The sequence below is a fragment of the Streptomyces sp. NBC_00466 genome (assembly GCF_041433995.1).
GTDB lineage: Bacteria > Actinomycetota > Actinomycetes > Streptomycetales > Streptomycetaceae > Streptomyces.
The window spans coordinates 1,897,231-2,012,573 of the sequence record NZ_CP107896.1; the positions used below are offsets into that span (position 1 = coordinate 1,897,231).

Consider the following 115,343-nt stretch of genomic DNA (forward strand, 5'->3'; position numbering starts at 1 on the left):
GCGGCGAGCCGGGTGCGCAGCGCGAGCACCTGCTCGGCTTCGAGCAGGCCCGGGAGGGTGGCGAGCTGGCCGCGGACCCGCCGGACGAGTGCCGCGTCGGGCCACTGGGGCTGCTGCCTCGCCGGACCCAGCTCCAGGTCGCGTGCGGCGGCGGCCGGTGCGTCCTTGGGTGATGAACGAGTGAGCACGGTGATCTCCCGGACTTGCTCGACGGATGTCCGGCTGCGCGCGGGCAGCTGACATGTGGCCCGCGCACGGCCACCCGGCGGCGGGAGGTGCACACGGTCTGATGGGGACGGGGGGCATGGGGCCCCGGCGAAATCCACCCTCGTCCGCGGAGCCGCCCGGTCGAGCTCTGTCGATCGAGTGGCCGGCTGACTGCGCCTCAGTCTTATGGCCCGTACGCGGCGGGGCCAATGGCGCTCGGGGAACTGTGTCAGGTGAGGTGCTTCCACATCAGGTCGGCCGCGGGCTACGGCCGCGGGGTGACCCGGCAGGGAATCCGGGGAGGGTGCCGGGCAGCCTCTATCGCCGTTCCGGGAATTCTGTCAAGGTGCCCGGGCCGCCGTAAGACCTGGTTGCGGGCTGGGCCCGGCCGACGTAGCGTCCGGAACGGCGACCGACCGACGCCACACATTCCGTGATTTCAGCATCTCCCGTCCGACTGGGTATTCCGGTACCCCGTCCAACTGGGGAGAAGAAATCCATCAGCGCGCTTGACGCGGTGATCAACTCACACACTTGTTGTCCATCGAAGGCTTGTATAGCCTGACGACAAGATCAGCCTATTCAGCATGAGCCGGGGATCCGCCGGGGGAATCTCTCGAAATCCGTTACTGCGTGCCGGAGTTCCCTCGCGCGCCGGGTGTGCGGCGCACCGGCCGGCCACCCCACCATTACGTTTTCTCCAGGTACACCGAAATGGATTTACTGGATGAGGGGACACCGATGCGCTGGGAACAAGCTGCGGTCACTCAAGTCGACAGCACGGGTGAGGCCCTTTCACCACCCGAGCAGCCAACGACCCTGCAGACCTGCACGATTCCCATTCGTATTCTGCGGCACGGGGAAAACCTCAGAGCGCGCGGAGAGAACAAGGAATACGTCACCACGCTCGCTCTTTCACCGGTCAAACTCCCGCCCATCTTCGTACACCGCAAGACCATGCGGATCCTGGACGGAATGCACCGGCTGAAAGCCGCGGAACTGCGCGGTGACCAGTCGATCGAGGTGGTCTTCTTCGACGGGGACGAGGAGGACGCGTTCGTCGCCGCGGTGTCGTCCAACGCCCGGCACGGTATGCCCCTCTCCTTCGACGACCGCACCGCCGCGGCCACCCGGATCCTCAACTCGCGCCCGCACTGGCCGGATCCCACGATCGCCTCGGTGACCGGACTCGACCCGAGGACGGTACGGGCGCTCCGCGGCCTCCTGGACGTCCCCGACCCGCAGCCGACCAATCTGGTCCCGCTGCAACGCCCCCGCCCGGCGGCGCCGCCGCGGTACACCGAACTCCCCGGGAAGGCACCGGTCTCGCGGCTCTCCACGCCGGTCCACCAGGTGGCGCAGGAATTCGAACTGGAGCCGTGCACCGTCGTCGACGTACTGAACCGGCTGCGCCGGGGCCTGCGGGAGGTACCCGAAGTCCCCTACGGCACCGGACCGGAGAGCCCGGCCGCTGCGCTGCCCGCCCCGTCGGTACCGGCACCGCGAGCCCTGGGCGACCCGACACCCCTGCTGGGGCACAGCGGCCCGTCCGACGCGACGGAGATCCTCCTCGACCGGGTCTGTGACGAGTTGTTCGCCACGCTCACCCGGCGCGACCAGCGGCTGAGGGCCCGTCAGTACCTGCGGGGGCTGCTGGGCACGCCCGGCCGGAAGAGCATCCGGAACATCGCGGCCTCCGTCGACGGCCCGGGGATCGACCAGCGGCTGCACCACTTCATCAGCGACTCCACCTGGAACTGGGAACCCGTCCGCACCGCACTCACCCGGTACGTGGCGCGGACCATGGAGCCGGAGGCCTGGGTGATCCGCCCGGTGCTCATCCCCAAGGCGGGCCAGCAGGCGGTGGCGGTGAGCCGGCGGTTCTGCCCGACCCGGGGAAAGGCCGTCAACGGCCAGCAGGCGGTGGGCGTCCTCGCGGTGTCCGAGACGGCCAGCACCCCGGTGAGCTGGCGCCTGCAAGTGCCCAAGGACTGGGTCGAGGACGCGCACCGGCGCGCGCGGGCGGGGATGCCCGACGACATCAGCGCCGAGTCGCTCGGCGAGTGCACGGCCCGCGCCCTGCTGCACGTCCTGGCCCGCACCGGGGGCCCCGACCGGCCGGTGGTGCTCGACGGGCGCGACATGGAACACGTACAGATCCTCCAGCCGCTGCACGTCGCGGAAGTGCCCCTGCTCGTACGGATCCCGGCGGCCATGCCGTTGCAGATCAACGACCCGGCGCTGGCCGGGCACCGCACGCACGGGCCGCTCACCGCGCGCCGGATCGTGGAGGTGGCCAGGTTCCGCCGCCGGCCGGTCGACGGCCCCGATCCCGCGGTCGAGAAGGGCCACTTGATCACCACCGTCGGCGTCCAGTGGCCCGCACACCCCCACCCGGGTGCGGAGGCGCCACTGCGGCTGATCGCGGTCAGCCCGGTGGGGGAGAACGTGTGCGAGGAACTGTGGCTGACGACATTGACGACGGTGTCGGCCGCGACCGTACTGAAACTTTCCAGGCTCGTACGCCGGGTGGACCGGGATCTGGAATCGGTTTCCCAGCACGTCGGAATCTGGGATTTCAGCGGCCGGTCCTTTCCGGGCTGGCACCGGCACGTCACGCTCGCCTCCATTGCGAATCTCGTGCGTTTGCTGGCCAGGACCGATTACCGGTCCGACCTTGCGTAACTCAATACAACCTTGTGCAACTCCCCTACCCGGGGAAATTCTCATTCGACAGGGGTCGCATATGCCTGGCCAGCGGAACACCACCGACATGCTCATCGTCGGCGGCGGAGTGACGGCGCTTTCGATCGCCTATCACTGCGCACGGGCGGACATCGATGTCATCCTGCTCGGACCGGACGCGGCCGAGGCCGCCGCAGGACCGGCCACCCGCCCGGTACGCACGTACCAGCCGGGGAAGGTCCACAACTCCGAGCTGACGGTGCGCAGCCTCGCGGACTACCGTGCGTTCGCCCCGGCCGGCGGCGCCGACCTGGTGCTCTCGGACGTCGGGTGGCTGGTGGTGCCGACCGGCCGGCAGGAAGCCGCCGAGCTGGAGCGGGAGTTGGCGGCCCAGCGCGCCGCAGGCGTGGAACTGGAACAGCTGACCCCGGACCGGGCCCGCGCGTACAACCCCTGGCTGGACCCGGCCGGCGCCGAGTCCGCGATCTGGTGCCCGCAGTCCTATCTCCTCGACGTGGACAAGGTGACGCGGGGCTATGCCGCAGGCGCGCGGGAACACGGCGCCCGGCTGCTGGCCGGTCATACGGTGACCGGGCTGGACGCGAAGAGCGGCCGCGTCACCACCACCCTCGGCGAGTTCGCGGCGGAGACCGTCGTCCTCGCGGCCGAGGCCGGCAGCGGCGAACTCGCGGCCTCGGCCGGGCTCGAACTCCCGCTGTGGGCGCAGTCCGCCGAGCTGTACCGCACCGACCCGGTCCTCACTGAAGGGGAACTCGACGCGCCCTTCACCGTGCACCCGGCGTCCGGGCTGAAGACGCTGGGCGCCGGCCGGTCCTTCGTGGTCGGCCTGGAGCGCATCTCCCGGCGGCAGGACCTGCGGGACGTGTGGTTCCAGGAGGCCGCCGATGAGCTGGCCAGGCGGTATCCGAAGCTCAAGGACACCGGGCTGCACACCATGTGGACCGGGACGGTGGACGTCACCCCGGCCAGGACGGCGTGCATCGGCAGAGCGGGCGGCGCGCACGAGCGGATCTTCGTCGCGGCCGGGTACACCGGCCAGGATCTCGGCCAGGCGCCCGCCACCGGCCGGATCATCCGGGATCTGTACCTCGGCCGCTCCCCCGGTGCCGACCTCACACCGTTCGCGCTCACGCCGTCCGCGCCGGCTCCGAGCGGGGCGGCGGGCGGGGCGGCGAGCGGGGCGGCGTAAAAATCCGGTCCCGCCTGTGTCAGGTCGGGCCCCGAAATACCGACAAAGGCGCAGCGGGGCCCGGGCAGACTGACAAACACCGAATTTATCGCCGGGATATCGACGTGACAAAGTCAGCAGCTCTTCGGGGTCCGGGACGGTTTTCCCTACCGAGCTGTTCCGGCCGCTGCTAACGTCCCATCGTCACTATCCGACCGATCCTCCAAATCTATTGAACGCATGCACTTAATTGGAGGAACGAGGAGAACGGGGTAGGAATAATGCGCCAAATTGAGATCGCCTGGCAGTCGATCGGCGCCAGGGTGCGCATCACTCTCGACGAAGGCCGCAACTCCCAGATCGTCGAGCCGCTCTGGGCGTCGCTTCCGTACCGGACGCTGCAGGGGCACGCACTCGTGGCCGGTGACTGCATCTATCACGTTCCGCCGGCGCACGACCTCCTGCACGCCGTGCCGGACTACAAGGTCGACCGCAAGATCCAGCCCGACGGCACCGTGTTCTGTTCCGCGGTGCAGCACCTCACCATCAAGTACGGCGACCTGACGGAACCCATGCCCACCGCGCCGATCGGTTCCGTCGTCCCGGAGGACGTCGACGCGCTGCCGAAGATCGGCCAGATGGTCTGGGACGCCGTGCACGGCAACGGCGCCCCGATCCTCGCGCAGGTGCGGCGGGTGGGCGGCGAGGCCGGCCACGGCGTACAGCGCATGCCGGCGGAGTCCGCCCGGGCGCGCGATCTGATCGAGCGGATCGCCGCGGAGACCGAGCGGGTGATGATCGAGCCGCCCGACGAACTGATCGCCGCGCACGAGGGCCGCTTCGACAGCGGGGCCGGGACCAAGGGCTCGGTACTGACCTCGCTCGTCTGCATCAACGGGGAGACCAGGCCGCTGGCTTATGTGTCCCACACCGGACTGGTGCGGGCCGCCCGGCTGACCGATGCACCGCTCTCCGCACTGGTCGAGATGGCCAGGATCCTGCTCGTCAAGCCCACCGAATTCCTCGGCTACTGCGGGCTGAACACGCTGTGGGACCTCACCCAGGAGGTGGTCGCCGTCATCGAGGAGGCCGTCTCCAAGGAGGACTTCATCGCGCTGCTCTCCCACATGGCCACCTACACCAACGCCCTCGGTGCCTGGAACCTGCAGCTGTTCCCGTGGGAACTGGGGGGCGACACCTGGACGTTCCGTCCGACCATCACGAGGAGTGCGCATGCCTGACCGGAAGAACTCCACCGAACTGCTGATCATAGGCGGCGGCGTGATCGGCGTGTCCATCGCCTACCACTGCGCCAAGGCCGGCATCGACGTGCTCCTGCTGGAGAAGGACCAGTTCGGCACGGCCACCACGTCGCAGACCGCGCGGGCGTTCCGCACCTACTTCCCCAAGAAGCCGCACGACACCGAACTGGCCGTCCGCAGCCTGCCCGACTTCAACTCGTTCGCTGCGACGATGAACACCGACCTCGGGATGAAGAAGCTCGGGCTGCTCACAATCCTGACCAGCCCCGAGCAGACGGCCGAGATCGAGGCGCTGCTGCCGGCCCACCGCGAGGTGGGCGCCGACGTCCAGCTGCTCACCCCCGCCCAGGCCGTCGAGTACAACCCCTGGCTGGACGCGAGCACCATCGAGGCGGCGGTCTGGTCCCCGGAGTGCTACCGCATCAAGCCGGAAGCGATGGTCAAGGGGTACGCGGACGCGGCGACGAAGCTCGGCGCCCGGCTGCTTTCCGGTACCGAGGTGACCGGCATCAATGCCCGCACCGGTGAAGTGACCACCACAGCAGGGGAGTTCACGGCGGACGCGATCGTCATCGCGGCCGGGCCGTGGGGCGGCGACGTCGCCAAGCTCGCCGGCATGGAGCTGCCGGTCTGGGGCCAGTTCGCCGAGCTGCTCTACACCGACCCGATCTCCGACGAGGAGGTCGACACCCCCTTCACCTTCCACCCCGTCTCCGGCCTGAAGACGATGGGCCGGGGCAAGGGCTTCCTGGTCGGCCTGGAGCGCATCTCCAAGCAGAAGGGGCTGCGGGACCTGTGGTTCGAGGCGGCCGTCGATGAGCTGCCGAAGTGGTACCCCAAGGCGGCGGGCGCCAAGCTGCACAGCGCCTGGACCGGGACGCTGGACGTCACCCCGACGAAGTCGGCGCTGATGGGCCGGGGCGAGGGCGAGCACGAGCGGCTCCTCTTCGCGGCGGGCTTCACCGGTCACGGTCTGGCCCACGCGCCGACCGCCGGCCGGATCGTCCGCGACCTGCACCGCGGCGTCAAGCCGGAGGTCGACCTGACCCCCTTCTCCCTCGCCACCAACCTGGCGCAGATGCCGGCCTGAGCACGTTCCCCGTGGCGGGCGGCCCACGCTGCCCGCCACTCCCCCAGCCGCGGGACGGTGCCGGCGGGGGCGGTCATCGGCACCGCCCCCCGCCGGTGTACCGGTATCCGCGGTGAGATCTGAGAGGTGTGAATTGTCGTCGGCATACGCACTCCCTGCGGAATGGCAAGGCCAGGCGCTGACCCCGTTGAATCCGGACACCGCGTTCAACGGATACATCTGCGCGCACGTGGTGCACGGGCTGGAACAGCTCGGAGTCTTCCAGCAGTTGGCAGCAGAGCAGACGCTCGACATTTCCGCGTTCTGCGAGAAGAACGCACTGGACAGCGCCGTCTTCCGGGCGCTCGTCCAGGCCGCGGGATCGTTCGGGTACCTCGATGTCCACGGTGACCGGGTCCAGGCGACCACCGTCAGCGAGGACATCGCCCGGGCCCTGGGCTTCTTCACCTGGGGCGTCGGCGGTTACCACGACGTCTTCGCCAACGCGGCGCCGCTCGCCCGCGGCGACCGCCGGTTCGGCGTCGATCTGCAGCGCGACGAGGGCATGGTCGCGCTCGGCTCCGCCCAGGCGGACACCGCGCTGATGCGCCACATCCTCGACGAGGAGATCGCAGGCATCGACTTCCGCACCATGGTCGACCTGGGCGCGGGCGTCAGCGAGCGGGTCTCCCGGCTGGTCAAGAACCGGCCCGGCAGCCGCGGTATCGGCATCGACATCAGCCGGCCCGCCACCGAGCTGGCACACGGGACAGTCGCCAAGTACGGCCTGGACGGCACCGTGCAGCCGGTCTGCGCGGACGTACTCGACATCCTCTTCAAGGAGCACGAGGTCGAGGGCAGCGGCGCCGCCGACATCGTGATGAGCTTCATGTTCCTGCACGACCTGCTGGCCGATCCGAAGCGCCGCGAAGAGGTCATCCCCCGGCTGCGCAAGTCCTTCCCGCAGGCGCACACCTTCCTGCTGGCCGACACCACGATCCGGCCGCGCAGCGAGGGCGAGGACTCCCGGCTGCCGGTCTTCTCCAGCGGTTTCGAACTCGCCCACGCGCTGATGGGCGTGCCCATCTACACCCGTGAGGAGTACGAGCAGCTCTTCCAGCGGGGCGGGATGCGGCTGCGCCGCACGGTGCCGTTCGGCGCTCCGCACACCTACCTGTTCGTCCTGGAGGCGTCGTGACGGTGCAGGAGCCGGCGACCGTGGCGGAAGCGGAGATCATCACCGCGCTGCCCATCCCGCTCGCGGTCGCCGGGCACCACCAGCCCGCGCCCTTCTACGTCACCGCGGACATGTTCGGCGGGCTGCCGGTGCAGCTCGCCGGCGGCGAGCTCAGCAAGCTCGTGGGCAAGCCCGTCGCCGCTCCGCACACCCATGACGTGGACGAGCTCTACTTCCTGGTCTCGCCCGAGCCGGGCCAGGCCCGTATCGAGGTCCAGCTCGACGGTGTGCGCCACACGCTGGTCTCACCGGCGGTGATGCGGATACCGGCCGGCAGCGAGCACTGCTTCCTCACCCAGGAGGCTGTGGTGGGGAGTTACTGCTTCGGGATCCTGGTGGGAGATCACCTGTGAGTTGCCCAGACCGGCCGCCGCGCCGCCAGGACGGGAGTGTCCGTCCATGAGTGCTCCGGTCCGACAAGCGGCCCAGACCTACAACACCAGTGTGCCGTCGGCGGATTCGATGGTGCGGTTGCACCTCAGTGAGAGTCCGTTCGGCGCGAGCCCGGCCGCGGTCGTGGCGGTGACCGGGGAACTCGACCGGATCAACCGCTACCCGTCGCCGGAGCGCGAGGGGCTCGTCCAGCGCCTCAGCCGGTACTGGGAGCTGCCCGAGGAGCAGATCGCGGTGGCCAACGGCAGCGACGAGCTGGTGCTGGCGACCGCGCTCACCCTCGGCGACCTGGAGCGCCCCGGTCTCGTCACCGCCGGTACCTTCCCCGGCTATCTGGCGGCGCTGGAGCGCATCGGCCGGGGCGCCGTCCAGGTACCGCTCGACGGCCCCCGTACCGACGCCGCCGCGTTCGCGGAGCGGCTCCCCGAATGCGGCATCGGCTATGTGTGCAACCCGCACAACCCGTGCGGCACCGCGCTGCCGGGGCCTGCGCTCGACACGCTGGTCGCCGCGGCGCGCGGCAGCGGCACCCCGCTGGTTTTCGACGAGGCGTACCACGAGTTCGGGCCCACGGACCAGCCGCAGGCCAGGAGCCGGCTACGGGACGGCACCCCGGTACTCGCACTGCGTACCTTCTCCAAGGCCTACGGTCTCGCGGCCCTGCGGATCGGCTATGCGCTCGGTCCCGCCGAGCTGATCGCCGAGGTGCGCCGGACGCTGACCGTACTGCCGTTCAGCGTGAACCGTGCCGCGCAGGCCGCGGCGGTGGCGGCCCTCGCGGACCAGGAGTTCCTGGGCCGTGTCCGGCAGGAGAGCGAGGAGCGGCGCCGCTGGTTCTGCGCCGAGCTCGACCGCCGCGGGTACCGGTACCTGCCCTCGGTCACCAACTTCGTGGCTGTCGCTGTCGCCGCCTCCGGCAAGGCCCAGGACATCCTTGCCAGGGACCACGGCATCCTCGTGCGCGACACCGGCATGTTCGGCTTCCCCGGTCATCTACGGGTCTCACTCGGCACCGAGGAGGAGCTGCGGACGTTCCTCGACGCGCTCGACCAGATCACCGCGGGCGCGCGGTAGTGCTGCCGCAGCACTAGCCGCGCCCCGCATCCGATGCATCTTTGGAGGTCAACCGTGGTCAAGCCGATTCCGGACGGCTACGCCGAACTGACTGTGTACCTGTCCGTGGCCGACGCGGACGAGGCGATCGCCTTCTACACCCGGGCTTTCGGGGCGAAGGAGCTGCAGCGGTACACCGCGCCCAACGGGAAGGTGCCGCACGCGCAGATCCAGATCGGCGGCACCGTCGTGATGCTGTCCGACGAGTCCCCCGAGGCCGGTCTGCCCGGCCCCAGGGTCCTCGGCGGCACGCCGGTCACCCTGTACCTGTTCGTGGCGGACGTGGACGCCGCCTTCGCCCAGGCCGTGCAGGCCGGCGCGGAGGAGAAGCGCCCGATCGAGAACCACTTCTTCGGCGAGCGGACCGGGCAGGTCCTCGACCCGTTCGGCCACCGCTGGACGCTCGCCACCCGTATCGAGGACGTGAGCCCGGAGGAGTTCGAGCGCCGCGCGAACGCGTACGTCCAGGGCAAGAGCTGATACCCCGCCCATCCGGTACCGCACTCCTCTGACACCCCCTCGGACTCCGGGCCTGCCACGCACCTGCGGCAGGCCCGGAGTTGTCTGCGCACCCGGTGGTCCGGAGCCGTATGCGCGCCGGGCAGGCCCGGCGCCCCACGAAAACAGCCTGCGTGTCCTGTCCGTCCGACAGGGCACGCAGGCTGGTTCCCGTTACGTCTCACATCACGCCCGCAGCCGCCGGCGCACCGGCACCCGGCGCTCCGGCGGCCGTGCGGTTCAGGTGGTGGCGAGCAGCAGTTCCTCGATGGTCGAGGGCCGGAGGCCGTCGGCCCGGCCGGCGAAGTAGCGCTCGGCGAGATCGCCCGCGGAGACATGCTCGGCGTCCCGGAACCCGGCTTCCTTGGCCATCGCCAGGATGTCCTCCGGACCGAAGAAGCTGCGGAACGGCGTCCCGTCGGCGCGCGCGGCGCGCTCCACCCCTTCCCGTGCGCCCCGCTCCTCCGGGTCGACCATGTCGGCCGGCTGCATGAACGTCATGGCCACGGCGGAGCCCTCGGCGAGGGCCGCGGCCTTGCGGAGTGTGGCGGCGACCGCGTCCCTGCTGAGGTACATGGTGACGCCGGAGCAGGCCAGCACCGCCGGCCGGCCGGGGTCGAAGCCGTCCTCGGTCAGGCGCTGCCACCAGTCGTCGTCCGCCTCGAAGTCGACGGGGACCATGCTCAGCCCCTCGGGGATCCCGTAGCCCAGCTCGTTCAGCCGCGCCCGCTTCCAGGCCTGCGTCTCCGGCTGGTCCACCTCGAAGACCCGTACTCCCTCCGAGCCCGACGGCCGCCGCTGCGCGAAGGTGTCGAGTCCGGCGCCGAGGATGACGTACTGGTCGGTGCCCCGGCCGGCCTGCTCGACTACCAGGTCCTCGGTGAACCGGGCCCGGGCCACGATGGACGCCCGTGCCCGGGCGCTGCGTACCGGATCCATGTCCGGCCGGGACCGCCAGTCGTCGCCCGGGGCCACCAGCTGTGCACCGAGTTCGTCGTCGAACACATGCGGCCCGGGGTCGGCCTGGACGTGCAGAGCCCGCCACAACGCGGTCCGAATCGCGGTCTTGTCCGCCGTCGCCGTCACAGATGGTTCCTTTCCGTTGGGCCTCAGGGGCCTCATGGTCGCGGGCTCCCGGCTCCGGCCGGCAGCCCGTCCTTCATCACGCCGGCGTGGGGCCGGTGCCGCCGGACGCGGCGGCCACCTCGGACGGCAGGTACTCCGACTCCAGCACCAGGTCCTTGACCCACGACTGGTATTCGACGTGGGTGTGGCGCTCGCGGGTGCGCCACTCCGTGCCCTCCCGCTCGCGCAGATACGCGCGGTAGCGCGGGGCGCCCGGCACCTTCATGTTGTCGGCCAGCACCATCGAGCCCGGGTGCAGCCACCGCTGGTCGAGGATGCGCTGCAGGTCCGGCAGGTAGGCCGGGGCGATGTGGTCGACGAAGACGAAGTCCAGCCGGCCCGGGCCGAAGCCGTGCTCGGCGGTGAGGCGCTCGATGGTGCGGCCCTCGTCCCCGAGCGTGCCGTGCAGCACGCTGACCCGGTCGCCCAACCCGGCGTGTTTCCAGATGCGTTGGGCAACCGAGGCGTTCGCGGCGCTGAACTCGATCGAGCAGAGCCGGGCATCCGGCGGCATCACCCGGGCCATCCGCAGCGCGCTGTACCCGCAGTACGTACCGAGCTCCAGCAGCAGCCGGGGCTTGACCCGCCGCACCGCGGCGTCGAGCAGCAGCCCCTTCTCGTCCCCGACGTTGATCAGCGAGGCCTGCTTGTAGGCGTACTCGTCGATCAGCCGGATCGCGTCGTCGACGTCCCCGGGGACCGCGTGCGAGAGCACGTAGTCGGCGAGCGCCTCCTCCCGGCCGTCACCGACCTGGCCCGTCCGGGTCAGGTTCCCCATCCGCAGCAGCATGCGCAGCCGTTTCGCCATCACCGATCTCCGATCCGGGTCCGCTCATAGAGGTAAATGCCGTTCAGCGGCGGTGCGGGACGTCGCCGCCCGCCGTGCCGGCGGCCCGGCGTCACCGCGCGAGGTCCGCAGGAGTCCGCACCGCTCCGGTGGACGGCTTCCGGCGTCAAGGCAGCATCATCTGCAGGCTTCTGACGCTCCGTGAGGTACGCGCCGAGGGATCTCCGCCGGTCGACGGCTCCGGGAACGCGGTGCGGTTCGGCGGTCGGAATTGTTCCAGGTGCATCCGCTCGGGCGGAACCCCCAGCGCGGCCAGGGCGTCGACCGCACCGGCCACGAACGGCTCCGGGCCGCACACGAACGCGTCGCGGTCGCGGCACGGTGCGGCCGGGACCCGCAGCCCGGCCGCGTCCGGCAGCCCCTGCCGGGACTCCAGCCAGTGCCGGACGGTGAACCGGTCCGGGTGGGCGGCGGCCAGGCCGGCCAGCTGCTCCCCGAAGATCACCGAACGCTCGTCGCGGTTGGCGTAGATCAGGGTGAGCCGGCCCGAACCGGCGGCCAGCGCCGACTTGATGATCGACATCACCGGGGTGATGCCGCTCCCGGCGGCCAGGAAGAGGAAGTCGCCGTCGAGCGACGCGGGGGTGAACCGGCCCGCCGGCGGCTGGACCTGCACCACGCTGCCGACCCGCACGCTGCCCAGCAGCCAGTCGGAGCCGCGGCCGGCCGGCGTCCGCTTCACCGTCACCATCAAGGGATCCGCGGTGTGCGGGGAACTCGACAGCGAATAGCAGCGGGGAACGGATCCGTGCTCGGCATCGGGGATGTGCACGGTGAGGAACTGCCCCGGCCGGTACTGGAATTCCTCCGCGAGGTCGTCGGGGACGTCGAACACCAACGAGCGGGTGTCCTCCGTCTCGACGATCACGTCGGCCACCCGTAACGCGTGGGAACGCTGGTTCATCGCCGTGCTCCTTCGTGAAGTGCGACGAGAAAGTGCTGGCAACGCTACCGTGCAGGCCGCCGGCCGCGTACGCGTGTCCGACCGGGGATTCCGCCCAGTCGGACACCCGGATCTCCGCTCCGCGTTCCCGTTCCGTCCGTCAGAGCCGGGTACCGGGCTGGGCCCCGACTCGCACGGATGGGCGGCGTACGCCGGGAAGCCGGGATTCCGCCGGCCCGGCCGGACCGGACTGCCGGACCAGCCGGGGCATGTCGTACCGGCCGCTCTCCGGCCCGGGGTAGCGCGCTCCGGACGACAGCGGCCGGCTGAGGTGTTCCAGTACCCACTCGGAGGCGCAGGAATCGAAGACCAGCCCGCCCGCGCGCACCATCTCCACGCCCAGCACCAGGTCCTGCCAGCGGGCGCCGTTGAGCAGATAGCCGCGGGCCCCGGCGCGCATCGCGGAGAGCAGAGCCTCCCGTTCGTCGAGCGGACTGATGATGAGTACGGCTGTCTCCGGGCAGCAGCCGGTGATCGGGGTGATCACCTCGGCGATGCTCTGGCCCGGCTGGACGATGTCCATCACTACGACCTGGGGGCGCAGGGTGTGCGCCATGGCCACCGCGTCCGAACCTGTTCCGGACTCACCGACGACGTGGAAGGACTCCACCTCGTCGAGCAGCATGCGCAACCCGGATCGGTAGATCGGGTGGTCACCTGCGAGCAGCACGGTGGTGCGTTTGACGTCAGGTGGATTACGCGTGACGCCAGGTGAATTCAACATCGCTGTCCTGATCACCATTCTCCCGCGAACTTGTCGGTCGACAGTTGCCTTGCTGCCCGCCGCCGGGGAACGCGCGAGGCCCGGCACTCGGGACCGGGAGGCGGTCCCCGGCGGCGCAACAGGTTCCGCTACACCCGGCTCTTGTTGCGGCCCGTGCCGCGGAGGGCCGAGAGGATCGCCGCGAGGATCATGATCCCCATCATGGTGTAGAAGGCCGCCTTCAGTCCCTCGGCGAAGGCCACCGCCAGCCGGCCGTCCAGCTTGCTGGTGCCGACGAAGATGGCGAACGCCATGTTCCGGGGGATGGAGTGCGAGGCGACGAGCATGGCCGTGGTGAAGGAGAAGACCATGCCGATGCTGGAGAAGGTGCGCAGCACACCGGAGGCGATGCCCAGCCGGTCGGGCGGCGCCGCCCGCATCACGGCGGTGCTGTTGGCCGGGAAGAAGAAGCTGCCCCCGATCATGATCACGAGGTTGCCGATGGCGGCCAGCCACAGGCTGCTCGTCGCGGTCATCTGGGCGAAGATCCCCATCGCGACGACCGAGATACCGAGCCCGATGGTCGCCGGGATGACCGACCCGAGCTTGTCGGTGAGCCGCCCGGAGTAGGGCCCCACCACCGCGCCGACCACATAGCCCGGGACCAGCAGCAGCGAGGCGTCGATCGGATCCATCCCGCGCGTGCCCTGGAGGTACATGATGACCAGGAAGAGCACGGCGAAGCTGCCGACGCCCTGGAGCAGCGAGGCCAGCAGCGATGGCGCCATCGTCGGGATGCGGAACAGCGACAGGTCGAGCGTCGGCTCCTTCTGCTTCAGCTCGACGAAGACGAAGGCGATCAGGAGCACGATGCCGCCGACCAGATACCCGATCAGGGTCCCGTCGAGCGGGCCGGATGCCAGGCCGGTCATCGCCCAGAGCACCCCGAAGAGGCCCAGGCCCAGCGTGATCATGCCGGCGAAGTCGAACTTCCTGCGCTGCCGCTCGCCGTGGTCGCGCAGCACCCGCTGCGCCAGCACCAGCGCGAGGACACCGATCGGCACGTTGATCCAGAAGATCCACTGCCACGACACATAGGTCACCACGACGCCGCCGAGCAGCACACCGAGGACCGAGCCGAACGAGAACCCGAAGGCGTTGAAGCCGTAGGCGCGGCCTCGTTCCTGCGGCGGATAGAGCTCCGAGATGATCGCGCCGCTGTTGGCCGCGATCAGTGCGGCGCCGACGCCCTGGAGGAGCCGGAAGCCGATGAGACTCGGCGCGTTCCAGGCCAGCGCGCAGAGCACCGAGCCGATGGTGAACACCAGGAAGCCGGCTTTGTACATGCGCACCCGGCCGAACATGTCACCGAACCGGCCCAGCTGTGTGGAGAGCACGGTGACCACGAGCAGATAGCCCACGACCACCCAGGTGACGGCCGCCAGCGTGATGTTCAGGTCCTCTTCGATCGCCGGCAGCGCGAGCACCACGATCGTGCCGTCGACCGCGGAGATGAGCACGCCGATCATCACGACGAACATGCCGAGACCGCGCCGCGGCGGTGGGGACGGCGCTGAGGCGTCCGCCGCCCTGGTCGAGATCTTTTCGCTGACCATCGATAACCCCGCATCTCGTTCGGTGACTACATACGTGACTACGTGACTACTGCGTGACTCTGAACCACTACTACTCTAGATTGCTAGCATCCTCGCACAAGAGGCGCCACGCAACAGAAGGTCGGCAGTCGGCCATTTCTAGCGGGCCACTTGCCGCCGTTCCAGCCGTTTCAGCAATTCGCCACCCCGTTCGAAAACTTTCCGCCACGCATAAGTGCGACCAAGGGGGCACCGTGCCGGTACACCAGGTTCGCGGCGCGTTTTCCGGAGCCGTTACCGTTTCAACCTTTTTCACGGGCCGGAAAAAGAGAACGCCCCCGACCTCAAAAGGAATCGGGGGCGTTCGACGAGACGGGAGCACTCCGCACGTCGGGGGATACCACCAGGAGTCGGCGGCCGGCGGGCGCTCCCGCCTCGCGGCGGACCGCTCAGCTCTTGAGCGGCGCCTCGATGGTCCACTCGCGCCCGTCCGGGTCGCGCACGACCATCCGCTGCGTGCCGTAGTGGGTCTCCTCGAACGGGGAGACCACCTCGACGATCGGGTCGGGCTTGAAGGTCTCCGCGTCCTCGACGCGGAGGATGAGCTGCGTCTGCGGCTTGCGGTCCTCGGGGATCTCACCGACGACGAAGTACGGCCCGTCGTCGTTCTTGAGCATCCCGGAGCCGTGCTCGGTCGCGAACTCGACCTTGTAGCCCAACGACTCCAGGAACTTGGCCGTCTTGCCCCAGCTGTGGGTCTCAACGTAGACGCCTTCGACACCCCGGGTCGTCATATCAGAACTCCTCTCGCGAAACGGTTCCGTCTTGATTCTGCCCCTGGCGCGCGAGATGAGCACGCAGCGCCTCGGCAACCAGCGCCGACAATGACAGTTCGCGGTCGATGGCGTGATGCTTCACCTGCCGGATGAGCTCCACCGGCAGGTAGACGTTGAACTGCCTAACCTCCTCAGCAGTCATGCTAGCAATCTAGCAGCCAGGGTGCAGGTTGCCAACCATCGCGTACGGGGATACGGGGTCGCGGTCAGAGCTCCGACGGCCGGGGGCGCCTCACTCGCCGGCACCGCACATCCGCACATCCCCACATCGCACATCCGCACATCCGCGCAGAGCCCTGTTGAAATCGCCGCAAAGGCAGGGAAGACTCCGGGGCTGGCTGCCGTCGGCCGCGGAGCCGCGCTTCTCCTGCCGCCGCGGAGTCCGCGTGGTCCAATGTCCCGTCGGCACAGGCCCATTGGCACCCGCGGGGCACCCGCACCCCGGGCTGCCGCGAGCTCCGCCGTGCCGGCCTCGACTCCTTCCCACGTCACTCGACCCGGGCCGCCCCGCGTACCGGTGCGGCGCCGCCGTCGTGCATCGGTGCGCGCGACAGGCGTACGGAGCATCCCCCCAACAACCGTCGTTGACAGGCGCATTCGAGAGCACTCAGCTGAACCGACTTCCGGCCCACAGGCCAAAAGGAGGCTTCCATGGGAGGCGGCAGGACTGGTCAGGCCGAGCACGTGGAAAGCGGCGGCGCAGGGCTTCCGGAGCAGCGCGGCACGACGGACTTCGACGCACTGGTGGGCCGTTGCCGCGCACGCGACGCCGCCGCGTGGGAGCGCCTCGTCCGCCTCTGCAGCCCGGTGGTGTGGACCGTGGCGCGCTCGCACGGGCTCAGCCACGCGGACTCCGAGGACGTCTGCCAGTTCACCTGGCAGCGCCTGGTCGAGCACATCGGCAGCCTCAAGCAGCCCGGCCGGGTGGCCTCCTGGCTGGTGACCGTGGCCAAGCGCGAGGCCATCCAGCACTCCCGGCAGAGCCGCCGCACCCTGAGCGTGTCGGACCCGGCCGAACTGACCGTGGCCGCCGCGCTGACCTCCGCCTCCCCGGAGGAGCAGGCCCTCGCCCGGGTGGACAGTGCCCGGCTGCGGGCCGCCGTCCGGAGCCTGCCGGACGAACACAAGGTGCTGCTGGGGCTGCTCTTCGCGGAGCCCCCGCTCAGTTACGACGCCATCGCCGCGGCGTCCGGGATGGCCCGCGGCTCCATCGGACCGACGCGCAGCCGCATTCTGGCGAGCATCCGCGCCACGTTGAAAGCGCAGGCGGATCCCGATTAGGACCTTTCAACCCGGGCGAACCACCGGACCGCCGGACAGCCGGTCCTGTCCGGGCCGGTCCAAGAAAAAAATCCGCCCCTCATGTATCCAGCGGCACTCCCGCCCCTCTGTTCAAGCAAGAACGCGGCGCCACCACGAGCGGGCTGCTGCGGGGAGCGACGCGGGAAGGGAGTCAGACACATGGCCGACGCCACCATCTGGAGCTTGCTCGAACCGAGCGCGCTGCTGAACCCTCACCCCATCTACCGCGAATGGTACGGACGTTCGCCGGTGCTGTGGAGCCCGGACATCGAAGCCTGGCTCATCACCGGCTACGACGAGGCGTTCACCGCGCTGCGCGACGTCGACCGGTTCTGCCAGGACTGGCGCCGGGTGGGGGTGGACACCCCGCCCTCCCTGCTCAGCCTCCAGACCCTCGACCCGCCCGAGCACACCCGTATCAGGCACCTGATGCTGGAGGGGTTCAGGACCGCGGGCCTCGACGGAGTCGAACAGCGCACCCGCGCCAGGCTCGACGAGCTCCTCGCCGAGGCCGAGGGCGCCGCCGGCTTCGACTTCGTCACCAAGATCGCCGAACCGCTCACCCTGTACGCCGTCACCGGGCTGCTCGGCGTCCCGGACGTCGACCCGTCCTGGTTCGTCCCCCGCTCGCACACCATCGTCGACAGCATGGACTCCAGCCTGCGGCCCGAGTGCTACGAGCCCGGGGTGGCCGCACGTGCCGAACTCTCCGCGCTGGTCGGCACCTGGATCGACGCGCCGCTGCCCGAGGGGTTCACCGCCCACGTGGTGCGCCGCGCCAAGGAGGTCGGCGTCGAACGGAACGTGCTGCACAACTCGCTGCGCGTCGTACTCCAGGCCGGCTTCCAGACCGCGAGCCGCTTCCTCACCACCGGACTGCACGCGCTGCTGCGCCTGCCGCTGGAACAGCGCGGACCGGTCGACACCGACCTCGCCGTCAACGAACTCGTCCGGTACGCCGGCCCCGTGCACGTCGAGAGCCGCGCCTGCGTCGAGGACACCGTGCTCGGCGGCCAGGAGATCCGCAAGGGCCAGATCGTTTCCATGTTCCTCGGTGCCGCCAACCGTGACCCGAGGACGTTCGACGACCCGGACGCGGTGCACTGGGACCGCGCCCCCAACCGCCACCTCTCCTTCGGCCGCGGACCGCACGCCTGCCTCGGCGCCCAGGTGGCCACCGTGATCGCCCGGACCGTGTTCGGCACCATCGGACACCGCTACCCCGGCGCGCGCCTCCTCGCCGAGCCGCGCCCCCGGCCCAACGTCACCGAGCACGGGATGTTCGAGCTCCACGTCGTGCTCTGATTCCCGGCCGCCACCCCGAGTCTCGTCACGGGCCCTCTTCCTCCGAGCAGGTCCCGCGGCGATGTCCCTGCCGCCCGCACAGAGAGGAGACCATCATGCGTCACGCCCACTGAACCCACTGGTGAGGGGACGGCCCCGATGCCGGCCCCGTACGGATCGCGACCGGGCACCCCCCGGCGCACCGGACACCAGCACCGAGCAACACCCCCGAGCACAACCGGGGAACACCTCGTGGGGCCCGGCTGACGGGGCCCCACGAGGTACCCCATGGACCCATCACAAGGGGCAGACACGTGGCCCGGACGCTACCGCCCACCCGAAGCGCCACCGGAATGAGCGCGGTGCTGCGCGTCCCCGGCATGCCCGTCGTGCTCACCGCCCACGCGGTGTCCATGGCCGGCACCCTGGCCGCCGAAGTCGCCCTGTCCATCCTGATCTTCCAGCGCACCGGCTCCGCGTTCCTCTCCGCGCTGGTGCTGGTCTGCTCCTTCCTGCCCTACGCGGTCGCCGGCACCCTGCTGTCCTCCCTGGCCGACCGGTTCCCGCCCCGCCGCCTGCTGGTCTGCTGCGATCTGCTGAGCGCCGCCTGTATCGCCGCCATGCTCGTCCCGGGTCTGCCGGTCCTCGCACTGCTCGGGCTCCTCCTCGTCACCGGGTTCGTCGCCCCGCTCTTCCAGGGAGCCCGCGCGGCCAGCCTCTCCCAGCTGCTCGACGCCGACCTCTTCCCGGTCGGCCGTTCGCTGCTGCGCACCATCAGCCAGACCGCTGTGGTCTCCGGCTTCGCCCTCGGCAGCGTCCTGGTCGCCGCTGTCGGCCCGCTGTGGCTGCTGGCAGGCGACGCGGCCAGCTTCCTGCTGTCCGCCGCGCTCATCGGCTGGGGCACCCGGGCCACCCCGGCCGCCGACCCCGACGGCGAACGCACCCTGCGTACCGTCGTCCGCGCCTCCGCCGACGGGCTGCGCCATCTGTACGGCCACCCGCCACTGCGCCGCCTCATCCTGCTGACCTGGGCCGTCCCCGGCTTCTCCGCGGTGGGCGACGGGCTCGCCGTCGCCTACACCGCCCAGGCACACGCGGCGGTCACCACGGCCGGCGTCCTCTTCACCGGCTACGCGGCCGGCACGGTACTCGGCGAACTGCTCGTGGCCCGGCGACGCCCGGAGACCCGCGGCCGGCTGGTCCTCCCCCTGGTACTGCTCTCCCAACTCCCCCTGATCGTCTTCGCGTTCGACCCGCCCCTCCCCCTGGCCGGGGCTCTTCTGCTGCTCTCCGGCGCCGGGTTCGCCTGCAACCAGGGCATCGACCCACTGATCCTCAGGGAAAGCGAACCGGCCCTGCGCGGGCGGCTGTTCACCGTACAGACGAGTGGGCTGATGACGGTGCAGGGCGTGGTCATCGCGGTGTCGGGGGCGCTGGGGTCCCACGCCCGTCCGGGGCTCGTCATCGCCGCCTTCGGCGTGCTCGGCGCGGGCACCGTCCTCTGGCTGGCGTCGCGCAGCCCGGTGGCCGAATAAGGGCCTCCCCGTGCCGCGCGGAAATGCACGGCGGAAATGAATGGGATAGCGCGAACAACCCTGCGCAGAACGGAAATTCACCGACCCGGAAGAGTTACCCGGCCGGGCACCCCACGTTATGCTCGGCCCATGCGATTCGGCTTAATGGCAAGCAATCCACTTGAATGGCTGCTCATCAAGTTCAATTTGATCGCGCGGCCCGTCCTCGACACCCAGGTAGCGGGCACGTACGTCCACGTCATCATGGCGGCCGTCAAGGTCGGCCTGTTCGACGCACTGGCCGACGGCCCCGCCACCGCCGAGAAGATCGCGGCCGGCTGCGGTACGCACCCCGACAGCACCGCGAAGCTACTGCCCGCGCTGGCGGCGTCCGGATATCTGCGCGCCAGGGGCGATCAGTACGAGCTGAGCCCGTTGTCCCGCAAGTGGCTGGTCACCACGAGCCCGCACGCGGTGAACGACAAGCTTCTGCTGCAGTTCTACGAGCTGGGGCTGATGCAGCGGGCCGACGAGTACCTGCGCAGCGGGAAGCCGCTGGACTTCCATACCGGTATGAGCGATGACGTGTGGGACTCCTACCAGCGCGGCATGAAGTGCCTGACCACCGGTCAGACCGACCTGGTGGCCAAGGCCATTCCGGTCCCCGAAGGGGCCACCGACATGCTCGACATCGGTGGTTCGCACGGGGCCTACTCGGTCGCGCTGTGCCGCCGCCACCCGTCGCTCAGCGCCGTCGTCTTCGACCTGCCCGACGCGGTGCGGCACGCCGCGCCGCTGCTGGCCGAGGAGGGGATGGGCGACCGGGTACGCCACCAGGCGGGCAACGCGCTGACCGACGATTTCGGCGAGGAGTGCTACGACGCGGTGGTGATCATCGGCGTCGCGCACCACTTCAGCGACGAACAGAACCGCGAACTCGCCGCCAAGGTGGCCCGAGCACTGCGCCCCAACGGGGTCTACACCATGGCCGAGTTCCCCGCCGCCAGCGGAGGGGGAAGGACCCAGCAGCTGCCCGCACTGCGGGACTTCTACTTCGCGCTGGCCAGCGAGTCCGGCACCTGGTCGCCGTCGCAGATGGCCTCCTGGCAGCGCGCCGCGGGCCTGCGGCCCGCCAAGCCCGTACGGCTGGCCGCCGGTGGCGGTCTCAACGTCCAGTCGGGTCGCAAACCCCGGTGATACGACATGTCTCCGGCCCGGTCTCCACACGTACGGAGACCGGGCCGGAGACATGTCGTGGGGAGGGTATTTCCCGGTCGGCCGTGGGAATTCATCCCGCCCTGCCGGAAAATGGCACGGCGAAATCACCGTCGGACGACGGCATACGGTCAGTTGCGTTTATGCGTAGCACAGTTGGCGACCGGTTGCCGGCCGGAGAAACAGGGAAACCATAGAGAGAACGAGAGAACGGAGAGAACGGAGAACCAGGACGGACGCCGGCGCCCTGCTGTCCAAGTGGGGAATCTTCCCAGCGACCCGTCGGTGACCGCCTGGAAACCGGGGCGGAACGGCCGGACCAGGTGCGGCCCGGCCGTTCGCTCAGAGTTCGGAGGCCAGCGTCCCGCCGCGGCCCCAGTGGTCCGTCTCGACATCGTTGATGATCACGGTGACGGCCATCTCGGGGCACTTCGCGATCCGCGCGACCGCTTCCGTCACCTCTTCGACGAGCTGACGGCGTTCGGCCACTCCGACGCCCTTCCACCAGTTCACTTGTACCAGGGGCATTGCTGGTTCCTCTCTGTCCGGTCCCGCTGTCTCGCGACGGCCCGCGCCATTGCCGACCGCCGCATCTGTCGGCGCCGCGGACGGTCCGCCGCGCCAAGATGCAGGTGCCGGGCCCCGCGGGCCCGGCCTGATCCACCCGAAAGGCGTCGGCCCTACGCCTCCACCGCCTCACGCTGTCGCTGCTCCACCGCAGCCGCGAAGTTCTGCCAGATCCGGCCGCACTCCCGGGCCAACTGCGCGATGTCGGACGCCCGGTGGGCGGGCAGGTCCCCGCTGATCCGGGCCCAGTCGTCCGGGTCCAGCGCGTACAGGTCCAGCAGGCGCAGCAGGACGCGCCCCGATTCGGAGAACCGCAGTGAGGGATCGCTGCGCAGGCTGCGCACCAGTACGGACCGGTCCGTCGGCCCCGACGCCTGGATCCGGACGCAGGCGCTGGTCCGCTTGGGTGCCTCGTGCCGCTCGTGGTCCGGGCCCGGCACGCTCCGGGGTTCGTGCGCCGTCAGGGTCTCGGCCCGGCGCGAGTCGTCCCGCACGTTCCGCACGGTGTCCGGGCTGACCCCGGCCTCCCGTGCGATTTCGCGCAGCGACGCGCCCTGCCGGTCCGCGAGCAGGCTGCTCACTCTGGCCCGGGCCGCGGCACCGTTGACCGGCCGCAGCCTGCCGTCCCTGCCGCGGCGGTGGGTGACCGGCTCGGAGTCCTTGCTGAAACGCCGGCGGATCGACCCCACCGTCTTGTGCGACAGCCCCACGACCGCGGCGATCGCACGGTCGGACCACTCCGGGTAGGCGCCGAGGATCCGCTCGGTGGCCGCCGAGCGCTCGGCCCGCGACAGCGGCAGCCCGTGCGTCGCGTTCTTCTCGACGGCGAGCACGAACGCCTCGTCGTTGTCGCAGTCACAGAAGTCGACGTCGATGGACTCCTGCCCGCGCAGTTTCGCCGCCAGGAGGCGGTGGGCGCCGTCGACGACGCGCATCGTGCAGCGGTTGACAAGGATGGGCGGCAGCGCGGCATCGGAGTTCGCCAGCAGACGGGCATGCTCGTCGTTGAGTCCGGAGAGGCGAGGGGAATCAGGCTGCAAGATGTCGGTGAGCGGCAGCCGGGTCAGGGCCGCGGACGTCACGGACTCCCCACCATCACTCTTCTCGACCATGCCAACAACGGGCTGAGCGTTCACATTGAGGCCTTCCTGCTCGAAGCGACTGGCGCTGCTGATGCAGCTGGTCCTGCGGACTTCCTGGCTCGATGAGCGGTGCTGCGCCTGCTGAATCCCTTACCTCCGCTGTTGGTTCGCCTCGTGCTCTCTCCTGGCGGGAGCCGGATGCGCCCCGGCGCACGCCGGTGCCAGAGGGCGACGAGCGGCCTGATCGTCGCCGACCCTCCAGCACGCTGCCAGGTGAGTTGTCCTATCGCCATGAGTCAGATATCCCGACCCCTCCCGGCCCCTATGGGATTCATGGCCGGCCCGGAGTTCCCACGCCGCCCGGGCCAGATGACTCACGACACTGCGGCACCACCCCGGTTCGATGGCCACCGTGCCTACCGGACAGGAGGTAGCGAAATGTGCCGTATCTACGGCTCTTTCAACTCGGTCGTACCGTCGGACGACCTGGCCAGAGTCAGCGAACTGCAACGTCACGGCGGCCCCGACTCCCAGGGCTGCTCGACCGGCCCCACCTGGTCGCTGGGCAGCAACCGGCTCGCCGTCATGGATCCCGCCGGCGGACGCCAGCCCTACCGCTCCGCGTCCGGGGCCGTCCATGTCGTCCTCAACGGCGAGATCTACAACCACGACGAACTGCGCAGCCGGCTGGGCGCGTTCGGCCACCGGTTCACCGACCACTGCGACGGATCGGTCCTCCCGGCGCTCTACGAGCGGTACGGGGACGCGTTCGTCGACCACCTCGACGGCATGTACGCCATCGCCGTACTGGACCTGCGCGCCGAACCGCGGCTGGTGCTGGCCACCGACCACTTGGGCATGAAGCCCCTCTTCTACCACTGGGACGAGCGCAGGGGCGCGCTGTACTTCTCCTCCGAGATCCCGGCGCTCCTCGCGTTCCCGGACGTGTCCACCAGCATCTGGACGCCGGGCCTCGACTCCTACCTCGCGACCAAGACGCCGTTCGGCGAGCAGACGATGTTCCGGGACGTCGCGGTGCTGCCGCCGGCCGTCACGGCGGTCCTCGACCGTACGGGAGGGCTGCGCTTCCACCGCCGGCCGTCGCCAGGGCCGGAGGCCGGCCCCCCGTCCGGCGACCTGCGTGCGCTCCTGCACCGGGAGGTCGACGGGCTGCTGGAGGCGGATGTGCCGGTCGCGTCGATCACCTCCGGGGGCCTGGACTCCAGCCTGGTGACCACCCTCGCCACCGGCAAGGCGCCGGGGCTGCACACGTTCAACATGGCCTACACCGGCTCATGGCCCGACGACGAGCGGCACTTCGCGCGCCTGGTCTCCGACCACGCCGGGACCAAGTACCACCAAGTCGAGCTGGTGCCCGAGGAGTTGCCCGATCTGCTGCCGCGGGTCGTGTGGCATCTGGGGCAGCCCAACGCCGATCCGATCACGGTGAGCAGCTACGCCCTGTTCGCCGCGGTGCGGGACGCCGGTTTCACGGTGGCCCTGACCGGCGACGGCGCGGACGAGGTGTTCGGCGGGTACCGGCGTATGCGGGCCGCGGCGGAGGCCGCCGAGGCGGGCAAGCCCTGGTACGAGGCGTACCTCGACGAGCTGGCCGTCCTGCCGGCCGCACGGCGCAAGCGGCTCTACACCGCGGACTACGCCGCCGAGGTCGGCTCCGTGCCTGCGCTGCCCGGGTCGGCGACCGACGCGCTGCGGTCCGGGCCCGGCACCGTACTCGACCGGATCACCGCGTTCGAGATCGGCTACCGGCTCCCGGCGTACCACCTCCGGAGGGTCGACCACCTCAGCATGGCGAGCGCCGTCGAGGTCCGGCTGCCGTTCTGCCAGCAGAGCGTGGTCCGGCACGCGGTGCGGCTGCCCGACCGGGACCGTATCCACGGCGGGGAGGTGAAGCGCGCCCTGTACGGCGCCGCGCGCGGCCTCCTCCCCGACGCCGTACTGGCCCGCGAGAAGCAGCCGTTCACCCTGCCGATCGCGGCCATGCTGACTCCCGGCTGGCCGCTCTGGGACTACGCCAGGGATCTGCTGGCCAGCGACCGGTTGCGGCGGGCCGGTGAACTCGACCCCCGCGCGGTGGACCGGCTCTTCGCGGACCAGGCCGCCCGGCCGGGCAACGCCACCGCCCTCGCCCTGTGGGCCCTGCTGGTCTACGAGATCTGGCGCGAGCAGTTCAGCGTCGCACCGTCCGTCGCACCGCCCCGGGAACCCAAGGTCGTGGCGTCATGATCGGGCACGTCGTCTATGCGCACGGGAGTCCGTGCCCGACCCTCGTCCTCGACGCGCGCCGTCTGCCGCGTACCGACGACGCGTTACTCGACCGGCTCGCCGTGGCCCGGAAGTGGCTCGACGACATCGGCGCCGGGCACATCCTGAAGCTGGCGCTGGTCGAGCCCGCCGAGCACCCGCTGTTCGACCTGGACTACCGGTTCGTACAGGCGCTTCCGCTGGGGCCGGCCGCGTTCGACCTGCGCGGCTCGTGCGGGCACTCCATCCTCGCGTCCATCGTCGCCGGTGCCGAGTCCGGTTCGCTGCCCCGGCTGAGCCCGGGGTTGCGGGTCCGCGTCATGGTCCGCAACAACGGTGACCACATCGTGTGCGAGATCACCGAGGCCGGCCGGGATTCGGCGCTGTTCGACATCCACTTCGTCCAGCCGGCGCCGAAACCGCTCAGCGAACTGCTGCTGGCGGGTGCGGCCACCACGACGGTCGAGGTGGACGGCGAGCCGGTGCCGGTCTCGCTGGTGTCCATGGGCAATCCGTACGCCTTCGTGGCGGCCTCCACCCTGGGGCTGTCCCGCACGGAGGACCTGTTCGCCGACGACCAGCGGCTGTTCGACCGGCTGGTGCGGATCCGGCGGGCGGCCGCGGCCCTGCTCGGCTGGCCGGCCGACGGCGCCTTCCCCAAGGTGGCCGCGGTGATGGCTGCGGAGAGCGGCAAGCTAGCGGTCCGCGCGATCTCGGTGCCCACCTGGCACCCGACGATCGCGCTGACCGGGGCCGCCTGCCTCGCCGCTGCCGTCCGGATCAAGGGCACCGTGCCCTGGACCGCGGCGCAGCAGGCCGGTATGCCCGACGGCACCGTCGACATCGTCACCTCCGGTGGGAGCTCACGCGTCACCGCCACGGTGCGCGACGGCGCCCGCGAGCCTGAACTGACCTGGATCACGGTCCGCGGCAAGCGCACCACCACCCTCGGTTCGTTTCCGATCGAGCCCCTCGCCGGCCTCCAGTCGAAGGAGATCGCCGCATGTCTGTCGCTCTACAGGTGATCGACCCCGAAGGCGCACTGCCGGCCGCTCTCGTCGAGCGCCTCGACGAGGCGGCGGCGCGCAGCGCGTCCAGCGGCCGGCCCGACGAGACGCTCATGGCCGAGCTGGAGCAGACCGGCCTGCTCGGCATCGCCGTTCCCTCCGCGTACGGCGGGTCCGGCGGGGACGCCACACTGATCAACCACGTCGTCGCCCAGGTGGCCCGCGTCAATCCCTCCGCCGCGATCATGCTGTTCCAGCACTACGCGGTCAGCGCGCGCATCGCCGAGTGGGGCGACGCGGTCCAGCAGGCCCGGTTGCTGCCCGCACTGGCCAAGGGCGATCTGCTCGCCGCGTCCGGGTGGAGCGAACCCGGCGCGGGCGCGGCCAAGAAGCGCCTGAACACCACCGCGGTCCGGCTGCCGGACGGCCGCTGGCAGCTCAACGGCGCCAAGTCCTTCACCACCAGTGCCGGGGTGGCCGGGCTCTACCTGATCCTCGCGCGGACCTCCGACAGCGTGGACGAGCCGAGCGGCGGCTACGGCTCGGCCGGCCAGACGTTCTTCCTCATACCGGCCGGCAACGAAGGGGTACGCCCCGACCAGAGCCTCGACCTGATCGGGATGCGCGGCTCGGCGACCGGGTTCGTGTCCCTGCACGACTGCGTCGTCGACGACGAGGACCAGCTCGGCCCGGTCGGCGAGGCCACCCGTCTCATCGCCGGGGTCCGCAGGACCGGGGCGACGCTGGGCGCCGTCTCCCTCGGTATCGCGTCGGCGCTGCTGGACCTCGCCGTCGAACAGGTCCACCGCCGCCCGCAACCACCCGACGGGGTCACCCGCTTCCGGCTCGTCGACCTGGCCACCCGGATCGACGCGACGCGCGCCGTCATCGACCGGTCCGGACGGCGGGACGCGGCCGATCCGGGCCTGGCCACCCTCCACAGCAAGCTGTTCGCGTCGGAGACGGCCGAGCAGGTGGGCGTCGAGGTGGCGCGCCTGCTGGGCTCCGCGGGGTACGTGGTCACCAACCGCATCAACCGGCTGATGGCCGATGCCCGCGCGGTCGCCCACATGGGCCCCACCAACGACCTGTGCCGGGAGCTGGTGAGCGCCACATGGCTCGGGTGAACGCGCAGCTCGCGGTGGTCAACGGGCGGCTGGTGACCCCGGCCGGCGTCCGCCCGGGCGTGGTGCTCGTCGCGGAGGGACGGATCCTCGGGATCGCCGACTCCGCGCCCGGCCACGTCCGCGTCCTGGACGCGGCGGGCCGGTACGTGCTCCCCGGGCTGATCGACTCGCATGTCCACTTCCGTACCCCTGGTCTGGAGCACAAGGAGGACTGGGAGCACGGCAGCCGCGCCGCGGTCGCCGGTGGCGTGACCACCGTCATGGATATGCCGAACACACTCCCCCCGGCCCTCCACCCGGACGCGGTGGTCGCCAAGGCCCGGCAGATCACCGGCCGTTCACTGGTCGACTTCGCCTTCCACATCGGCGCGGACCCGCTGCACCCCGAGGTCCTGGCGGGCCTCGATCCGGCGATCGCCCGCAGCGCCAAGGTGTTCATGGCCGGGCACCACACCGCGCCCACGGTCTTCAGCGATCCCGCCGCCCTCGACAAGGTGTTCGCCGCCGCGGCCGGCTCCGGTGTACGGCTCGTCCTGCACGCCGAGGACCAGCGGCTGCACGACCTGCTGGACACCTGGCGGGGCGGTCCCCCCACCTCCTACCGGGACTACGAGCGGTGGCGGCCCCGCAGCAGTCCCATCTCTGCGGTCGTCCGGGTGCTGGAACTGGTACGGCGCCACGGCACCATGGCGCACATCCTGCACCTGTCGAGCGCGGAGGAAGCCGACCTGGTGGCCGCGGCTGCCGCCGACGGACTGCCGGTCACCTTCGAACTCACCGCCCACCACCTCTCGTTCACCGACGCCGACACCGTGCGGGGCGGCGCGCGGACCCGGCTGGCCCCGGCGATCCGCGGCCCGCGGGACCAGGACCGGCTGTGGGCGGCCCTGCGGGCGGGCGAGGTGGCCACCTTGGGCAGCGACCACGCGCCGCACACCGCGGCCGAGAAGGAACTCCCGGTCGCCGAAGCGCCGCCGGGGCTGCCCGGCGTGCAGGAGCTGGCCACCGCGGTGTGGACCGGGATGCGGCGGCGCTGGCCGGACGAGGACCAGGACACCGCTGTCCGCCGGCTGGTGCGCCACCTGGGGGAAAGGCCGGCCGAGCTGTTCGGGCTGACCGGCAAGGGACGGCTGGCCGCCGGGGCCGACGGCGACCTGGTGGTCTTCGACCCGGACCGCCGCTGGATGCTGTCCGCGCAGGACATCGCGGCCAAGTGCGGCTGGTCCGCCTACGAGGGCTGGACGTTCACCGGCCAGGTGCAGGTGACCGTCAAGTCCGGGCAGATCGCCTACGACCGGGAGCGGGACACGTTCGGCGCCCCGGTGGGACGCTGGCTGTCGCCGCTCGACCGACAGAAGGGACGGAGCGGCAATGGCTGAACAGTCCGTGGTCATCGCGGGCGGCGGCATCGGCGGCCTCGCCCTCGGCATCGCACTGCGCCGCGCGGGGAAGCCCGCGACGGTCATCGAGCGGACCGCGACGCTGCGGGACGCGGGCGCCGGCCTCGTGCTGTATCCGAACGCGCTGCACGCACTGGCGGAGATCGACCCCTCACTCGCCTCGGCGGTGCGGGCCGCCGGGCACGTCCCGGAGCCGGACGAGGTCCGTCCGATCGTCGACACCCGCGGCGCGGTCGTCGCCACCGACCGGGTGGGCGAGCTGGCCGGGAAATTCGGCGCGCCGCAAGTGTCGCTGCTGCGCACGGCGTTGCAGTCCCTGCTGCTGCGGTACGCCGCCGACGCCGGCGTACGGATACGGCACGGGATCAGCGTGACCGGCTGCACCGACCTGGGTGACAGGGTCGAGGTCGCTCTGTCCGACGGGAACCCGACGACGGCGGCGGCCCTCATCGGCGCCGACGGGCTGCACTCCGTGGTGCGGCGGTACCTGCTCGGCGTGGAGTCTCCCCGCTACTGCGGATACACGACCCTGCGAGGCCGCTCCCCCCTACCGGCGGAGTTCCCGCACGGGTTCATCGTGACCGCGGACGGTATCGGTGTCTTCGCCGCCCCGATCGGTTCCGGACGGCTGTACTGGACGGCGAAGGTGGCCGCACCGGCCGGTGTCTGGCCCGCCAAGTCACCGAAGGAGGCCCGGGCCGATCTCCTGACCCTGATCAGCGGCTGGCACCCGGCGATCGTGGACGTGGTGCGGCGCACCGATCCCGACGCGCCGGTCGTGGTCACCGACATCAACGACCGGGAACCCGTCGCCGACTGGAGCCGGGGCCGGGTCAGCCTCCTCGGCGACGCCGCGCACCCGATGTCACCGGGTGCCGGGCAGGGCGCGGGCATGGCACTGGAGGACGCGGCCGTACTGGGCGGGCTGCTGTCCCGCACCCCGAACATCCCCGGGGCACTGAGGAGTTACGCCAGACATCGCGCACCGCGGACCGCCGTGGTCGTCAACCAGTCACGGCACCGCGATCACGTCGTACGGGACGAGCGCGGCGAGTTCAGCACGCATGACCAGGAGCTGACCGATCTGTTCGGCTGGCGCGCGGATTTCGACCTCGCCACTGAGTGACGCAGCGACCGCACCGTATCGGCACTGACAAGTACCGGACGAATGAAGGGTGGACCGTTATGGCATCGGACACGACTCACTGGAACAACGTCAAGATCGACTACGACAAGGTACTCAGCACCGACGCGTCCAATGTGGCCCTGCTGTCCGCGGCCGTGGACCAACTGCCGTCGGACACCACCGACATCCTCGACATCGGCTCGGGCACCGGGCGGCTCACGTCGCTGTGCCGCACGGCGCTGCCCAAAGCCAGGATCGTCGGGGTCGACCCCGCCCCCGCCATGGTCGCGGAGGCGGTGGTCAAGTTCGCGGACGACCCGCTGGTCTCCTTCCAGGACGGAGCGGCCGAGGACCTGTCGGCCTTCCCCGACGACAGCTTCTCCGTGGCCATCAGCAGCTTCGCGCTGCACCACCTCGAACTCGACACCTACCCGAAGGCCGCGGCGGAGCTGCTGCGCGTGCTGCGCCCGGGGGGTGTGTTCATCAACGCCGACCAGTTCTGCCGGGTGATGGGACCGGCCGGCAGCAAGGAGCGGGCCACCGATGTCCTGGAGTTGCTGACCGACAAGGCCAAGTACTACATGCGGGAGGCGAGCTTCGAACGCATGCTGCTCCAGCTCGACCTGCTGCCCCGATTCCTGCGGGAGGACGGAGAAATCCTCACCACACCGGAATTCTGGCGCGACTGTCTTCTCGACGCGGGCTTCGACCGGGCCGAGATCGTCGCCACCGAACCCGAGGAGCTCTACAACCGGGTGATCGTGGCGCGGAAGGCAATCCGCGCGGCGTCCTGACGGGCCGGCCGCGGTGGTGGGTGTCTCACCGGCGGGCACCCACCACCGAGCCACCGTCCGGTTCAGTGGCCGAGACCGGCCTGTCTGGCCCGGACCGCGGCTTCGGCTCGGTCGACAAGGCGCAACTTGGCGAATATGCGCGAAAGATAGTTGCGCACTGTCTTGATGGACAGGCCGAGCTGATGGGCGATCGCCGCCGTACCCAGGCCGTCCGCGACGAGTTCCAGCACGTCCCGTTCGCGGTCGGTCAACTCCGGGAAGGGTTTGACCACCCTCGCCGGCTGGGCCAGATGCTCGGTGACCCACTCCGACGTACTGGAGTCGAAGACCAGGCCGCCGGACTGGACGATCCTGATGGCCAGCACCAGATTTTCGGGGGGCGCGCCCCGGGACAGATAGCCACGTACACCCGCACGCATGGCGGCGAGGAAAGTCTCCCGGTCATGGGCGATGCTCACGATCAGCACGGCCGTATCCGGACAGTGTTCCGCAATGGAGGTGATCATTTCGACGGTGGCAGCGCTCGACGGGGCCACATGCAATATCACCACGTCGGGGCATAAGCGGTGAATTGTGCTTACGGTATCGGGCCCCATGTCCACATCGTCGATCACTTCCAGTGCGTCGACACCGTCCAGCAGGCTTCTCAGGCTTGCTCTGTATACCGGACGGTCTCCCGCGATCAGTACGGCGACTGAATCTGTGCGGGCAGACTTCATAGCCACTTGATCGAACACGTCAATCCCCCTGATGACAGCTCAGACATCAGCGATCACAGTACCAAATCAGGATGCGCAGCACCCCTGATAAATACAACGCAATCGAACATGATATTTCGGGCATTCAAAACCTCGTCAAAGCACTTGCCTTCGGACCTTCGAACTCGAAGTTCCCGAACACCTCCATAAATCCCACCCGCCCTCGGCCATCTGACCCACGACAGGAGCGGCGCCGCCCGAGAGGATTCTTCAGTTCACACCCGGTCCACCTCCCCTTCGCCCGACCCCCGGCAGCTCACGCACCCAGCCCCTCCTCCAAAAGGAGCCTTACCGTGCCTTACCTGGATAAATTAGGCGCGCGCACGGCGCGCCCCTTCCGCCGGACCTCTTCAATCTGCCGCCATTCCGGGGGTAGCATTCCCATATTCTAAAGTCCTATAGAACTTGGGTGTGGTGAATGTGTCGTCCCAATCCCGAACCTCGGCTTTAACCACGGAGACACTGGACGAACCCGCGTCGCGCGGGCGGATGTGGTGGCTGCTGGCCGCGCTGGTCGTGGTTTCCCTGAATCTGCGGGCCCCGATCTCGGCGGTATCCGCACTCCTGACCCCCATCGCGTCAGATCTGGGCCTCTCCGGTCTGAGCCGGACAGGTCTGACCGTGCTGCCCACGGTCTGCCTCGCCCTGTTCGCCTTCGCCGGCCCCGCGCTGGTCCGCCGGATGGGCGAGGAACGTCTGGTGGCGACCGGCCTGGTCGTGCTGCTCATCGGCAACCTGGTCCGTACGCAGCGGAGCGAGGCCGGGCTCTTCCTCGGCACACTGCTGGCGGTCGCCGCGATCGGGGCGATCAACGGCACCATCCCCGGCCTGATCAAGCGGAGGTTCAGCAGCCGGCTCGCGCCGGTGATGACGCTCTACACGATCGTCCTGACGCTGGGCGCGGCCGGCGCCTCGGCACTCGCCCCCAAGCTGAGCGGCGGCGGAGGAACGCACTGGCTGGCCTCGCTCGCCTGGATCACCGTCCCGGTGGCGATCGTCGCCTGTGTGACCTGGCTGCCCGTCCTGCGGCAGCGCGCCGCGGCCGCCGGGCGGCCCCGGATCCCCGCCGCGCTGTGGCGGGACGGACTGGCCTGGCAGGTCACCGCCTTCTTCGGATTCATGGGCCTGTCCTTCTACTTCGTCCTGGGCTGGCTGCCGACGATCTGTCACCAGCGGGGCATGACCCTCACCGAGGGCGGCCTCGTGCAGGCGGTCACCTCCCTGATCCAGGTGGCCGGATCGCTCTCGATTCCGGTACTGATCCGGCGGCTGCCCGACCAGCGGCCCATCGCGGTCGTCGTCGCCGTACTCAACGCCGGCGGGCTGATCGCGCTCGTGCTGGCGCCGATCTCCGTCGGCGCGTGGATCGCCGCGGTGCTGCTCGGCCTGTCCCAGGGAGCCGGGTTCGCGCTGGGGCTGACCTTCATCGGGCTGCGCGCCAAGGACGCCGACACGGCCGTCGGCCTCTCGGGCATGGCCCAGGGCGTCGGCTACCTCATCGCCATCCTGGGACCGCTGGTCGGCGGGGTGCTGATCACCGCCTCCGCCGGTCTCCCGGCAGCGCTCGTCCTGCTGCTGGTCGTCACGGCCGGCGAACTGCTCGCCGGCCTGGGCGCCGGGCGCAACCGTCACGTCCTCGAACCGGCCGCGCCCCGGTCCGGCACCACACGATAGGTCTGCCATGTCCGAGCTGAAACAGCGACTGAACACAGAGCAACTGAACACACAGCAGCTGAGCGCCCCGATCTACGCGGAGCTGTCACGGGTCGGCAAGGTGCTGGCCAGCCCCCTCCGGCTCCGCCTGCTCGACCTGCTCGACGGGCGCGAACGCACCGTCGAGCAGCTCTCCCAGGAGTCCGGCATCCCGTTCAAGAACACCTCGGCCCAGTTGCAGCAGCTCCGTTCGGCCCACCTGATCAGCAGCCGGAAGGACGGCAAGCGCGTGCTGTACCGCCTGGCCGACGACGAAGTGGCCCAGTTCCTCGGCGTGTTCCAGGAGTTCACCGAGCGGCGCCTGGCCGACCTGCGCAGCGTCATCGACGACCAGCTCGGCGACCTGAGCGAGCTGGAACCCGTGACCGCGGACGAGCTGACCACCCGGGTCGGCGGCGGAGCGCTGGTCATCGATGTCCGCCCGAGCGACGACTACGCGATGGGGCATGTGCCCGGCGCCCTCTCCCTCCCGTCCGGTCAACTCCTGAGCAGACTCGGCGAACTACCGGACGACGCCGAGATCATCGCCTACTGCCACGGGCCCTTCTGCGTGACCTCGGCCGCATGCGTCCGGCTGCTCCGGGAGCAGAACCGGCACGCACACCACCTCGTGGGCGGCTTCACCCGCTGGCACCGCACCGGACACCCCGTACACCCCGAAGCCGGCTCGTAGGGCCGGGCCGTCATGTCCCACTGAGGAGAAGGCAACCATGCGCATACGAGGAAGTCGGGTCGCCGTCGTGGGCGGCAGTATCGCCGGCTGCGCCACGGCCGTCGCCCTGACGCGGGCAGGCTGCGAGGTCACCGTGCTGGAGCGCAGCCGGGGCGGCTTGCGCGACCGCGGCGCCGGGATCACTCTCCCGGCCTCGCTCTACGGTGAGCTGCTCGACGCGGGATACCTGGATTCCGGCATGCGGACGCTGGAACGTCCCGAGCTGATCTGGCTCACCCGCGCGGAGCGGTCGGCCGAGGGCCGGGTGGTCGGCCGTCAGCCGTACCCGTCGATCATGGCGAGCTGGGCGCTGGTCTGGCGGGGGCTGCGCGGACAGGTGCCGGATCGCGACTACCACGAGGGCGCGATGGTCACCGGCGTCCGGCAGCAGGACGACGGCGTCGGGATCTGGATCAACGACCGTCCCGCCGGAACGTACGACGCCGTCGTCGGCGCCGACGGCTACCGCTCCACGGTGCGGCCGGTCGTCGCACCGGAGGCCGCCGTGCAGTACGCCGGGTACGCCGTGTGGCGCGGCGACTACCCCGCCGACCGGGGGGCGGACGGCCCGCAGTCCCCGCTGCTCGACGACTTCGTGGCGGTGGGCTTCCACGGCGGCCACGCCGTGTTCTACCGCATTCCCGACGGCGGTCCCGGCGGCTTCCGGCAGAACTGGGCGCTGTACGGCAGCGTGCCGGACGACCTCTACGCGGCCGGGGCCGCCCCGATCCCCCGGGGACAGGTCACCGAGACCGTCGCGGCCTACCTCGACGAGCTCATCACCCGCGAACTGCCGCCCCTATGGGCCGAAGCGGTGCGGCGCACCGAACGGCGCGAGCTGTCCATCAACCCCATGTACGACAACACGGTCTCCCGCTACACCAAGGGCTCCCTGCTGCTGGCCGGTGACGCCGGGGCGATCGCCCGCCCGCACACCGGCGCCGGCGCGGTGAAGGCGATCCAGGACGCCTGCGCCCTCGAACGCGCCTGCCGGGAACAGAAGACGTGGCCGGAAGCACTGGCCGCCTTCGAGACGGCGCGGTGCGGCGCCGGCAACGCCCTCACCGAACTCGGCAAGCACCTGGGGAGGATGCGCATCTCGGATTCCCCCGACTGGTCCGCCCTGACTCCGGCGGACTTCGAGTCCTGGCTGCACGCGAACACGCACGGCTGGCAGAGCGCGTACGACCCGACCTGACCCGCCCGACCTGTCTGCCCCGCCCGACCCACCTGATCCACCCGACTCACCCGACCCGTCCGATCTGTAGGAACGACGACCTCCACCACCCCACCCAGGAGGAAGAGATGTTCACCCTGCCACCCATCACCCTGCCCGGCATCGACGAGTACGCGGAGGCCCATTCGGCCCCGGACCCGGCCCAGTTGACCGGCGTCACCGGGAACGACCTGGGTATGGGCCACTTGGTCAGCGGCCAGCTCGTGAGCGGTCTGCTGCGGATGTTCATCCACACTCTTCAGCCGAAGCTGGTCCTCGACATCGGCACCTTCACCGGCTATTCGGCGCTGTCCATGGCCGTCGCCCTGCCCAAGGACTCGCGGGTGATCAGCTGTGAGATCGACCCGGAGCGGGCCGAGGTCGCCCGGAAGAACATCGCGGAGGCCGGCTACGCCGACGTCATCAGCGTGCGGGTCGGTCCCGCGCTCGACACGATCGCCGCGATCGAGGAGCCGCTGGACCTGGTCTTCATCGACGCGGACAAGCCGAACTACCACACGTACTACTCCGCGACGCTGCCCAAGCTCGCCCCCCGGGGACTGATCGCGTGCGACAACACGCTGTGGCGCGGGGAGATCATCGATGCGGACAGCACCGATTCCGACGTCCGGGCCCTGCGGCAGTTCAACGACGCCGTCGCCGCCGACCCGCGGTGCGAGTCCGTGATGCTCACCGTACGGGACGGGGTCACGCTGATCCGGCGCGCCTGAGGCGGCGGACGGTCACCGGCGGCGGAGGGTCACGCCTCCGCCAGTCCGTCCACCAGCTTCTTGGGCGCGATGAGCCGGTACGCGTCGACGACGAGCTCGCGCACTTCCGCCCAGTCGACCGGCGCATCGAGGTAGACACCGACCCAGTCGCGCCCGCCGTAGGGCGGTGAGAAGAACCGGTCGGGTTCGGCGGCGACCATCGCCTCCTTGGCACCCACCGGAGCCGGCACCCAGAAGCTCCGCCGCCCGGGCGGGTGCCGCTCCGAGATCTGGGCCAGCGTCCGCCGCCGGATCCGCCATGCCGGCTCACCGTGGTGATTGGTCCCCTCGACCACCTCGGGCAGCCCCAGACACACCGCGCGCAGCCGCTCCTCCACATCGTCCGCATCGTCCCTGGCCCTACCGTTTTCATCGGTCATAGCGTGTTCGTCCCCTCTCAGGCACTGCGGTTCCCGCGCTTGAGGATGGTCGGCTGGCTGAGTGTGTTGTCACAGCTCCTGTTCATCGTATACGATAATCCTATGGTTTCATTAGAAGGCATCGAAGAAGCCAGCCGCACCATCGACCCCCTCTTCCGCGGGACTCCACAGTTCCAGGACGACGAACTGAGCGCAGCGCTCGGCTGCCCTCTGTGGGTCAAGGTGGAGACGGTGAACCCCCTGCGCTCCTTCAAGGGCAGGGGCGCCGACTACTACATGCGTTCCCTGACCCGGGGTCAGCACGTGCAGTGCGCCTCGGCCGGTAACTTCGGCATGGCTCTCGCGTGGGCAGGACGCCGCCACGGGATCCCCGTGACCGTCTTCTGCGCACGCGACGCCAACAAGGCCAAGGTGACGCGCATCCGCCGGCTGGGAGCCCAAGTGGTACTGGTCGGGGAGGACTTCGACGAAGCCAAGGCGCACGCCCAACAGGAAGCCGGGCGGAACGGCGGGGTCACGTTCGTCGAGGACGGCGATGAGCCCCGCATCGCGGAGGGCGCCGGCACCATCGCGCTCGAACTGGCCCCCGTCCAACCGGATTCAGTCCTCGTCCCGGTAGGCAATGGCGCCCTCATCAATGGCATCGGCACCTGGACGAAAGCACGCTCACCCCACACACGCGTCATCGGTGTGTGCGCCGCAGGCGCTCCAGCCATGGCGCTGAGCTGGCAGGCCCGCGCCGCCGTCACCACACCGCACCGCCCGCGCACCTGCGCCGACGGTGTGGCGGTGCGCCGACCGGTGCCGGGCGCCGTGCGCACCATGCTCGATGTCGTCGATGACATGCTGTGCGTGGACGAATCGCACATCACGCGCGCGGTCGACCTCGCACGTACCCATCTGAGCCTGACCCTGGAGCCGGCCGGAGCTCTCGCGCTCGCCGCAGTTCTTCAGCACGGCACATCCGCCGACAGGACAGCAGCAGTCCTCACTGGCGCGAACCCGCATTCCTGAGGAACAGGGCGCCCGCTTGCCGGCCTGTGACACCGCAATGCTCATCGTATACAATAGGCAGGGTGGCGATACGTGAAACCCTTCAACTCGGACACCCTTCACTCCGTGTTCCCGCGCAGGAGATACCCCTTCCTCTCGACTCCGCAGCCGCAGCGTTGATCACGGACCTGGACGACACGCTCGCGGACTGGCAACGGCGCACCGGCTACGGCCGCGGGATCGCGGCCCCGCAGATCGGAGCCGGCGTGCGGCTGGTGCACTGCAGGCTGGAGCAGCCATGGACGCTCATCAACCCCCGCATCACGTCCCGCGCCGAGTCGACGTGGGACGTGTGGGACGGCTGCCTCAGCTTCTCTCTTCAGTTCTTCTGCACTGTCCGCCGCCACACCTGGGTCGATGTGGACTACCAGTCTCCCGACGGGCGGCACCACACCGTGCGGGCGGACGGAGAGCTGGGAGAACTGCTGCAACACGAGATCGATCACCTCGACGGGTATCTGGCCGTCGACCGCATGACCGACGCGCAGAGTCTGTGCATGCGCGCGGAGTTCGAACAACGCCATCGGGATGAGAGCCCCTACAAATCATGACCACACCCGCACCCACGCCGCACCAGCCCATCACGCGCGGCGAGCCCCTCCGGGAGAGCGTCTATGCCCGGATCGTCGAACTGATCGCAAGCGGGCACGTCACGCCGGGCGCCCCACTCACCGAAGCCTCTCTCAGCCGCACCCTGGACGTCTCACGCACCCCCGTCCGGGAGGCCCTGCTGCGCCTTCAGGCCGAGGGGGTGGTGGACTCCGCACTCGCCCGGGGTTTCATGGTCAAACCGCTCACCGCGCGCGAGTGCGGCGAACTGTATCCCGTCCTCGGCGCGTTGGAGGCGCTGGCCCTGCGATCCGTTACCCAGCCCCTCCCGCACGAGCTGATGGACCGGCTGACGTGCCGCCTCGCCGAACTCGAGCGATGCGACGACCCCGTACGGCGGCGCGAGCTGGACACCCTCCACCACGATGTGCTGGTCGGCCTCAGTGGCAACCAGTACCTCACAACCCTCACCGGTCAGCTGCGCAACAACCTCTCCCGCTACGAGATCGCCTACATGCACCACACCCCGGAGCGCGCCCATACCGACGCCGAACACCGGGAGATCCTCGCGGCTCTTGCCACCGGCGACGGGAACCTGGCGGCGACGCTGACAGAACGTCACTGGAAGGCGGGCATGGAGCGGGTGCTGACATGGCTGGCCTGAAGCAGTTACCGCCGCACGACGGGGATCGGAACGAACGGAAGAACGGTGCCGTGACCAGCATCAGCGCACGTGGTGACCTGCGGCCCCCGGGTCTGAACGCCGACGAGAAGTCGACGCTGGTGGAGTTCCTCGACTACCTCAGACGTGCTGTCGCCGCGAAGGCGTCGGGGGCTGACGACGCCGCGCTCCGAGCCGCCGGTGTGCCGTCGGGCACCAGCCTGTTGAGCCTGGTCACACATCTGACTGCGGTGGAGCACAACTGGTTCTCCTGGGCCTACGCCGGTGCTCCCGGACCGCGTCGGGACGACGGGATCCTGCCCGCGGACGACGAGACGGCCGAGGCCCTCCTGGGGGCGTACGCCACGGCGATCGAGCAGAGCAACGAAATCATCGACCGGTGTGAGGATCTGGACCGTCCGGGCGCGCGTTCACTCCGTGAGACGGCCCCCCCTCGATGCGCTGGATCCTGGTGCACATGATCGAGGAGACCGCCCGGCACGCCGGCCATGCGGACATCCTTCGCGAGCAGCTCGACGGATGCATCGGCCGGTGAAGGCAGTTTGACCGGCGGACGTCACCGAGCAGACAAGTTTCCGCACGTCCAGGGAGGTACGGCCCGGGCGCCTACCGCTCGCCCGCCGCCGGAAAGCTGGATCCCTCACTCATCGGGGCCTTGTTCCTGTCCGTCCCGCAGATCCTGGCGGCCGAAGAGACGGTCGCGGTCTGCGCGCGTTCGTTCCCTCGCATGCTCGGCCAGTGGAAGGAGGAAGGCGGGGCACTGCACTGATCCCGGTGAGGCCACCACCGCACCGCGACGGAACGCGAGATCGTACAGGGCGCGGCCCTCAGGCGCGGCCAGCAGGACGCCGGTGGCGATGTCGTCGGCCGGGTCGCCGTCACCGAACACGGGATGGCCGTGCGGGCCGTGCGGGCAGTCCGCGGCCGATGATTCCCGCCGCAGTGCAGGAATCACCGCTTCGAAACCGTCGATCATGTCGTCCAAGGTGGCTCGTTCGACTATCCGGCCGCTGCCGGCATAGTCACCCAACGCCGTCAGGCACAGCAGCAGGCCCGCACGGGATGCATCCTCGGGGGCGGCGGCCAGCTCGTCACCGAGGGAGCTGAGCGCCACTTCGGGATCGCAGTTGGGATAGTCCCAGGCGATGGACCGCAGATCGCTCATCCGCTCGAGGTCGGGCTCGGCGAGCCTTGGCCAGTCGGCGTGTCGCCGACCGGTGGCCAGCTCGCCGGCGGCACGGGCGAATCCGGCCGCGGTGCGCGGGCAGAGCCACACCTCGGGCTCCCCGGCTGATCCGTCCCAGCCGTCGACGGCGTCGGCCGCGTGCCCGTGCGCGGCGAGCAGCGGCAGCAGTTGCGTAATCTCCTCACACTTGGCGGCGAGGGGATCCTCCTCCGTCTCGTCGAGGCTGTCGGTGTCGCCTTCTGCCAGGGCATCGGTGAGGTCGCCGAAGGTGTCCTCGCAGGGATGCCATCCGTGATCGCACGGCTGCTCCCGGAAGGCGTGATCGATGGCGGTCAAACCCCTGGCGATGTCTGCCAGTTCCTTTTCGGGAACCGGTCGTGCGTCATCCTGCCCACCCAGTGAGACCAGCACTTTCGCCGTCCACAGCAACGACGCGCGGGGCGAATCAAGGGGCGGAGACGACACGGGGTTGCTCATGTGCAGAAGGACGCGCACGCGCTTGTCGAAGTTCCCGCATCTCCGCAACTCGTCACCCCCGCCACACTTCGGGCATCAGCCGAACGCGGCCCGGTGGCCGGCGGTCCAGTGCGCGCAGGTACATGCCCTCCACCCGAGAACGGCCGCCCTGTAAGAGCTGGAAGCGGACGGGTGCCTACTGGGCGGGGGTGTTGACAAGATGCCCCGAGCGGCGGACGGCGGTCAGCCCGGCACCCAGCGCGCACCCCACCAGAACGCCCACCCCGTGGTTGTTGGCCATCGCGCACAGCACGATCCCCGCCGCGGGGACGAACAGCGCCATGCGGCGCAGCGCGGCGTCCGGTCCGCGCAACGCGTATGCCACTGCCAGGGCTCCGACCAGGCCGCAGATGGCCACCGAGTTGCCGCCCCCGGTCGGGCTCCAGCCCGCCATGCTCACCGCCTGCGCCGCCACACCGGACACCAGGTACACACAGACCGTCACCGCGGGCCGCAGGACTCGCTGCGCGACCGGGACGACCGCGACCAGGGCCGCCAAGTTGAACAGCAGCTGGAGCGGGCCGCTGGACTCGATCAAGAGCGCGGTGAAGGCCCGCCACCACGGCCCTCCGGGCCGGCGCTCCAGATGGGGGATCAGCGCCGGCCACACCGTCTGCGCGAGGTTGAAGCCCACCATCACTGCGACCATCGCCGCCGCGGTGAGAGGAAGCGGCCTTTGCCGCCACGGATTCAGGAGAGCCTGCAGACCGCCTTGCGGCCCATCGCCCTGCCGGGGCCGAGCTCCGGCGGTCGGCGCGGTGAGCACCTTGATCCCCGGGCCGACCACAGCGGCGGCGCAGGCGTACAGGGGCAGGTCGTGGACGTTCATCTGTGTTTCCCTTGATCGGGCCGCGATGCGTGTCGCGGTCTTCTGGGTGTGGCTTCTTCCAGCACGGCTTCGAGAACGTGACCGTGCGCAGATCGCGGCGTCACGGGCGTCGAGGCCGGCGAAACGCGAGGTCCTCCATGGCCGGGACGTAGTTGAAGACGGTCATCCGCGAGACCCCGGCCGCCTCGGCCGTTCGCCGGCTGGTGCACGACACTCCCGCCCTGTCGGACAGCACCCACGACCGTGAACCGCCGGCCGCCGCTCTGGACCCGGACCACTCCCACCGGCCGGACGTATTCGCACGGGTCGCGGCGGCCCCACTGACCGGCGTCCGGGAGGAGCTCATCGCGGAGAACACCCGCCGTCTCCTCAGGCCGGCCGCCGTCCCGCTGCTGCGGCCAGAGCCGTACCCGCCGCGGTGAACACCGCGGCGGCGACAGGCAGGAGTGTGGCGCCGCCGGTATCCACACCGACCGCACCCAGGACACCGGCCAGAGAGACGGCAACGTAGACGGCTGCCGCGTTCAGGGACACCGTCACCGCCTGGGCTTCCGGGGCGAGGGTGACGATGCGGTGCTGCTGGGGCGTCAGTACGGAGAACGAAAGCCACCCGATGAGCAGAGTGAAAGGCGCGGCGGCCACGAACTGCCCACGGGTGAGCGGCATCAGGACGAAGGCGACGGTGAGCGCAGCCGCGACGGCGACTACCACGCGCTGCGCCCCGTACCGGTCCGCGAGCCGTCCTGCCAGCAGATTTCCGGCCGTGGCGGCAACACCGAAGATCAGCAGCACGATCGCCAGCCCGTGCGGGACCTGCGACGCCGCGGGCCCGTACACCGCGGAGATGTACTGAAAGGGGAGGTAGATCCCGATGAACACGACGAGGGTGGTGGCCAGCACGCCCAGCACCCGCCGGTCGCCCAGCGGCGCCAGCCGCGCCCGCAGTCCGGCCCCGGCGGCGAGCCGTATCCGCGGCAGGCGCACCGCCAGCAGCGGCGCGACCAGCAGCGGCAGGATCGTCACCAGCCACATGGTGGCCCGCCATCCGTACGTTTCCCCCACCACCGTGCCCAGCGGCGCGCCCAGCACCAGCGAGGTGGTCAGGCCGATGTTGACGATCGAGAAGGCGCGACCCCGGTGTCGGTTTCCGGCGAGGGCGCCCGCAGTAGTGGCGGCGTTGGGGGTGTAGAGGGCGGCGCCCACCGCGGCGAGCACGCGGGCGGCCAGCAGGGTGACGTAGCCGGGCGCCACGGCGGTTGCGGCGTTGCCCACGGCGAACACGACGAGCGCGGTGACGAGGACGGCACGCCGTGACCATCCCGCAGTGGCGGCGGCCAGCAGCGGGGAGCCGAGCGCGTAGGCGATGGCGAAAACCGTGACGAGCTGGCCTGCTGCGCCGAGGGAGAGGCCCAGGGAGTGCGCGATGTCGGGCAGCACACCGGCGATGACGAAGGCGTCCGTTCCGACGACGAAGGTGCCGAAGGCGAGCAGGGCTGCGTTGCCGCGCCACCCTTCGGCCGGGGTGGGCGGCGTGGGCGGGCCGGCCGGCGGGCGGTCAGGGGGTGGTCCGGCCGCGGCGGACGTCGGGTTCGAGGCCGTGCTGGACATGTTGGTGCTCCTCCGTGGCAGGCGCGTGCGAGGCGGAAGGGTCCCGCTCCGGAACACTCAAAGACGGAACCGATCGGGACCGAATACGAGACCCGAAATGGTACCGATCGGTTCCGTCTCCGGGGCATGAGACGGTACCGATCGGTTCCGTAAGGCGTCAAGACGGGATACCCTGGCCCCATGCCGACCCATGCACGCGAACGGCTCCTCAAGGCCGCCGAAGAACTGTTCTACGCGGAAGGCATCCGTGCCGTCGGCGTCGAGCGCCTCCTGGCCGCCTCCGGCGTCGGGCGGGCATCGTTCTACCGCCACTTTCCCGGCAAGGACGACCTCGTGGTCGCCGTCGTCGAGGAGTACGGGCAACGCTGGCTGGCCCGGCTGCGGGAGGAGGTCGCGCGGCGCGGAGGCGACCCGCTCGCCGTGTTCGACGTACTCGCCGAGCGCTTCGCCGCGCCCGGCTTCCGCGGCTGCACCGCGATCACCACGATGGTCGAGACGGCCGACCTCGACAGTCCGGCGCACCGCGCCGCCGCCATCCACAAGGCTGAACTCACCGACTACCTGGCGGAATTGGTCGACGCCACTGGACGGCCCGACCCGTACGGCACGGCTGAGCACCTCGTACTACTGGTCGACGGCGCCATCGTCATGGCACTACGCGAGCGCTCTGCCGCGCCCGCACACCGGGCCCGCACGCTCGCCGCGGCGCTGCTGGCCTGAGCGCCGGGCCTGAAGGCATCCTCATTCGCCGGACTGTCCGCGGCACTCCGGCACGTACCGCCCACAGCCGCCGGCCGCCGCCCCCGCCAGAACCCTGACAGCGCCCTTTCGTCTGCCAGCGACCCGGCAACCGCCGCAAAGAGCACCCGCAGCGGCCGCGAGCCCAGCAGGGATCGCCCCGGAAGGGAAGACGTGACCAGGACCTCAGGCAGCGCACCCAGCCACCGCATCACGCCGCCGACCCGCGGAACACACAAAGGCACCCGCCAACACCCCGGCCTTCGAACGTTTCCACAGGGAACGCCGCAACAACCAGCCGTCACGTCCGCGACAGCTCACCTGCCTGGGATTTCATGCCGCTGCCAGGAAGCCGGGACTGTCACACGTTGAAGCGGAACTCCACCACAACCCCTCTGAACTGCGTAAATGCAGGCGCATCCCAGCACCATCCCAGCACGGGATTCACGACAAAGTACAACTGCGCTCAGGACCGCCAACGCTACACAACAGTGGAAGCAGGTGACGCGGGCACGGCTGCTTGAGCGTGCCATCCGATGCGATCTCGGAGGTGACCATGGCCGCCCAAAGCGGCTGAGCAGTCCGGAGAGGTCTCCACTTACTGACATCCTGCTGGCGCGGTGCGCACGCCGTCAGACCCCATCCTCTGCCTCTTCGCTGTGGATGCGCTGAGCCAGATCCCACAGACTCAATCCATCCGACTGATACCAGCGAGCCGTTCCCTGATTGGCCACGGGGCGCTCGTCCCAGTCGGCATCCGCCCACATCTTCGACACCAGACCGGAAGGCGAGTACTGCTGCTCGTCGTACGCCCACAAGATCGGCTTGGTCCGGTGATTAACCCAGGTCGCCTGGCGTCGCCTTTCGTCTTCAACTAGCCACTCTCCCATGGCGTCACGCTCGGGCTCGTTCAGGGCTTCGTACCGGAGGGGGGCTCCATCCTTGATGACACGCCGGTCGACCAGGAGCGGCACGGTGTTCGGGCGACGCGGCTTGCGCTCCTTCGTGGGAGGTTCGGGAACGGCGACGCCATCGGCCAGATCGCCCAGGACACGCTTCGCGAGTTCCGCACATGTCTCCGCGGTCTGGAAAGCAGCCCTGATTTGGGGACGCGGCCCGTAACCAGTAACGATCTGATGGGTCAGCCGACGGACCAGTTCCGGTACCAAGGCAGGAATCTTCTCCAGCACCTCGCTGTCCCAGTCGAAGTCGGGGTCGTCAATACTCGAGGCGCCGAGATGCTGGAAAATCAAGTGGGTTACGAGAAAGCTCCCATGCTCCGTGGTCGCAGCCTCGCGGCTGTTCCCCCCACTGCCCAGCTCGTAGACTGCGCTCCTTGCCGCGCGCAGCGTGAGCACGGAGCGCCACACCTTCTGCGGGGAGGGTTCGCGTTTGAACAGCACGGTGTGGCTGCCCTTGGAACCTTGCTCCCAAAGATTCTCGGTGGAGCTGGCAGCCCGGGCGGACTGTTCTGCATCCGGATGCAGGCAGGCAAGAGCGAGGGCAAGTTCGTCCAATGAGCAACCGGTCTCGGGTGCAGCGACCGGCTCACCCCTCTTAATCACGTACTGCTTGCGCAGCTCGGCGCGCAGGTTGGCCTTGATCGCCTGGTGTACGGGTTCGAGCGCGATGTGATCGCGCTGTTCAATGGCGTTCTGCCGATTCGCCGCCTGCGAGACCTGGACGCCGAACTTCCGGTCCTCATATGTATTGATGACCTTGATACTCAGAGTGGCATGGGCCGCAGCCTCACCGTCATCATGCATGGCTCTGGCGACTGCCCGTACCGTCTGAGCACCGTTGACGATGCTCGCCCCTGTCACGGTGAGCGTGGTCGGCCTGCTCTGCGGTGCCTTGGCGCTGTCGTGCTTCGCCGTAAGCGAGTCGCAGATCATGGTGATGCCGTTGTTCAAGTGCCAGAATCTGGTGGGATCGGACGTAAGAGTCTGACCAATCTCCGCATTGGTGACGGTGGTCCCGAGCGGAGCGCGGAGATTCTGCTCGAACAGACCGGTACCGTGCGTCTCGTACCACTCAGCGACGCTCTCGGCGGAGACCGTGCCCTGATACGCCTCGAGCGGTCCTTTTTGCTGGTACCAGTCGTCAAGACGTACATCTAGGCGGATCGGCTCCGGCCGAAGGTCCGCATGAATCTGATCGTGGAAGTCCGCGGCGTACAGCACCTCGACGCTCAATCGGGCGCCGTGCTTGTTGAACTCCTCGAGGGCATTGTCGAGAACCTCGCGTGCGGGCGGAGAGGGCTCCACGGTACCCATCAGCGCGATGACCAGAATGGCTCTCTCGTTGACGATAAACGGCCTGGCCTCCAGGGCCAGGGCGCCCGCACGCTGGTTGAACTGGTCGTACAACTCGTTTTCGATCCGGTTGAGACCATCCACCATCGCCTTGGCCGCATCCACATCGAACGTCGCCGTGCCCTTATCGCTCCACTTCGCTTGGACCAGCAGAGCCTGACCACTCTCCGGCAGGGGGGCGATGGCATCCATTCCTTGATCCGCGATGCCGTCCGTCACGAACCGGGCTGCCTCGGCCACGCTGCACTTGGCCACGCGTCGTACCGCCAGGGCTGCGAGGGCACGGGAGAGGAAGCGCTGTTCGTAATTGCCCCCACGGAAGTGGGCAATATCGCTGTCATCTATCACCCCGTCAAATGTCTCGTGCAGCTGCTCGCGCACCTGCGTTACCTGGCGAGGTATGTCCGCGCCCGAGGTGGCCATTGATGGTCGCCTTCCCACTGGTGGTGTCTTCTTGATCGCCTAGACCTGCGTCTTGATCCCCGACCCGTTGCCACGCTGCCGGAGACTGAAGTCCACGACGACCAAGGCAACACCAGCCGTGTCGATCGTGGCTTCCACCCAGCCCATGGCCACCTCGAGGGGTACACGTCGCGCGCCGAGCCAACCGTCGCGCACCAGTCGGGCGAAGTCGGTCGGCACCAGGTGGCGGGTGAGCGCGCCCACGGGTGGGCCGGGGAGACTGGTCTCCCCTGCGGCCGAGATCGCAGCGGTGACTTGGTCGTAGGGGTAAATCGCACCGGAACTCGTACGGTGCAGAGCCACGGTGAATGGCACCGGCTCATGAATGCGGAGAAAGAGAGGGTCTTCCAGCAAGCTGTAATCGTCGGCACTCTGCCGAGCGCGTCTCGGGAGACGACGAACACGACTGTGGAACTCATCCAGCCTGTGCCGGGCGTCAGACGAAAAGAGTCCGTTCGGGTCGGGACGCACGTAACGTAGTATGACGAGCGTCTGGGTCTCGACGTGATAGTAGTAGGCGTCGAGGGAGCCCTCCCGACCATCCGCCACCCGCCGATCGGTTATCGACGTGACCTCAAAGTCGTAGCTTCGGTTACCTCCGCCACTTGCAAACGTTCGGACGACGGTCTCACCGATGCCGCTGAACCTCGCCCCTACCCATCCACGGATGTCGTCAAGCGTCGGCTGAACTGCAGTCCCTGTGAGCCCGCTGATAAAAGCTCCGTGGGCGGCTGTCTGGTCCCAAAGGTGTACCTCCGAGAAGTCATTCGGGGCCAACCCGGCGATCTTGGCGAAGAGCAGCAGAGCGTCGCGCTCATCACGCCATCGTAGTTCGCCCTCACTCCATCCTTCGGCTTCGTCGAGCAGAGGCATCAGCCTCCGAACTTCGGCCGCGACATCAGGGGAAATCCGCCGCAGATTGGCGAATATGGTGTCGGCGTCGACTGTGACAGGACCACTTTCCGGTAACGATTTGGAGAGACTGGAGTCTTGCTCGCCACCAGCGCACCAGAGCCCTGAGACAGGAACAATGCCTCGAAAGCTTCGCGCACGGGTGACAACGACCTTCCGGTCGCGGTCGGTCTCATGAGCAGGGCGCACGATTCCCAGCCCCCAGATGCGCTCAGGTTGCTCCCCGCCACCTCCATCACCCTGCTGGCCGGCAGGAGCAAGCAGGATCGCGAGGTGTGACTTAACCTCAGGCCAGGCACGGCAGGGTTGGGAGTAGGACCTTTCCTTGGCGTGATCGGCATCGAGCAGACCAAGCAAGTCGTTGTCAGGGCGCAGAATCGCCAGCCGCGGCGATCTCGCCGGAGACGGAAGGTCTACCCGCCTTGGTTGTGCGAATGTCATCTACTCCCCCGAACCACCTGCCACCACACCGAGCCAGGCTCAGGCGGATGGTAGCGCGCCAGCTTCAGCTTCCGCCCTAAAGCCGGCCTCTGTGAGAAAGCCGCTGGGATGCCCCGCCAAAAACATACAGCCCATCCCGCGCCCGTGTGCACGCCACGAACAATAGGCACCGCTCGGGGGGCTTGTTCTTGGGCCTTCCTGTACGAGCGCATCACGCAAAACGTTCTCAAGAGGCGGTCGCATGGCCAAAGGCTAATCCGGAGGGTTCACAAGGATCCGAGGACGAGTTCGCAGGGCTCGATGACGAACACTCAGGCGATGTGCAACTGATCTCCATCTGGCGCTTCCGAAGCCCCGGTCGAAGCCGGATGCCCTGACGTCTTGGACGCGTCCCCCTCCAGCGCATAGGCAAGCGCGAGTGCAATCCGCTCGATCCAGTTGAGGGCGTCCGTGACATCAGCCTCGCTGATCTGGCGGCGCTGCTTCAGGTCGCCGTCGATCAGATCCGCGTCATGTGCGATCTGGTTGCGCCGGCGGAGCAGCAGGATGTACTGACCGCGCAGCCGCTTCTCGTCGTATGAAGTGCGGTACTGGCTCCACCGGTTGACCCACTTCGCCGCCTCCCGCCACACCTTGACGTCGGTGACGAGCGACATCACCTTCGCGATGGCATCAGGGTTCTGCAAGGTCTGGCGGGCGATGTCCTGGCGCACCCGCTCCGCGACCACCTCGGCGGTGGTCGATTCGCCCCGCTGCACCCTCTCCAGGTAGTGCAGCGGCAACGGGTAGTCACGGAGCTTCCGCGGCATGTCCGGGTCGTCCTTTGCAGCTTCCTCGGCGACCCGGCGCAACACCTCTTCCTGCACCCAGTGTTCGAGGGCAGCGATGGACTGCACCCAGGCGGCTCGGTAGAAATCGCCGGTATCGATGCCCTTGGGGCTGAGCACCTCCAGCGCCTGCCCGGCTCGCACCATCTGGCGTGCGTACGACAGGTTCGTGACGAACGACTCGAACTGACGGGTCTGAGGATGTGCGATGGCCATGCATACCTCTGTGCGGCGCGCGGTAGGACGGGGAACTTTGGAACGTGAACTCCTGATGTTCCCTGTACCGCAGAGGTATCAGTCAAGCGGCTTCACGGATCACGGTCGGTTTGTGGCTCGATCTGATCGGTTCGGCCCTTCACTCTCTTGCGGCAGGATTCCGTGACGGCGGGCGAGCAACCATGGCCAGTTGCAGGAGCATGTGATGGCCGATCAGACGTGGGGCCAGTTCACCGCCGGAGCCGTAGACGACGTAGCAGGATTTGCCATCGGCGCTGTCGCAGGGGATGTAGCGGGGTTTGCCGATGGGTGTCCGCCGTTGTGGCTGTCGCGGCTGCGGCATCATCGGGCCGGCGCCTCGTCGAGACGGTTCTAGCGAAGGAACCTTCAGCATCGCTGTCCCGGAGTGCCACCAGCAGCCGCACGGAAGCGCCGAAGGCCACAGGGCACTTCGCATTGCAGCTCTTCGGCGCGGTGACAACGAACCTTCGGCCGTCGTCAGACCTCTTCCGCCTCCGGTACGTCCACATCCGCGCCAAGCGACTTCGCGATGGCCGTGAACTCGGCCAGAGCGGACTGGAGATCGCGCACGATCTCCTCGGCGATGACCTCCGGCTCCAGGTCGCTGTCCGCGTCCTCCAGGGCCGGATCCTTCATCCACGTGATGTCAAGGTTGACCTTGTCGCGCGCCGTCAACTCCTCGTACGTGTATGACTTCCAGGGGCCGTTGTCGTCCTCGTCAGCGACGCGGACAGCCAGCGGCTCGCCCGCCTTGTACTTGGCTACGAAGTCGTCCAGGTGGGGGCGGGTCAGCGGGCGCTGCTTCATGGTGAAGTGCTGGCCGGTGCGGAAATCGTAGACCCAGGTGACGGTGGTGTGCGGTTTGCCGTCGGCGCGCGGGGGCTTCTTGTCGAAGAAGAGGACGTTGGCTTTGACGCCGCCCGCGTAGAAGATGCCGGTGGGCAGGCGCAGGATCGTGTGCAGGTCGAACTCGTCCAGCAGCTTGCGGCGGATCTTCTCGCCTGCGCCGCCCTCAAAGAGGACGTTGTCCGGGAGGACGACGGCCGCCCGGCCGTTCACCGCGGTCAGCGACATGATGTGCTGAAGGAAGTTGAGCTGCTTGTTGGTCGTGGTGGCGGTGAAGTCGTCGCGGTCGTACTGGACGTCCTCCCTCTCCAGGTCACCGTCCTGGCCGATCACGGTGATTGCGGACTTGCGTCCGAAGGGCGGGTTGGCAAGGACGAGTGAGGCGTGCCGCCCGCTCGGCTTCTCGGCGAGCGCGTCGCTGACGTCGATCAGGCTCGGGCCGTCGCTCTTGCCGATGCCGTGGAGGAGCATGTTCATGGCGGCGAGGCGGGCGGTACCGGTGACCAACTCGTTGCCCCAGATCTTGCGGCCACTGTCGTACGCCTTGCGGGCCTCAAGGTCCATGTCCTTGATGTGGTGCCGGGTGATGTACGTGTGCGCGGCGATCAGGAAGCCGCCGGTGCCACAGGCGGGGTCGGTGATGGTGTCGTCCGGACCGGGTCGGGTCACGTCCACCATCGCGTCGATGAGCGCACGCGGCGTGAAGTACTGGCCGGCGCCGGTCTTGGTGTCGGACGCCCCCTTGGCGAGCAGCCCCTCGTAAGCGTCGCCCTTGAGGTCGGTGCCGGTGACCGTCCACTCCTCGCGACCGATCAGCTCCACGACCAGCTTTTCGAGCAGCGCGGGCTTGGTGATCCGGTTCTGCGCGTCGGCGAAGATCGTGCCGATGGTGGTGTGGGGCTTACGGCCCAGGTGCTCCAGGATGGCGCGGTAGTGCGCTTCGAGCTCCGCTCCGCGCTTGCTGACGAGGGACTTCCAGTTGTAATCCTCCGGAACGATGTCGCTGAGGTCGCGGCCCTCCCACGAGTCGTCCTCGATCTCATCGACCATCTTCAGGAAGAGCAGGTACGAGAGCTGCTCTACGTACTCGATGGTCGACATGCCGTTGTCGCGGAGGACGTTGCAGTAGTTCCAGAGCTTGGCGACCAGGGTGTTGGTCTGCGCGGCGGCCTTCTTCGACTTGGGCGTCTCGGTGAGGGGGACGCCCTCGGCGGAGGGGGCGGCTTCGTCGTCTGGCGTCGGGACGGGGGCGGTCACTGGAAGAGCTCCTGCTGAACGGTGGTGACGGGGGCGGGGGTTGGGGCGGGTGCGGGGGCGGCCTCGGTCACCTTGGCTGCGGTGGCCGTCTTGCGGGGGCGCGCGGCGCGCTTGGTTTTTCGGGCGGGCTTGGCGGCGTCGCGCTCGGCGGCGATGCGGGCGAGGAGGGTGGTGGCGGGTTCGTCCGTGGGGTTCTGGGGGATCAGATTGCCGTTGAACGCCTTCCGGAGCAGGGCCGACCGCAGAGCGTCTGCCCGCCGAGTAGCACGGTCTACTTCACGGCCGATCGCCTCGGTGCCTGACAGCAACTCTTCGCAGCGCTGGACTAGATCTTTCTGGATCTCCAGAGGGGGAATCGGGAACTCGACCACTTTCAAGCGCTTTGACGACAAGTGGGCGATGTTCGTCGTGATGCGCACCTCGCGCATGAACCTGCGAGCGTGCAAATGTCGCCGGAACACCATGAGTGCCCATTCAGGGAGAACGCCCGGACCCGCCTGGAATCGCAACAGACTGTTCGTAAATGCAACATTCTCCGGAACTCCGCGGTACATCGCTGGACGGCCCACCAAATGCGGGCTCTGCCCTTCGTTCAGGAGGATGTCCCCCTTGTGGAGCCGATACTTCTCAAAGATCCCCGAGAAATCCATTTCCATGACGCTGGAGATGTCGATCCGGTCTTCGAAAACATTGGCCACGCGCAGGTAGGGACGCATTTCGGGACCGTGATGCCAGTCAGGGTGCCGGGCTCGCCCCAACTCCAGAGTTCCAGCCTCACCGACAGTCGTAACTGTCCAACCGGCGGGGGCTGTATCGGGAACCAATGAGGTGAAGACCGACTTGCGTAGAACCTCGATCCGCTTGCGCGCCAGCCGCAGCGTCTGCTCGGCCGCGTCGAGCCGGGAGAGCTGCTCTTCGAGGGCCTCGACGATGCGGTGCTGTTCGGCGAGCGGGGGTACTGGGACCCTGACGCGCTTGAGCGACGCGCCGGAAATTCCCGCTTGCCCGGCGGATGTCTTGACCTGGCCTCGCACTTGTTCACGTACACGCGGCGAGGCCCACGCATAGGCCAGGAACCGGGAATTCACGACTTCCGCTGGGACGCGTACCCGAATAAGCTTGTCTGGATACGCTAGTTCAGGTACACCATCGGGAACCCTCGCCCCCGCACCAACATATTCAGGGTTTCCGTTGTATCGAGTGAACAGCAAGTCGCCGGGCATCACATCGCCCGCCTGGTCCTGCACTTCTTGCCAGTCCAACCCCGTGTACCGCAAGTCGTCCAGACTTAGCCGAATCGGCCGGACCGCACCGATCCGAAGAATCGGCGTACCGTTCGGCTCCGTACCAGGCCGTGATACGTACATCCCGTTCTTGACGGACGTAGCGATCTCCCCGAGCTCCGCCCAGGCCCACCCTTCCGGCAACCCGCCCACACCCATACTCAAGCCAATTCCTGATTCAGTTCGTCCAGCAGTTCCAGCGCCCGGTCCTTGTCACCGAAGGCGTTCGCGAAGCCGCGACCGCCGCCCTTCGCCGAGAAGGGGAGGTGTCTGAAGTCCTCGCGTTCCATGCCCACGTCCACCGCGATGGCGTCCTTGATGCGGTGCAGCCACCACAGCTGGTCCTCGGTGAATTCGACGCCCGTCTGGTTCTGCCGCAGCAGCCAGCCCTCGAAGCGCTCCTCGACCACCGTACGGTACGGGCGGAGTTCGTCGTCTGCGCCGAGCGTGTAGCGGACGAGGTTCATGAGATCGCCGAGGCCGGCCGATTTCGACAGGGATTCCGACGCCTTGCCGAGCAGGTCGTAGTGGTCCCAGATGACCTTCGGGGTCCACGTCCGGTTGGTGGCCTTGATGGTGGCGAGCAGCTCGCGAAGATGGGCCCGTGCCTCCTGCGGACGGACCCGGGATCCGCTGCCGAGGATCACCTGGAGTGCGATCGCCTCCGCCGCCTGCTCGTCGCGCCGACGGCTGTCCAACAGCTGGCGCCACTCGCCGAGTTCCTTCTCCGCGCGTTCTTCTCGCGGGACCTCCGTCAGCCGTATCCCGACCTCGGTCGTCGCGTCGTACGTCAAGTCGTGCTGCTGCTTGATGCCGACGATCAGCTTGCGGAGCTCCGGGTGCGTGGTCAGGACCTCGACCGCGTCCTGGACGAGGCGCCGGGCTTGGTCCGCGCCGCCCTCCCGGTACGCACGGTCCTGGGTGTCGACATCCACCGCGTCCGAGATGCGGCGAACCAGCTCGCCGAGTGGGACGCCGCCCGATGCCTGCTTGATCTGCTCACGCTCCTCCTCGGTGAGCTTGCGGTCCAGGCGGGCCAGGCGACGGCCGAGCATCTCGGCCTGTTCGGCAGTGAGGGAGCGGCTGCCCGCCTTGTCCATGAGCTTGTCCGTGCTGAGGGCACCGGTGTCCGGCGGCAGCATCGGCCGGGTGTCGACCAGCGGCGACGCGGTGACGCCCACCGCGTCGACCAGGACGAAACGGTCTTTGGCGAGGTCGGTCGCCGCCTCCGGCGTGACCGCCTTCAGCTCGTCGGCGTCGATCGTGCGGGAGCCGCGCCCCTTCATCTGTTCGAAGAGGACGGGGCTGCGTACGGCCCGCAGGAATATCACGCACTCCAGGGCGCGGACGTCCGTCCCCGTGGCGATCATGTCGACGGTGACGGCGACCCGGAGCAGCGGCGAGTTCCGCAGGTCGTTGACGAGCTGCTCAGGGTCGTCGCCCTTGTCCCGGGACCGGTAGGTGATCTTCTTAGCGAAAGCGTCACCGCGTCCGAAGACCTCCTTGACCTGCTTCAGGACCTCGTCGGCGTGGTCGTCGCTCGCCGCGAAGACAAGCGTCTTGGGTAGTTCGGCACGGCCCGGGAACCAGCGCTGCCAGTTGTTCATGTAGGCGGTGAGGACGGCCCTGATCTCGTCCTCAGTGATCACCGTGCGACCGATCTGGCCGACCGTGTACGCGAAGTCCTCGTCCAGTTCCTCGTACCGCTGGGTGCGGGTCTTGCGGTCGCGGATACGGACCGTGGTGCCCTTGTCGATCTTCGCGCCGCCCGCTTCCCGTACCGAGGTGTCCATGGTGACCACGTCGAAGTCGACGTTGACGCCGTCGGCGACAGCCTGCTCGTAGGTGTACTCGGAGACCAGATTGTTGTCGAAGAAGCCCTTGGTCTGGCGGGTGGGGGTGGCGGTGAGGCCGACCAGGTGGGCGTCGAAGTAGTCGAGGACGCCGCGCCACAGGCCATAGATGGAGCGGTGGCACTCGTCGATGACGATCACGTCGAAGGACTCGATGGGAACGTCCGCGTTGTACTCGACACTGACCGGGCGGTCGGTCATGTAGTTCTCGTCGAGGGTGGAGGCGTCCTCGCGGTCCTCGGCCTCGCCCGTGTCCTCCAGTGGCTCGCCCTTGAGGAGGGAGTACATGCGCTGGATGGTCGAGACGACTACGGCGGAGGTCTCCTGGAGTCCGGTCCGGCCGAGCGTGTCGACGTTGTACAGGTCGGTGAACTTACGGTTCTCGTCCGGGGCACGGTACTTGTCGAACTCGGCCTTGGCTTGGCGGCCGAGGTTGTTCCGGTCCACGAGGAAGAGGATGCGGCCCGCGCCCGCGTGTTTGAGCAGGCGGTACGCCTCGGTGACGGCGGTGTAGGTCTTGCCCGCGCCGGTGGCCATCTGGATCAAGGCGCGCGGCTTGTCCTGGCCGAGGGAGTACTCAAGGCCGGTGATCGCTTCCTCCTGCGCCACGCGGAGGTCGTGGGTCTCCAGGACCGGGAGCCCGGTGCGCAGGGCGGCGCGGAAGGTGGGAACGTCCGGGCGCTCGGTGGCCCGCTTCATCCAGGCAGCAAAGGTCTCGGGCCGGTGGAAGGCGAAAACCGGGCGGGAACGGGCGTGCGGGTCGAGGAGGTTGACGAAGAACGTCTCTGCACCGGTGGTTGCGTAGCGGAAGGCGAACGGTTCCTGATCGCGCCAGACCGCCAGGGAGTGCTCCTTGAGGACACCGGCCGCGTACCGCTCGTTCTGGGCGAGGGCCCCTGCCAGGGCGATGCCCTCACGCTTGGCCTCGATGACGCCGACGATCATGCCGTCGACGTAGAGGACGTAGTCGGCGCGGCCGGTGGCCAGGGTGAACTCGCGGACCGCGACGCCCTCGGAGGCAAGCGGGTTGAGGTCGGCCTTGTCCTGGACGGTCCATCCGGCTGCGGCAAGCATTTCGTCGATACGGACGCGAGCCTGCACCTCGTTGAGCGGCTCGGGCCGCTGTGCACGGGCGACGATCGCCTCGCGGGCGGCGGCGGCGACCGGGCGGGGCTTGAGACGCTCCTGGTTGTAACGGCTCCGCTGTTCGCTCCTGAGCCGCTCGATCTCCTCCCGGTAGCTGGCGGCCAGTGCTTCCGACTCGGCGCGGGCCTGCTCGGCGGCCGCGGTTAGTTTCTCGGCCTCCTCCCGGCCGCGCTGCTCGGCCTCCAGGCGGTCGCCGACCTCGCCGAGGCGGGTGCGGGACTCGGCGAGGGTGCGCTGGTGGTGGCCGAGCGCCTCGCGGAGCTCCTCGAGCTCGGCGGGCCCGGCTGCCACGTCACTCGGCAGCCGCGGCGGTACGAACGCGGAGATTTCCCGGACGCCGTCGATTGCGCGGGAGAAGAACTGCCCGAGCTGGAAGCAGAGTTCGACTGCCTTGAGGGCCTTGCTGGTGTCGAAGAGGTGGTTGTGCGCGGCGTCGTTCCGCCCCCGGCGGAGGGTGTCGAAGGCGTCCCGGGTGCGGCCCGGCAGCAGACCGGCCCGCTGGAGCCCGGCGAGCCGGTCGACCTGACGGGCCCCTTCGATCCGCACCCCTGCCCGCTGGACCAGCTCCTCGGCGAGCACCTCTCCGAACTGGCCGGACGCCACGTAGGAAACATTGGGGTTGGTGAAGACCGACTGCTCTGCCTGGGAGCCGTAGATCGCGAGCAGGGGCTGCATCGCGTAGAGCCGCCCGAAGTTGGGAGACCTTCGGGCCGCTAACTTCAGCTGCTCCGGGACTTGCTCACGACTCCGTGCCCGCCCGCTCATACGCTGCCGCTCCTCGACCAGGCCACATCCGGCCCTCACCTGTGACAAGACCTCTCAGCCTATGTCTAAACGAGCGCTCCGCTCTGGCAAATGAACCGATCACGACAAGATCGACGGCACACGCGCCCCGTCGCCTATGCAGAGTCGGATCACCGACGCACTGCTCGCGGGTATCCGCACCCACGGCCGCAGGCGAAGCCCTCCTCTCACCGGAAGCCACCCATCGGCGAGATCGCCGAAGAACTCGTCCTCAGCGTCCTAACCGTACGCACCCACATCCAGCGCGCAATAACCAAGACGTCTGGGGCAAGACCGACCCAAGAGCCTTCCGGACCACTCCCGACCGCAGAAATCAGACCGCCACGAGCCGGACCCGATCGCCGCAGAGCTTAACCATGTCGTCGATATCGGAGGTCAACATGACCACCGGGCGGTGCTGTCGCAGCGCGGCCTCGGCGACCGCCGCATCGATCGCGTACTTATGCCCGTGCAAACCAGCATCCATCAGCAACTTCGAAGCCACCCTCGCCTCCTCGTCGCCCACCGGTACCACGCGCAGTCCGGAGAGCACCCAGTTCAGGCGGGACTTGTTCGTACGAGCGTGAACGGCCTCGATGATGGTGAGCGCACTGATCGCGACCTCCATACCGCGCGAGCGCGCCTCGGCGACCAGGGACACCACCTGCTCGTCGTCGGCGAGCATCTTCGAGAGCCCTTCGCTGTCGAGGACCAGCGTCCCCTCGTGACTCAGCTTGCGGCGGGCCACTCGCCCTCCTCGGCGAATACCTCGTCGAAGACCTGCCGTGCCCGCTGACGAGCCTGCTCGGAGACCGGCCCCTTGCGGCTCTCGTAGTCCGCCAAATACTCGTCGAGGACCTGCCCGCGCAGCTCACGCTCGACCGCCTCAGCGATAAACGCGGAGAACTCCCGCTTGCCCACCCGCGCCCGGATCGCCTCTGCGGTCCCTTCGGGCAGCGACAGGCTCACCCGCGTCGCCGGCCCTTCCCCGATGCTGTACGTCGTCTCACCCATACCCCCGAGTGTGTCAAAAGAGTAGGAAAAGTGCTACGCCCGGACCTGCGTGGAGCCTCAGAGTCGTGAAGAAGGTGTGCACATGGAGCCTCTCCCGCTCGCTCCCACATCGGGCAGCGCAACATCCCAAACCCAGCACGGGCGCTCCCATCCCATCCCAGCACAATCCCAGCACGGTACGGATGACCAGGTATGACGACAGGTGACGAGGGGTCAGCTATCCCAGCACCATCCCAGCACGGGAAAAAACAAAGGACCCGACTCCGAAGAGTCGGGCCCCTTCTGACCTGCATGTTTGCCAGATCAGCGACGTGGTGATATGTCAGCCGCTACACGTTGAAGCGGAACTCGACCACATCCCCGTCCTGCATCACGTATTCCTTGCCTTCCATCCGGGCCTTGCCCTTGGCCCGGGCCTCGGCCACCGAGCCCATGTCGACCAGGTCGGCGAAGGAGATGACCTCGGCCTTGATGAAGCCCTTCTGGAAGTCGGTGTGGATGACACCGGCCGCCTCCGGGGCCGTGGCGCCCTTCTTGATCGTCCAGGCGCGGGACTCCTTCGGACCTGCCGTCAGGTAGGTCTGGAGGCCCAGCGTGGCGAAGCCGACGCGGCCCAGGGTCGCCAGGCCCGGCTCCTCCTGGCCCATCGACTGGAGGAGTTCCAGCGCCTCCGCGTCGTCGAGCTCGATCAGCTCGGACTCGATCTTGGCGTTGAGGAAGATCGCCTCTGCGGGGGCGACCAGGGCACGCTGCTCGTTCTTGAAGTCCTCGTCGACCAGTTCGTCCTCGTCGACGTTGAAGACGTACAGGAAGGGCTTGGTGGTGAGCAGGTGCAGCTCGTGGAGGAGGTGGCCCTTCTCGGTGTTGGCCGTGATGCCCGCCGCGAAGAGCGTGGTGCCCGCTTCGAGGATCTTCTGGGCCTCCTCGACGGCTGCCAGTACCGCGACCTTCTCCTTCTGGAGGCGGGACTCCTTCGTGAGGCGCGGGACCGCCTTCTCCACCGACTGGAGGTCGGCGAGGATCAGCTCGGTGTTGATGGTCTCGATGTCGTCCTTGGGCGAGACCTTGCCGTCGACGTGGACGACGTTCTCGTCCTTGAAGGCCCGGATGACCTGGCAGATCGCATCGGACTCGCGGATGTTGGCCAGGAACTTGTTGCCCAGCCCCTCGCCCTCGCTCGCGCCCCGGACGATGCCCGCGATGTCGACGAAGTCGACGGTCGCCGGGATGACCTTCTGGGAGCTGAAGACCTCGGCCAGCACGGCCAGCCGGCTGTCGGGGACCCCGACGACGCCGACGTTCGGCTCGATGGTGGCGAACGGGTAGTTGGCCGCCAGCACGTCGTTCTTGGTCAGGGCGTTGAACAGGGTCGACTTGCCGACATTCGGCAGACCGACGATTCCGATCGTGAGCGACACGTTGGCGACTTCCCGTAGCGAGAGCTGATGTACCGGCCCGGGGGTGGGCCGATCCCCCAGTTTACGGGCGTGTCGTGCGGCTCCCGGCGCCCCGTCGGATCGAACTGTTCGCCAAGCTCGCCCAAAGCGCGTGTCCAACGCCGGATTCCTCCCGCCTTGCGACCTACTTTGGTCACGTGGAGCAGCGACCCAGGATTCGTACGACGCCGGCCGACGGTCCTTCCGAGAGCAGGATCGTGGCGCCCGCGCCGGCGACCGTCTACCGGGCGGCCCCGGTGCGGGCCGCCCGCCCGGCGCCTCCGGTGGCGATCGCGCTGCGCCGGTTCCCCAACCCCCGGCTGACCGGTCTCGGCGGCGGAATCTTCAGCGCGGCGGTGATGTTCCTGCTCGGCTGCCTGGACTCGTTGCTGTTCGACGGCGGCCCGCTGATGTACGGGCTGCTGTTCCTGCCAGTCGCGGCGCTGACCGCTCTCTGGGTGCGCCCCGCCGACCTGGTGACAGCGCCGATCAGCGTGCCGATCTCGTTCGCCTTCGGCTCGCTGCCGATCGCCGGGGGCACCGGTGGGGCCGGCGGCCGCATCGTCGCCCTGATCACGACACTCGCGCTGAATGCCGGCTGGCTGTACGGCGGGACGCTCGTCGCCGGGGTGATCACCACCGTACGGAAGGTCCGGATGATCCGGCGCCGCTACCGCTGACCTGGTCGGCGGACCGGCTGCAGCTGGACGGACTGGCGGGCGGGCGGGGGGCGTCGGGCAGGGACGCTGTCGTCTCCCTCGCCTGTTTCCCCCGCCGGTCTCCTCCGCCGGTCTCCTCCGCCCGTCCGTCTCCGTGCCGCCCGTCTGCCGTGCCCCGGCCTCCGCGCTCAGCGGCTGGACGCCGCCATCGCCGCGCCCACGATGCCCGCGTTGTTCTCCAGTTCGGCGGGCACGATCTCGGCCCGGACCCCCTCGATCAGGGGCAGGAACTTGTCGGCCTTGCGGCTCACTCCGCCGCCGATGATGAACAGCTCGGGCGAGAACAGCATCTCCACGTGTTCCAGATACTTCTGCACCCGGTGCGCCCAGTGGTGCCAGCTCAGGTCCTCGTCCTCCTTGGCCTTCGTCGACGCGCGCGTCTCCGCGTCGTGGCCGTGCAGTTCGAGATGGCCCAGCTCCGTGTTGGGGACCAGGCCGCCGTTGCGGAAGACCGCCGAACCGATCCCCGTACCGAAGGTGAGCAGGATGACCGTTCCCTTGCGGCCCCGGCCCGCTCCGAAGGTCATCTCCGCGATGCCCGCGGCGTCGGCGTCGTTCAGCACGGTCACCGGGAGACCGAGCCTGCCGCCGATCAGCTTGGCCGCGTCGACATCGATCCAGCTCTTGTCGACATTGGCCGCGGTACGGACCGTGCCGTCGGTGACCACGCCGGGGAAGGTGATCCCCACCGTGCCCGACCAGTCGAAGTTCCTGACGACGTCGGCGACCCCGTCGGCCACACCGTCGGGTGTGGCCGGATGCGGGGTCAGCACTTTGTGGCGCTCCTGCGCCAGGTCTCCGCGGTCCAGGTCAACGGGAGCGCCCTTGATCCCGGATCCGCCGATATCCACACCGAAGATCTGCATGACTCCACGTTACGGCGTGGAGCCCTCCGTCACTTGTCGGAGCGGATTCCGGGCTCCCCGGTCACGCCGGCGCCCCCGTCACGCCCCTGCCCCCTGCGGCTACTTGCCCGACAGGTCGGCGGCCTCGGCGCGCAGGTCGCGGCGGAGCTCCTTGGGCAGCGAGAAGGTGATCGACTCCTCGGCCGCCTTCACGATCTCCACGTCGCCGTAGCCCCGGGCGGCGAGCCACTCCAGTACGCCGTCGACCAGGATCTCCGGGACCGAGGCGCCCGAGGTCACGCCGACCGTGGTGACGCCCTCCAGCCAGGCCTCGTCCAGCTCCTCCGCGAAGTCCACCAGGTGGGAGGCGCGGGCACCGGCGCCGAGGGCGACCTCGACCAGCCGTACCGAGTTGGACGAGTTCTTGGAGCCGACGACGATGACCAGGTCGGCGTCCGCGCCCATCTGCTTCACCGCGGTCTGGCGGTTCTGCGTGGCGTAGCAGATGTCGTCGCTGGGCGGCGAGATCAGCTGCGGGAACTTCTCCTTGAGCGCGTCGACCGTCTCCATCGTCTCGTCCACGGAGAGCGTGGTCTGGGAGAGCCAGACGACCTTGGACTCGTCGCGCACGGTGACGTTGGCGACGTCCTCGGGGCCGTCGACGAGCGTGATGTGCTCGGGCGCCTCACCGCTCGTGCCCACGACCTCCTCGTGGCCCTCGTGGCCGATCAGCAGGATGTCGTAGTCGTCGTTCGCGAAGCGGACGGCTTCCTTGTGGACCTTCGTCACCAGGGGGCAGGTGGCGTCGATCGTGGCGAGACTGCGCTGGGCGGCCTCGTCGTGGACGACAGGGGCGACACCGTGCGCGGAGAAGACGACGATGGAGCCCTCGGGCACCTCCTGCGTCTCGTCGACGAAGACGGCGCCCTTCTTCTCCAGCGTCTGCACGACGTACTTGTTGTGGACGATCTCCTTGCGGACGTAGACCGGCGCACCGTACTGCTCAAGGGCCTTCTCGACGGCGATCACGGCGCGGTCCACACCCGCGCAGTACCCGCGCGGGGCGGCCAGCAGGACTCGACGGGCGCCGCTGCCTCGCGCGGCGTCTCCGGTCGGGGTGGCGGCGGGTGACGGGCTGGGCGTAGCAGTCATGCGGTCCATCGTAACGGCCTGTCCCGCGGCGGGCCGTGGGCCGGCGGGCCCGCCGGCCGTCGCCGGGCGGGCCTTGGGCCGTGTCAGGTGGGACGGGGTCCGCACTTGTGGGAAGACTGATGCCATGACTTCTGACGAGACGGCTGCGGGCAGTGGAGTGAAGGCGCCGGAACTCCACCGAAATCTCGGGTTCCGGGATCTGGTGGTGTACGGGCTGCTCTTCATCGCCCCGATGGCCCCGGTCGGCATCTTCGGCACCCTCGATGCCAAGTCGCACGGTGCCGTCGTACTCGTCTACATCGCGGCGACGATCGCGATGGCCTTCACCGCGTTCAGTTACGCGCAGATGGTGCGGGTCGTCCCGCTGGCCGGTTCGGTCTTCGCGTACGCCCGCAAGGGGCTCGGCCAGGGGCCCGGGTTCATCGCCGGGTGGATGGCGATGCTCGACTACCTGCTGATCCCGGCCGTCGCGTACCTCTTCTCGGGAATCGCGATGAACTCGCTGGTGCCCTCGGTCTCGCGGTGGGTGTGGACCGCGCTCGCCGTGGTGGTGACCACGGCGCTGAACCTGTGGGGCGTACGGGCGGCGGCCCGGGTCGGCTTCGCGGTGCTCATGCTGGAGATCGGTGTTCTGGCGGTGTTCGTGGTGGCCGCGATCGTGGTGCTCGTCCAGGACGGCGCCCAGCGCGGCTGGCTGACGCCCTTCACCGGTGACAGCGGGTTCTCGCTGACGGCGGTACTCGGGGCGGTGTCCGTCGCGGTGCTGTCGTATCTGGGCTTCGACGCGATCGCCACGTTCGCCGAGGAGGTCACCGGCGGGTCGGCGAAGGTCGCCAGGGCGGTGCTGTTCTGCCTGGTGCTCGCGGGTGTGCTCTTCATCGTGCAGTCGTATCTTGCGGCGGTCCTGGAGCCGATGTCCTCCGCCCAGCTGGCCGCGAAGCCCGCCGCGCAGGGTTCGGCCTTCTACGACACGGTGGACGCGTCGGTCGGCAGCTGGCTGCACGACCTGGTCGCCGTGAGCAAGGCGATCGGCGCGGCCTTCGCCGCCCTCGCGGGCCAGGCGGCGGCGGGCCGGCTGCTCTTCGCGATGGGCCGCGACCGGCGGCTGCCGCACGTCCTCTCCAGGGTGAACGGCCCGTCCGGGGTGCCGCGGCTCGCTGTGCTGCTGGCGGCGGTGGTGACGCTGATCGCCGCGGTGTGGGCGGCGCGCCGCGGCGACGGTCTGGACCGGCTGGTTTCGGTGGTCGACATCGGGGCGCTGACCGCTTTCCTGCTGCTGCACGCGTCGGTGGTGGGCTGGTTCGCGGTACGGAAGGCGGAGGGGCCGCCGGTCTGGTGGCGGCATGTGCTGATGCCGGTGCTGGGCGCGGCGGTAACGATCGCGGTGATCGTGGAGGCGACGAGCACGGCCCAGTGGGTCGGGCTGATCTGGCTAGTGGCCGGGCTCATGGTGCTCGGGGTGCAGCGGAGCAGCCGCGCCGGACGCGAGGTGTGACGGCCGGCTCTCGCCCCGGGCCGTCCGTGGCCTCGGCGTCCATGGCCTCGGCGTACCCGGCCGCGCGTGGCGGCCGGGCTGTCAGTGGCACCGCTTAACCTGCGTACATGGCTCTGAATACGAGTGCGGACGCGCCGCTGCCCGTCGGCGAGGTGTCACGGCTCATCGGGGGGTGGATCGACCGGCTGGGCGCGGTCTGGGTCGAGGGGCAGATCACCCAGCTCTCGCGCCGGCCGGGCGCGGGGGTGGTGTTCCTGACGCTGCGCGACCCCTCGTACGACATCTCGGTGTCCGTGACGTGCTTCCGCCAGGTCTTCGACGCGGTCGCCGACGTGGTGTCGGAGGGCGCGCGGGTCGTGGTGCACGCGAAGCCGGAGTGGTACGCACCGCGCGGCCAGCTGTCGCTGCGGGCCGTGGAGATCAAGCCGGTGGGGATCGGTGAACTGCTCGCCCGCCTTGAGCAGTTGAAGCGGACACTGGCCGCCGAGGGGCTCTTCGCGCTGGACCGCAAGAGGCCCGTGCCGTTTCTCCCGCAGCTGATCGGCCTGGTGACCGGGCGCGCGAGCGCTGCGGAACGGGACGTCCTGGAGAACGCACGGCGGCGCTGGCCCGCCGTCCGGTTCGAGGTACGGAATGTGGCGGTGCAGGGGGTGCACGCGGTGCCCCAGGTGGTCGACGCCGTGCAGGAGCTGGACCGGCTGCCCGGTGTGGACGTGATCATCGTGGCGCGGGGCGGGGGCAGCGTGGAGGATCTGCTCCCCTTCTCGGACGAACAGCTGATCCGGGCCGTGGCCGCGTGCGGTACACCGGTGGTGTCGGCGATCGGCCACGAGCCGGACTCACCGCTGCTCGACCTGGTGGCCGATGTCCGGGCGTCCACCCCGACGGACGCGGCGAAGAAGGCCGTACCGGACGTCGGGGAGGAGCTGGAACGCGTACGGCTGCTGCGGGACCGCTCGCTGCGGACCGTGCAGGGGCTGCTCGACCGGGAGCAGCGCGGGCTGGCCGCCGCGCTCGCCAGGCCGTCGATGGAGCGGCCGCAGCGGATGGTCGAGGAGCGCGAGGAAGCCGTCGACGCCCTGGTGGAGCGCAGTCGGCGGACGCTGCGGCATCTGCTGGACCGCGCGGACTCGGAGCTCTCCCACACCCGCGCCCGCGTCGTGGCGCTCTCTCCGGCGGCGACGCTGGAGCGGGGGTACGCGGTGCTGCAGCGGGAGAACGGGGCGGTGGTGCGCGCACCGGGCGAGGTCGCCGACGGGGAACCGCTGCGGGCCAGGGTCGCCGGGGGCGAGCTGGGCGTGACGGTGAGCCCGCAGCAGTGAGATTCAGCGTGGACGGGGCCGGGCCGGAGTGGATGCGGCCGGGTAGATGTGGCCGACGGGACCATGGTGGATGAGATCAGGGTGGATGAGACCAGGGTGGATGAGATGGCAGAGGCGAAGACGGACGGAACGGCCCCCGGGTACGAGCAGGCGCGCGACGAGCTGATCGAAGTCGTACGGCGTCTTGAGACCGGGGGGACGACCCTGGAGGAGTCCCTGGCGCTGTGGGAGCGCGGGGAGGAGCTGGCCAAGGTGTGCCGCGGCTGGCTGGAGGGTGCGCGGGCCCGGCTGGACGCTGCGCTGGGGGAAGGTACGGAACCGGGCGAGGGATGAGAGCGCCCGGCGGGATCCCGTAACGCTCACGGGTGACGGGCTCAGGGGCCGGGCTCAGAGTGCGCGCTCAGAGTGCGGGCTCAGGGGCCGGACTCAGCTGCCGGGCAAACGTTGCTCGACCCTGGCCGTGGCCGCCTCGGCCTTCGCCGCCTGGGCCTTGGCCGCGTTGACCCTGGCCGCTTCGGCCTCGCTCTTGGCCTGATCTTGACGCCCTGTGGGCGGCCCACACGCTGTGAGGACGATCACGACGGGGCGGATTTAGTTGAATCTTAATACATCCTGGCCGTACAGTCGGAGCATCCCTTGATCCACTGCATGTCCGGAAGGTACGAAAGATGTCGCTCGTTCTCGACCCCGCCGCCCAGGACCTCCTCTTCCGTGAGGCCCGCACCGCGAACACCTTCACCGACGAGCCGGTGACCGAGGAGCAGGTGCAGGCGATCTACGACCTGGTCAAGTACGGTCCGACCGCCTTCAACCAGTCGCCGCTGCGCATCACCCTGGTCCGCTCCGCCGAGGCCCGTGAGCGCCTGGTTCAGCACATGGCTGAGGGCAACCAGCCGAAGACCGCCACCGCCCCGCTGGTCGCGATCCTCTCCGCGGACAACGAGTTCCACGAGGAGCTCCCGCAGCTGTTCCCGCACTTCCCGCAGGCCAAGGACGCGTTCTTCTCGGAGCGCCCGGCCCGCGAGCAGGCCGCCCACCTCAACGCCACCCTGCAGGCCGGTTACTTCATCGTCGGCGTGCGCGCCGCCGGTCTGGCCGCGGGCCCGATGACGGGCTTCGACCCCGCCGGTGTCCAGAAGGAGTTCCTGGACGACGACCACACCCCGCTGATGATCATCAACATCGGCAAGCCGGGCGACGACGCCTGGTTCCCGCGCTCCCCGCGCCTCTCGCTCGACGAGGTCATCACCACCGTCTGAGCCACCCGCACGGCACATGGAGAGGCCGCCGCACCCCTGGGGTGCGGCGGCCTCTCCATGCCGGCTGCTTCACTGCTTCACTGCTTCGCGGAACTCCCTGCCTTCCCAGCGGTCTCCGCCTTCCCACCGGTCTCCGACTTCGCAGCGGGCTCCGGCTTCTCGGCCTTCAGCGCCGCCGCCATCTGTGCCAGCTGCCCGTACGGCGCCGTCCCCGTGACCGCCGTCGTCGAGCCGTGGTCCCGGCGTACGAGCGCGTTGTACTTGGGGCCCTTCCAGCGCTGCCAGGTCTCGCCCCCCACCTGCTGGGTCTGCGACGTCTTCGACGCGTCCTTGCTCACGGTCGCGACGAACCTGTCCGACGGCCCGGTGCCCTGCTCCACCGCGACGTACTGCTGCTCCGGGTCCAGGAACCCCAGGTGCCACGCATGGCCACTCTCCTGGGCATACGAGACCGAGGTCGCCTTCCAGCCCTCCGGCAACCCGACCGGCGCCTGCACCGGATACGGTGCCGCGCGCTGCGCCGAGAGCTGTTCCACCCGGTAGTCGACGGGCTTCACCGGCTCCGAAGTGCCACCGTGCGGAACGAACACGTAGATGACCGCGACAGCGGCCAGGATGACCACCATCGACTGGATCATTCCGCGCACTGTCTGCTTGCTTCGCGTACCTGCCACGGACCCATGGTCTCAGGTGGCCACGCTGCTCATGCGTGGGCCCCGGTGCTCATTTTGTCGGCCGGACGATAGAATCGAACGAACCCTCTACATACGGCCGTCGTCGTATCAGAAAGGTGCGTGCCGATGACCGAGCATCATCTCCCTTCCCAGCTGGAGGTCTCCCCGGAGGCCCCCGACCGCAACCTCGCCCTGGAGCTCGTCCGGGTCACCGAGGCCGCCGCCATGGCCGCCGGCCGTTGGGTCGGGCGCGGCGACAAGATCGGCGCGGACGGGGCCGCGGTGAACGCGATGCGTACGCTCGTCTCCACCGTCTCCATGAACGGCGTCGTCGTCATCGGCGAGGGCGAGAAGGACGAAGCCCCGATGCTCTTCAACGGGGAGCACATCGGCGACGGCACCGGCGCTGAGGTCGACATCGCCGTCGACCCGATCGACGGCACCACGCTCAACGCCAAGGGCATGCCGAACGCCATCGCCGTACTGGCAGCCGCCGACCGCGGCTCCATGTTCGACCCGTCCGCGGTCTTCTACATGGACAAGCTGGTCACCGGCCCCGAGGCCGCCGACTTCGTCGACATCAACGCCCCCGTGTCGGTCAACATCCGCCGGGTCGCCAAGGCGAAGCACTCCTCGCCCGAGGACGTGACCGTGGTCATCCTCGACCGCCCCCGCCACGAGGGCATCGTCAAGGAGATCCGGGAGACCGGCGCCCGGATCAAGTTCATCTCGGACGGCGACGTCGCCGGCTCGATCATGGCCGTACGGGAAGGGACCGGCGTCGACCTGCTGATGGGCATCGGCGGTACGCCCGAAGGCATCATCAGTGCCTGCGCGATCAAGTGCCTCGGCGGCACGATCCAGGGCAAGCTCTGGCCGAAGGACGACGCCGAGCGCCAGCGCGCCATCGACGCGGGCCACGACCTGGACCGGGTGCTCTCCACGACCGACCTGGTCGGCGGCGACAACGTGTTCTTCGTGGCCACCGGCATCACCGACGGCGAACTGCTGCGCGGAGTGCGCTACCGGGCCGAGACCGCGACGACCCAGTCGCTGGTCATGCGCTCCAAGTCGGGCACGATCCGTCAGATCGACTCGACGCACCGGCTGTCGAAGCTGCGCGCGTACAGCACGGTGGACTTCGACCGCGCCAAGTAGGACCGAGCCGGACCAAGCAGGACCGAGCAGGGCTGAGCAGGAAGGGGCGCCCCCCGTGTGCGGCTGGGGGCGCCCCTTCCGTATGCCTGTGTACGCGTGTCCCGTGCGCGTGATGCCTTGTACGTACGCGTGTCCCGTGCGCGTGATGCCTGCGTACGTACGCGGTCCCGCCGCCCGGTCAGCCCGCCTGTGCCATAGGGTCCTGGACCGTGCTCCTGAGCTCCACTTCGCGACGCCTGCGCCGGGCGAGGACCACACGGCGCTCGGCGGCCGTCAGCCCGCCCCACACTCCGTACGGCTCGGGCTGCACCAGCGCGTGCTCGCGGCACTCCACCAGCACCGGACAGCGGGCGCAGACCCGCTTCGCCGCCTCTTCGCGGGCGAGTCTGGCGGCCGTCGGCTCCTTGGACGGGGCGAAGAAGAGCCCCGCCTCGTCCCGGCGGCACACCGCCTCCGAATGCCAGGGCCCTGCCTGATCCTCCCGTGCCGGAGCGCGCTGCGGCGGCACGGCAGCTACCTGCAAGGACTGATGCGGCGGATGCAGCACGGTCTACTCCTGACGACGGCTTCGCGAGCGAGAGACGATGCTGCAGTCCCTACCCGCTGTGCGCACGCCTATGCACTGGGTTCAGGCCGTCACGAACCCGTCGGCGGCGCCCGGCCCCGGCGCGTGCCGGGCCCGGAGCGCCCGGCGTTCCCGGGCCGCCCGGCGCCTGCTAACCGAGGTGCTTGCGCAGCTTCTTGTCGACCATGGTGCGCAGGTCCGCCACCAGCTTGCCCCGCTTCGGCTTGGCCTCGATGTTGCTGAAGACCGCGTACCCGTTCACCACCACGACAGGCGCCTCCGGGTTCTCCGATTCGAGCGTGTCGACCTCGAAGTTGCCGAAGATCCCGGTGCCGCTGCCGCGCAGAGTGACGTTCTCCGGGACCCTGACCTCGACGTTTCCGAAGATCGCGGTGGCGTTGATGACGGTCAGCCGCTGCTCGAACAGCGCCTCGGTGAGGTCGATCTCGACATTGCCGAAGAGCGAGAAGGCATTCGTCCTGCGGCCGACGCGCCAACGGCCCTTCCGGGTCGAGCTGGAGAAGACCGCGACCAGGTTCTCCGCGGTGACCGGGGTGTCCGGGTCGTCCGGGACCGCGTACTGCGCGGCGCCGGGGTCGGGGCGGCTGCCGGTGGTGGCTGCGGGCAGATCCTGCACCAGCGGCTCCAGCTCGGCGAGGGTCTTCGCGCGGTAGACCGACTCGATCCGCTCGGAGTGCTCATCGGCGTCGAGGCGCCCCTCGGCCAGGGCGTCCCTGAGGATGTCTGCGATCCGGTCGCGGTCGGCGTCGGACGCGCGGATGCCGACGGGCTGCGGCTGCTGGGAGTGCTTTTCGAGGTCCACCGGCCCAGCGTACCCAAACGCGATAGATCGCGACTAGTGCACGGACCACCCAACTCGGCCTCGGACGAAGCCACCGTCTCCCTCCGTCTCCCCTCCCCGCCCTCGGGCGACGACGGCACTTCGGCGACAGGCCCTGGCAGGAGGTGAGTCCTACCTCACCACCGCGCGCCCCTCCGGTGGTTCTACGCTGGTGAATGCTGTGCCGATGGAGGCCAGCCCGCGTCTGCCGAGTGAGGAATGGCCGTCATGCCAGAGTTTGCGTACTCCGATCTGCTTCCCGTGGGAGCGGACACCACGCCGTACCGGCTGGTGACCGCCGAGGGCGTCTCCACCTTCGAAGCCGACGGGCGTACGTTCCTCAAGGTCGAGCCCGAGGCGCTGCGCACGCTCGCCGCCGCAGCCATGCATGACATCTCGCACTATCTGCGCCCGGCCCACCTCACCCAGCTGCGCAAGATCGTCGACGACCCCGAGGCCTCGTCCAACGACAAGTTCGTCGCGCTCGACCTGCTGAAGAACGCCAACATCGCGGCCGCGGGCGTCCTTCCGATGTGCCAGGACACCGGCACCGCGATCGTCATGGGCAAGCGCGGCCAGAACGTGCTGACCTCGGGCGGCGACGAGGAAGCCCTGTCCCACGGCATCTTCGACGCGTACACCAAGCTCAATCTGCGGTACTCGCAGATGGCCCCGCTCACCATGTGGGAGGAGAAGAACACCGGCTCGAACCTGCCCGCGCAGATCGAGCTGTACGCCATCGACGGCGACGCGTACAAGTTCCTCTTCATGGCCAAGGGCGGCGGCTCCGCCAACAAGTCGTTCCTCTACCAGGAGACCAAGGCCGTCCTCAACGAGGCGTCCATGATGAAGTTCCTGGAGGAGAAGATCCGCTCCCTGGGTACGGCCGCCTGCCCGCCGTACCACCTGGCGATCACCGTGGGCGGCACGTCGGCCGAGTTCGCACTGAAGACCGCCAAGTACGCCTCCGCGCACTACCTGGACGAGCTGCCCACCGAGGGCTCCCCCACCGGGCACGGCTTCCGCGACACGGACCTCGAGCAGAAGGTCTTCGAACTGACCCAGAAGATCGGCATCGGCGCGCAGTTCGGCGGAAAGTACTTCTGCCACGACGTCCGCGTCGTCCGGCTGCCCCGGCACGGCGCCTCGCTGCCCGTCGCCATCGCCGTGTCCTGCTCGGCCGACCGGCAGGCCGTCGCGAAGATCACCGCCGAAGGCGTCTTCCTGGAGCAACTGGAGACCGACCCGGCGCGCTTCCTGCCCGACACCACCGACGAGCACCTGCAGGACAGCAACGTTGTCGAGATCGACCTGAACCGGCCGATGGACGACGTACTCGCCGAGCTGACCAAGTTCCCGGTCAAGACCCGGCTCTCGCTGACCGGGCCGCTGGTCGTGGCGCGCGACATCGCGCACGCCAAGATCAAGGAGCGGCTGGACGCGGGCGAGGAGATGCCGCAGTACCTGAAGGACCACCCGGTCTACTACGCGGGCCCCGCCAAGACCCCCGAGGGGTACGCGTCCGGCTCGTTCGGCCCGACCACGGCCGGCCGGATGGACTCGTACGTGGCGCAGTTCCAGGCCGCCGGCGGCTCCAAGGTGATGCTCGCCAAGGGCAACCGCTCCCAGCAGGTCACCGACGCGTGCGGCAGCCACGGCGGCTTCTACCTCGGCTCGATCGGCGGCCCGGCGGCCCGGCTCGCCCAGGACTGCATCAAGAAGGTCGAGGTCCTGGAGTACGAGGAGCTGGGCATGGAAGCCGTCTGGAAGATCGAGGTCGAGGACTTCCCGGCGTTCATCGTGGTGGACGACAAGGGCAACGACTTCTTCCAGGCGCCCGCCGAGTCCCCCACTATCCTCAGCATCCCGGTCCGCGCCCCCGGCCAGGCATAGCAGCACAGGACCACCGATCACCCCTCACGGCCGGACGGCGGTGGGGGGTGATGTTCTGTCCGCGGCCGGGAACACCCTCCCGTCAGACGTTGCTGTCCGATGTGGAGGTACGACGATGACTGAGCAGTACCGGATCGAGCACGACTCCATGGGCGAGGTGAGGGTCCCCGCCGGCGCCAAGTGGCGCGCCCAGACCCAGCGGGCCGTGGAGAACTTCCCCGTCTCGGGCCAGACCCTGGAGCGGGCGCACATCGAGGCGCTGGCCCGGATCAAGGCCGCGGCGGCGAAGGTCAACGCCGGGCTCGGGGTCATCGAGGGGGATCTCGCGCAGGCGGTCCAGGACGCGGCGGCCGAGGTCGCCGACGGGCGGTGGGACGGCGAGTTCCCGGTGGACGTCTTCCAGACCGGGTCCGGCACGTCCTCCAACATGAACATGAACGAGGTGCTGGCCACCCTCGCCACCGAGCGGCTGGGGCGCCCGGTGCACCCCAACGACCATGTGAACGCCTCGCAGTCGTCCAACGACGTGTTCCCGTCGTCGATCCACATCGCGGCGACGGCGGCCGTCACCCGTGATCTGATCCCGGCGCTCGACCACCTGGCCGGGGCGCTGGAGCGCAAGGCCGCCGAATTCTCGGAGGTGGTCAAGTCCGGGCGTACGCATCTGATGGACGCCACACCGGTGACGCTCGGCCAGGAGTTCGGCGGATACGCGGCGCAGATCCGGTACGGCGTCGAGCGGCTCAACGCCTCGCTGCCCCGCCTCGCCGAACTGCCCCTGGGCGGTACCGCGGTGGGCACCGGCATCAACACCCCGCCCGGCTTCTCGGCCGCCGTCATCGCCGAGGTGGCCGCGGCGACCGGGCTGCCGCTGACCGAGGCCCGCAACCACTTCGAGGCACAGAGCGCCCGGGACGGGATCGTCGAGACGTCCGGCCAGCTCCGGACGATCGGAGCCGGGCTGACGAAGATCTCCAACGATCTGCGCTGGATGGCATCGGGCCCGCGCACCGGCCTCGCCGAGATCTCGCTGCCCGACCTCCAGCCCGGTTCGTCCATCATGCCCGGCAAGGTAAATCCGGTGATCCCGGAGGCGGTGCTGATGGTGGCGGCGCAGGTCACGGGCAACGACGCGACGGTCGCGGCGGCCGGTGCCGCGGGCAACTTCGAGCTGAACGTGATGCTGCCGGTCATCGCCAAGAACGTCCTGGAGTCGGTGCGGCTGCTGGCCAACGTCTCCCGGCTGCTCGCGGACCGCACGGTCGACGGGATCACCGCGCACCCGGAGCGGGCCCGGGAGTACGCGGAGTCCTCGCCGTCGGTCGTCACGCCGCTGAACAAGTACATCGGGTACGAGGAGGCCGCGAAGGTCGCCAAGCGGGCGGTGGCCGAGCGCAGGACCATCCGGGACGTCGTGCTGGCCGAGGGGTACGTGGAGCGGGGCGATCTGACGGCGGAGCAGCTGGACGCGGCGCTGGACGTCCTGAGCATGACGCGGCCGTGAACAGCGGCCGTGGACAGGTGCGGGGTATGCCCCGGCAGGGGTGAGAGCCGGCCCCGCCCGGAGGCGGAGCCCCGGATATCCGGGTGACCCGCATCGCTGCGCCGCACCGTCCGTACTCCTAAGATCTCCGCATGACAGGTGCAGGAGGAACACAACACTGGACGCCCGGGGACCACATTCTCTGGCGCTACCGCGGCAACGCGTCCGACCACCTGCACATCTGCCGCCCGGTGACCGTCGTGCAGGACACGGATGACCTGCTCGCGGTCTGGCTGGCACCCGGCACCGAGTGCATGAAGCCCGCGCTCGCCGACGGGACTCCCGTGCACCGGGAGCCGCTCGCCACCCGGTACACCAAGCCGCGCACCGTCGTGCGCGACCGCTGGTGGGGCATGGGTGTGCTGAAACTGGCGCGGCCCCGTGAGCCCTGGTCCGTGTGGCTGTGGTGGGACCGGGGATGGCGCTTCAAGAGCTGGTACGTGAATCTGGAGGAACCGCACCGCCGGTGGGCGGGCGGCGTCGATTCCGAGGACCACTTCCTGGACATCTCCGTGCTGCCCGACCGCAGTTGGCAGTGGCTGGACGAGGACGAGTTCGCCCAGGCCCAGCAGGTCGGCCTGATGGACGCCGGGCAGGCGCGGCGGGTGCGGCAGGCGGGCCGGGAGGCGGTCGGGATGATCGAGTCCTGGGGGTCTCCGTTCACCGACGGCTGGGAGGAGTGGCGGCCCGATCCGCGGTGGACCGTGCCCGTCCTTCCGGACGACTGGGACCGCACGCCCGCGTACGTGCCGTCGTGAGACCCTTGATGCGCCCCCGGGGATCAAACGTAGGATCGTCCTCCGCAAGGCTGCGCCCTACATCGATCCCATGACACGAACCCATGACAACGAACCCGTGCAGCAGTTGAACTGACCGAATGTCACTACAGGGGGGTGCAGCCATGACAGCGGGTATACGACCCCTCGAAGCGGTTGCATCGCACACCTGCCTCGGACGGACGGAATCCCTCGCGTGACGGAGCACACCACCTCCCACGAAGGCCGGCAGCCCACGGCTGCCCGGCCGCACGAACCCACTCGCCCCCGGCAGAAGGACGCCGACGTGGCGGCCGCGGGGGCCATCCCCGCGCCCCCACCGGCGCCCGCGGTCTCACCCGGACGCAGTGAGGGCGACAGACTCCGGTTCGTGGGGGCTGCCACCCGGCGTATCGCCCGGGGCATAGACCTGGACGAGATCGTCCTCGGACTGTGCAGAGCGACCGTGCCGACGTTCTCCGACGCGATACTCGTCTTCCTCCGCGATCCGCTGCCGGTGGGCGACGAGCGTCCGGTGGTCCCGTTCGTACTGCGGCTGCGCCGCACCGACCGGCTGCGTTTAGTGGACGAGGAGGACTCCGACGAGCAGCCGGAACCGCTCGCGGCGCAGCTGTGCGAGGTGGCCTCCGGGGGCGCACTCGCCGAAGTGCTCCGGGGCGTGCGCCCGGTCTTCGGGGACTCCGCCGCGGCCCGCGCCGCGCTGCCCGAGCTGCTGGGGCCCGACCGGACCGTACCGAACGGGCACCGCACGATCCTCGCCCCGCTGCGGGGCAGACGCCGGGTGATCGGCGCCGCCGTGTTCGTACGCCGCCCCGACCGGCCCCCGTTCGAGCCCAACGACCTGCTGGTCGCCGCCCAGCTGGCCACCCACACCGCGCTCGGCATCGACAAGGCCGTGCTGTACGGGCGCGAGGCGTACATCGCCGACGAGCTCCAGCGCACCATGCTGCCGGACTCGCTGCCCCAGCCGACCGGCGTCAAGCTGGCGTCCCGCTATCTGCCGGCGGCCGAGACCGCGCGGGTCGGCGGCGACTGGTACGACGCGATTCCGCTGCCCGGCAGCCGGGTCGCGCTGGTCGTGGGCGATGTGATGGGGCACTCCATGACATCGGCCGCCATCATGGGCCAGCTCCGGACGACGGCGCAGACGCTGGCGCAGCTGGACCTGCCGCCGGCCGAGGTGCTGCACCATCTGGACGAACAGGCCCAGCGGCTCGGCTCGGACCGGATGGCGACCTGCCTGTACGCCGTGTACGACCCGGTGGCGCACCGGATCACCATCGCCAACGCGGGCCACCCGCCGCCCGTCCTGCTGCATCTGGGCGGCCGTGCGGAGGTCCTGGTGGTCCCGCCGGGTGCCCCGATCGGGGTGGGCGGTGTGGACTTCGAGGCGGTCGAGCTGGACGCGCCCGCGGGTGCCACCCTGCTGCTCTACACGGACGGCCTGGTCGAGTCGCGGCTGCGGGACGTCTGGACCGGGATCGAGCAGCTGCGGGAGCGGCTCGCGGCCACCGCCGAGCTGACGGGGCCTGACCACTCGCCGCCGCTGGAGGCCCTCTGCGACGAAGTGCTGGACATGCTGGGTCCCGGCGACCGGGACGACGACATCGCGCTGCTCGCGGCCCGCTTCGACGGGATCGCGCCGAGCGACGTCGCGTACTGGTTCCTCGACCCGGAGGAGCAGGCCCCCGGCCGCGCCCGGCGCCTGGTGCGCAGAGCGCTGGAGCGCTGGGGCCTCGATGAGATGTCGGACGCGGTCGAGCTGCTGGTCAGTGAGGTCGTGACCAACGCCGTGCGGTATGCGGAGCGGCCGGTGACGCTACGGCTGCTGCGTACCGACGTACTGCGCTGCGAGGTCGGCGACGACTCCCCGCAGCTGCCGCGCCAGCGCAAGGCCCGGGACACCGACGAGGGCGGCCGGGGCCTGTTCCTGGTGAACCGGCTGACCCGGCGGTGGGGGGCCACCCGGCTCTCCACCGGCAAGGTGGTCTGGTTCGAGATCCAGGTGCCGGCCGCGCCGCCCGAGTAGGCCGGGCCGGGTCCCGGCCCGGCCGCTGAACCCGGTGGGTCTCCGGAAGCTCCGGAGACCCACCGGGTTCAGTGCTGTCCGGGCCCGTCATCCCAACGGAAACCAAATGTTGCCGACCAGGTGTCGGGGCGGTTCACTGAGCACGCGGACGAAGCGACCTCAACCCCCTCGAACGATGGGAAGACGCTCGTGAGCGAGGCAATCAAGAAGGCCACCTGCACCACCACCAACGCGGGAATCCCGGTGGAGAGCGACGAGCACTCGCTCACCGTCGGTTCCGACGGTCCGATCCTGCTGCACGACGCCTATCTGATCGAGAAGATGGCGCAGTTCAACCGGGAGCGGGTCCCCGAGCGGGTGGTGCACGCCAAGGGCTCCGGTGCGTACGGAATCTTCGAAGTGACCAACGACGTCAGCCAGTTCACCAAGGCCGATGTCTTCCAGCCGGGCAAGCGCACCGAGATGCTGGCCCGCTTCTCGACGGTCGCCGGTGAGATGGGCTCCCCGGACACCTGGCGCGACCCGCGCGGTTTCGCGCTCAAGTTCTATACGGAGCAAGGCAATTACGACTTGGTCGGCAACAACACGCCGGTCTTCTTCGTCCGTGACACGATCAAGTTCCAGGACTTCATCCGCAGTCAGAAGCGCCGCCCGGACAACGGGCTGCGCGACAACGACATGCAGTGGGACTTCTGGACGCTCTCGCCCGAGTCCGCACACCAGGTGACCTGGCTGATGGGCGACCGGGGCATCCCCAAGACCTGGCGCCATATGAACGGCTACGGCTCGCACACCTATATGTGGGTGAACGGCGCGGGCGAGCGGTTCTGGATCAAGTACCACTTCAAGACCGACCAGGGCATCGACTTCCTGACGCAGGCCGACGCCGACGCGATGGCCGGGCAGGACGCGGACTTCCACCGCCGGGACCTCTTCGAGTCGATCAAGTCGGGGAACGCCCCCACGTGGTCGCTCAAGGTCCAGATCATGCCGTTCGAGGACGCCCCGGACTACCGCTTCAACCCGTTCGACCTCACCAAGGTATGGCCGCACAGCGATTACCCGCTGATCGACGTCGGCCGGATGACGCTCAACAAGAACCCGGACGACCACTTCGTCCACATCGAGCAGGCGTCCTTCGAGCCGTCGAACATGGTGCCGGGCATCGGTCCTTCGCCGGACAAGATGCTGCTCGGCCGGCTGTTCTCGTATCCGGACACGCACCGCTACCGGATCGGGCCGAACTACATGCAGCTGCCGCCCAACAGGCCGCGCTCGCCCGTCAACTCGTACGCGAAGGACGGGCCCATGCGGTACGAGCCGTCGGCGGCGTCCGCGCCGTACGCCCCCAACTCGAAGGGCGGCCCGGCGGCCGACACCGCCCGCTACGGCGAGCCCGCCGGCTGGGAGAGCGCGGGCGAGATGGTCCGGGAGGCGTACAAGCTGCGCCGGGACGACGACGACTGGGGCCAGCCGGGCACGATGGTGCGCCAGGTCCTCAACGACGAGCAGCGCGCCCGGCTCGTGGACAACGTCGCCGGCCATCTGGCGCAGGGTGTCTCGGCGCCGGTCCTCGACCGGGCGCTGCAGTACTGGCGCAACATCGACAAGGCGACCGGCGACCGGATCGCGGCGAAGGCCAAACCGGGCTGATCCACCCGGAACAGAACGGAACGGAGCAGGACCGGGCCCGCGGGCCCGGTCCTGCTCCGTTGTCGTCAGTGCTGCTCCGGCGTCGGTGCTGCTCCGGCGTCAGTACTGCCCGGCGTCAGCCCTGCCAGTCCAGCGGCCCACCGTTGGTGGTGCCGTTGTTCGTGCCGGTCGTGGAGCCGCCGTTCGCACCGCCCCCGGTGGAGGGGTTGCCGGCTCCGCCGCCGTTCGTCGACGTGCCGCCGTTCGTACCGCCCCCGGTGGAGGGGTTGCCGGCTCCGCCGTTCGTCGACGTGCCGCCGTTCGTACCGCCCCCGGTGGAGGGGTTGCCGGCTCCGCCGTTCGTCGTGGTGTGGCTCGGAGGGGGGCTGCCCGGCGGAGACGCCGGCGGCGATGACGGCGGCGGGGCCGCGGGGCTGGACGGCGGCGGGGCCGAATGGGTCGGCGGCGGGGTCGAGGGCGGCGGAGCGGTCGGTGCCATCGCCGCGCCCTGGTCGGTGTCCAGGCTGAACTTGCTCGGCTTCATATCGAGGCCGAAGGTGTACGCCGCCCAGATCTCGGCCGGGAAGCCACCACCGTTGACCCGGGTGCCACTGCCGGCCGCGCCGCTGATGGTGACCTGGGCGCCCGCCTGGATCTTCTTGCCGTTCTCCACGCGCGGTTTGGCCGCCTCACCGAACATGCCGACCGAGGTCACCAGGTCCGGGGTGTAGCCGGTGAACCAGGCGGACTTGTTGTTGTCCGACGTACCGGTCTTACCGGCGACCGGCTGTGACTTCCGCTTGACGACGGTACCGGTGCCCTGGTCGACCACACCGGTCAGGACCGAGGTGACCGCGTCCGCCGTCTGCGGGCTGATCACCTGGTCGCCGATCGCCTTCTGCGGCTTGTACGGCTCCCGGTTGGGGTGGGTGGCCGACTTCACGATGGTCGGGGTGACCTTCTTGCCGTGGTTGTCGAAGGTCGCGTAGATCCCGGCCATCTCCATCGGGCTCGCGCCGTAGGAACCGAGGGTCATGGCGGGCACGGCCTGCGCGTTCTTCAGGGAGCTCATGCCGAGGTCGACGCCGAGCTTCTTGACCTTGTCGAGGCCCACGTCCACGCCCATCTGGGCGAACACCGAGTTGACCGAGTTGTTCATAGCGGTCTGGACGGTGATCTGGCCGTAGCTCTGGTTGTCCTCGTTGGGCGGCGCGAAGCCGACCTTGTTGCCGTTGGCGTCGACCACCGGTCGGCGGCTGTCACCGTCGTAGACGGTATTCGCCTTGATCGGCTGGCCCTCCTGCGTCTTGGCGCCGGACTCCAGGGCTGCCGCCAGGATCAGCGGCTTGAAGGTGGAGGCGGGCTGATAGTCGACGCGCTTGGCGTTGCTGTACTCGTGCTTGAGGTAGTCCTCGCCGCCGTAGAGCGCCTCGATGGCGCCGGTGTGCGGGTTGACCGAGACCGCGCCTGCCTGGGTGTCCGCGTCGACCGTGCTGCTCTTGGGGTGCAGTTTGCTGGTCAGCTGGTCCTTGAGCGTCTTCTCCAGCTGGGCCTGCTTCTTCGGGTCGATGTTGAGCGTGACCGTCCAGCCGCCGGCATCGATCTGCGCCTCGGAGATGCCCTGCGCCTCGAGCTCCTGGTTGGCGGCCTTGACCAGATACCCGGTCTGGCCCTTCAGGCCGCTCTCGGGCTTGGGCTTCTGCGGTATCGGGAACTTCTGCTGGGCGCGCTTGGTCGGGTCGATCCACTTCATCTCGACCATGTTGTTCAGGGTGTACGCCCAGCGCTCCTTGACCAGCTTCTTGCCCTCGGCGGTCGCGGACGACCAGTCGTACTGGCTCGGCGCCTGGAGCAGCGAGGCGAGATAGGCGCCCTGGCTCACGTTCAGGTTCTTGGCGTCGATCCCGTAGTACGCCTGGGACGCGGCCTGGATACCGAAGGCGCCCCGGCCGTAGTAGCTGGTGTTGATGTACCCGGCGAGGATCTGCTGCTTGGAGAACTTCCGGTCGATCTTGAGAGAGACCACCAGCTCCTTGAGCTTCCGGGTGACCGTCTGGTCGGCGCTGAGGTAGTAGTTCTTGACGTACTGCTGGGTGATCGTCGAACCACCCTGCTTCCGGCCCTGGACCGTGTTGTAGAGCCCTCGGGCGGTGCCCCTGAAGTCGACTCCGTGGTCCTTGTAGAAGGTCTTGTTCTCGGCGGCGACGAAGGTGTGCTGGACCTCCAGCGGGACCTCGGAGAGGTCGACCTTCTCCCGGTTGACCTTGCCCGTGCGGGCGATCACCTTGCCGTTGCTGAGCTTGTAGACGTTGCTCTGGAGCTCCGCGTCGGCGTTCGCCTTCGGCACCGGCACGTACATGTAGAACACGACGAACGCGCCCATCACCAGCAGGCAGAACACGAAGAAGCCGCCCAGGACCTTCTTCCAGGTGAAGAGCCTGCGTATCCCGCTCTTCCCGCTCTTCGTTGATTTGCCCCGGCGCGCCCCGCGCTGCCGGGCTCGTCGATCGTCCGCACGGCCCATCGCTCTGTGACTCCGCCTTCTCTCACCCACACCAGCTGTCGAAAGCTAACACCGCTTCCTGAGCACCTTGGGACAGGGACCACCTCAAGCGACCCTTTCCACACGTGACAATCAGCACCTGTGTCATAGGGAACCGACGAGCAGGAAGCCCACAAGGTTGCCACTCCCGGACGATCTCCCCTTCAAGTCGCCCTGATTACCCTGGATTGTCCTGGTTTTCCGGCACTATGCACCCCCGGTATACACAGTGGGTATACGGAGTGCGTATAGTCCCGGTCATGCCATCCCAGCCTCCGTTGCTCAGCGCAACAGACCTTCACAAGGTCTACGGATCGACCCCCGCCCTGGACGGTGCGGACTTCGCCATCGCACCCGGCGAGATCGTCGCGGTGATGGGCCCTTCCGGGTCCGGCAAGTCGACACTGCTGCACTGCCTGGCCGGGATAGTGAGCCCCGACTCCGGCACCATCCGGTACGCGGACCACGACCTCACCGCGATGAACGACACCGGCCGCAGCGCCCTGCGCCGTACGGACTTCGGCTTCGTCTTCCAGTTCGGCCAGCTCGTCCCCGAACTGTCCTGTGTGCAGAACGTCGCCCTGCCGCTGCGCCTGAACGGGACCAAGCGCAAGGAGGCCGAGCGCAGGGCGCTGGAGTGGATGGAGCGCCTGGAGGTCGCCGAGCTCGGGCACAAGCGACCCGGCGAGGTCTCCGGCGGACAGGGCCAGCGCGTCGCCATCGCCCGCTCGCTGGTGACCGGGCCGCGCGTGCTCTTCGCCGACGAGCCGACCGGCGCGCTCGACTCCCTCAACGGCGAGCGCGTCATGGAACTCTTCACCCAGGCCGCCCGCTCCACCGATGCCGCTGTCGTCCTCGTCACCCACGAAGCACGCGTCGCCGCCTACTCGGACCGCGAGGTCGTCGTACGCGACGGCAAGTCCCGCGACCACCTCGCGCAGAGCGCGGCATGAGCCGTCTGAACGACCTCGCCATGGGGGTCCGGTTCGCGGTGACCGGCGGCCGCGAGGCCTGGGCGCGCACCACGCTCACCGCCGTAGGCGTCGCGCTCGGGGTGGCCCTGCTGCTCGCCGCGTCCGCACTGCCCAGCGCGGTGAGCGTCCAGTCGGTGCGCGGAGACGCCCGCAGCTTCTCCACAGCGGGGGATCCGGTCCCGCGCAGCGATACGACACTGCTGTACGGACATGCCGAGAGCGAGTACCACGGCAACTCCGTGACCGGCTATCTGCTCCGCCCGGACGGCGGCCACCCGATCACCCCGCCCGGCATCGGCGCGATCCCCGCCCCCGGCACGATGGTGGTCTCGCCCGCCCTGAAGGAACTGCTGGGCTCGGCCGGCGGCAGACTGCTGTGCGAGCGCATCCCGTACCGGATCACCGGCACCATCGGCCAGGCCGGACTGAGCGATCCGGGCGAGCTGTACTACTACGCGGGCAGCTCCACCCTCACCACGCACACGGGCGCCGCCCGGATCGCGCACTTCGGCGGCGGACCGCTGAGCCCGCCGCTCTCCCCGCAGCTCGTCGTGCTCTCCATCCTGGGCTGTGTCGTGCTGCTCACCCCGGTGGCCATCTTCATCGCCACCGCCGTCCGCTTCGGCGGCGACCGCCGCGACCGGCGGCTCGCCTCGCTGCGGCTGGTCGGCGCCGACATCCGGATGACCCGGCGGATCGCGGCGGGCGAGGCGTTCGCCGGGTCGGTCCTGGGGGTGCTGCTCGGCTGGGCCGTCTTCTTCGTGGGCCGGCAGTTCATCGGCGGCATCCAGCTCTGGAAGATGTCCGCGTTCCCGTCCGACCTGGCCCCGGTCCCCGCACTCGCGGTGCTGGTCTCGCTGGCCGTGCCGGTCTCGGCGGTGCTGGTCACGCTGTTCGCGATGCGGTCGGTCACCGTCGAACCGCTCGGGGTCGCCCGGCAGGGCGCCACCCGCCGGCGCCGCCTCTGGTGGCGTCTGGTGATGCCGGTCGCCGGCGTCGTGGTGCTGCTGAGCATGGGCCGGATCACCGACGGGAGCAGCCTCGTCAATCCGTACCCCGTCGCGATCGGCGCGATCCTGGTGCTGGCCGGGCTGACCCTGCTGCTCCCCTGGGTCGTCGAGGCGGTCGTCGCCCGGCTGAAGGGCGGCCCCGTCCCGTTCCAGCTGGCCACCCGCAGGCTCCAGCTGAGCAGCGGGTCGGCGGCCCGCGCGGTCAGCGGCATCACGGTCGCCGTCGCCGGTGCGGTCGCGCTCCAGATGTACTTCGTCGGGCTGCACGACGACTTCAACAAGAACACCAACCAGGACCCGGGCCGCGCCCAGATGCACGTCGAAGCGGACTATCCCAGCGCCGGACGGGCCCGGCAGATGATCCACGCCTTCGAGGGCACCAAGGGCGTCAAGGCGGTCATCGGCACCATCGAGTCCTACGCCGACAAGCCCGGCGGCGACCCCGACCTGAACGCGGCGGGCCCCTGGCCCACCACCATGATCACCATGGGCGACTGCCCGACCCTGCGCGAGCTGGCCCACCTCCCGTCCTGCAAGGACGGTGACACCTTCGTCGCCCATGTCGAGGGGCAGAAGGAGATGAACGCCTGGGTGGACAAGACCGTACGGCCGGGCGGCAAGCTCAACGTCGGCCGGGACAGCAAGCCCCTGCTGTGGACGCTCCCGAAGGACTCGCCCACGGTCATGGCCCGCACCGACCCGATGGGCGAGAAGCGCAACGGCATCCTCGTCACACCGTCCGCGATCAGCGAGGCTCAGCTCCCGGAGGCCCAGACCCGCGCCCTGGTCGAGGTCGACCACTCGGTGCCGGACGCCTCGGAGTACGTACGGAACACCGCGGCCCGCATCGACCCGCTCATGCGGGTGTGGGACCTCACGGTGGTCGACCGCGACAAGCAGTACGCGAGCATCGAGAACGGGCTACTCGCGGGCGCGGTCGCGACCATGGCGCTGATCGCCGCCTCCATGCTCGTGTCGCAGCTCGAGCAGTTGCGCGAGCGCCGGAAGCTGCTGTCGGTCCTGGTGGCCTTCGGTACCCGCCGGCCCACCCTGGGCTGGTCGGTGCTCTGGCAGACCGCGGTCCCGGTGGTCCTCGGCCTGGCGCTCGCCGTCGCCGGCGGTCTCGGGCTCGGCGCCGCGCTGCTGCGGCTGGTCGGCAAGTCCGTGACGGACTGGTGGGGGTTCGTCCCGCTGGCCGGGGCCGGGGGCGCGCTGATCCTGCTCGTCACCCTGCTCAGTCTTCCTCCGCTGTGGCGCATGATGCGCCCCGACGGCCTCCGTACCGAATAACGCCGTCCTCAGAAAGGTCCTCGCACATGTCCATCGGCCACACTCTGCTCGGCATCCTGGAGTCGGGGCCGCGCCACGGCTACGACCTCAAGCGCGCCTTCGACGAGAAGTTCGGCCATGACCGGCCGCTGCACTACGGGCAGGTCTACTCGACCATGTCCCGCCTCCTGAAGAACGGTCTCGTCGAGGTCGACGCGATGGAGACCGGGGGCGGTCCCGAGCGCAAGCGGTACGCGATCACCGACGCCGGCATCAGCGACGTCGACCAGTGGCTCGCCACACCCGAGAAGCCCGAGCCCTACCTCCAGTCGACGCTCTACACCAAGGTCGTCCTCGCGCTGCTCACCGGCCGCCCCGCGGCCGATCTGCTGGACACCCAGCGCGCGGAGCATCTGCGGCTGATGCGCATCCTCACCGACCGCAAGCGCCGCGGGGACCTCGCCGACCAACTGATCTGCGACCACGCCCTGTTCCACCTGGAAGCCGACCTGCGCTGGCTCGAACTGACCGCTGCGCGGCTCGGCCAGCTCGCCAAGGAGGTAAACCCGTGACCCCCGCCGGTTCGCTGCTGTACGCCGACGACCTGCACAAGGCGTACGGCCCGACCACCGCGCTCGACGGCGCCGCGTTCTCCGTCCACGCGGGCGAAGTGGTCGCGATCATGGGGCCTTCGGGCTCCGGCAAGTCGACGCTGCTGCACTGCCTCGCCGGTATCGTCCGCCCCGACTCGGGCTCCATCACGTACCAGGGGCAGGAGCTGTCCACGATGCCGGACGCCGAGCGGAGCGCGCTGCGCCGTACGGAATTCGGCTTCGTCTTCCAGTTCGGCCAGCTCGTCCCCGAGCTGACCTGCACGGAGAACGTCGCCCTGCCGCTGCGCCTGAACGGGACCAAGCGCAAGGAGGCCGAGCGCAGGGCGCTGGAGTGGATGGAGCGCCTGGAGGTCGCCGAGCTGGGGCACAAGCGTCCCGGCGAGGTCTCCGGCGGACAGGGCCAGCGCGTCGCCGTGGCACGGTCGTTGGTGACCGGGCCGCGCGTGCTCTTCGCCGACGAGCCGACCGGCGCGCTCGACTCCCTCAACGGCGAGCGCGTGATGGAACTCCTGACCCAGGCGGCCCGCTCCACCAACGCGGCCGTCGTCCTCGTCACCCACGAAGCACGCGTCGCCGCCTACTCGGACCGCGAGGTCGTCGTACGCGACGGCAGGTCCCGCGATCTGGAGCAGCTGGTATGAGCCCGACCCAAGACCTCACGATGGGCATGAAGTTCGCTGTCGGCGGGGGCCGCGAGGGCTGGACCCGGACCCTGCTGACCGCGGTCGGCGTGGGCCTCGGGGTGGCGCTGCTGCTGTTCACCACCGCGATACCGGGCGCGCTCGCCGCCCGGAACGCGCGGGAGGACAACCGCAACGACTTCGGTGCGGTCATGATCGACAAGCCCGCCCACAACACCATGCTCCTCGCGGTCGCGGACACCGTGTACAAGGGCACCGCCGTCCGCGGCCGGCTGGTGCGCGGCGAGGGCCCCGACGCACCGCTGCCGCCCGGCACGCGTGCGCTGCCCGGCAACGGCGAGATGCTGGTGTCACCCGCGCTGCGCACGCTGCTGGCGTCGGACAAGGGCGCACTGCTGCGTGAGCGCCTCCCGTACCGGATCACCGGCACCATCGCCGACGCCGGCCTGACCGGCCCGAACGAACTGGCCTACTACGCGGGCGACGGCCACCTCACCCTGGACGAAACCGGCATGGTGCGGCGTATCACGTCCTTCGCGCATCTGCCGCCCCTCGACGCCATGGACCCGGTCCTGAGACTGCTCGTCGTGATCACCTTCGTGGTGCTGCTGATGCCGGTGGGTGTCTTCATCGCGGCGGCCGTGCGCTTCGGCAGCGACAGCAGGGACCGCAGGCTCGCCGCGCTGCGGCTGGTGGGTACGGACTCCCGGATGACCCGCCGTATCGCGGCCGGCGAGGCGCTGGCGGGCTCCCTGCTCGGGGTGCTCTTCGGCGCCGCGTTCTTCCTGATCGGCCGGGCGTTCGTCGGTGACATCGATGTGGCGGGGATCAACCTCTTCCCCGCTGACGTGAACCCGAGTGCGGCGCTGGCCGTAGGGGTCGTGCTCGCGGTGCCCGCGGCGGCCGTCGCCGTCACGCTGTTCGCGCTGCGCGGTGTGGTCATCGAGCCGCTCGGTGTCGTCCGCACCTCGGTCCCGCGCCGCCGCCGGGTCTGGTGGCGGGTGCTGCTGCCGGTCGCCGGGCTCGCCCTGCTGGTGCCGATGCTGGGCAAGGGCCGCACCTCGGGCCACTTCAACAGCACGCTGGTGATCAGCGGCAGCGTGCTGCTGCTGATCGGCGTGACGGCGCTGCTGCCCTGGCTGATCGAGGCCGTGGTGAACCGCCTGGGCGGCTCCACCGTCGCCTGGCAACTGGCCGTCCGCAGGCTCCAGATGACCAGCGGTACCGCCGCCCGGCTCGTCAACGGCATCGCCGTCGCGGTCGCCGGCGCCATCGCGCTCCAGATGCTGTTCGCGGGGATCGACGGCGACTACAGCAAGCAGACCGGGGCTGACACCTCACGTGCCCAGATGATCGTCCAGAGCGACCTCACGAAGACCCGGATGGCCGACGCGCTGCGCTCCACGCACGGCGTACGGAGCGTGCTCACGGTCGGCCGGGCCAATGCCGGGAGGACGGAGAACGCTGAGCAGACCAGCGATATGTACACCGGCGACTGCGCGTCGCTCCGGGTCCTGGCCGCTCTCCCGTCCTGCGAGGACGGCGACGCGTTCATCGCCACCGGCGGCTGGGACGACAACGTCGCCAAGGTCGCCGCACCCGGCAAACGGCTGTTCATCAAGGCGCCCTTCAGTAAGCCGGGCGACCACAGCCTCACCTGGACCATCCCGGCCAGGACCCGCACGGTGCAGGTCACGGCCGACCCGGCCGGCCGCTCCAGCGGAGGGGGCGTCCTGCTCACGCCGGGGGCGCTGCCCGCGCTGCGGCACCTTGCCCTGGACAGCACGGACTACATCTCGCTCGACCCTTCGGAGCCGGATGCCATCGAGCTGGTCCGTAACAGCGCGGCGAAGGTCAATCCGCTGACGCCGGCCGACGCCCTGCACGAGACACACGAGGACAACCGCTTCGCGAGCGTCCGCAAGGGGCTGTACATCGGCGCGGCCGCGGTGCTCCTGCTGATCGGCGCGAGCCTGCTGGTCTCGGTCCTGGAGCAGCTGCGTGACCGCCGCAAGCTGCTGGCCGCGCTGACGGCCTTCGGTACCCGCCGCTCCACGATGAGCTGGTCGGTGCTGTGGCAGACGGCCGTGCCGGTCGCCCTGGGCCTGCTGCTCGCCACGGTCGTGGGCCTGGGCCTGGGGGCGGTCCTGCTCGACATGGTCGGCCACCCGGTCTCGGTCAACTGGCCTGCGGTGGCGGCGATGGCCGGTATCGGCGGCGGCGTGGTCGTCCTGGTGACGCTGCTCAGCCTGCCGCCGCTGTGGCGGCTGATGCGGCCGGAGGGGCTGCGCACGGAGTAGCGGCGCGGTTCCATGCTGCGGGGGCCCGCCGGACACACCGGGGCGGGTCCCCGCACCGCGCGGGACACACCGGGCCCTCGCACCGCGGCCCGACACCGCGGCCCGACACCGCGGCCCGACACACCGGGGCCCCGCACCGTCAGGCCAGCCAGACCGGCAGCGGCCGCACCCCTTCCCGCAGCGCGGCGGCGAACGCGGTGAACTCCTCCTGGCGCGCCGCCCCGGCCCGCATCGCCAGCGCGATCCGCCGCATCGGCGCGGGTTCCGCGAAGTACGCCGTGGCCAGCTGGTCGTTGCGCCCGGTCTCCACCCGTACCGCCGTACGCGGCAGCAGCGTCACCCCGAGTCCGCCGGCCACGAGCTGGACCAGCGTGGAGAGCCCGGCGGCCGTGGTCGTCACCGGCACACCGTCGGCGCGCCCCGCCTCCCGGCAGATGTCCAGCGTCTGGTCCCGCAGGCAGTGCCCCTCGTCGAGCAGCAGCAGATCCAGCTCGCGCAGGGCGTCCCGCGGAATGTCCGTGCGCCCGGCCAGCCAGTGCTCGTGCGGGGTGACCAGCACGAACTCCTCGTCGAACAAGGGCAGTTCCACGACCCCCGGCATACCGAGCGGGACCGCGAGCAGCAGCAGGTCGAGCCGCCCGGCGGCCAGCCCCTCCAGGAGCGAGGACGTCTGCTCCTCATGCACCTGGAGGTCGAGGGCCGGGTACTCGCGGTGGACGAGCCGCAGCACGGTCGGCAGCAGATACGGGGCGACGGTGGGAATCACCCCGAGCCTCAGCACCCCGGTGAAGGGCGCCCGTACCGCGTCGGCCTCGTCCATCAGCTCGCCGACCGCGTCGAGCACCGCCGCGGCCCGCACCGCGAGCCGCTCCCCGGCGGGCGACAGCAGCACCCTGCGGGTGGTCCGTTCCAGGAGCTGTACGCCGAGGGCGTCCTCCAGGGCCGATACGGCACCCGACAGGGCGGGCTGGCTCATGCCGATCGCGGCGGCCGCGTCCCGGAAGTGCAGATGCTCCGCCACGGCCGCGAAGGCACGCAGCTGCGCAACGGTGGGCTGCTTCCCCTTGTGGGCGGTTCCGCCCGTATATACGTGGGTCACTGATAGGTACCTCCGATCACAACCACCAAGTCTAGCTATTTCTGTGATCAATGGATCCTGTGTCACTCTGTAACCCGTCCAACCCCCCAGGAACGCCCCAAAAGGGAATTCCGAAGCTGCAAGGAGAGTACGTGCTCACTGTCGGTGACCAGTTCCCCCAGTTCGACCTGACTGCCTGTGTGTCGCTGGAGAGCGGCAAGGAGTTCGCGCAGATCGACCACAAGACCTACGAAGGCAAGTGGAAGATCGTCTTCGCGTGGCCCAAGGACTTCACCTTCGTGTGCCCGACCGAGATCGCCGCCTTCGGCAAGCTGAACGAGGAGTTCGCCGACCGCGACGCCCAGGTCCTCGGCTTCTCCGGTGACTCCGAGTTCGTGCACCACGCCTGGCGCAAGGACCACCCGGACCTCACCGACCTGCCCTTCCCGATGCTGGCCGACTCGAAGCACGAGCTCATGCGCGACCTCGGCATCGAGGGCGAGGACGGCTTCGCGCAGCGCGCCGTCTTCATCGTCGACCAGAACAACGAGATCCAGTTCACGATGGTGACCGCCGGTTCCGTGGGCCGTAACCCCAAGGAGGTCCTGCGGGTCCTCGACGCCCTGCAGACCGACGAGCTGTGCCCCTGCAACTGGACCAAGGGCGAGAGCACCCTGGACCCGGTCGCGCTCCTCTCGGGCGAGTGAGCTGATTCCACGATGTCACTCGACGAACTGAAGTCCGCCATACCGGACTACGCCAAGGACCTGAAGCTGAACCTCGGTTCGGTGATCGGCAACAGCGACCTGCCGAAGCAGCAGCTGTGGGGCACCGTCCTCGCCTGCGCCATCGCTTCGCGCTCGCCGCTGGTACTGCGCGAGCTGGAGCCCGAGGCGAAGGCGAACCTCTCCCCCGAGGCGTACACCGCGGCCCGGTCCGCGGCGGCCGTCATGGCGATGAACAACGTCTTCTACCGGACCCGGCACCTGCTGTCGGACCCGGAGTACGGGACGCTCCGCGCCGGTCTGCGGATGAACGTGATCGGCAACCCGGGCGTCGAGAAGGTCGACTTCGAGCTCTGGTCGCTCGCCGTCTCCGCGATCAACGGCTGCGGCCAGTGCCTCGACTCGCACGAGCAGGTGCTCCGCAAGGCGGGCGTGGACCGCGAGACCATCCAGGAGGCCTTCAAGATCGCCTCCGTCCTGCAGGCGGTCGGCGTGACGCTCGACGCCGAGGCCGTCCTGGCCGAGTAGCGGCAACGGCGTACACGAAACCCCGGTGACGTGCGGAAACGCACCACCGGGGTTTTCTGCTCATCCGTTCGGGCCGTGGGGCACCACTGCTCCGGACGCCGTCTCCGGCCCGGATGTCACTCGGGGAGCTCGGTCCCGGGCGCCGGGGCCCGGACGTCGGGCACCGGCTCCGGACCGGGCCCGGGCTTGGACTCCGGCGGCGCGGGCACCGGTACCGGAGCCGGGGCCGTCGGGGTCTCCTTCTGCTGCTGGTTCTGCTGGTGGGGTGCGGCCCTCAGCGCGGTCTCCATGCTGTACGCGCGGAGGTAGCCGACCACCGTGTTGGTCACCGCCACCAGCGGAACCGCCACCACCGCACCGCCGATTCCGGCGATCATGCCGCCGGCGGCCACCGAGAGGACCACCGCCAGCGGGTGGACCCGCACCGCACGGCCGAGGATGAACGGCTGGAGCACATGGCCCTCGATCTGCTGCACGGCGAGTACCACTATCAGCACCATCAGCGCCGTGAACGGGCCCTGGGTCACCAGCGCGACGACCACCGCGAGCGCACCTGACATCACGGCGCCCACCAGCGGGATGAACGCGAACAGGAAGATGAAGACGGCCAGCGGCACGGCCAGCGGCACATCGAGGAAGAAGAGCCCGAGCCCGATGAAGATCGCGTCGATCAGCGCCACTATCACCGTGCCGCGCACATACGCCGTCAGCGTCCGCCAGGCACGCGGCCCGGCGCCCGCGACCCCCGGACGGGCCTGCGCCGGGACGAGCTTGAGCATCCACTGCCAGATGCGCGCCCCGTCGTACAGCAGGAAGAGGGTCGAGAACATCGCCAGCAGCATCCCGGTGAGGAACTCCACCATGACCGTGACGCCCTGGAGGCCGGCCGACGTGATCTCGTTCGTGTTGGTGCCGACGGTGTCGCTCAGGTTCTTGGCGATCTCGTTGATCTGCTTGTCCGTCACATGGAACGGGCTGTGCAGCAGCCAGCGCCGCAGCTCCTGAATGCCCTCCTGGACCCGGCTGGAGACGTTGTCCAGGTTCTCCATCACCTGCCAGACCACGAACCAGCCGACCAGACCCATGATGACGAAGCCGAGGATCGCGGTCAGCGCGGTGGCCAGCCCCCGTGGCAGTCCGGCCCGCCGGAGCCTGGCGACCGTCGGCTGGAGGAGCGCGGTGACGAGCAGCGCGCCGACGAACGCGAGGACGACCAGCTGGATGGCGCTGATGACCCGCATCAGCACCCAGAGGGTCCCCGCGAGGACGAGGAGCCGCCAGCCCGCCTCGGCCGCCACCCGCATTCCCCACGGCACTGCGGCCACCGGGTCGGGGCGGGCCGCGACGGCCGGCGCGTAGTCCGGGGGCGGCGGCACCTGCCCGGGTGCCGGATGCCCGGCCCCGCCGGAGCCGCCGTGCGACGCGGTCCCCGTTACACCGGCGACGCCGTCCACATCGTCCGCGGAACGGCGTTCCTCCAACCTTTCACCCATGTGAGTGAGTTCAGAGCCCACGCGCCCCAGCCAGTCCGGCAGTTTCGACATCCTCTTCCTCTTCCCCCGACCGCGCGTCTCATCCGGAGCCCGACCGTACACGCACGGAAGCCCCCCACCGAAGGACGGCGGGGGGCTCCATGAAGTTGAGCGGACGGGCCGCTCTAATACCAGCTGTTGGCCTGCCAGAACGACCACGCGCCACAGGGGCTGTGGTAGCGGCTGTTCATGTAGTTCAGGCCCCACTTTATCTGCGTGGCCGGATTGGTCTGCCAGTCGGCGCCCGCGGACGACATCTTCGAACCGGGGAGAGCCTGCACGAGACCGTAGGCACCGGAACCGGCGTTGACCGCCTTGTAGTTCCAGCCGGACTCATGGCTCACGATGTTGCTGAAGCACTGGAACTGGTCGGACGGCATCATCTGCCGTGCCATGGCCTGGACCTGTGCGGCCGTGTACGAGCCCTGGGAAGCGAAGCTGCTCGCGTCGCGGACGGAAGAGCGGCTGGCTGCCTGCTTCTTCTCCTCGGCGCGCTTCTTCGCGGCCTCCTTGGCCTTGGCGGCTGCCTCGTCGGCAGCCTCCTTCTTGGACTTCGCGTCCTTGGCGGCCTGGATGCGGGCCGACTCCTCCGCTGACTTCTTCGCTGCCGCGTCGGCCTGCACCGCCTGGGTGTCTGCCTGCTCCGTCAGCGATGCGACCTGGGCCTGCTGACCATCAGGAATGTCTGCGAGAGTCGTCGTGTCCGCGGCGGAGGCTGCATCGATGTTGTCGCCTGCGGGCATTGGGCTGCCCGATGCGACGCCGACAACTGCTCCTACGGTGGTGACCGCAGTGGCTGACGCCACCGCGAATCCCCGGACCGAAATCCGGCTCACACGGTTTCCTTCCAGCAGCGACCGCTCGTGACCTCGCGGACGCAATCGTGCCCCTGGCGCGGGCCTCCCTGGCGTACAGGTCACGGGAGGCGCTGACCCGGTGGGCAACTCCCTTACGGAAGTGCCGCGTGGTGCTCGGGCGGCATACGGCGGCAAGTGTTGAGTTGTGTGGTGCTGCACCCCTGAGGGTGAACGTGTGCCGTATGCGGGGCCTGACGGAAGCAAGACTCTGCCCGAAGCCCACGCTTCAAGGCAAACGTCGGCCGAGTGTTAAAGCTCACACCCCGTTTGGCGCACGAGTTTTCTGGAGATTGCTGCGCAACAGAGAGCCGCCCGGCTAGGCTCCTGCGCCTTGCCGGGCGGCTTCAACTGGCCACTACCGTACGGACCGATGTCTGGCAATAGCCTTTAGAGCTGTCCGTCCTCCAGCATTTCGGTCACCAGTGCGGCGATCTGCGAACGCTCGGACCGGGTGAGGGTGACGTGGGCGAAGAGCGGATGCCCCTTCAGTTTCTCCACGACGGCGACCACTCCGTCGTACCGGCCCACCCGCAGGTTGTCCCGCTGGGCGACATCGTGGGTCAGTACGACCCGCGAGTTCGAGCCAATCCTGGAGAGCACCGTCAGCAGGACGTTCCGCTCCAGGGACTGCGCCTCGTCCACGATGACGAACGCGTCGTGGAGTGAGCGGCCCCGGATATGAGTGAGCGGCAGGACTTCGAGCATGCCCCGGCCGACCACTTCCTCGATCACGTCCCGGCTCGTCACCGAGGAGAGGGTGTCGAAGACCGCCTGCGCCCAGGGCCCCATCTTCTCGGACTCGGAGCCGGGCAGATAGCCGAGTTCCTGTCCGCCGACCGCGTACAGCGGACGGAAGACCATCACCTTCTGGTGCTGCCTGCGCTCCAGGACGGCCTCAAGACCCGCGCAGAGCGCCAGTGCGGACTTGCCGGTGCCGGCCCTGCCGCCCATCGAGATGATGCCGATGTCCGGATCGAGGAGGAGATCGAGCGCGATGCGCTGCTCGGCGCTGCGGCCGTGCAGCCCGAAGGCCTCGCGGTCGCCCCGTACGAGCTTCACATTGCCCTCGGCCGTGATCCGGCCCAGCGCCTTGCCTCGCTCGGACTGGAGCACCATGCCGGTGTGCACGGGCAGTTCGGCGGCCTCCGGTACATAAAGGGTGTCCTCGGAGAACAGCAGGTCCACCTGGTCGGGCGAGAGGGTCAGTTCACTCATCCCCGTGTAACCGGAGTCCGTGATCGCCAGTTCGGCGCGGTACTCCTCGGCGAGGAGCCCCACGGACGAGGCCTTGATGCGCAGCGGCAGGTCCTTGGAGACGACGGTGACGTCGAATCCCTCGGCCTGGAGGTTGCGCGCGACCGCGAGGATGCGTGAGTCGTTGTCCCCGAGCCGGTAGCCGGCCGGGAGCACGCTGGGATCCGAGTGGTTGAGTTCGACACGGAGGGTCCCGCCGAGTTCGCCCATGGGAAGAGGGGCGTCGAGACGTCCGTACCTCACCCGGAAGTCGTCCAGCAGGCGCAGTGCCTGCCGGGCGAAGTAGCCGAGCTCCGGATGGTGCCTCTTGGCCTCCAGTTCCGTGACCACGACGATCGGGAGCACGACCTCGTGCTCGTCGAACCGGGTCATGGCGTTGGGATCGGCCAGCAGGACGCTGGTGTCAAGAACATAAGTGCGCCTGTCGGGCATGCGGCGCTTAGTGCTGGTCACCACGGAAGGACGTACCCCCTTTGGACACAAGCCTGAGGTCGGGGAGCGACGGCGTCGCGGGCTGCTGGGACCGGGGCGGGCCCCCACCAGCGCGGAGGCCGGACCCGGCCCTCCACGTCGCCCGCGCTCACCGCACGGTCTTCCTGGTGCAAAGGGCCTCCCGGGCGAGCGGACCGGGCCGCTCACTGAGATACGACATCCGTGGACCGGACGTCGACCTGGAAGGGGTATTCCCGCGAACGCCCGCTGCCATGCCAAGGCGTACGACCGGTTCCTGCCAGCGGCGGTGCGTACCGGGAGGTTTTCACCCGCCGGTCACCCGCGGCTGACCGGCGCGACGTCCGCGCGCCACCGGGTGTCCACTCCGGGAAAGCGAAATGTTCAGGCCATCACTCGAAAGGGTGCGCGAGGAGAGCGCACGGGGGCCCGGCGGGCGCGGGCCGGGGAGGCTCAGGCGCCGTAGCGCCGGTGGCGGGCCGCGTAGTCGCGCAGCGCCCGCAGGAAGTCGACCTTGCGGAAGGCGGGCCAGAAGACTTCGCAGAAGTAATACTCGGAGTGCGCGCTCTGCCAGAGCATGAACCCGGAGAGGCGCTGCTCCCCGCTGGTGCGGATCACCAGATCCGGGTCGGGCTGGCCGCGCGTGTAGAGGTGTTCCGAGATGCGCTCGACGTCGACGGTCTCGGCCAGTTCCTCGAAGGACGTGCCCTTCTCGGCGTGCTCCAGCAGGAGCGAGCGGACCGCGTCGGCGATCTCCTGGCGCCCGCCGTAGCCGACCGCGACATTGACGAGTATTCCGGTGTTGCCCGTGGTCGCCTCTTCGGCTTCCTTGAGGACGGCCTGGGTGTGGCCGGGGAGCAGGTCGAGCGCGCCGACGTGGTGGACCTGCCAGCGGCCGTCCGCCGCGAGGCCCCTGACCGTGTCCTCGATGATGCCGAAGAGCGCGGTGAGCTCCTCCTGCGGGCGGTCGAAGTTGTCCGTGGAGAGCAGCCAGAGCGTGGCGACCTCGACCTCGGTCTCCGCGCACCAGCCGAGAAACTCGGTGATCTTGTCAGCCCCGGCCTTGTGCCCCTGCGCGGCAGTGCCTCCGGACGCCTTGGCCCAGCGCCGGTTGCCGTCCAGGATGAGTCCGATGTGCTTGGGCACCTGGTCGTGGTCGAGGCGGCCTTCCACCCGACGTGCGTAGAGCCCGTACACCAGGTCGCGCAAGTTCACTGCGATTCACCTCGCGATGTCGTGCCGGACGCCCTGCCCGACGTGCTTTTCCGGCTGGGGCCCCGGGGGGCGTCCCCCCGGGACGGCACAGCACCGAGTCCAGAGCTCCGTGCGGTGGCAATCGCCCGAGCCGCCACAGTACTGCGCAGGGGTCATGACAGCCCAACCCGGCCTGTCACAAGTCCGTGATAAGGAGGGGCCTGTGACTGATTCTCTTCGTTATTTCGCCGCTGATGACCGATACGACTCAATGGAGTACCGGCGCAGCGGTCGCAGTGGGCTGAAACTCCCCGCTGTCTCGCTCGGCCTGTGGCACAACTTCGGCGACGACCGCACGCTCGACTCGCAGCGCGCGATCCTCCGCCGCGCTTTCGACACCGGCGTCACCCATTTCGACCTGGCGAACAACTACGGCCCGCCGGCCGGCTCCGCCGAGCTCAACTTCGGCAAGCTCTTCGCCCAGGACTTCACCCCGTACCGGGATGAACTGGTCATTTCGACCAAGGCCGGCTATCTGATGCACCCCGGCCCGTACGGCGAGTGGGGCTCGCGCAAGTACCTGCTGTCCTCGCTGGACGCCTCGCTCACGCGGATGGGTCTCGACTACGTCGACATCTTCTACTCCCACCGCTTCGACCCGGACACTCCCCTCGAGGAGACGATGGGCGCGCTGGCCTCCGCCGTGCAGCAGGGCAAGGCGCTGTACGTCGGGGTCTCCTCGTACAACAGCGAGCAGACCGCGGAGGCGGCCCGCGTCCTCAAGGAGATGGGGGTCCCCGCCCTGATCCACCAGCCCTCGTACTCCATGATCAACCGCTGGACCGAGGACGACGGGCTGCTCGACACCCTGGAGACGGCCGGGATGGGCTGCATCTCCTTCGTGCCGCTCGCGCAGGGCCTGCTCACCGGCAAGTATCTGAAGGGCATCCCGGAGGGTTCGCGTGCCACTCAGGGCAAGTCGCTCGACCCTGGCCTGCTCTCGGACGAGGTCGTACGCCGGCTCAACGGGCTCAACGAGATCGCGAAGCGGCGCGGCCAGTCCCTGGCGCAGCTGGCACTCAACTGGGTGCTGCGCGATCCGCGGATGACGTCCGCGCTCATCGGCGCCTCCAGCGTGAAGCAGCTGGACGAGAACGTGGCGGCGCTTGCGGCGGCCCCGCTCTCCGCCGAGGAGCTGACCGAGATCGACTCGTTCGCCGTCGACACCGCGGGCACGAACATCTGGGCCGGCCGGAGCTGACCGCCGGAAGCGGCGCGGGGCGGGAGAGCGGGCCCGCGTAGCGGGGCAGAAAAAACGGGCCGGTCCGTGGGGGGGGATACGGACCGGCCCGAGGGGGGGTTTCCACCATAACCCTTCATAAGTCGTGTTGGGGCCACGCCGTGCCCCCGGACGCCAGGGATTACGCTCCGAAGCCGCCCAGCAGCAGACCGGTGAGCGCGCCCGCCACCATGAAGGGCCCGAACGGCATCGCGCTCTTGCGTCCCGCACGCCCCCGCAGGATGAGGCCGACGCCGTACAGGGCGCCGTAGACAAAACCGGCGAAGGTGCCGAGCAGCAGGACCCCCCAGCCGTACCAGCCGAGGGCCACCCCGAGACCGGCCGCCAGCTTGACGTCGCCGAAGCCCATGCCGTTCGGGTTGATGAGGAAGAGCACGAAGTAGCCGCCGCCCAGGGCGAGTCCGCCGAGCAGGGCGCCCGTCCAGGAGCCCCGCGCGCCGGGCAGCAGCGCCGCGGCTCCCAGCAGGACCGCGGTCGCCGCCACGATGGGCAGAGTGAGGACGTCGGGCAGCCGCTGCACCGCGCGGTCCACCAGGGCCAGCAGGACGAGGGCGGGCGCGAGCAGCACCCAGACGGCCACTTCGGGGACGGGCCCCGCCGCCGCGGCGAGGGCGGCGCAGCACAGGGCGGTGAGCGCGGCGGTCGCCGGTGTACTCGGTCCGTACCAGCCGCTGGTCCCGCGCGCCGGGCCGAGCCAGCCGGCGATGGGCTGCCCCGACGGGGTGGTCCCGTGCCAGGGGGTCCCGGGGGCCACCGCGAGGCGGTAGGCGGGGCGCGGCAGCAGGGTCCCCACGGCGGCGCCGAAGCAGGCGGCGAGTACGACGATCAGCGCGGCAGACACCCGGCCGAGTTTAGACCGGGCGGCGCATGAGGGGTCCGGCGTCGCCCTGGCCGGGGCCGGAGGGAGCCGGGGCCACCGTGCGCCGGAGATCAAAGGTGCATCACCGAACCGTGCGCCGGAGGCCAAAGGTGCGTCAACGCGGCTTGCGGGCCTCGATGAGGAAGCGTGTCGTGTGCGCCAGGAACGGCCCCTCGGCCTCGATCCGCTCGTGCAGGGCCCGGAGCTGCGGCAGATACGCCTCGGTGGTGAACCCGGGCACCATCCAGATCACCTTGCGCAGGAAGTAGATGACAGCGCCGATGTCGAAGAACTCGGTGCGCAGGCTCTCCAGCCGCAGATCGACCACCTCCAGGCCCGCCGCCAGCGCCGCGGTGCGTGCCGCCTCCGGGTCGCGCCCCTTGCGCGCTTCGGGCTGCGGGCCGAGGAAGTACTCGACGAGCTCGAAGACGCTGGCCGGGCCGACCTCCTGGGAGAAGTACGTACCGCCCGGTGCCAGCACCCGGGCGATCTCCTGCCAGTGGGCCTTCACCGGGTGGCGGCTGACGACCAGGTCGAAGGCCCCGTCGGCGAAGGGCAGCGGCGGCTCGTCCGGGTCGGCCACCACCGCCGCACCCAGCGGATGCAGCAGGGCCGTGGCCTTGGCCACGTTCGGCGGCCAGGCCTCGGTGGCCACCGTCAGCCGCGGCAGCTTCGCCACCCCGGCCAGCACCTCGCCGCCCCCGGTCTGGATGTCGAGGGCGGCCGAGGCCCGGCCCATCCGCTCCCCCATCGCGCGGGCGTACCCCCACGACGGGCGCTCCTCGGTGGCACGCCCCTCCAGCCAGGAGAAGTCCCAGCCGTCGACGGATACGGAGTCGGCCTCGGCCACCAGCTCTTCAAAGGTCCTGGACATGGGAACCAAGTCTGGCAGGCCCGGCGGGCGGCCTGCCAGCGGTTTTACGTGCTGCCGGGTGCGGCCGTCACGCGTGGCCGGCCCCGGCGGCCGAGGCGTACGGCACTCTCGCTATCCGGCCACTCTCGCTATCCGGCCGGCCGGACGTCGCACCACGCGGCGCGGTTCACCGCTGCGAGCACCGCGCGCACCGATGCGGTCAGGACGGAGGTGTCCCGTCCCGCGCCCCAGTACGTCCGTCCGCCCACCCGGCACTCGGCGTACGCGACGGCCGGGCTGTCCGGCCCGGCGCCGGTGGCGTGCTCGCTGTAGTGCAGGATGCCGGCCTCCGTCCCCGCCCGGGCGAGGGCGGCGGTGAAGGCGGAGAGCGGCCCGTTGCCGGTGCCCCGGTACGGCACACCGTTCAGGGTGCAGCTGAACTCGTGCTCTCCCCCGCCCAGTTCGGCCGTACGCCAGTCGCCGAGCACCAGCGGCCCGTCCTCACCGGGTGCGAGGTACACCGTGCTGAACAGTTCCCACAGCTGCTTGCCGGTGATCTCCTCGCCGCTGTCGTCGGCCTCCCGCTGGACCACCGACGAGAAGTCGATCTGGAGGCGGCGCGGCAGGTCGAGTCCGTACCCGGTCTGCAGCAGATACGCCATCCCGCCCTTGCCCGACTGGCTGTTGACCCGGATGACGGCCTCGTAGTCGCGGCCCACGTCGGCCGGATCGATCGGCAGATACGGCACGGTCCACAGCTCGCGGCCCGACTGGTGGGCCATCCCCTTCTTGATGGCGTCCTGGTGCGTACCGGAGAAGGCGGTGTGGACGAGGTCGCCGCCGTACGGGTGCCGTTCGTGCACCGGGAGGCGGTTGCAGTACTCGACGGTGCGCCGGATCTCGTCGATGTCCGAGAAGTCCACCATCGGGTCGATGCCCTGGGCGTGCAGATTGAGGGCGAGGGTCACCAGGTCGACGTTGCCGGTCCGTTCGCCGTTGCCGAAGAGGCACCCCTCGACGCGCTGCGCCCCGGCCAGGACGGCCAGCTCCGCGCAGGCGACGCCGGTGCCCCGGTCGTTGTGCGGGTGCACGGAGAGGACGACCGAGCCGCGCCGCTCCAGGTGGCGGTGCATGTACTCGATCTGGTCGGCGTAGACGTTGGGGGTGGCGATCTCCACGGTGGCCGGGAGGTTGTGGATGACCGGCCGGTCCGGCGAGGCGTCCCACAGCTCGGTCAGGCCGTTGCAGATCTCCAGGACGAAGTCCGGCTCGGTGAGGTTGAAGACCTCGGGCGAGAACTCGAACCGTACGGAGCCGGCGGAGGCGTCCGCGAGCCGGGCCATCTGTTCGGCCGACTTCCTGACGAGCGCGGCCAGTTCGCCCTTGGTCCGCCCCAGGACGACTTCGCGCCAGACCGGAGCGGTGGCGGTGTAGAGGTGCACGACGGCGCGCGGTAGTCCCTCGATGGAGGCGAAGGTCCGCTCGATGAGATCGGGGCGGGCGGCGGTGAAGACGACGACGGTGACGTCGTCGGGTACGGCGCCGGGCTCCGCGAGCTGCCGTACGAAGTCGAAGTCCGTACGGCTGGCCGACGGGTATCCGACCTCGATCTCCTTGAACCCCATGGTCACCAGCAGGTCGAACATCCGGCGCTTGCGGGCCGGGTCCATCGGTTCGGCGAGCGCCTGATTGCCGTCGCGCAGATCGACGGGCACCCAGAGCGGAGCCTGCTCGAACCGGCGCGAGGGCCAGCCGCGGTCGGCGTCGGCCAGCGGCACGGAGACCCGCTCGTGGGCGGACCGGTAGCGGTGGGACGGCATGGCGCTGGCGCGCTGCGGGTTCCAGCCGGGGGCGCCGGGCGGCACCGGGCCCCGCGGCGTACGGAGGGTGGGGAACTGCATGGGTCGCTTCCTTCTCTTCGGCTCTTCCGGCCGTGCTGCGGAACGACCGGCAGCGCAGAGCCCCGCAGCGGGGTGCCGGTCGTGTCGTCAGGCCCCGCTGCGGCGGCCGAGAAGGAGACCACGCAGCTTCATGCCGGGTACAGTAACCACGACTCAACTCCTCAGACAACCTGAGAGGTGGCCGTACGTGTCATCACCCCCACCACTGGGCTCCCTGCGCCCCAGCCCGCTGGCCGAGCAGGCCGCAGAGCAGTTGCGCGCGCAGATCACGTCGGGCCACTGGCCGGTCGGCACCAAGCTGCCCGGCGAGACGACGCTGGCCAGGACCCTCGGGGTCGGCCGCTCCACGGTCCGGGAGGCGGTGCGCGCGCTGGCCGGGTCGGGGCTGCTCAGGTCCCGGCAGGGCGCGGGGGTCTTCGTCATCGCCACCGAAGCCGCGGAGGACTGGCCGACGCGGCTGCGCAGGGCCGCCGTCGCGGATGTGTACGAGGTCCGGTCGATGGTCGAGATCCACGCGGCCCGGCTGGCCGCGGCCCGGCGTACGGACAGTGATCTGGCCGCGATGAACACGGCTCTGGAGGGGCGTCGGGCCGCGGCCTCAGGAGCGGACGACGCGGCTTTCGTGGACGCGGACATCGCCCTGCACGCGGCGGTGGTCGCCGCCGCACACAACCCCGTACTGACGGATCTCTTCGACCGTTTCGTCCCCGTGCTGCGGGAGGGGCTCATCGAGCTGGTGGCGCTGCTCGGCCTGCGCGGTCATGACCCGAACCACGGGGACGAACCGCACACCGCGCTGGTGGCGGCGGTCCGCTGGGGTGACGCGGACGCCGCGGGCCGGATCCTTCAGGCCGAGATCTCGGCCACGGTGGGGCTGCTCGGGAAGTAGCGGGCCAGACCGGTGACCCGCAGCATCCGCAGATGCAGCGCGCGGGTGCAGACCAGGTCGATGGAGCCGCCACGGTCGAGCACCCGCCGCCTGGCGCGGCAGAGCAGTCCCAGCGCCGCGCAGTCGATGAAGGTCGCGGGGCGGAGGTCGACGATCACGCGCGCGCCCCGGGGCGCGGTGGCGGCGTCGGTGCACTCACGGATGTCGCCTGCCGCGAGGAGGTCGATCTCGCCGCGCAGTTCGACCACGGTGAAACGGCCCGCGGTGTAACTGCGGACGACGGGGCCGGGACCGGGGCCGGACGGCTCCGTTTGCTCTGGCCTCTCTGGCCTCTCCGACTTCTCCGACTTCATTGCGTGCTGTGCGTGCTCTGACTTCTCTGCGTGGCCGTGCTCTGCGTGTTCCGTGTGCTCGTCCTTCGCATCCATGACAGACCCCCGATCGGTCGCTGTGGCATCGGTTCGGTCGGCGGCAACGGGCCGGCCGGCCGACGAGGGCCGGGGCAACGTGACACACCCTAAAAAGCACCGCGGTGCAGAAACGTGCATGCTTGCCCTGATTCACCTGGCTGGGTGAAGCAGCCGGTGAGCAGATGTGAACCGCCGCCCGCCCGAGCCGAGTTGTCCGCACGGCCCGGCGCAGGGGCCCGCACGTATGGACCCGTGCGGTCAGGTAGCCCGTGGGATGCCCGTTGGAGGCATTCCACAGTGTCGGAATCATCGGAATCAGAAGCAGCAGCAAAAGAAACAGCGGTAGCGGAAGAAACAACGACAGGGCAAGAGGCAGGAACAGGAACAGGAACAGGAACAGGGACAGAGGTACCGGATCCAGCATCCCAGCCCGGTACCGATTCGGCATCCCAGCCCTTCCCCGGCGAGATCAACCACCTGCACGGCGGCCGGGGGGTCTACTTCATCGATCCGTCGGGGCACGCCATGGAAGTGATCACCCAGCCGTACGGCAACGCGGGCTGAGCCCGCGCCCACCGGGCGGCTGTCCCACCCGGGGGCCGGTTGCCCGGTGGGCCGGCCGCCCTATGAGTCAGGCGCCGTACCGTACGCGAACCTCCCGCGGCCCCCGGGTGAACACCCCCTCCTCGGCCGGGAGATACCCCTCCGCGAAGCGCATGTCCGGCATCGCGTCGAGCAGTTGACCGACCCCGATCGACACCTCGGCCCTGGCCAGCAGGGCACCCACACAGAAGTGCCGGCCCAGCGCGAAGGCCAGATGGTCGGCCGCCGCCGAGAACGCCGTGGCCGACGTCAGGTCGGTACGGAAGATGTCGAACGTGTCGGGGTCGGCGTACCGCTCGCCGTCCCGGTTGGCCGAGCCGATCAGACAGGTCACGGTGGCACCGGCCGGGACGGTGCCACCGCTGAGGGTGACCTCCTTCGCGGTCTGCCGCATGATCATGTGGACGGGCGGCGTGAAGCGCAGGGTCTCGGCGAAGGCCCGGTCGATGAGGGTGCGGTCGGCCCGTACCGCGGCGAGCTGCTCCGGGTGGGCGAGCAGATTGGCGAAGATGCTCGCTATGGCCTTGTCCGTGGTCTCGCCGCCGGCCGCGAGGAGCAGGCTGCAGAAGGCCTTGATGTCCTCGTCGCTCATCCGCACCCCGTCGACCTCGGCCGCGCAGAGCGCGGAGAGCAGATCGTCGCCGGGGCGCTCCCTGCGGTGCTGGATGACCGGGATCATGTACGCGGCGAACTCCTGGCGGGTGCGCTCGCCGGCCGCGGCGACCTCCGGATCCCCGGCCAGGTTCCCGAGGAACGCGATCACCGACGTGTACCAGCCGTGGAACTTTGCGTGGTCGGCCTTGTCCAGGCCGAGCATGTCGGCGATGACATTGACGGGGAAGCGGGTGGCGAACCCCTCCACGAGGTCCACGGTCCCCGACGCGGTGCCCGGAGCGATGCCCGGAGCGGTGCCGTCGAGCAGCGCACCGATCAGCTCGCGGGCGTTGCGCTCGATGACCGGCAGGAACTTCTGCTCCAGGTCGCTGCCCCGGAAGGCCGGGGCGACCAGGGCTCGGCGGACCGCGTGCTCGCGCCCGCTGAGCTGGAGGATCGTCCGGCCGTGCACCGGTTCGATCTGCCAGTCGTAGTTGTCGGTGGTGAACTCCCCGTCGCGGTCCTTGAAGACCCGCTCCACGTCCTCGTACCGCGAGACGACATAGCTCTGCATGGCCTCGTGCCAGAGCAACGGCACGGACTCGCGCAGGGCGCGGTAGACGGGGTACGGGTCCGCCGCGAACTCCGGTGAAAGGATGTCGGGTATCTCCTGGGCGGTCGCCATGGGCGCTCCCTCGGTCGTCGATTTGAGCCGTCAGCAGGCTAGTTGACGGTGACAGCGGTGGAGCGGGCCAAGACGCCCCGGGCCGGAGATCACCACACTCGGTCCCTTGGCATGATGGTGTCCGGTCGGGCGGCCGTCGGCCGACCGGAGTACCGAGCACGAGGGAGCCCCTGTGGCGCGCCATCTGATCGTCGTGGACCCGGCAGGCGCGGGCGACCACCGCACCATCGGAGAGGCGCTGAACGCGGCGCGCGGCGGCTCGGTGATCAGTGTCAGGGCCGGGCGGTACGACGAGAACCTGGTCGTCACCAAGCTGGTCACCGTCGTGGCCCACGAGCCGGGCAGCACCGTCGAGATCGCGCCGCGCAGCGGCAGCGCCGTACAGGTGCTCGCCGAGGCCGTGAAGCTCTCCGGGCTGCGGCTGGTCGCGGGCGGGGGCGGCGACGAGGACGAGCCGGTGGTGGATGTGCCGCACGGCCAGGCCGCCCTGGAGGAGTGCGAGGTGCTCGGCAACTCCTGGGCCGCGCTGCTCTCCAGGGACGAGGGCTCGCTCGCCATCCGCGACACCACCGTGAGCAATCCGGCGGGCGCGGGGATCGTCGACCTGTCGTCGCGGACCAGCGTCGTCGAGCACTGTGTACTGGAACGGCTGGGCAGTTCGGGGATCGTGCTGGGCGACGACGCGGCCACCGAGGTGCGCGGCTGCACGGTGCGGGACGCCGGTGGCAACGGCGTACTGGCCAACGGGCGGGCGCGCGGCAGCTTCACGGATGTCACGGTGGAGCGGACCGTGAAGCCCGGTGTCGCCGTCGAGGAGAACGCGACGACGCGGTTCACGGACGTACGGGTCGACGACTGTGTGATCGGCTTCCACATATCGACGGCCGCGCAGACGGTACTGACCGACTGCTCGGCCACCGGCTCCACGACCCACGGCGTCACCCTCTCCGGCGGGACCGACCCCGAGCTGGACCGGATACGGATCGACCGCCCCGGCGGACACGGCATCGCCGTCACCGGGCGCTCCCGGGGCACCGTCTCCGACGCCCGGATCAGCGGGGCCCGGTCGGCCGGGCTGCTCGTGCAGGACGGATCGTCGACGACCGTGCTGCGTACGGAAGTCGCCGGGGGCGCGGCCGACGGCGTCATACTCACCGGCGGCTGCACCGCCCGGCTCGACCGGGTGACGGTGACGGGTGTCGCCGGGCACGGAATCGTCGTCGCGGAGGGCGCCGACCCGGTGCTGCGGCGGATCGAGGTGTCGGACACCGGGGGCCACGGCATCGAGCTGCGCGGCGGGGCGCGCGGGAAGGTCGAGGCGTCCACGGTGACCTCGGCCGGTGGCTGCGGTGTCCGGGTCGACGGCTCCCGCCCCTCGCTGCAGGGCACCGCCGTACGGTCCGCCGCGCGGGCCGGGGTGTCGGTCCTGGCGGGCGGCGTCGTCATGCTGGTCGACTGCGAAGTCGAAGGAGCGGGCGGCGATGGTCTTGAAGTGGACGGTTCCGAGGCGGAGTTGACGGCCGTCCGGGTCCGGGTCGGGAATGCCGGACGACACGGCGCGAGTGTCGGGGCGGATGCGACGGCCGAGCTGACCGAGTGCATCCTGACCGCGGGCGGCGGGGACGGACTGCGGACCGTGAGCCGGCTGCGGGTACGCGCCTCGGGGTGCACCATCACCGGAAACAAGGGTGCGGGCGTGCGCCGTACACCCACCGAGGGCGAGCTGGTACTCGACCGGCTGACCAGCGAGGACAACGGTGAGCCCGACGTCACGGGCGACGGCGACGCCCCGGACGGCGCCCCCGGCGACCCGCGCGGGCCGCTCGCCCGGCTGGACGAACTCGTCGGGCTGCGTGCCGTCAAGGAGCAGGTCGCCACCCTGGTCAACCTCAACCGGCTGGCCCGGCGCCGCCGCGAGGCGGGTCTCCCGGTCCCGGCCACCGCCCGCCATCTGGTGTTCGCGGGCCCGCCCGGCACCGGAAAGACCAGCGTCGCGCGGCTGTACGGAAGCATCCTCGCGGCGCTCGGTGTGCTGCGCTCCGGGCATCTGGTGGAGGTGGCCCGCGCCGATCTGGTCGCGAAGGTGGTCGGCGGCACCGCCATCAAGACCAGTGAGGTCTTCGAACAGGCCATGGGTGGTGTGCTGTTCATCGACGAGGCGTACGCACTCACCCAGGGAGGCCCTTCGGGCGGCGGCGCCGACTTCGGGCGTGAGGCGGTCGACACGCTGGTGAAGCTGATGGAGGACCACCGGGACGACGTGGTGGTCATCGCGGCCGGCTACTCCTCCGAGATGCACACCTTCCTCGCGTCCAACCCGGGGCTGGCGTCGCGTTTCAACCGTACGGTCGAGTTCGAGAACTACACGGTCCCCGAGCTGATCACCATCGTGCGCAAGCAGTGCGAGCAGAACCGCTACACGCTGGGCGAGGACACCGAGCGGGCGCTGGCCGTGCACTTCGGGCGGATGCACAAGGACGCCTCGTTCGGCAACGCGCGCGCCGCCCGCAAGGTGTTCGAGGAGCTGATCGACCGGCAGGCGTTGCGGCTCTCCGAGATGCCGGAGGTCTCCGAGGAGGACCTGACGACCCTGCTCCCCTCGGACGTCGGCGAACAGGCTGCGGCAGCCATCGGCGCCGGTGAGAGCGAGCCCACGGACAACACGCGGCTGGATGCGATCATGGCCGAACTGGGCGCGCTGGTCGGCCTGGAGGACGCCAAGTCGCAGGTGCAGGACCTGGTCAACCTGCTGACGACGGCCCGCAGACGGCGGGCGGCCGGGCTGCCCGCCCCCTCGGTCGGCCACCATCTGGTCTTCACCGGCCCGCCCGGCACCGGCAAGACCTCGGTGGCCCGGCTGTACGGGGAGCTGCTCGGCGCGCTCGGGGTGCTGCCGCGCGGCCAGTTGATCGAGGTGGCGCGGGCGGACCTGGTGGGCCGCTATGTGGGGCACACCGCCCAGCTCACCCAGGAGGTCTTCGCGCGGGCGCGCGGCGGTGTGCTCTTCGTCGACGAGGCGTACGCGCTGACCCCGGCGGGCGGCTCGGGTTCGGACTTCGGCCAGGAGGCGGTCGACACCCTGGTGAAGCTGATGGAGGACCACCGGGACGACACGGCGGTGGTGGTCGCGGGTTACGAGCGCGAGATGGACCGCTTCCTCAGCTCCAACCCCGGTCTGGGGTCCCGCTTCTCGCGCCGGGTGACGTTCGGCGCGTACTCGGCGGAACATCTGGTGGAGATCGTGCGGCGCCAGTGCGAACGCGACGGGTACGACTGCGCGCCCGAGACCGTGGCGCGGCTCAGGCGGCACTTCGATGAGGTGCCGCGCGACGAGAACTTCGGCAACGCGAGGTACGCGCGGCGGGTCCTGGAGTCGATGATGACGCGGCAGGCGGGACGGCTGAGCACGATGCCGGAGGCGGGACCGCAGGAACTGCGGATGCTGCTGCCGGAGGACCTGGTGGTGTGAGCCGCCGCCTCCGGGCAGACCGGAGGACGGAGGACCGGCCCGCGCCGCCGGTCGATAGGATCATGCGCATGCCGCCCCGCATCGCACAACTCCCGGCCACAGCCGCCCTCGTCACGCTCCTCGCGGGCGCGGCCACCGTAGCGGGGACGGCCGCTCCCGCCGCGGCCGACGACTCCCCGACGCTGCCCGCCGTCTCGTCCGCGCCGCCCCAGGCGGGCGGCTGCGTCCGGCCCTCGAAGAAGCACTCCGACCTGACGCCCTGGCCGCAGCGGTACATCGCGCCCTCCCGGGCCTGGCCCTCCGCGCGCGGCGCGGGGGTGACCGTCGCCGTGGTCGACACCGGGGTCGATGCCGGCGGGGCACCCGCGCTGGCCGGGCGGGTGACAGCCGGGCCCGATGTCGTATCGGGCGGGACCGCGGGCAAGGACTGCATCGGGCACGGCACGTTCGTGGCGGGGATCGTCGCGGCCGGCCAGAAGGCCGGCGTCGGCTTCGCCGGGGTCGCGCCCGACGCGCGGATCCTCGCCATCCGGGCGACCGGAGCGGACGGGGCGGCGACCGTCGACAAGGTGGCCGCCGGAATCCGCGCGGCGGTGGCCGGTGGGGCGCGGGTGGTGGATGTGCCGCTCGCGCTGACCCGCGGCAGTGCGTCGCTCACCTCGGCCGTACGGGACGCGGTACGGCAGAACGTGCTGGTCGTGGCACCGGCGTACGGGTTCACGGACTCGTCAGGCAGCGCGGCCCCGGCCGCCTACCCGGCAGCGCTGCCCGGCGTGCTGGCCGTCGCCGGGCTCGCTCCCGGGGGTGGCCCCGACCAGAAGGCCGCGCCCGCGACGGCCCCCGACATCGCCGCCCCCGGCACCAGCCTCATGAGCATCGGCCCTGGTGGCAGCGGGAACTTCAGCGGCAGCGGGGCCGACCTGGCGACCGGTTTCGTGGCGGGTACGGCCGCGCTGGTGGACAGCTACCGCCCCGGCCTGACCACCCAGCAGCTCACGGACCGGCTGACGTCGACGGCGTACCCGGGGGCTGCGGGCAGCCGTTCGCTGACGGGCGCCGGGACGGTCGACCCGGCGGGCGCGGTGACGGCCGTACTGCCCAAGTCCGCACCCGGCCCCGCACGTCCCGAGCCCGCACCGCAGCTCGCGGCCAGTGCCGGGGACAGCGCCCACACGGGCGCGGTCGCGGTGGCCGGCGGCGCGGCGGGGCTCATCGCCCTGACGGCGTTCTTCGCGGCGGTACTCCCGCGCGCACGGCGCCGGGGCTGGCGCGCGGGGGTCTGAACTCCGGCGTCACCCGGCACGGCCCCGGCAGCGGCACAGAGCTGTCGGAGAACCATGCGTTCCGGTCCCGCGTCCGTCCTTGGTGAGGGGACGGACCGGCCCCGGGCCGATCCGCGTGGAACGCAGCCGAGAGGGAGATGAGAGTTCATGGGTCCCGAACAAGGAGCGGTATCCGTCATGGCATTCGGCCTGATCTTCGGGGCCGTGGGCGGCACGATCCTGTTCAAGACGCATTGGCTGCGGCGCCATGGGGCGCGGGCGTACGGCACGGTCGTCCGGCTGGCCAGGAGCTCCGGTGAAGGCGGGACGAGCTACCACCCCGTGGTGCGGTACCAGACCGGCAACGGCCGGACGATGGAGGTCAGGTCCTCGCTCGGGAAGAGCCGGAGGGCCAGCCTCCGCCCCGGCACGCCCGTCACCGTCCTCTACGACCCGGCCAAGCCGCAGCGGATGGCCATCGACGGCCACTCCGGCGGCGGGGGCATGGTCGCCTTCTGTGTCTTTGGAGCCGTGGCCTTCGTGATCGGCTTGCGGGTGCTGTTGTCAACGGTGGCGTGACGACGAAGCGGTCGGTCCGGAAGGGGCGTACGGGCCGCGCCTGGTCGTACAGGCCCTAGTTCTGCGCTGTGGGGCGGACGACGATGTCGCCCACGTCGACACTGTCCGGCTGCTCGATGGCGAAGGCGATCGCGCGTGCGATGGCGTCCGGCGGGATGGCGATGTCGCCCAGGCGGGCGAGGGTTTCGGCCTTCATCTCCGGAGCCATGGAATCCCCGAACTCCGTGCGCGTGAACCCGGGCGAGACAACGGTGACGCGCAGACTGCCCCCGGCCTCCTGGCGCAGCCCCTCGGAGATCGTACGTACGGCGTTCTTGGTGGCGGCGTACACCGACTGGAGCGGCACGATGCGCAGACCGGCGGTGGAGACGGTGTTGACGAAGTGGCCGGAGCCCTGCTCCCGGAAGACCGGCAGCGCTGCCGCGATGCCGTACAGGACACCTTTGAGGTTGACGTCGATCATCTCCTCCCAGTCCTCGACGCGCAGTTCGTCCAGCGGGGAGATCAGGCCGACCCCGGCGTTGCTGACGAGTACGTCGATCTTGCCGTACCGGTCGGAGGCCAGCGCCACCAGACGGGACAGGTCCTCCCGGCGCTTCACGTCCGTGCGTGCGCAGACGGCCTGGCCGCCGGCCTTCTCGATGCGGGCGACCAGCGCCTCAAGACGCTCCGGCCGACGTGCGCCGAGCACCACCTTCGCTCCCCGCTCGGCCAGCAGCAGCGCGGTCGCCTCGCCGATCCCGCTGCTGGCACCCGTGATCACAACGACCTTGCCTTCGATTCCCGACACGAGATCCTCCGAAGCTCCGAAAATGGGCATGGGCGCAGCGCACTGTCCACAGCATCTACAGTGGAAGTGGAGGCGCCGCCAGTTAGCTGCACTGTAAGTGGACACGCCTCCACTTCGCAAACAGGCATGAGGGAGCGAGCCGTCGATGGCACGGGATACAGGACGCCCACTGAGGGCTGACGCACAGCGCAACCGGGACAAGATCCTGGCCACAGCGGTGCGGGTGTTCAGCGAAGAGGGACTGGACGCCCACCTCGAACGCATCGCCAGGGAGGCAGGCGTCGGGACCGGCACGCTCTACCGCAACTTCCCGACCCGGGAGATCCTGATCGAGGCGGCCTACCGCAACGAAGTGGAGCGGCTGTGCGACGCCGCCCCCGACCTCCTGGCGACGCTGCCGCCACGTGAGGCTCTGCGCGCCTGGACACGTCGTTTCATCGACTACGTCACCGCCAAATTCGGCATGGCGGAAGCCCTGCGAGCCGTCGTCGCCTCGGGAGGCGACCCGTACGGCCACAGCCGCGACATGATCGAGGCCGCCATCACCATCCTCATGGAAGCCGGCACCGCCACCGGCGCCCTGCGCTCCGACATCCGCCCGCCCGACATGTTCGCCGCCCTCGCCGGCATCGCCCTCACTTCGGGGAAGCCCGAACAACGGGACCAGGCCGAACGCCTTCTCGACCTCCTCCTGGACGGGCTGAAACCCGCACCGCAGCAGCTCCCCGAGAGCTGACGTACGAACCACGTCCCCTGCAGCCTCGGCGAACGTAACCCCTTCGCCCCCGGGAACGATTTCGTGAAACCCTGACGGGCATGGATCCGGACCCGATTGACCTGGCCCGACGGCTCGTGCGTGACCGTTTCCCTGATGCGCTGGCCGTGATCCTGGCGGGGTCAACGGCCGTGGGGCGGGCGACCGCCGGCAGCGACCTGGACATCGCGGTGCACATCGGGGACGGTGGCGAGACCCGTCGGGAGACGCTCCGGTTCGAGGGGCGTGTCGTGGAGCTGTTCATCCACACCCGTGCCGGTCTGGTGGATCTCTTCGCCGCAGACGTCGCCTCGCGTCGCGCGGTCCTGCAGAGCATGTACGCCACCGGTCTTGTCCTGGTCGACAACGAGGGAGCGGCCGCAGGCTCCCGGGCGCTGGCCGAAGCGGATCTCCGCAAGGGTCCGCCGGCGCTTGAGCCCGGGGCGGTCGAGACAAAGCGGTACGGGCTGACTGACGCTCTGGACGATCTCGGCGACGCCGATGACCCCATGGAGCGCCTGGCTGTGGCCGGGTTCGTCCTCAACGCTGCCGCAGATCTGCTCTTCGATCACCACCGCGCGTGGGTCGGCAGCGGGAAGTGGCTGCCGCGGCGCCTCCTGGAGGCGGACAGAGAGCATGGGGCCGCCCTGCTCGAAGGGCATCTGCATCTCTGTGAGTCGGGAGACGCGGCGCCGTTGGTCGATGCGGGGTTCCAAGTCCTCGATCTCGTCGGTGGGCCGCTTCGTGAGGGATACCGCAGGGTCTGGCAGGGCGTCATCGAATCGGTGGCTGCCGGCGCCGGGCGTTGACCGAAGTCCGATACACAGGCGGTTCGTGCGCTGAAGGGCCTGGGACGCTGATGGGCCTGGGCCCCCGGTAGTGATCGCCCCATCGCACGCGTCCGCGGGCCGGGATCCGCGGGCCGGGATCCGGGATCCGGTGACGAACCTTGTGGTCAAGGTCTTCCGGGTCACGGATCTGTCCCAGCGGGCGGTGCCCGGAGCAGGTGCCCCTGGCCGGCCGGGTGCGTGAGGGGCGGGGCGCGCCTTGTGGTCCTGCGCGTGGTGTCCCGCAGCGTGTAACAGGGGTGTCTTAGAGGGCAGTCGGCCGGAACGGCCGGCCGGGCCCGGTCAGTCCTGGTGGTCAGAAACGCTCACCCGTACCGACACGGACCGAGCGGCCGGCACCTCCACCGAGACTGAGGAACACACGATGCGCGTTCGCAAGCTCACCTTCGCCGCCCTGGCCGTTGCCGCGGGTCTCTCGCTCACGGCCTGCAACGGCGATGGGGGCACGGCACAGAGCGACGGCTCGTCCACGTCCTCCGAGTCCTCCGTGACGTCCTCGACCGGCGGTTCGGGATCGGGCACTTCAGGCTCGGGCGGCTCGGAGCAGGGTGGCGGGAAGAACGCCACCGGGAAGAGCTCCGGCGAGCAGGGTACGGATGCCAAGACCGGCTCCGGCACGAACGCCAAGGTCGGCAAGTGCCGCACCGACGACCTGGACATCACCGCGTCGGACAGCACCATCGGCGGCGACAGCGAGGGCTCGGTCACGGTCGGGTTCAAGAACGGCGGCCAGGACTGTGCCCTGTCCGGATACGCGGGCATCGACCTGAAGACCAACTACGGGAAGGTGTCGGCCAAGCGCAGTGGTCAGGCGTCCAGCCCCATGGTCCTCAAGAGCGGCGAGTCGGTGTACTTCGGTATCAGCTACCCGCTCAACAACACGGGCGGCTCCGGCGTCAAGGTCACCGGACTTGTGGTGACCCCGCCGGACGAGACGAAGTCGTTCTCCCTCGCATGGCCCGGCGCCGCCTCCCTGCCCGTCACCGACGGCTCCGGCTCCCCCGTCAAGGTCGGCCCGATGGGCAGCGCCGGCCAGGGTGGGGCGAGCTGACCCGTACGCCGTGACCAGTGGCACGGCAGGCGACGTCTGCCATGCCGACGACGGCGCGCAGGCGCCGGCCGTCGGCGCCGCGTCCCTCTCTCTGCCCGCTCCTCTCTGCCTGCTTCCCTCTCTGCCTGCTTCCGCCGGCTACTTCGCCGCCTCCCGGTCCGCGTCCTCGTCGCACAGCGCCGTCTGCAGCTGCACCGTGCTGCGGCGCGTGATGTACAGACCGCGTCCGGGCGGGAGCAGCCGGGGCTTCGTACCGGTGATGATCTGCCCCTCGGTGGGCGGGCAGGACAGCTGGAGCACCGGGGTGTTGGCCTCGACGAGGCGGCGCAGCAACTGGTCGGTCATCATCGAGCGGGACGCGCCGTTGGCGCTGCGGGCCACGATGACGTGGAGGCCCACCTCGGCGCCCTGGGCGAGATACGGGAGCAGCGGGGCGAACGGGTCGGGGCCGCCGCTGCCGATCAGCTCGTAGTCGTCGATGACGACGAACAGCCGTGGGCCCTTCCACCAGTCGCGCTTCGCCAGCCGCTCCGGTGTGATCTCCGGGCCCGGCACCCGGTCGGCCATGGCGCGCGCCGAGCCGCTGACCATCTCCTGGAGCTGGGCCGGGCCGACGGCGTACCCGAGGCGGTGTGCCTCCGGTACGGCGCCCGCGAGGCGGCGGCGGTAGTCGGTGACCATGACGCGGGCCTCACCGGGCCCGTACCGCTGGGTGACCGCCGCGCAGATCAGCGCCAGCAGGTTGGTCTTGCCGGACTCGGCGTCGCCGACCACGACCAGGTGCGGGTTCTCATCGAAGTCGTGCCGGAACGTGTCCAGTTGGACGTCCTGCAGACCGATCGGGACGCGCAGGTCGCCGTCCGGTTCGGGCAGTTCGGACGCGGGCAGCGTGAGCGGCAGCATCCGTACGGGCGGTGCCTTGGGCCCGTCCCACTCGGCGGCCGTCTCGCGGACCAGCGCGTCCACGCCGTCCAGGAGGGTCTCGGCCGAGGGGTCCCCGTCGATACGGGGCAGCGCGGCCAGGAAGTGCAGCCGCTCGTCGGTGAGCCCCCGGCCGGGGATCTTCGGCACGGTCGCCGCGGCCCGCATGTTGATCGCGGAGTCGACGGGGTCACCGAGCCGCAGCTCGAAGCGGGTGCCGAGCTGGTCGCGGAGGGCGCTGCCGATCTCGCCCCAGCGGGTCGCGGCGATGATCAGGTGGACGCCGAAGTTGAGCCCCCGGGACGCGATGAGGGTGAAGGTCGGCACCAGGTCCATGAAGTCCTGGCGGATGGTGCTCCAGCCGTCGACGACGAGGAAGACATCGCCGTACGCGTCGTCGGCGAACTCACCCGCCGCACGCTTGCGACGGAAGTCGGCCATGGAGCCCAGGCCGTGTTCGGCGAACTGCCGCTCGCGACGGGCGATCAGCCCGGTGATCTCGGCGACCGTGCGGAGCAGCCGCTCCGGGTCGAGACGGCCGGTGACGCCGCCGACGTGCGGGAGTCCGGAGAGCGCGGAGAGCCCGCCGCCGCCCAGGTCCAGGCAGTAGAACTGCACCTCGCGCGGGGTGTGGGTGCGGGCGATCGCGGTGATGAGCGTACGGACGAGGGTGCTCTTGCCGCTCTGCGGGCCACCCGCGATACCGACGTGCCCGCCCGCACCGGAGAGGTCGGCGGTCAGCTCGTCGCGCCGCTGGTCGAACGGCCGGTCCACGATGCCGACCGGCACGGTGAGCAGGCGTCGCGCTTCGGCAGAGCCGGGCGCGGGCAGCAGCAGGTCGAGTGTGGGCGGTTCGGCGAGCGGCGGCAGCCACACCTGGTGGGCGTGCGGGCCCGACTCCTCCAGCCGCTCGACCGCGATGGTGAGCAGGCTGCCGGTGGCCTCCTCGGCCGCAGCCGACTCAGCGGTCACCCCATCCAGGTCGACTTCGCTCTGCGGCAGCTGCCTCGGCGGCACCCAGCCCGCCTGGAACGGCACGACCTGCCCGGCGACGACCGCCTGGCGTACCGCAGGACGGATGACCCGGTAGGGCCCGGAGACGAAGGCGGCCTTGAACCGGGTGAGCGTGCCGACGTCGTTCTTCAGCAGACCGCTGCCCGGCTGCGGAGGCAGCTCGTACGCGTCCGGGACGCCGAGCACGCCACGGCTCTCCATCGCGGAGAACGTCCGCAGCCCCACCCGGTAGGAGAGATGGGACTCCAGCTGGTGGATACGGCCCTCGTCGAGCCGCTGCGAGGCGAGCAGCAGATGCACGCCGAGGCTCCGGCCGAGCCGTCCGATCATGACGAACAGGTCGAGGAAGTCCCGGTGGGCGGCGAGGAGTTCACTGAACTCGTCGACGACGACGAAGAGCGTGGGCAGCGGTGCGAGGTCGGCGCCGCCCTCGCGGGCCTTCTCGTACTCCAGGAGCGAGGCGTAGTTGCCCGCCTTGCGCAGCAGTTCCTGGCGGCGCATCAGTTCGCCGTGCAGGGCGTCGCGCATCCGGTCCACCAGCGCCGTCTCGTCGGCGAGGTTGGTGATGACGGCTGAGGTGTGCGGCAGCCGGTCGAGGCCGAGGAAGGTCGCACCGCCCTTGAAGTCGACGAGTACGAAGTTGAGCGTCTCGGACGAGTGGGTGAGTGCGAGGCCGAGCACCAGGGTGCGCAGCAGCTCGGACTTTCCGGAGCCGGTGGCGCCGATGAGCATCCCATGCGGGCCCATACCGCCCTGCGCCGACTCCTTGATGTCCAGAACCACTTGGCTGCCGTCGGCGGCGAGGCCGATCGGGACGCGCAGCCGGTCGCCGGGGGCGCGCCGCTCGTGCAGCCGTACGAGGTCGGCGGAGTGCAGATCGTGGATGCCGAGCAGACCGGTCAGCTCCATGTCCTCCTGGAGCGGCTGCTCGGAGCGGGCGGTGGCGCCCAGCCGGTACGGGGCGACGGCCGATGCCAGTGCGCGCGCGGCGCGCGGGCCCAGGGTCTCGGGACGGCCCACGGACGTCTCAACGGTCTTGCCGTCCGGGTCGGCGGTGACCATCGAGAGGTCGTCGGGGGTGACGCGGAAGCGGAGTGTGCCGCGTACGGGGGCGCTGTCGAGGGCCCCACGTACGTCGATGACCAGGGCGTTGCGGTACCCGGCCCCGGCGATGCGCGCCCCGGCGGGGACCGCGGCGGTGTCCAGGACGATGACGGTGTACGGCTCGTCGCGGCTCGGTTCGGCGCCCGGCTCGAACGCAGGGCGCCCGCCGAACTCCTCACCCAGCAGCGACTCCAGCTCGGAGACCGCTTCGGCGACGAGCCGGGAGGTGCCCGCGCCGTCGGTGTCGGACGGGTGCTGGGCGTGCGGCAGCCACTTCACCCACTCCCAGTCCCCGATCGCGCCGCCGTCGGCGACGACCACGACGGCGAGGTCCTCCGGGGCGTGCAGGACGGCGAGCTGTCCGACCATGGCGCGGGCGGCGCCGCGCGCGGTCTCCAGGTTCCGCTCGGCCGTCGCGGCGGGGTCCGCGCCCTGGGGCCCGGTCTCCTCCCCGGCCTTGCTGCCGTTCAGCAGGATGACCCGGGCGAAGGAGCGCATCCGGACCGCGATCGGCTGCCCCGGCACCGTCGAGTACGCCCGGATGAAGCGGCGCAGCGCGTGTGCGCAGAGAGGTTCGAGGTCCTCGACGGGCTTGGTGGACAGCGGATTGAGGGTGAGCGCGAGCTGACGGGTGCCGGTGGCGACCCGGACCTCGGCGAAGTCCTCATGTGTGGTGCGGCGCTCCCAGAGCCGCCCGCCGCGCACCAGCGAGACGAGCGAGCCGGGCTCGGGGTGGTGCCAGGCATCGGCGCGCCGCTGCTCGTCGATGGACTTGCGGATACGGCGGCGGCTGGTGGCGAGGTAGCGCAGGTAGTCGCGCCGTTCGCCGCGCAGCCGCCGTTTGCGGTCTCCGGCCGCGCGGATGAACTGGCTGATCAGCATGCCGACCGCGGACAGCAGCATCATCCCGATGGCGACCCACATGAGGATGCCGCTGCTCTCGCCGGGCCTGATGAAGATCAGTACCATGCCGAGCGAGCTGAGCGCCATGGGCAGATAGGTGATGACCCCGCTCATGGCGCTCTGGGACTCGGGCAGTGCGGGTGGTTCCTGGAGGGTCAGCTCGCCCTGCGGCAGCTGCGGGCCCGGCCGGCGCGGCGGGCGCCTGAACGTGACGGTGCTCAAGAGGGCAGGGCCTTCCTGGTCCAAGGAGACTGGGTTGAATTACCTGTGGGTTAACGGACGGATAAGAAGCAGTTGTCCGTTGTGCCGCAGAAGAATTCCCTCAACCACCCACCATTGCTGGCCAGGTGGTTGATCCGATGATCGGTTCGAACTCACGATAGTGTTCGCCCCGTTCCCGGGTCGACCCGCACCCCCGGACGGGAGAGAATCGAAACGCCGTGAGCGACACCACCGTCGGATTGTGCCGAATAGCCGTAAGAGCGCCTGAAAATTCCTATGAGTTGGGCATACCGGTCGATGTACCGCTGGCCGACCTCATCCCCGTTCTCGTCGAGTACGCCGGCGGGGAGCTGCACGAGCAGGGGGCCGCGAATGGCGGCTGGACCCTGCAGCGGCTGGGCGCCGCACCCCTGGACGAGGAGGGGACCCCGCAGTCGCTGGAGTTGCGCGACGGCGAGACGCTGTACCTGCGAGCCCGTCACGAGACGCTGCCCGAGGTCGACTTCGACGATCTCGTCGACGGAATCGGCGAGACGCTGCGGGCCCGGCCCGACACCTGGCGTCCCGCGCTGACCAGACGGCTGCTGATCGGTCTCGCCGTGGCCGGGCTGACCGCGGCTCTGTTCACCGTCGCGCTGCCGGGACCCACCGGCTGGCGGGCCGCCGCTGCCGCCGTACTCGCCGTGCTGCTGCTCGCCGGGGCCACGGCCGCGTCGCGCGCTGTCGGGGACGCGGGGGCGGGCGCCGCACTCGGGCTGATGGCCGTGCCGCATCTGGCCCTGGCCGGGGCGCTGTTGCCCACGGCGGGGCACGGCGAGTCCGTGTTCGGGCCCCGGCTGCTGGCGGGTGGCGCCGCCGCGGCGGGAGCCGCGGTCCTCGCGCTGGCAGCGGTCGGCGCGTTCGCCCCGCTGTTCCTGGGCGCCTTCACCGTCGCCCTGTTCGCGGCGGTCGGAGGCATCGTCTGCGCCGGCGGGGTGCCGTTGTCGCACACCGCCGGATATCTCGCGGTGGGCGCGGTCGCCACCGGGAGTTTCGTACCGGGTCTGGCCTTCCGCCTGGCGGGTCTGCGGCTGCCACCACTGCCGTCCAGCGCCGACGAACTCCAGGAGGGCATCGAGCCCTTCAACGCCGAGCGGGTCCGGACGCGCGCCCGGTCCGCCGACGCCTACGCCACCGGCTGCTCCGCCGCGCTCGGGCTGATCCTCGCGGGCTGTGTGACGGCGCTGCTCACCGGGCCGGACTCCGACGGCTGGCCCGCGCCGGTCCTCGCGGTGACGCTCGGCCTGTTGCTGCTGCTGCACACCCGGACCGTCGGCGGTGCCTGGCAGCGCCTGGTCATGGCGGTGCCAGGGGCGTACGCCCTGGTGCTCGCGGCCTGCACGGACGCGGTCGGGACCGGTATGCCGGGACGCCTGGAGGTCACCGGCATCCTGACGGCCGCGGCGGCGGTCACGGTGATCGCCGCCTGGACCGTGCCGGGCCGCAGGCTGGTGCCGTACTGGGGCCGCGCGGCCGACATGCTGCACAGCCTGACGGCTCTCGTGCTGCTGCCGC

98 protein-coding genes and 1 pseudogene (2 of these 99 only partly in view) are annotated in these 115,343 nt (G+C 69.8%); 57 read left to right on the forward strand and 42 right to left on the reverse strand.

The window, feature by feature from the left end; all coding sequences use genetic code 11:
* Positions 1–188: the beginning of a 3-deoxy-7-phosphoheptulonate synthase gene (locus OG210_RS08345; RefSeq protein ID WP_371535590.1), read on the reverse strand. The gene continues 1,015 nt to the left of window position 1, outside the view; 188 of the gene's 1,203 nt are visible here — the first part of the coding sequence; it begins with the start codon at positions 186–188; its stop codon lies off the left edge, out of view.
* A 976-nt stretch (positions 189–1,164) separates the two neighbouring features.
* On the opposite strand from OG210_RS08345, the gene OG210_RS08350 reads away from it, so the two are divergent.
* The 8 genes from OG210_RS08350 (at position 1,165) to OG210_RS08385 (ending at position 9,635) form a co-directional block, all read left to right on the forward strand.
* Positions 1,165–2,892, forward strand: coding sequence for a transposase (locus OG210_RS08350; protein ID WP_328330951.1), 1,728 nt, complete (start codon positions 1,165–1,167; stop codon positions 2,890–2,892).
* 61 nt (positions 2,893–2,953) lie between these two features.
* Entirely contained in the window at positions 2,954–4,102 is a 1,149-nt protein-coding gene (locus OG210_RS08355; protein WP_328330950.1) for an FAD-binding oxidoreductase, read from the forward strand.
* 260 nt (positions 4,103–4,362) lie between these two features.
* Positions 4,363–5,322, forward strand: coding sequence for a hypothetical protein (locus OG210_RS08360; RefSeq protein ID WP_328330948.1), 960 nt, complete (start codon positions 4,363–4,365; stop codon positions 5,320–5,322).
* The gene (locus OG210_RS08365) at positions 5,315–6,433 is read left to right on the forward strand and encodes an FAD-dependent oxidoreductase (RefSeq protein WP_328330946.1); all 1,119 of its coding nucleotides are present in this window, start codon (positions 5,315–5,317) and stop codon (positions 6,431–6,433) included. The genes OG210_RS08360 and OG210_RS08365 overlap by 8 nt, the downstream gene beginning before the upstream one ends.
* Before the next feature lie 187 nt (positions 6,434–6,620).
* A complete protein-coding gene (locus OG210_RS08370; protein ID WP_328330944.1) occupies positions 6,621–7,610 on the forward strand; it encodes a class I SAM-dependent methyltransferase in 990 nt (329 codons plus the stop codon).
* The gene (locus tag OG210_RS08375; RefSeq protein ID WP_328330942.1) at positions 7,607–8,002 is read left to right on the forward strand and encodes a cupin domain-containing protein; all 396 of its coding nucleotides are present in this window, start codon (positions 7,607–7,609) and stop codon (positions 8,000–8,002) included. Before OG210_RS08370 ends, OG210_RS08375 begins: the two co-directional genes overlap by 4 nt.
* A 46-nt stretch (positions 8,003–8,048) precedes the next feature.
* Positions 8,049–9,116, forward strand: coding sequence for a histidinol-phosphate transaminase (locus tag OG210_RS08380; protein WP_371535596.1), 1,068 nt, complete (start codon positions 8,049–8,051; stop codon positions 9,114–9,116).
* Between the two features lie 54 nt (positions 9,117–9,170).
* Positions 9,171–9,635 (forward strand): VOC family protein, encoded by a 465-nt coding sequence (locus OG210_RS08385; RefSeq protein ID WP_328330937.1) that lies wholly within the window; start codon positions 9,171–9,173, stop codon positions 9,633–9,635.
* Positions 9,636–9,893: 258 nt separating this feature from the next.
* Here the strand turns inward: OG210_RS08385 and OG210_RS08390 are convergent, their stop codons facing one another.
* The 7 genes from OG210_RS08390 to OG210_RS08420 form a co-directional block, all read right to left on the reverse strand.
* On the reverse strand, positions 9,894–10,775 hold the full coding sequence (locus OG210_RS08390) for a class I SAM-dependent methyltransferase (protein ID WP_371535599.1): 882 nt from the start codon (positions 10,773–10,775) through the stop codon (positions 9,894–9,896).
* Between the two features lie 40 nt (positions 10,776–10,815).
* The gene (locus OG210_RS08395) at positions 10,816–11,586 is read right to left on the reverse strand and encodes an O-methyltransferase (RefSeq protein ID WP_328330933.1); all 771 of its coding nucleotides are present in this window, start codon (positions 11,584–11,586) and stop codon (positions 10,816–10,818) included.
* A 145-nt stretch (positions 11,587–11,731) separates the two neighbouring features.
* Positions 11,732–12,529, reverse strand: coding sequence for an FAD-binding oxidoreductase (locus tag OG210_RS08400; protein ID WP_328330931.1), 798 nt, complete (start codon positions 12,527–12,529; stop codon positions 11,732–11,734).
* A gap of 139 nt (positions 12,530–12,668) precedes the next feature.
* Positions 12,669–13,292 (reverse strand): response regulator transcription factor, encoded by a 624-nt coding sequence (locus tag OG210_RS08405; RefSeq protein ID WP_328330929.1) that lies wholly within the window; start codon positions 13,290–13,292, stop codon positions 12,669–12,671.
* Between the two features lie 128 nt (positions 13,293–13,420).
* Positions 13,421–14,887, reverse strand: a complete 1,467-nt coding sequence (locus OG210_RS08410; RefSeq protein ID WP_328330927.1) for an MFS transporter — start codon at positions 14,885–14,887, stop codon at positions 13,421–13,423.
* 428 nt (positions 14,888–15,315) lie between these two features.
* Positions 15,316–15,660, reverse strand: a complete 345-nt coding sequence (locus OG210_RS08415; protein ID WP_328330925.1) for a VOC family protein — start codon at positions 15,658–15,660, stop codon at positions 15,316–15,318.
* A gap of 1 nt (position 15,661) precedes the next feature.
* Positions 15,662–15,844 (reverse strand): CopG family transcriptional regulator, encoded by a 183-nt coding sequence (locus OG210_RS08420; RefSeq protein ID WP_328330922.1) that lies wholly within the window; start codon positions 15,842–15,844, stop codon positions 15,662–15,664.
* Between the two features lie 509 nt (positions 15,845–16,353).
* Here OG210_RS08420 and OG210_RS08425 point away from each other — a divergent pair.
* From OG210_RS08425 to OG210_RS08440, 4 genes are all read left to right on the forward strand, one after another.
* Positions 16,354–16,983, forward strand: a complete 630-nt coding sequence (locus tag OG210_RS08425; protein WP_328330920.1) for a sigma-70 family RNA polymerase sigma factor — start codon at positions 16,354–16,356, stop codon at positions 16,981–16,983.
* Between the two features lie 180 nt (positions 16,984–17,163).
* Complete coding sequence (locus OG210_RS08430) at positions 17,164–18,309, forward strand: cytochrome P450 (protein ID WP_371535603.1); 1,146 nt, start codon at positions 17,164–17,166, stop codon at positions 18,307–18,309.
* A gap of 293 nt (positions 18,310–18,602) precedes the next feature.
* Complete coding sequence (locus OG210_RS08435) at positions 18,603–19,823, forward strand: MFS transporter (protein ID WP_328330916.1); 1,221 nt, start codon at positions 18,603–18,605, stop codon at positions 19,821–19,823.
* Positions 19,824–19,952: 129 nt separating this feature from the next.
* Positions 19,953–20,999, forward strand: a complete 1,047-nt coding sequence (locus OG210_RS08440; RefSeq protein WP_328330914.1) for a class I SAM-dependent methyltransferase — start codon at positions 19,953–19,955, stop codon at positions 20,997–20,999.
* A 360-nt stretch (positions 21,000–21,359) separates the two neighbouring features.
* Here the strand turns inward: OG210_RS08440 and OG210_RS08445 are convergent, their stop codons facing one another.
* Both OG210_RS08445 and OG210_RS08450 read right to left on the reverse strand, forming a co-directional pair.
* Positions 21,360–21,545, reverse strand: coding sequence for a tautomerase family protein (locus OG210_RS08445; protein WP_328330912.1), 186 nt, complete (start codon positions 21,543–21,545; stop codon positions 21,360–21,362).
* A gap of 152 nt (positions 21,546–21,697) precedes the next feature.
* Positions 21,698–22,666 (reverse strand): ParB N-terminal domain-containing protein, encoded by a 969-nt coding sequence (locus OG210_RS08450; RefSeq protein ID WP_328330910.1) that lies wholly within the window; start codon positions 22,664–22,666, stop codon positions 21,698–21,700.
* A 438-nt stretch (positions 22,667–23,104) separates the two neighbouring features.
* Here OG210_RS08450 and asnB point away from each other — a divergent pair, with 438 nt between their 5' ends.
* The 6 genes from asnB to OG210_RS08480 are packed head-to-tail and all read left to right on the forward strand — an operon-like array spanning position 23,105 to position 30,385.
* Entirely contained in the window at positions 23,105–24,913 is a 1,809-nt protein-coding gene (asnB, locus tag OG210_RS08455; RefSeq protein WP_328330908.1) for an asparagine synthase (glutamine-hydrolyzing), read from the forward strand.
* Positions 24,910–25,956 carry a PrpF domain-containing protein gene (locus OG210_RS08460; protein WP_328330906.1) on the forward strand — a complete coding sequence of 349 codons (1,047 nt, stop codon included), beginning with the start codon at positions 24,910–24,912 and terminating at the stop codon, positions 25,954–25,956. The genes asnB and OG210_RS08460 overlap by 4 nt, the downstream gene beginning before the upstream one ends.
* The gene (locus OG210_RS08465; RefSeq protein ID WP_328330904.1) at positions 25,935–27,065 is read left to right on the forward strand and encodes an acyl-CoA dehydrogenase family protein; all 1,131 of its coding nucleotides are present in this window, start codon (positions 25,935–25,937) and stop codon (positions 27,063–27,065) included. The genes OG210_RS08460 and OG210_RS08465 overlap by 22 nt, the downstream gene beginning before the upstream one ends.
* Entirely contained in the window at positions 27,053–28,444 is a 1,392-nt protein-coding gene (locus tag OG210_RS08470) for a dihydroorotase family protein (RefSeq protein WP_328330902.1), read from the forward strand. Before OG210_RS08465 ends, OG210_RS08470 begins: the two co-directional genes overlap by 13 nt.
* Positions 28,437–29,591: an FAD-dependent monooxygenase gene (locus OG210_RS08475; protein ID WP_328330901.1), complete on the forward strand. Its 1,155-nt coding sequence runs from the start codon at positions 28,437–28,439 to the stop codon at positions 29,589–29,591. The genes OG210_RS08470 and OG210_RS08475 overlap by 8 nt, the downstream gene beginning before the upstream one ends.
* Before the next feature lie 59 nt (positions 29,592–29,650).
* Entirely contained in the window at positions 29,651–30,385 is a 735-nt protein-coding gene (locus OG210_RS08480; RefSeq protein WP_328330899.1) for a class I SAM-dependent methyltransferase, read from the forward strand.
* 62 nt (positions 30,386–30,447) lie between these two features.
* On the opposite strand, the gene OG210_RS08485 is transcribed toward OG210_RS08480, so the two are convergent.
* A complete protein-coding gene (locus OG210_RS08485; protein ID WP_328330897.1) occupies positions 30,448–31,122 on the reverse strand; it encodes a response regulator transcription factor in 675 nt (224 codons plus the stop codon).
* A 510-nt stretch (positions 31,123–31,632) separates the two neighbouring features.
* Between OG210_RS08485 and OG210_RS08490 the strand changes: the two genes are divergently transcribed.
* The 4 genes from OG210_RS08490 to OG210_RS08505 all read left to right on the forward strand — a co-directional run bounded on the left by OG210_RS08490 (position 31,633) and on the right by OG210_RS08505 (position 35,515).
* A complete protein-coding gene (locus OG210_RS08490; protein ID WP_328330895.1) occupies positions 31,633–32,817 on the forward strand; it encodes an MFS transporter in 1,185 nt (394 codons plus the stop codon).
* A gap of 7 nt (positions 32,818–32,824) precedes the next feature.
* Complete coding sequence (locus OG210_RS08495; protein ID WP_328330893.1) at positions 32,825–33,529, forward strand: ArsR family transcriptional regulator; 705 nt, start codon at positions 32,825–32,827, stop codon at positions 33,527–33,529.
* 37 nt (positions 33,530–33,566) lie between these two features.
* Positions 33,567–34,766 (forward strand): FAD-dependent monooxygenase, encoded by a 1,200-nt coding sequence (locus OG210_RS08500; protein WP_328330891.1) that lies wholly within the window; start codon positions 33,567–33,569, stop codon positions 34,764–34,766.
* A 107-nt stretch (positions 34,767–34,873) separates the two neighbouring features.
* Positions 34,874–35,515 carry an O-methyltransferase gene (locus OG210_RS08505; RefSeq protein ID WP_328330889.1) on the forward strand — a complete coding sequence of 214 codons (642 nt, stop codon included), beginning with the start codon at positions 34,874–34,876 and terminating at the stop codon, positions 35,513–35,515.
* A 29-nt stretch (positions 35,516–35,544) separates the two neighbouring features.
* Here OG210_RS08505 and OG210_RS08510 read toward each other — a convergent pair whose 3' ends face one another.
* A complete protein-coding gene (locus tag OG210_RS08510; RefSeq protein WP_328330887.1) occupies positions 35,545–35,934 on the reverse strand; it encodes an MmcQ/YjbR family DNA-binding protein in 390 nt (129 codons plus the stop codon).
* A 102-nt stretch (positions 35,935–36,036) separates the two neighbouring features.
* Between OG210_RS08510 and OG210_RS08515 the strand changes: the two genes are divergently transcribed.
* The 5 genes from OG210_RS08515 (at position 36,037) to OG210_RS08535 (ending at position 38,753) form a co-directional block, all read left to right on the forward strand.
* Positions 36,037–36,948, forward strand: coding sequence for a threonine/serine dehydratase (locus tag OG210_RS08515; protein WP_328330885.1), 912 nt, complete (start codon positions 36,037–36,039; stop codon positions 36,946–36,948).
* 62 nt (positions 36,949–37,010) lie between these two features.
* The gene (locus OG210_RS08520) at positions 37,011–37,538 is read left to right on the forward strand and encodes a peptide deformylase (protein WP_328330883.1); all 528 of its coding nucleotides are present in this window, start codon (positions 37,011–37,013) and stop codon (positions 37,536–37,538) included.
* Positions 37,535–38,200 (forward strand): GntR family transcriptional regulator, encoded by a 666-nt coding sequence (locus OG210_RS08525; protein WP_328330881.1) that lies wholly within the window; start codon positions 37,535–37,537, stop codon positions 38,198–38,200. Before OG210_RS08520 ends, OG210_RS08525 begins: the two co-directional genes overlap by 4 nt.
* A 50-nt stretch (positions 38,201–38,250) precedes the next feature.
* Entirely contained in the window at positions 38,251–38,679 is a 429-nt protein-coding gene (locus OG210_RS08530; protein WP_328330879.1) for a DUF664 domain-containing protein, read from the forward strand.
* Positions 38,676–38,753, forward strand: a complete 78-nt coding sequence (locus OG210_RS08535; protein ID WP_371540217.1) for a DUF664 domain-containing protein — start codon at positions 38,676–38,678, stop codon at positions 38,751–38,753. The genes OG210_RS08530 and OG210_RS08535 overlap by 4 nt, the downstream gene beginning before the upstream one ends.
* Before the next feature lie 105 nt (positions 38,754–38,858).
* On the opposite strand, the gene OG210_RS08540 is transcribed toward OG210_RS08535, so the two are convergent.
* Both OG210_RS08540 and OG210_RS08545 read right to left on the reverse strand, forming a co-directional pair.
* A complete protein-coding gene (locus tag OG210_RS08540; protein WP_328330877.1) occupies positions 38,859–39,881 on the reverse strand; it encodes a hypothetical protein in 1,023 nt (340 codons plus the stop codon).
* Between the two features lie 175 nt (positions 39,882–40,056).
* A complete protein-coding gene (locus tag OG210_RS08545) occupies positions 40,057–40,749 on the reverse strand; it encodes a rhomboid family intramembrane serine protease (protein ID WP_328330875.1) in 693 nt (230 codons plus the stop codon).
* A 152-nt stretch (positions 40,750–40,901) separates the two neighbouring features.
* Here OG210_RS08545 and OG210_RS08550 point away from each other — a divergent pair, with 152 nt between their 5' ends.
* A complete protein-coding gene (locus OG210_RS08550; RefSeq protein ID WP_328330873.1) occupies positions 40,902–41,171 on the forward strand; it encodes a hypothetical protein in 270 nt (89 codons plus the stop codon).
* On the opposite strand, the gene OG210_RS08555 is transcribed toward OG210_RS08550, so the two are convergent.
* The gene (locus tag OG210_RS08555) at positions 41,119–42,357 is read right to left on the reverse strand and encodes an MFS transporter (protein ID WP_328330871.1); all 1,239 of its coding nucleotides are present in this window, start codon (positions 42,355–42,357) and stop codon (positions 41,119–41,121) included. The two genes, OG210_RS08550 and OG210_RS08555, sit on opposite strands and share 53 nt — an antisense overlap.
* A 180-nt stretch (positions 42,358–42,537) precedes the next feature.
* On the opposite strand from OG210_RS08555, the gene OG210_RS08560 reads away from it, so the two are divergent.
* On the forward strand, positions 42,538–43,077 hold the full coding sequence (locus tag OG210_RS08560; protein WP_328330869.1) for a helix-turn-helix domain-containing protein: 540 nt from the start codon (positions 42,538–42,540) through the stop codon (positions 43,075–43,077).
* Positions 43,078–43,727: 650 nt separating this feature from the next.
* Here the strand turns inward: OG210_RS08560 and OG210_RS08565 are convergent.
* From OG210_RS08565 to ychF, 9 genes are all read right to left on the reverse strand, one after another.
* Positions 43,728–45,791, reverse strand: a complete 2,064-nt coding sequence (locus OG210_RS08565; protein WP_328330867.1) for an AIPR family protein — start codon at positions 45,789–45,791, stop codon at positions 43,728–43,730.
* 81 nt (positions 45,792–45,872) lie between these two features.
* On the reverse strand, positions 45,873–46,745 hold the full coding sequence (locus OG210_RS08570) for a hypothetical protein (RefSeq protein ID WP_328330865.1): 873 nt from the start codon (positions 46,743–46,745) through the stop codon (positions 45,873–45,875).
* A gap of 791 nt (positions 46,746–47,536) precedes the next feature.
* On the reverse strand, positions 47,537–48,268 hold the full coding sequence (locus tag OG210_RS08575) for a hypothetical protein (RefSeq protein WP_328330863.1): 732 nt from the start codon (positions 48,266–48,268) through the stop codon (positions 47,537–47,539).
* Between the two features lie 498 nt (positions 48,269–48,766).
* Positions 48,767–50,392, reverse strand: coding sequence for a class I SAM-dependent DNA methyltransferase (locus tag OG210_RS08580; protein WP_328330861.1), 1,626 nt, complete (start codon positions 50,390–50,392; stop codon positions 48,767–48,769).
* Complete coding sequence (locus OG210_RS08585) at positions 50,389–51,834, reverse strand: restriction endonuclease subunit S (protein ID WP_328335590.1); 1,446 nt, start codon at positions 51,832–51,834, stop codon at positions 50,389–50,391. The genes OG210_RS08580 and OG210_RS08585 overlap by 4 nt, the downstream gene beginning before the upstream one ends.
* Before the next feature lie 2 nt (positions 51,835–51,836).
* On the reverse strand, positions 51,837–55,349 hold the full coding sequence (locus OG210_RS08590; RefSeq protein WP_328330859.1) for a DEAD/DEAH box helicase family protein: 3,513 nt from the start codon (positions 55,347–55,349) through the stop codon (positions 51,837–51,839).
* 442 nt (positions 55,350–55,791) lie between these two features.
* Entirely contained in the window at positions 55,792–56,205 is a 414-nt protein-coding gene (locus OG210_RS08595) for a DNA-binding protein (RefSeq protein ID WP_328330857.1), read from the reverse strand.
* Positions 56,187–56,471: a hypothetical protein gene (locus tag OG210_RS08600; RefSeq protein ID WP_328330855.1), complete on the reverse strand. Its 285-nt coding sequence runs from the start codon at positions 56,469–56,471 to the stop codon at positions 56,187–56,189. The genes OG210_RS08595 and OG210_RS08600 overlap by 19 nt, the downstream gene beginning before the upstream one ends.
* A gap of 329 nt (positions 56,472–56,800) precedes the next feature.
* The gene (gene ychF / locus OG210_RS08605) at positions 56,801–57,889 is read right to left on the reverse strand and encodes a redox-regulated ATPase YchF (protein ID WP_328330853.1); all 1,089 of its coding nucleotides are present in this window, start codon (positions 57,887–57,889) and stop codon (positions 56,801–56,803) included.
* Positions 57,890–58,122: 233 nt separating this feature from the next.
* Here ychF and OG210_RS08610 point away from each other — a divergent pair, with 233 nt between their 5' ends.
* Positions 58,123–58,587 carry a DUF6542 domain-containing protein gene (locus tag OG210_RS08610; RefSeq protein ID WP_371540219.1) on the forward strand — a complete coding sequence of 155 codons (465 nt, stop codon included), beginning with the start codon at positions 58,123–58,125 and terminating at the stop codon, positions 58,585–58,587.
* A 167-nt stretch (positions 58,588–58,754) separates the two neighbouring features.
* On the opposite strand, the gene ppgK is transcribed toward OG210_RS08610, so the two are convergent.
* Together ppgK and OG210_RS08620 are read right to left on the reverse strand one after the other, a co-directional pair.
* On the reverse strand, positions 58,755–59,492 hold the full coding sequence (gene ppgK / locus OG210_RS08615; protein WP_328330851.1) for a polyphosphate--glucose phosphotransferase: 738 nt from the start codon (positions 59,490–59,492) through the stop codon (positions 58,755–58,757).
* A 99-nt stretch (positions 59,493–59,591) separates the two neighbouring features.
* Positions 59,592–60,632 carry a 4-hydroxy-3-methylbut-2-enyl diphosphate reductase gene (locus OG210_RS08620; protein ID WP_371535621.1) on the reverse strand — a complete coding sequence of 347 codons (1,041 nt, stop codon included), beginning with the start codon at positions 60,630–60,632 and terminating at the stop codon, positions 59,592–59,594.
* A gap of 115 nt (positions 60,633–60,747) precedes the next feature.
* Here OG210_RS08620 and OG210_RS08625 point away from each other — a divergent pair, with 115 nt between their 5' ends.
* From OG210_RS08625 to OG210_RS08640, 4 genes are all read left to right on the forward strand, one after another.
* Positions 60,748–62,118, forward strand: a complete 1,371-nt coding sequence (locus tag OG210_RS08625; RefSeq protein WP_328330847.1) for an APC family permease — start codon at positions 60,748–60,750, stop codon at positions 62,116–62,118.
* 107 nt (positions 62,119–62,225) lie between these two features.
* Positions 62,226–63,440: an exodeoxyribonuclease VII large subunit gene (xseA, locus tag OG210_RS08630; protein WP_328330845.1), complete on the forward strand. Its 1,215-nt coding sequence runs from the start codon at positions 62,226–62,228 to the stop codon at positions 63,438–63,440.
* A 105-nt stretch (positions 63,441–63,545) separates the two neighbouring features.
* Complete coding sequence (locus OG210_RS08635) at positions 63,546–63,773, forward strand: exodeoxyribonuclease VII small subunit (RefSeq protein WP_266853611.1); 228 nt, start codon at positions 63,546–63,548, stop codon at positions 63,771–63,773.
* 335 nt (positions 63,774–64,108) lie between these two features.
* Entirely contained in the window at positions 64,109–64,699 is a 591-nt protein-coding gene (locus OG210_RS08640) for a malonic semialdehyde reductase (RefSeq protein ID WP_328330842.1), read from the forward strand.
* 77 nt (positions 64,700–64,776) lie between these two features.
* Here the strand turns inward: OG210_RS08640 and OG210_RS08645 are convergent, their stop codons facing one another.
* A complete protein-coding gene (locus tag OG210_RS08645) occupies positions 64,777–65,373 on the reverse strand; it encodes a DUF4245 domain-containing protein (RefSeq protein WP_328330840.1) in 597 nt (198 codons plus the stop codon).
* Positions 65,374–65,499: 126 nt separating this feature from the next.
* Between OG210_RS08645 and glpX the strand changes: the two genes are divergently transcribed.
* Positions 65,500–66,531 (forward strand): class II fructose-bisphosphatase, encoded by a 1,032-nt coding sequence (gene glpX, locus OG210_RS08650; RefSeq protein ID WP_328330838.1) that lies wholly within the window; start codon positions 65,500–65,502, stop codon positions 66,529–66,531.
* A 178-nt stretch (positions 66,532–66,709) separates the two neighbouring features.
* On the opposite strand, the gene OG210_RS08655 is transcribed toward glpX, so the two are convergent.
* Together OG210_RS08655 and OG210_RS08660 are read right to left on the reverse strand one after the other, a co-directional pair.
* Complete coding sequence (locus tag OG210_RS08655; RefSeq protein ID WP_164265645.1) at positions 66,710–67,078, reverse strand: WhiB family transcriptional regulator; 369 nt, start codon at positions 67,076–67,078, stop codon at positions 66,710–66,712.
* 169 nt (positions 67,079–67,247) lie between these two features.
* On the reverse strand, positions 67,248–67,919 hold the full coding sequence (locus tag OG210_RS08660) for a DUF1707 domain-containing protein (RefSeq protein ID WP_371535628.1): 672 nt from the start codon (positions 67,917–67,919) through the stop codon (positions 67,248–67,250).
* Positions 67,920–68,165: 246 nt separating this feature from the next.
* Between OG210_RS08660 and OG210_RS08665 the strand changes: the two genes are divergently transcribed.
* From OG210_RS08665 to OG210_RS08685, 5 genes are all read left to right on the forward strand, one after another.
* Positions 68,166–69,830, forward strand: a complete 1,665-nt coding sequence (locus OG210_RS08665; protein WP_371535631.1) for a fumarate hydratase — start codon at positions 68,166–68,168, stop codon at positions 69,828–69,830.
* Between the two features lie 115 nt (positions 69,831–69,945).
* Entirely contained in the window at positions 69,946–71,334 is a 1,389-nt protein-coding gene (locus OG210_RS08670) for a class II fumarate hydratase (protein ID WP_328330831.1), read from the forward strand.
* 131 nt (positions 71,335–71,465) lie between these two features.
* On the forward strand, positions 71,466–72,131 hold the full coding sequence (locus OG210_RS08675; protein ID WP_371535635.1) for a DUF402 domain-containing protein: 666 nt from the start codon (positions 71,466–71,468) through the stop codon (positions 72,129–72,131).
* A gap of 214 nt (positions 72,132–72,345) precedes the next feature.
* Positions 72,346–74,178: a SpoIIE family protein phosphatase gene (locus OG210_RS08680; protein WP_328330827.1), complete on the forward strand. Its 1,833-nt coding sequence runs from the start codon at positions 72,346–72,348 to the stop codon at positions 74,176–74,178.
* 189 nt (positions 74,179–74,367) lie between these two features.
* Entirely contained in the window at positions 74,368–75,831 is a 1,464-nt protein-coding gene (locus OG210_RS08685) for a catalase (RefSeq protein WP_328330825.1), read from the forward strand.
* Positions 75,832–75,946: 115 nt separating this feature from the next.
* On the opposite strand, the gene OG210_RS08690 is transcribed toward OG210_RS08685, so the two are convergent.
* Positions 75,947–78,334: a transglycosylase domain-containing protein gene (locus OG210_RS08690; protein ID WP_328330823.1), complete on the reverse strand. Its 2,388-nt coding sequence runs from the start codon at positions 78,332–78,334 to the stop codon at positions 75,947–75,949.
* A gap of 278 nt (positions 78,335–78,612) precedes the next feature.
* Between OG210_RS08690 and OG210_RS08695 the strand changes: the two genes are divergently transcribed.
* From OG210_RS08695 to OG210_RS08715, 5 genes are read left to right on the forward strand one after another with little or no spacing between them, the layout of a single operon-like run.
* Entirely contained in the window at positions 78,613–79,305 is a 693-nt protein-coding gene (locus OG210_RS08695; protein WP_328330821.1) for an ABC transporter ATP-binding protein, read from the forward strand.
* A complete protein-coding gene (locus tag OG210_RS08700) occupies positions 79,302–81,626 on the forward strand; it encodes an FtsX-like permease family protein (protein ID WP_328330819.1) in 2,325 nt (774 codons plus the stop codon). The genes OG210_RS08695 and OG210_RS08700 overlap by 4 nt, the downstream gene beginning before the upstream one ends.
* A gap of 26 nt (positions 81,627–81,652) precedes the next feature.
* Positions 81,653–82,177, forward strand: coding sequence for a PadR family transcriptional regulator (locus tag OG210_RS08705; RefSeq protein ID WP_328330817.1), 525 nt, complete (start codon positions 81,653–81,655; stop codon positions 82,175–82,177).
* The gene (locus OG210_RS08710; protein ID WP_328330815.1) at positions 82,174–82,860 is read left to right on the forward strand and encodes an ABC transporter ATP-binding protein; all 687 of its coding nucleotides are present in this window, start codon (positions 82,174–82,176) and stop codon (positions 82,858–82,860) included. Before OG210_RS08705 ends, OG210_RS08710 begins: the two co-directional genes overlap by 4 nt.
* Positions 82,857–85,160 (forward strand): FtsX-like permease family protein, encoded by a 2,304-nt coding sequence (locus OG210_RS08715; RefSeq protein WP_328330813.1) that lies wholly within the window; start codon positions 82,857–82,859, stop codon positions 85,158–85,160. The genes OG210_RS08710 and OG210_RS08715 overlap by 4 nt, the downstream gene beginning before the upstream one ends.
* Positions 85,161–85,299: 139 nt before the next feature.
* On the opposite strand, the gene OG210_RS08720 is transcribed toward OG210_RS08715, so the two are convergent.
* Positions 85,300–86,259 (reverse strand): hydrogen peroxide-inducible genes activator, encoded by a 960-nt coding sequence (locus OG210_RS08720; protein ID WP_328330811.1) that lies wholly within the window; start codon positions 86,257–86,259, stop codon positions 85,300–85,302.
* 131 nt (positions 86,260–86,390) lie between these two features.
* Between OG210_RS08720 and OG210_RS08725 the strand changes: the two genes are divergently transcribed.
* Together OG210_RS08725 and OG210_RS08730 are read left to right on the forward strand one after the other, a co-directional pair.
* Positions 86,391–86,945: a peroxiredoxin gene (locus OG210_RS08725; RefSeq protein ID WP_327295569.1), complete on the forward strand. Its 555-nt coding sequence runs from the start codon at positions 86,391–86,393 to the stop codon at positions 86,943–86,945.
* A gap of 12 nt (positions 86,946–86,957) precedes the next feature.
* The gene (locus tag OG210_RS08730; RefSeq protein WP_328330810.1) at positions 86,958–87,491 is read left to right on the forward strand and encodes an alkyl hydroperoxide reductase; all 534 of its coding nucleotides are present in this window, start codon (positions 86,958–86,960) and stop codon (positions 87,489–87,491) included.
* 116 nt (positions 87,492–87,607) lie between these two features.
* Here the strand turns inward: OG210_RS08730 and OG210_RS08735 are convergent, their stop codons facing one another.
* From OG210_RS08735 to OG210_RS08750, 4 genes are all read right to left on the reverse strand, one after another.
* Positions 87,608–89,035 carry an AI-2E family transporter gene (locus OG210_RS08735; protein ID WP_328330808.1) on the reverse strand — a complete coding sequence of 476 codons (1,428 nt, stop codon included), beginning with the start codon at positions 89,033–89,035 and terminating at the stop codon, positions 87,608–87,610.
* Between the two features lie 113 nt (positions 89,036–89,148).
* Positions 89,149–89,859, reverse strand: coding sequence for a transglycosylase SLT domain-containing protein (locus tag OG210_RS08740; RefSeq protein WP_328330806.1), 711 nt, complete (start codon positions 89,857–89,859; stop codon positions 89,149–89,151).
* Positions 89,860–90,267: 408 nt separating this feature from the next.
* Entirely contained in the window at positions 90,268–91,590 is a 1,323-nt protein-coding gene (locus OG210_RS08745) for a PhoH family protein (RefSeq protein WP_266853649.1), read from the reverse strand.
* Positions 91,591–92,037: 447 nt separating this feature from the next.
* Positions 92,038–92,799: an isoprenyl transferase gene (locus OG210_RS08750; RefSeq protein ID WP_328330803.1), complete on the reverse strand. Its 762-nt coding sequence runs from the start codon at positions 92,797–92,799 to the stop codon at positions 92,038–92,040.
* A gap of 154 nt (positions 92,800–92,953) precedes the next feature.
* Here OG210_RS08750 and mgrA point away from each other — a divergent pair, with 154 nt between their 5' ends.
* Positions 92,954–94,039: an L-glyceraldehyde 3-phosphate reductase gene (gene mgrA, locus OG210_RS08755; RefSeq protein WP_371535645.1), complete on the forward strand. Its 1,086-nt coding sequence runs from the start codon at positions 92,954–92,956 to the stop codon at positions 94,037–94,039.
* Positions 94,040–94,199: 160 nt separating this feature from the next.
* On the opposite strand, the gene OG210_RS08760 is transcribed toward mgrA, so the two are convergent.
* From OG210_RS08760 to leuA, 3 genes are all read right to left on the reverse strand, one after another.
* Positions 94,200–94,919 (reverse strand): A24 family peptidase, encoded by a 720-nt coding sequence (locus OG210_RS08760; RefSeq protein ID WP_328330799.1) that lies wholly within the window; start codon positions 94,917–94,919, stop codon positions 94,200–94,202.
* A gap of 133 nt (positions 94,920–95,052) precedes the next feature.
* Positions 95,053–95,811, reverse strand: a complete 759-nt coding sequence (locus OG210_RS08765) for a class I SAM-dependent methyltransferase (RefSeq protein WP_328330797.1) — start codon at positions 95,809–95,811, stop codon at positions 95,053–95,055.
* A 128-nt stretch (positions 95,812–95,939) separates the two neighbouring features.
* On the reverse strand, positions 95,940–97,691 hold the full coding sequence (gene leuA / locus OG210_RS08770; protein WP_328330795.1) for a 2-isopropylmalate synthase: 1,752 nt from the start codon (positions 97,689–97,691) through the stop codon (positions 95,940–95,942).
* A 187-nt stretch (positions 97,692–97,878) separates the two neighbouring features.
* Here leuA and OG210_RS08775 point away from each other — a divergent pair, with 187 nt between their 5' ends.
* Positions 97,879–98,580, forward strand: a complete 702-nt coding sequence (locus OG210_RS08775) for a FadR/GntR family transcriptional regulator (RefSeq protein ID WP_371535649.1) — start codon at positions 97,879–97,881, stop codon at positions 98,578–98,580.
* On the opposite strand, the gene OG210_RS08780 is transcribed toward OG210_RS08775, so the two are convergent.
* Positions 98,538–98,828 carry an anti-sigma factor antagonist gene (locus OG210_RS08780; protein WP_328330791.1) on the reverse strand — a complete coding sequence of 97 codons (291 nt, stop codon included), beginning with the start codon at positions 98,826–98,828 and terminating at the stop codon, positions 98,538–98,540. The two genes, OG210_RS08775 and OG210_RS08780, sit on opposite strands and share 43 nt — an antisense overlap.
* A 621-nt stretch (positions 98,829–99,449) precedes the next feature.
* Between OG210_RS08780 and OG210_RS08785 the strand changes: the two are divergent.
* A pseudogene (locus OG210_RS08785) lies at positions 99,450–99,554 on the forward strand (VOC family protein); the annotation flags it as partial.
* Between the two features lie 67 nt (positions 99,555–99,621).
* Here OG210_RS08785 and OG210_RS08790 read toward each other — a convergent pair.
* Positions 99,622–100,872, reverse strand: coding sequence for a cytochrome P450 (locus tag OG210_RS08790; protein ID WP_371535653.1), 1,251 nt, complete (start codon positions 100,870–100,872; stop codon positions 99,622–99,624).
* 172 nt (positions 100,873–101,044) lie between these two features.
* Here OG210_RS08790 and OG210_RS08795 point away from each other — a divergent pair, with 172 nt between their 5' ends.
* The 3 genes from OG210_RS08795 (at position 101,045) to OG210_RS08805 (ending at position 106,182) form a co-directional block, all read left to right on the forward strand.
* Positions 101,045–104,341 (forward strand): right-handed parallel beta-helix repeat-containing protein, encoded by a 3,297-nt coding sequence (locus OG210_RS08795; RefSeq protein ID WP_328330787.1) that lies wholly within the window; start codon positions 101,045–101,047, stop codon positions 104,339–104,341.
* A 68-nt stretch (positions 104,342–104,409) separates the two neighbouring features.
* Complete coding sequence (locus OG210_RS08800) at positions 104,410–105,624, forward strand: S8 family serine peptidase (protein WP_371535657.1); 1,215 nt, start codon at positions 104,410–104,412, stop codon at positions 105,622–105,624.
* A gap of 177 nt (positions 105,625–105,801) precedes the next feature.
* Positions 105,802–106,182 (forward strand): DUF3592 domain-containing protein, encoded by a 381-nt coding sequence (locus OG210_RS08805; RefSeq protein WP_328330784.1) that lies wholly within the window; start codon positions 105,802–105,804, stop codon positions 106,180–106,182.
* 55 nt (positions 106,183–106,237) lie between these two features.
* On the opposite strand, the gene OG210_RS08810 is transcribed toward OG210_RS08805, so the two are convergent.
* Positions 106,238–106,972, reverse strand: coding sequence for an SDR family oxidoreductase (locus OG210_RS08810; protein WP_328335588.1), 735 nt, complete (start codon positions 106,970–106,972; stop codon positions 106,238–106,240).
* Positions 106,973–107,117: 145 nt separating this feature from the next.
* Between OG210_RS08810 and OG210_RS08815 the strand changes: the two genes are divergently transcribed.
* The 3 genes from OG210_RS08815 to OG210_RS08825 all read left to right on the forward strand — a co-directional run bounded on the left by OG210_RS08815 (position 107,118) and on the right by OG210_RS08825 (position 109,625).
* Positions 107,118–107,708 (forward strand): TetR/AcrR family transcriptional regulator, encoded by a 591-nt coding sequence (locus tag OG210_RS08815; protein ID WP_371535660.1) that lies wholly within the window; start codon positions 107,118–107,120, stop codon positions 107,706–107,708.
* An 80-nt stretch (positions 107,709–107,788) separates the two neighbouring features.
* Positions 107,789–108,535 carry a nucleotidyltransferase domain-containing protein gene (locus tag OG210_RS08820; RefSeq protein WP_371535663.1) on the forward strand — a complete coding sequence of 249 codons (747 nt, stop codon included), beginning with the start codon at positions 107,789–107,791 and terminating at the stop codon, positions 108,533–108,535.
* Between the two features lie 403 nt (positions 108,536–108,938).
* Complete coding sequence (locus OG210_RS08825) at positions 108,939–109,625, forward strand: DUF4232 domain-containing protein (RefSeq protein WP_328330778.1); 687 nt, start codon at positions 108,939–108,941, stop codon at positions 109,623–109,625.
* Between the two features lie 138 nt (positions 109,626–109,763).
* Here the strand turns inward: OG210_RS08825 and eccCa are convergent, their stop codons facing one another.
* On the reverse strand, positions 109,764–113,789 hold the full coding sequence (eccCa, locus tag OG210_RS08830) for a type VII secretion protein EccCa (RefSeq protein ID WP_328330776.1): 4,026 nt from the start codon (positions 113,787–113,789) through the stop codon (positions 109,764–109,766).
* 218 nt (positions 113,790–114,007) lie between these two features.
* Here eccCa and eccD point away from each other — a divergent pair, with 218 nt between their 5' ends.
* Positions 114,008–115,343, forward strand: the 5' portion of a protein-coding gene (gene eccD / locus OG210_RS08835) for a type VII secretion integral membrane protein EccD (RefSeq protein ID WP_328330774.1). 53 nt of this gene lie beyond the right edge of the window; 1,336 of the gene's 1,389 nt are visible here — the first part of the coding sequence; its start codon is at positions 114,008–114,010; the stop codon falls past the right edge of the window.

What these genes read in the sequence shown, in the direction of transcription:
- OG210_RS08350 (WP_328330951.1), top strand. Translation starts at nt 1,165, where the DNA reads ATGCGGATCCTGGACGGAATGCACCGGCTGAAAGCCGCGGAACTGCGC.
- OG210_RS08355 (WP_328330950.1), top strand. Translation starts at nt 2,954, where the DNA reads ATGCCTGGCCAGCGGAACACCACCGACATGCTCATCGTCGGCGGCGGA.
- OG210_RS08360 (WP_328330948.1), top strand. Translation starts at nt 4,363, where the DNA reads ATGCGCCAAATTGAGATCGCCTGGCAGTCGATCGGCGCCAGGGTGCGC.
- OG210_RS08365 (WP_328330946.1), top strand. Translation starts at nt 5,315, where the DNA reads ATGCCTGACCGGAAGAACTCCACCGAACTGCTGATCATAGGCGGCGGC.
- OG210_RS08380 (WP_371535596.1), top strand. Translation starts at nt 8,049, where the DNA reads ATGAGTGCTCCGGTCCGACAAGCGGCCCAGACCTACAACACCAGTGTG.
- OG210_RS08390 (WP_371535599.1), bottom strand. Translation starts at nt 10,775, where the DNA reads ATGAGGCCCCTGAGGCCCAACGGAAAGGAACCATCTGTGACGGCGACG.
- OG210_RS08395 (WP_328330933.1), bottom strand. Translation starts at nt 11,586, where the DNA reads ATGGCGAAACGGCTGCGCATGCTGCTGCGGATGGGGAACCTGACCCGG.
- OG210_RS08400 (WP_328330931.1), bottom strand. Translation starts at nt 12,529, where the DNA reads ATGAACCAGCGTTCCCACGCGTTACGGGTGGCCGACGTGATCGTCGAG.
- OG210_RS08405 (WP_328330929.1), bottom strand. Translation starts at nt 13,292, where the DNA reads ATGTTGAATTCACCTGGCGTCACGCGTAATCCACCTGACGTCAAACGC.
- OG210_RS08410 (WP_328330927.1), bottom strand. Translation starts at nt 14,887, where the DNA reads ATGGTCAGCGAAAAGATCTCGACCAGGGCGGCGGACGCCTCAGCGCCG.
- OG210_RS08415 (WP_328330925.1), bottom strand. Translation starts at nt 15,660, where the DNA reads ATGACGACCCGGGGTGTCGAAGGCGTCTACGTTGAGACCCACAGCTGG.
- OG210_RS08420 (WP_328330922.1), bottom strand. Translation starts at nt 15,844, where the DNA reads ATGACTGCTGAGGAGGTTAGGCAGTTCAACGTCTACCTGCCGGTGGAG.
- OG210_RS08425 (WP_328330920.1), top strand. Translation starts at nt 16,354, where the DNA reads ATGGGAGGCGGCAGGACTGGTCAGGCCGAGCACGTGGAAAGCGGCGGC.
- OG210_RS08430 (WP_371535603.1), top strand. Translation starts at nt 17,164, where the DNA reads ATGGCCGACGCCACCATCTGGAGCTTGCTCGAACCGAGCGCGCTGCTG.
- OG210_RS08440 (WP_328330914.1), top strand. Translation starts at nt 19,953, where the DNA reads ATGCGATTCGGCTTAATGGCAAGCAATCCACTTGAATGGCTGCTCATC.
- OG210_RS08445 (WP_328330912.1), bottom strand. Translation starts at nt 21,545, where the DNA reads ATGCCCCTGGTACAAGTGAACTGGTGGAAGGGCGTCGGAGTGGCCGAA.
- asnB (WP_328330908.1), top strand. Translation starts at nt 23,105, where the DNA reads ATGTGCCGTATCTACGGCTCTTTCAACTCGGTCGTACCGTCGGACGAC.
- OG210_RS08460 (WP_328330906.1), top strand. Translation starts at nt 24,910, where the DNA reads ATGATCGGGCACGTCGTCTATGCGCACGGGAGTCCGTGCCCGACCCTC.
- OG210_RS08465 (WP_328330904.1), top strand. Translation starts at nt 25,935, where the DNA reads ATGTCTGTCGCTCTACAGGTGATCGACCCCGAAGGCGCACTGCCGGCC.
- OG210_RS08470 (WP_328330902.1), top strand. Translation starts at nt 27,053, where the DNA reads ATGGCTCGGGTGAACGCGCAGCTCGCGGTGGTCAACGGGCGGCTGGTG.
- OG210_RS08475 (WP_328330901.1), top strand. Translation starts at nt 28,437, where the DNA reads ATGGCTGAACAGTCCGTGGTCATCGCGGGCGGCGGCATCGGCGGCCTC.
- OG210_RS08480 (WP_328330899.1), top strand. Translation starts at nt 29,651, where the DNA reads ATGGCATCGGACACGACTCACTGGAACAACGTCAAGATCGACTACGAC.
- OG210_RS08490 (WP_328330895.1), top strand. Translation starts at nt 31,633, where the DNA reads ATGTGGTGGCTGCTGGCCGCGCTGGTCGTGGTTTCCCTGAATCTGCGG.
- OG210_RS08495 (WP_328330893.1), top strand. Translation starts at nt 32,825, where the DNA reads ATGTCCGAGCTGAAACAGCGACTGAACACAGAGCAACTGAACACACAG.
- OG210_RS08500 (WP_328330891.1), top strand. Translation starts at nt 33,567, where the DNA reads ATGCGCATACGAGGAAGTCGGGTCGCCGTCGTGGGCGGCAGTATCGCC.
- OG210_RS08505 (WP_328330889.1), top strand. Translation starts at nt 34,874, where the DNA reads ATGTTCACCCTGCCACCCATCACCCTGCCCGGCATCGACGAGTACGCG.
- OG210_RS08510 (WP_328330887.1), bottom strand. Translation starts at nt 35,934, where the DNA reads ATGACCGATGAAAACGGTAGGGCCAGGGACGATGCGGACGATGTGGAG.
- OG210_RS08515 (WP_328330885.1), top strand. Translation starts at nt 36,037, where the DNA reads ATGGTTTCATTAGAAGGCATCGAAGAAGCCAGCCGCACCATCGACCCC.
- OG210_RS08525 (WP_328330881.1), top strand. Translation starts at nt 37,535, where the DNA reads ATGACCACACCCGCACCCACGCCGCACCAGCCCATCACGCGCGGCGAG.
- OG210_RS08535 (WP_371540217.1), top strand. Translation starts at nt 38,676, where the DNA reads ATGATCGAGGAGACCGCCCGGCACGCCGGCCATGCGGACATCCTTCGC.
- OG210_RS08540 (WP_328330877.1), bottom strand. Translation starts at nt 39,881, where the DNA reads ATGAGCAACCCCGTGTCGTCTCCGCCCCTTGATTCGCCCCGCGCGTCG.
- OG210_RS08545 (WP_328330875.1), bottom strand. Translation starts at nt 40,749, where the DNA reads ATGAACGTCCACGACCTGCCCCTGTACGCCTGCGCCGCCGCTGTGGTC.
- OG210_RS08555 (WP_328330871.1), bottom strand. Translation starts at nt 42,357, where the DNA reads ATGTCCAGCACGGCCTCGAACCCGACGTCCGCCGCGGCCGGACCACCC.
- OG210_RS08560 (WP_328330869.1), top strand. Translation starts at nt 42,538, where the DNA reads ATGCCGACCCATGCACGCGAACGGCTCCTCAAGGCCGCCGAAGAACTG.
- OG210_RS08570 (WP_328330865.1), bottom strand. Translation starts at nt 46,745, where the DNA reads ATGCCTCTGCTCGACGAAGCCGAAGGATGGAGTGAGGGCGAACTACGA.
- OG210_RS08575 (WP_328330863.1), bottom strand. Translation starts at nt 48,268, where the DNA reads ATGGCCATCGCACATCCTCAGACCCGTCAGTTCGAGTCGTTCGTCACG.
- OG210_RS08585 (WP_328335590.1), bottom strand. Translation starts at nt 51,834, where the DNA reads ATGGGTGTGGGCGGGTTGCCGGAAGGGTGGGCCTGGGCGGAGCTCGGG.
- OG210_RS08590 (WP_328330859.1), bottom strand. Translation starts at nt 55,349, where the DNA reads ATGCAGCCCCTGCTCGCGATCTACGGCTCCCAGGCAGAGCAGTCGGTC.
- OG210_RS08600 (WP_328330855.1), bottom strand. Translation starts at nt 56,471, where the DNA reads ATGGGTGAGACGACGTACAGCATCGGGGAAGGGCCGGCGACGCGGGTG.
- ppgK (WP_328330851.1), bottom strand. Translation starts at nt 59,492, where the DNA reads ATGCAGATCTTCGGTGTGGATATCGGCGGATCCGGGATCAAGGGCGCT.
- OG210_RS08620 (WP_371535621.1), bottom strand. Translation starts at nt 60,632, where the DNA reads ATGGACCGCATGACTGCTACGCCCAGCCCGTCACCCGCCGCCACCCCG.
- OG210_RS08625 (WP_328330847.1), top strand. Translation starts at nt 60,748, where the DNA reads ATGACTTCTGACGAGACGGCTGCGGGCAGTGGAGTGAAGGCGCCGGAA.
- xseA (WP_328330845.1), top strand. Translation starts at nt 62,226, where the DNA reads ATGGCTCTGAATACGAGTGCGGACGCGCCGCTGCCCGTCGGCGAGGTG.
- OG210_RS08635 (WP_266853611.1), top strand. Translation starts at nt 63,546, where the DNA reads ATGGCAGAGGCGAAGACGGACGGAACGGCCCCCGGGTACGAGCAGGCG.
- OG210_RS08640 (WP_328330842.1), top strand. Translation starts at nt 64,109, where the DNA reads ATGTCGCTCGTTCTCGACCCCGCCGCCCAGGACCTCCTCTTCCGTGAG.
- glpX (WP_328330838.1), top strand. Translation starts at nt 65,500, where the DNA reads ATGACCGAGCATCATCTCCCTTCCCAGCTGGAGGTCTCCCCGGAGGCC.
- OG210_RS08665 (WP_371535631.1), top strand. Translation starts at nt 68,166, where the DNA reads ATGCCAGAGTTTGCGTACTCCGATCTGCTTCCCGTGGGAGCGGACACC.
- OG210_RS08670 (WP_328330831.1), top strand. Translation starts at nt 69,946, where the DNA reads ATGACTGAGCAGTACCGGATCGAGCACGACTCCATGGGCGAGGTGAGG.
- OG210_RS08675 (WP_371535635.1), top strand. Translation starts at nt 71,466, where the DNA reads ATGACAGGTGCAGGAGGAACACAACACTGGACGCCCGGGGACCACATT.
- OG210_RS08690 (WP_328330823.1), bottom strand. Translation starts at nt 78,334, where the DNA reads ATGGGCCGTGCGGACGATCGACGAGCCCGGCAGCGCGGGGCGCGCCGG.
- OG210_RS08695 (WP_328330821.1), top strand. Translation starts at nt 78,613, where the DNA reads ATGCCATCCCAGCCTCCGTTGCTCAGCGCAACAGACCTTCACAAGGTC.
- OG210_RS08700 (WP_328330819.1), top strand. Translation starts at nt 79,302, where the DNA reads ATGAGCCGTCTGAACGACCTCGCCATGGGGGTCCGGTTCGCGGTGACC.
- OG210_RS08705 (WP_328330817.1), top strand. Translation starts at nt 81,653, where the DNA reads ATGTCCATCGGCCACACTCTGCTCGGCATCCTGGAGTCGGGGCCGCGC.
- OG210_RS08715 (WP_328330813.1), top strand. Translation starts at nt 82,857, where the DNA reads ATGAGCCCGACCCAAGACCTCACGATGGGCATGAAGTTCGCTGTCGGC.
- OG210_RS08730 (WP_328330810.1), top strand. Translation starts at nt 86,958, where the DNA reads ATGTCACTCGACGAACTGAAGTCCGCCATACCGGACTACGCCAAGGAC.
- OG210_RS08735 (WP_328330808.1), bottom strand. Translation starts at nt 89,035, where the DNA reads ATGTCGAAACTGCCGGACTGGCTGGGGCGCGTGGGCTCTGAACTCACT.
- mgrA (WP_371535645.1), top strand. Translation starts at nt 92,954, where the DNA reads ATGACAGCCCAACCCGGCCTGTCACAAGTCCGTGATAAGGAGGGGCCT.
- OG210_RS08765 (WP_328330797.1), bottom strand. Translation starts at nt 95,811, where the DNA reads ATGTCCAGGACCTTTGAAGAGCTGGTGGCCGAGGCCGACTCCGTATCC.
- leuA (WP_328330795.1), bottom strand. Translation starts at nt 97,691, where the DNA reads ATGCAGTTCCCCACCCTCCGTACGCCGCGGGGCCCGGTGCCGCCCGGC.
- OG210_RS08790 (WP_371535653.1), bottom strand. Translation starts at nt 100,872, where the DNA reads ATGGCGACCGCCCAGGAGATACCCGACATCCTTTCACCGGAGTTCGCG.
- OG210_RS08800 (WP_371535657.1), top strand. Translation starts at nt 104,410, where the DNA reads ATGCCGCCCCGCATCGCACAACTCCCGGCCACAGCCGCCCTCGTCACG.
- OG210_RS08805 (WP_328330784.1), top strand. Translation starts at nt 105,802, where the DNA reads ATGGCATTCGGCCTGATCTTCGGGGCCGTGGGCGGCACGATCCTGTTC.
- OG210_RS08815 (WP_371535660.1), top strand. Translation starts at nt 107,118, where the DNA reads ATGGCACGGGATACAGGACGCCCACTGAGGGCTGACGCACAGCGCAAC.
- OG210_RS08820 (WP_371535663.1), top strand. Translation starts at nt 107,789, where the DNA reads ATGGATCCGGACCCGATTGACCTGGCCCGACGGCTCGTGCGTGACCGT.
- OG210_RS08825 (WP_328330778.1), top strand. Translation starts at nt 108,939, where the DNA reads ATGCGCGTTCGCAAGCTCACCTTCGCCGCCCTGGCCGTTGCCGCGGGT.